The following is a 112900-nucleotide window of genomic DNA, read 5'->3' as shown; positions in this document are numbered from 1 at the left end:
AGGCAACGGAAACTCTCGGGCTGCTTCGGCCCGGCATGGTCGTTCCCGACGCAAAGGTCATCGTCGAGGACGGGCAGCGCGGCGACGGCTACGGCATTCCGACTGACGCGATGCGCGAAGCCGTGCGGCTTCTCGCGAGCGTCGAAGGCCTGCTGATCGACCCGGTATATGGCGGGAAGGCATTCGCGGGCCTGCTGCACGACATCAGGAGCCAGGCGCTCGCGCCCGGCGCACAAGTGCTGTTCGTCATGACGGGCGGCTTGCCGGGCCTGTACGCGTATCGCAGCGCGTTCTGACACCGGCTATCCGTCCTGCTCAGCGCGGCGAACCGCGCTGAGCCGAACTCAATCGACGCGCGCGAGCTGTTCGCGGATAGCGGCTTCCGTTTCGTTATAGTCGCCTTCGCCATAGTGGCTGTAGACCACGTTCCCTTTCTTGTCGATCAGGTAGAACGCGGGCCAATATTGATTGCCGTACGCATTCCATGTCGCATAGTGGTTGTCTTGCGCGACGGGGTAATGCAGCCCGTACTGGGCGATGGCCGCGCTGACGTTCTTCGTTTCGCGCTCGAACCCGTATTCGGGCGTATGCACGCCGATCACCACGAGTCCTTTGTCCTTGTACTTCTGATACCAGCCCTCGGTTTCGGGCAGCGTATGGATGCAGTTGATGCACGTGTACGTCCAGAAATCGACCAGCACGACTTTCCCTCGCAACTGCTGCAAAGTGAGCGGCTGCGAGTTGAGCCATTTGTCGATCCCCGTGAATTCAGGTGCGGGATGGCTCTTCTGGATGGGAACGGCGGTGGCGGCCCCGCTATTGGCGACCACGGCGCCGAGGCCGGCGATGGCGGCGAGTGCGGCCACGGTGGTCACGGTCTTGAGTCGGGAGAACATGGCAGCGTCCTTTCTGTATCGACAGGGTGGGAAGACATGACCGTATTGAAACGGTCGCGCGTATCACCGCTGTGTCGCCATGTGTTGCGAATGAATCGTTTTGTATCCCGGCTCTGATCCGATACATTGGGACACAAAAGAACGCGTGAAGCGCGCTATAACGGAGTCGTCACCGTTATCGAATGCAGGAGGGCAGCATGAAGCGTCTATTGGCTATCGTTTTTTTTCTTGCTGGCGGCATCGCAGCGGAACTTGCGCATCCCATTCAATGTTCGCTGATCAGCGTGAGCAGGGTCCAGCAAAAACGCCGCAAGGCGTGAGTGGACGAGCGGCTCCTGTATCTCAACGTATCTTGAACACGAGCCGATACGCAACGCTGCGAAACGTTCGTGTTCCGGACACAAGCCAGATACTTTCACGGGTTCAAATATCTCAACGCTGGGGCCGCCACTGATTGCATGCCGCTGATTAAGCGTATCAGTCAGCGGTGCTCCGAACCGCAATAAATCAACCACTCTCGTGAGATAGAAACGATGAACCTTCGCTCGCTCGTTATCGCCGCCGTGATGGCGCTTCCCGTTGTTTCGTTCGCGCAGTCGAATCACCCGCTCGCGCGCGCCGACGTTCGCGCACAACTGATCGAACTGCAGCGGGCAGGCTACAACCCCGCCACGGATTCGACGCAATACCCGAAGAACCTCGAAGAGGCGCAAGCACGCATCGAGGCGCAAAAGGGCGCCGCTTCGTATGGCGAGCCGTCGGGCACGACTTCGGCGACAGGGGCGAGCGCGAAAGCACGGCAGGTGGTCGGCCTCGGCTCTGTCTACGCGAACCCCTGACCGATACCCGCTCGTAACCCGGAGCGCGTGCAAGGCGCGCTTTGGGCCGTGAGATGAGCGGAATGTCTGCAAAGCATAGTGCCATCGTGGCGTCGGCCTCGATGGCACTTTCGTTTTTGAAGCGATCGCCTTTGCAGACGATCGCGCGGTTCAGTTCGCTTCGTTCAGGTCCGCCACTTGCCGTTGCGCGCGAGTTCCGCGCATGCATCGGCGAACGCTTTCGGCGCTTCCTGCGGCAGGTTGTGTCCTGCGTTCGGAATTTGCCGGTGAATGCGCGGTCCCGTGAATTTCGAGGCGGAAGCGCGGTCATCCGTTGCGGGAATCACGCCGTCGGCGAGACCATCGAGCGTGATGGCGGGCACCGTGACAGGCGGCGTCGATGCGAGCTTCTTCTCGGTCGCCTCATGCAGAGGATAGCCGGGTGCGAGGCCGAGGCGGTGCCGGTACGAGTGAATCACGACATCGACGAAATCGGGATTGTCGAATGCCTTTGCTGAACGTTCGTACATTGCCTGCGTGAAGTGCCACGTCGGCGAATTGTTCTTCCAGAGGATGTGCGCAAGGTCGCGGCGATTCGCTTCGAGCCCGGCGTGGCCGCGCTCGGTCTGGAAATAGTACTGATACCACAGGCCCCATTCGACGCTCGCCGGCAGCGGCGCACCCGCTTTGGCGATGTCCTGGATCAGATAGCTGTTCACCGAAACGAGGCCGATACATCGCGACGGCTTGATCGCCGCCACCACGCAGGCCGCGCGGCCACCCCAGTCATAACCAGCCAGTACCGCCTCGGGGATATCGAGCGCATTCATCAGCGCGATCAGATCTTCGCCCAATGCGGCCTGCTGGCCTGCGCGAGGTGTGTCCGCCGACAGAATGCGCGTCGTGCCGAAGCCGCGCAGATAAGGCACGATCACGCGATAGCCTTGCGCGGCCAGCAGCGGCGCGACATCCACATAGCTATGGATGTCGTAAGGGAAACCATGCAGAAGAATGATGGGTCGGCCTTCAGCCGGTCCCGCTTCGTGATAGCCGATATCGAGCAGGTCCGTGCGGACCTGGCGTACGGCAAGCGAATTCAGTGGTTTGGCGGGGTCTTGCGGGTCTTGCGAAGCGGGAGTGGACGGCGTGGACGCGGCGAGCGCGTTCGGAATTTCGCCGAGCGTCGTCAATGTAGCGACGCTCGCGGCTGCCGCGAACAGGAAGCGGCGGCGTTGACGGAGATCTTCGGACACGATGCAGGCTCTCTTCTGGTTAGATGTCGATGCGCAACGCTTGCCTCGCGCTGCCGGTGTTTCGATCAGGCGCCGCGACGGCAGCCGTCGTCGATGAGATGAATTGAAGCGTGCCCATGTATCTGCGCGGTGTCTCGTTTGCATCGCCTGTGTAGTGTTTTGTATGCGGCGAGTACCGGAATGCGTCGGGGCGCTATCTACATGACAGATAGCCCTATTCAAACCCTTCGCTTGATCTCGACGAGTCGCAGTGCGACATTGAATCACCCGTCCTTCATGAGACTTCCCGATCAATGAGCACACTGACCATGAGCGTATCGAGCCGTATCAACGGCGAGGACTTCAGGAAGCGCGAAGCGGGCTGATGGCCTGATGGCCCGCGCAGGGCCGCGGCGACTGTCTGCCGGGCGGTGCGCCGTCCGGCTTTGGTGTACGATGGGGATCGACCTTTTTGCGTTGCCGTCCCGCGCGGACGGCATTTCACGCGCGCGGCGGCCTTGAAGGCCTTGTCGATCTGATAGAGGTACCCAGCATGGATGTCGCCGACCTCAAGGTGTTCGAGGCAGTGGCCCGTCACGGCAGCATGAACCGGGCGGCCGCCGAGCTTCATACCGTCCAGTCCAATGTGACGGCGCGAATCCGGTCTCTCGAACGGGAGATCGGCGTCGCGCTTTTTCAGCGGCACGTGCGCGGCGTCAGCCTGACGCCTGCCGGGCAGCGGATGCTGCCATACGCCGCGCGGATGGCGAAGCTGCTCGCTGACGCACGGCTCGCGGCGCTCGACGACGGTCCGCCTGCCGGCACGCTCACGCTGGGCACGCTCGAAACGACGGCGGCAATGCGGCTGTCGCCGATACTCAGCAACTTCGCGAGAATCTATCCGCAGGTGCGCTTGTCGCTGACGACAGGCACGAGTTGCAGCCTGACGGAAGATGTCGCCGCGTGCCGGCTCGACGGCGCGTTCGTGGCGGGGCCCGTCGATCATCCCGAACTGGATGCCGAGCTTATTTTCGAAGAGGAACTGGTGCTGGTGACGTCGCGCAATTTGCGTTCGATCGACGCGCTGCCGTCCGTCGAGCATCTGAAGACCATCGTGTTCCGGCTGGGATGTTCGTATCGTCAGCGGCTCGAATCGATGCTGGCCGAAATGGGCATCCTGACGGCGACGCCGCTCGAGTTCGGCTCGCTGGACGCGATTATCGCGTGTGTCGCGGCGGGCATCGGCATCACGTTGCTGCCTCGCGGCGTGGTCGCGAGCGCTGCCGAGCAGGATAGCGTCGCCATTCATTCGATCTCGCCGGAAAAGGCGCGGGTCGCCACGCTCTTTATCCGGCGGCACGACGCTTATGTGTCGAGCGCGATGCAGGCATTCATCGACGTGGCGCGCTCGAGGCTCGGCCCCGTGATGGCTGCCGCCTAGGCGGCCTGCTGCTCGGCTTCCAGTTGCGGCGCGCGGCGCATCGCGCGATTGAGGCGGAAGAACTCGGTGCAGAAGTCGACAAACGTTCTGAATCGCACGGGCAGCAGTTCCCGGTGTGAATAGAACAGACAGATCTCGACCTCGTTGTCCGTGATCGAGCAGCCTGGCAGAACGGGCACCAGCTTGCCTCTCGCGATGTCTTCACGCGCCATCGCTTCGGGCAGTTCGGCGATGCCTGCGCCGGCGAGCGCTGCGGCGCGCAGCAGCACGTCATTGCCATCCATCGACGACATCGGGATCACTTGCACGGGTTCGCCGTCCTCGATCATCTGCACGAAGTTCGTGTTCTTCTGCCGCGATTGCGACGGCAGCAGCAGAAAGTGTGAGGCGAGATCGGCGGCGCTGCGCGGCGCGCCGTGTCGCGCGAGATACTCGGCCGACGCGACGAGCGATCGCGCGGACCTGAACAACGTTCTGCGAATGACGGCCGATTGCTCGACCTGATCCGGCGGCAGCATCGCCATGTCGAACTGGCCGTCGTAAAGATTGACGGCGCCCTCATGCACCGACACGACGAGATTCACATTCGGCGCGATCGCGCGATAACTTGACAGGAACTGCGAAAAGGTTTCGCTGACCAGCATCGGATGAACGGCGAGGCGAAGCTTGCCGCTGTCGACTTCGCGTTCGCGGGTGATACGGCGATTCGCTTCGTCGAGTTCTTCGAGCAGCCGGCAACAGCTCAGGTAGTACGATTGCGCTTCTTCCGTCAGCGTGACGGAACGCGTGGTCCGATGCAGCACGCGGGTCTGGATCGATGCCTCCAGCTTGGCGATGGCCTTCGAAATGGACCCCGTCGTGACACCCAGCGCGGCGGCTGCCTTGCTGAAGCTCTGATGCTGCGCCGCCGAGACGAACGCCCTCAACATGTAAAGCTGGTCCATGTTCAACCTCTGTTCCATCGCTGCCCTACTGCAGTGGGATCAACTTTAGCAACAGATCCCGACCTTAATGCGCGGTTTGTTTTGATAGGGGTATCACCACGGGTGATACCTCACAGCCGCGATCGATCTCGATGGGAATGGAACAGGGTGCGGGTGCGCGGGCGGAAGCCGGTTCAGCCAGCCGCCTGAAGGCGCGGATCGAAGTCGAATTCGAGCCGGATGCCGCCGGGCTCGTACACCATCGTGTGCCGTTTCGGTCCCGCGCCGAGGTTCTCCGGTGCGAATTCGACCTTGACGCCAGGCCACTGCGAGACGCGCGTGAAGATCGCTTCGAGCGCCTCTTCACTGCCGACGCGCAACGCCAGATGATGCAAACCGACGTTGCTCCTGCGATCGAACTCGACGCGCCCAGCCTGGTTGGCGACTTGCCACAAGGTCAGCATGACGTGCCCGTCCGACACGAAAGCGGCGGGATAGTCCGGCTTCTCGCCGACCTGGGTCCAGTGCAGGCAATTGATGAAAAAGTCCCGCGTGAGGCTCAGATCGGGCACGGTCAGCCCAACGTGATCGATGCCGGCGGTAAGCGGTTTAGTGCTCATGTCGAGTCTTCCTGTGCGGTTGGGGATGGCGCCATGCTCGAATGCTCGATTATAGAAACGCGGCGGCGCGAAAACTCTTGAATAGCGGGAAAGGATCAGTTGCGAGCCGTGCATCGCGCAGACGTTGGGAAAAAATGCGAAGCCGCCGCGAACCCGGCGCGGGCCGTCCGTGGCGAGGCGCCGCATGCCGTCACTTGACTCCGATCACCATCGAATCCGCGCCGACGAGCGGCACGACGCGGACCTGCGTGAAGCCCGCATCCTTCATCCACGCGCTGCATTGCGCGCCCGTATAGTCGAAGCCGCCGCGCGTTTCGATCAGCATGTTCAGGCTCATCAACAAACCGAACGCGTTCTCTCTGCGCTCATCGTCGATCATCGCGTCGTAGACCACGAGGCACCCGCCGGCGGGCAGCGCGTCATGGCACCTGGCGAGCAGCGCGCGCTTCTGTTCGAGATCCCAGTCGTGCAGGATATGTCCCATCACGAGCACGTCCGCCTGCGGGCACGGCTCCTTGAAGAAGTCGCCGGGATAGAAGCGCAGACGATCCTGCAGGCCGTGCGCCGCCACATACTCGTCGAACACGGGGCCGACTGCGGGCAAGTCGAAGCCGCCGCCCGACAGATGCGGATGCGCGAGCGCGACCTGCACGGGCAATGCGCCTTGTGCCGCGCCGATGTCGATGAAGGTTCGGTAGTTCTCCCATGGGAACTTCTGTGCGATGGCTTTTGCGGCACCGAGACTCACGCCGCTCATCGCCTTGAGGAAGCCGCGTAGCGCCTGTTCGTCGCCATAGAGCGTGTCGAACAGATTGCCGCCATGCTTCGTTTCGTTCTGCGGCTCACCCGTACGAAGCGCTTGCGTCAGCGAGCCCCAGAACGGGTACAGTCTGGTGTTCGCCATTTCCAGCAAGCCGCCGATGTAGCTGGGCTTCGACTTGTCCAGAAAGAGCGCGGCGTCACGCGTATTGCTGTATTGCCCGGCCTCGCGTTCGAGCACCTGCAATGCGACCAGCGTATCGAGGAAATCGGCCGCCGATCTCGGATGCAGTCCGAGTGCCTCGGTGAGTTGCGCGATATCGCGTGGGCCGTCGCCGAGATGCGTGAACACTTCGAGTTCGACGGCGGACAGCAGCGCCTTCGATGCCCAGAACCCCATCCCCAGTTGAAGCAGCCGGTCGGGGGACGGTTCGGCTTGCGAGGCGCGCGAATCCATGCGCGGAGTGCTTTCCATGGTTGCTTCCTTTGTGGATGTGAAAACGCAGAACGCATGGTAGGCGGAGCAATGGCTTTCCGATGTGGGCCAACGAACAGAGCACTGCGACGCTCCATGCTTGATGTGTCGTACGAATGGGCGCGATCCGTACCCCTTTATGCCCGTCGCCGGGCCTGTAAGAACAAAACAACTGTTGAGCCATGCAAACGTTTGCTCTGTTTGTCAGGGCTGCGTCGTCGTGCATACTTGCGGGCGATGCGCATTCGAACAGGTCACGAGAGGAGAGTACGGGTCATGCCGTTGGTGCCGCTGTCGCAACGCGAAGTCACGATCGGAGCTCCGCTGCCGTTTTCCGTCTACACGGAAGAAGGGAGGCTTCTGATGGGTCGCGGGCACAGCGTCCAAAGCGCGGAGCAGTTCGAGAGGCTCTTCGCGTTCGGCGCATTCAGGCACATGTTTCCCGGCGAGCAGCGCGACGACGCGAAGTCCGCGCAAGAGGACAGTGCGCCTGCGCCTGCCGCGCGCACGCGGCGCGGCCATGACGAGCAGGTCATCGTCGGACCTTTCCCGACGGCCGGCTGCGTGCCCGAAGATTTCGTAATCGCGCTCGCAAGCGGCGCGGGAATGCCGGCGCGCACGCGCTTCGTCGGCATGCTGGAGGGCGCGAGCCTGTTGCTCGACGGCGCCGGCGTCGATCCCGCCTTCGCGCCCGGCGAGGCCGTCGAAGGGCAGTTCATCGCAGGGCGCTACCGTCATGCATTCCAGTCGGATATCGTCGGCCGCCATGCGGCGCCGTTCGATGTGCTCTATCTTCGCTACCCGGCCGAGGTCCGTTCGCGTGCGCTGCGGCGGCATATCCGTGTCGGCATCGACGTGACAGCGCGTCTGTCGAGAAACGACCGGACAATGGCGGGCACGGAAGTACGCGCGGTCGATCTCAGTGCGGCAGGTGTCGGCCTGCTCGTGAACTCGAATTCGCCCGCGCCCGGCGAGCATTTCAAGCTGTCGTTGCCGCTCTCGCGCGAGGGCCGCGTACGCACGGCGCCGCTGAACTGCATTGCGCGTAACCGGCGCACGAAGGGTGGAGAAACTCTGGTGGGCGCCGAGTTCGGCAATACGTCGGGCGAAGCGCGCGCGCTCGTGAACGACTTCGTGCTCGACGTCCTGACGGGCGCGATGCCGCCCGAGCGTCACGCCTCACGCGACGGACGGTCCGCTTAAGCAGGCCGCGCCCGCATGTGCATCCGCCGGCGCAAAAAAAAGCCGACGTCCACGATGCTGCAGCGCTTCCGTCGTGATATCGCACTCCTGCATGCGGCGCCCGAGAAAGAGAATCAGGCGTTCGCGCGCTGCGCCTTCGAGATGTTCGACTGCCGGCACGATAGGGTCCTTTGCCTCATGAAAAGCCGGACGGGGTCCCGTCGATCGTCGATCGGCCAGACGCATGCCGGCGACGCCCACAAATAGGGACTGCGCCCGCCCGCGGGTTGCCACAACGCACGAACAGCTTTGGAAACGCACGCTGCAGGGGCTCAAACGTCCATACGCGTGGCTGCCCTATACCTACATATGATTCTCGCGCCGGAGCGATTCCCATAAGATGCACTCAACATGAACGGCATCACGCAGGATCGTGCCGCTGTCAACTAACGGCCGAGGAAAGTCGCTTGCACAACAATCCGATCGCTTCCGTCATCGATGACGACGAATCCGTCCGCATCGCGATGTCGAGCCTCGTTCGTTCGCTGGATTGGGATGTCCGGCTTTACGCATCGGCTGAGGCGTTTCTCGCATCGGACACCGTGAACCGTATCGCCTGCATCATCTCCGACGTGCAGATGCCCGGCATGAACGGCCTCGATATGTATCGTCATTTGCTCAACAAGGGCGTGACGCTGCCCATCATTTTCATCTCCGCTTTCGCTTCGGACGCCGTGCGGCGCCAGGCGCTCGAACTCGGCGCGATGTGCGTGCTGACGAAGCCCGTCGACGGTTGCGAAGTGTCGCGCTGTCTCGCGCAGCTCGGGCCCGACAATTCCTGTCGCGAATGAGGCGGGCGCTGTCTGCCGCGCGGCGGCCCAGCGTCATCGGTGATGGGTGTATTCGGATAGAATTTACGCCGGATCGGGATGGGCCGGCTTCCCGGATGTCTGACTTTCGCGCGCCGCGCCAAGCGGCGCGTGCCGGGGTTCCCCTGCCCGCTGGCAACCGCTCGCAAGGAACACCTATGGCAAAGATGTGGTGTCCCCTCATTCCTGCTGCACTGCGCGCTCGCGGGGCCTCATGATGCTGCGTCAGGGCGCAGGCATGACGTCGGCTCGCGACGCACGCTTTCTCTATTTCCTCGCGGTGGTCATTGCCGTGATCGTCTTCGTGATCGACGCGCTGACGCCGCTCGACATCGCCATTGCCGTGCTTTACGTGGTGGTCGTGCTGCTCGTCGCGTCGACGGCCTCACGCCAGGCCGCGATCGCGACGGCATGGACCTGCGCCGCGCTGACGCTGGTCGCTTTCGCGATGTCGCACGACGGGAACTATTCAGGCGGCCCGGTCGCGCGCTGCATCGTGAGCCTGCTGGCGATCGGCATCACATCGTTTCTCGCGCTGCGCAACCAGGCGAACACGGCGCGGCTCCAGGAGCAGATCCAGTTGCTCAATCTCACGCACGACGCGATCGTCGCGTACGACATGAGCGATCGCATCACGTTCTGGAATCAGGGCGCGGAAGCGCTGTACGGCTGGAGCGCGAGCCAGGCGATCGGACAGCGCATTCACGACCTGACACGCACCAGTTCGTCGATTCCCCTCGACGAGCTGCGCGACGAGGTGGTGCGCACGGGCAGTTGGGAGGGCGAGCTGCAGCGTGTGCGCAGCGACGGCAGCACGGTCATCGTATCGAGCCGCTTTGCGTTATGGCGCGACGACAAGGGCAAGCCGCGCGCGGTGCTGGCCACCAATAACGACATCACGCTGCGCAAGCGCATGGAAGCCGAATTGCAGCGCCAGCAGGACGAGTTGCGCGCGACCATCGACGCGATTCCGGGCATGGTGTGGAGTTCGTCGTGCGACGGCGAGCTGAGTTATATCAACCGGCGCTGGAATGCGCTGGGCGTCTCGCTGGAGGGCAACAGCGGCGACGTGTGGACCTCGATCGTCCATCCCGACGACTGGCACGCGATGTACGCGGCGTGGCGCGGCGCGATAGCGACGGGCAAGCCGTTCGAAAACGTCTCGCGCATCCGTCACAGCGACGGCTCATACCGGTGGATGCACATCGGCGCCGAACCGCTGCGCGATCGGGAGGGGCATATTCTGCGCTGGTACGGTGTCAATACCGACATCGAGGAGCGCAAGCAGATGGAAGAAGCGCTGGAGCGCAGCGAGGCCTTCCTGTCCGACGCGCAGCGCCTGAGCCGCACGGGCAGCATCGGCACGCGCCTGCCCACGGGCGAGATGTGGTGGTCCGACGAGGTCTACCGGATCTTCGAGTACCCGCAGCACGTCACGCCCTCCATGGAACTGATCGTCGCGCGCGCGCATCCCGACGATCTCGCGCTCGTGCGCGAGGCCTACGAACGGGGGCTGCCGGGCATGCCGTACATCGACGTCGAGCATCGGCTGCGCATGCCCGACGGCCGCGTCAAGCACGTGCACTATGTCGCGCATCTGGCCGCGCCGCAGACGGCGAACCTTGAATACGTGGGCGCGTTGATGGACGTGACGGAGCGCCAGCTCGCGCAGGACGCGCTCGACCGCTCGACGGCCGAGCTCGCGCACGTGACGCGCGTGACGATGCTCGGCGAGCTGGCCGCGTCGATCGCGCACGAAGTCACGCAGCCGCTGGCCGCGATCGTGACGGCGGGGGACGCCGCGCGGCGCTGGCTGAACCGGCCCAAACCGGATCTCGGCGAAGTCGGTCATTCGATCGACCAGATGGTGCGCGACGCGAAGCGCGCCACCGACGTGATCCGGCAAATCCGCGCGATGGCCCAGAAACGTGATCCGAGCGAGGCGGTGCTCGATCTGAACGTGATCGTGAGAGAATCGATTGAACTCGTGCGGCGCGAACTGGACGCCGCGCGCGTCGAGATCGAGGCGTCGTACGCGCAGCGGGCGCCGCTCGTTTGCGCCGATCGCGTCCAGTTGCAGCAGGTCGTCATCAATCTCGTGATGAATGGCGTGCAGGCGATGGCGGGCGTGACAGACCGGGCGAAGCGCCTGCGCGTCTGCACGGGCCGCTTCGACGACCGCTTTGACGGCCACTACGCGCAGGTCGCCGTCGAAGACTCGGGGACGGGCATCAGCGAAGAGAATCTGGGGCGTCTCTTCAACGCATTCTTCACGACCAAGGCGGACGGCATGGGCATGGGCCTGTCGATCTGCCGCTCCATCGTCGAAGCGCACGGCGGCCGCATCTGGGCCGAGTCTCAGGAAGGGCAGGGCTCAACGGTGCAATTCATATTGCCGCTCGATAAAGGAACGTGTGATGAGCAGTGATGAAATGAACGACCCCAACCAGTCGATCGTCTACGTCGTCGACGACGACGATTCGATGCGCGCGGCCGTCAGCATGTTGCTGCGCTCAGTCGGCCTGCGGGTGCAAGCATTTGCGTCCGCGCAGGAGTTTCTGTCGTTCGACAAGCCCGATATGCCGAGCTGCCTGATACTCGATGTGCGCCTCAAAGGCCAGAGCGGCCTCGCCGTGCAGGAGCAGATCGCGGCGGGCGACGTGTGCGTGCCCATCATCTTCATGACGGCGCACGGCGACATCGCGATGTCCGTCAAGGCGATGAAGGCGGGCGCGATGGATTTTCTCGCGAAGCCGTTTCGCGATCAGGACATGCTCGATGCCGTCGCAAGCGCGCTCACGAAGGACGAGGAACGGCGAAAGTCCGAACGTTCGGTTTCCGATCTGCGCCGCCGGTATGAGTCGCTGACGCCGCGCGAGCGCGAAGTGATGGCCTTTGTCGCCAGCGGCCTGATGAACAAGCAGATCGCCGCCGAGATGAACCTGAGCGAGATCACCGTGAAGATTCATCGCGGCCAGGCAATGAAGAAAATGGAATCGCGCTCGCTCGCCGACTTCGTTCTGAAGGCGGAGGCGCTGGGCGTCAAGTCGCTGGAATCCGGCTCGCCGCCGCGCACGCAACGGGGCTCATAGGCGGCGCTCAGGCGCATTGCGCTTTCGTCGAGACTGTCGCCGGCCATATCGGCCGCCATATCTCTCGCGTCTTCGTCACCCGCCGCGCGCGCGGCATGAACGCCGTGTGGCGTTCATCGTTCATTCCCTCGGTATCTTCCGTGTCCGCACCGCGCCTTGCGGTGAACGGCGCGCGCATCTGTGCGCCCACTACGCGCCATTGCGCGTCCGTTGCGCGTCCATCACGCGCCCACTACGCGCCATCACGCGCGCCGCGGCGCATGCATCGCCCGACTGCGCCATTAAACCTTCATATAGGTTGACTCAACCATTCGACTGCGTCGGCAACCGTATGTACGGCTAGTCGCGCCAGGTCCGTGCGATTAACTTTGATCCATCGCGGCGCCGTTGCATTTGCCGCAACCCCATCACTGTATCGGACGGATCAGCCATGACCAGCATCATCCTCGAACACCCCGCCCTGCAAGCCGGCGGCATGCCGCGCCACCCGGCATCCCCCATTGTCGCCGAACAGCATTGGCGCAGCGTCAACGCGCTGCTCGCCGACGCATCGCCGCAGCCGGGCAACGTCGTCGTCGCGCGCTGGACGCATGCAGGCGACGCGCCGCTCGAAGTGACCAACGCAGGGAGCGTGGCCGATCACTGCATCGGCCTCAACGTGAAATGCGCGGCGCTCACGTTCGATCACGCGGGTCGCAGGATCGTGCACGGCCGCCTGACGGCGGGCGCGGTGCAGGTGACGGCGCCCGGCGTCCCCACCAGGGCGGAGTTCACTTCTTCCGCCGATGTGCTGCATCTGTTCGTGTCGCAACAGGTTCTTGCGGAGTGCTACCAGGATCTGTTCCAGCAACCGCGCGCAGACGAGATCGTGCTCGACGACCCGCAGCTGATTCGCGATCCCGTGCTGGAGCGTCTTGGCCAGGCGCTCGCCGTGTCGCAAAGCGCCGATGCCGCGCTCGGCAAGCTCTTCACCGATAGCGTGAGCCTCGCCATCGTGTCGCGCGTCGTCGCGCGCCATTACGCGCGGGCGACGCGGCGCTCGCGCGAGGCCGCGCCGTTGCCGCAGTGGCGCATGAATCGCGTGATCGAATTCGTCGACGCGCATCTGTCCCAGCCGATCGGGCTTGCCGAAATCGCTTCGAGCGCCGGTCTCACGCGCATGCATTTCGCCGCGCAGTTTCGCCGCGCAACGGGTTTGCGCCCGCACGAATATCTGCTGCGGCGGCGCGTCGAGCATGCGCAGCATCTGCTGACGACGTCGAAGCACAACGTGATGGACGTCGCGTTGAGCTGCGGCTTCCGTTCTCAGGCGCATTTCACGACGGTCTTCAAGAAGTTCGTCGGCGAGACGCCGTTCCGCTGGAAAGAGAAGTCGAACGACGCGCGCTAAACGCGCCCGTTCGACCGACAGTCCAGAAGCACTGCCCGACCCGACCGCTTTCCAACAGGAGTTTCGACATGCTGGCAAACGCTAACGCGATGGACCCTTGGACGCAAACCATCGGTCTGCTGGGACCTTCGTCGCGCGTCGAGGCCGCGCAGCAATGCGTCGCGCCATTGCGCGGGACGGCGCGCGGCGCCGACAAGCGCTTCGACGCCGCGGTGACGCTGATTGACCGGCCGACGTCGTCGACGGCCACCATTGCGTGGCGCGATTCGACGCGCGGCTGTTTCGGGGATCAGGTGTGGCGCATGGCGCGCGCCCGCGCATCGGGCTTCTGCGCGATGAGCGGACAGGCGATCCATCCCGGCGACGCGGTGTACAAGCCGAATGCCCGGCCCGCGCCCGTCAATGCGGAAGCGATGATCCTCGCCTGCGTGCTCAGGGACGCCGAAATCCTCTGAGCGGCGCAGCGCGTGCTGTGCGGGCGCAAGACTGCGTCCCCTGCGATGCGGCCCCGGCGGCGGCTGTGGCATAGTGCCCGTCTGAGGCCGCCATCCATCCGCGAACCGTCCGCGAACAGGCGTGCCGTGCAGGACTGGTCCTTCACTTTGCCCGAGTCAGCGAATGGCAGACATCGTCGGCAGCATGCGCATCTTCGTCCGGGTGGTCGAGACGGGGTCGTTCACGGCCGTTGCGAAAGAGAACAACGTGACGGCGGCGCAGGTTTCGCGCGCCGTCACGGCGCTCGAAGAGCAGCTGAAGACGGCCGTGCTGCATCGTACGACGCGCCACCTGTCGCTCACGGAATCCGGTAGCCGCTTCTATGAGCGTGCGAAGGCGATCCTCGCGGACCTCGATGCGGCCACCGACGAAGCGCGCAACGCGGGTCTGTCGCCCTCCGGCAAGCTGCGGCTGCATTGCTCGCCGGGCCTTGCGCAAGGCATGGCCACGGCCGCGCTGGTCAGCTATCAGCGCGCTTATCCCGACGTCTCCATCGAGCTGAAAATCGAACAGAGCATGCCCAACCTCGTCGAGGGGGGCTATGACATCTCGCTCATTTCGGCGACGCAGCTTCCCGATTCCGTCTACATCGCGCAGTCGCTAGGCTCCGCCTATGCGGTCATGGTCGCTTCTCCGGACTACGTGAAGCAGAACGGCATGCCGCTCACGCGCGACGATCTTGCGTCGCACAGCCTGCTCAGGCTCGAATCACCCGCGTCGCTGCCCGACGAATGGCACCTCGAAAGCGCACACGATGCGCACGTCATCACGCTTGCGAAGTCGCCGTTGCAGGTCAACGTGCCCGATGTGATGCGCGCGGCGCTGCTCGCGGGAGCGGGCATCGGCACGCTCGCGACGTATTCCGTCGTCGACGATCTCGTCGCCGGCAAGCTGATGCGCGTGCTGCCGCAATACAGGCTCAAGCCGTTCAGCGTGTTTGCCGTCTATCCGTCGCGCCGCTATGTCGAAGCGAAGGTCCGCATGCTGCTGGATCATTTGCGCTCGACGCTGACGCCAGCACTCGATCAGGCGATCGAACGTGTCGAGGCTTTGGCCCGCTTCGTCGAGGAACAGGCGCGAGAGGCCTGAAAGATTGTGCCGCGCGTGGCGGCGCCCGCTATTGCGCTTCGGCTTTGATTTTTTGCGCGCGTGTTTGCGCCGTGTGTGCGCGCGTGTTTGCGAGTCATTCTTGCGCGCACGACTCTCACGCCATTGCGAATCAGCCGGGGCGAACGGAACAGCCGCACGCGCCACCATCGCGGGGGTGCGCCGGGCAGCTTTAGCTCGCGACGGCGGCGCGTGTCCGGCATCGTGTGCCGGGAAGGGATGTGTTATGCGCTTACGTCCAGTACTTGAACCCCGTCACGCTGCGCTCATAGCCCGGCGCGATCCGATGTGCGCGCCGGTTGCGCTCCGGCTGGCCGTACGAACCGAGCTTCTGCATCGCGGGCCGCGCCTGGGCCGGCGTGCGCTCCTTCCATGACGACGCGGCGGACGTGGCGGATACGGGCGTCGACATATCGGTTGGCCCGGCGGCTTCGGCGGCGAGGCGTTCGAGTGGCAGCTGAGCGTTCGCGCCCACGACGAGGATCGCCTGCATCAGACCGGGCGCCTGGTACGCGCAGATCGCGGCCAGTGCGATGCCGCAGGCCGCAATCGCGTAGCCTGCCCGGAAATGGGGAAAGTTGAGGGTGCGCATCATACATTCTCCACTACGCGCGCGAGACGGCTGAAGGTCTCGCGTCGGCGCCCGTTCAAAAAGCCGCGATCGAGCGCTTCTCTCAGGTGCGACGTCAGAAAGTCGATGAAGGTCTTGATCTTCGCATCGACATGATGCCGACATGAATAAACGGCGAACACGCTCGTATTTTGAAGGCGGGACTCGGGGAACAACTGAACCAGCCTTCCAGCGCGAATGTCGTCGTCAATGCAATGCGCGGGCAGCGCCGCGACGCCCGCGCCTGCCAGCGCCGCGATGCGGGTCGCCTCGATGTCGTTGATGACGAACTGGCCGCCCGCGTCGTGGGCCGCCGGCTTCACGAGGCTGAGCCTCGTCTGATGCCCGCCCGGCTCGACTTGAAAAGGAACGGGTGTCAGCGCGTGCTCGTCGAGGTCGCTCACGCTTTCGATCCGATGTGTCTGAACAAAGGCGGGCGCGGCCGCCAGCACGCGCTCGGACTGGCCGATCAGCTTGCAGACGTTGCGCGAATCGGGCAGCGTCGGCGCCGATACGATGGACACGTCCACCTCGTCTTCCAGCAGATTCGCCATGCGCGGCAGAAACTTCAGCTGCACGGCAACGGCCGGAAACCGCTTGCGATACTCGATGATCGAGTGCGTCAACTGTCCGAGCCCGAGATCCGTCACGCAATGCACGCGCAGCGTGCCGCGCGCGCAGGTGTGCGCATCGCCTGCTTCGGCTTCTGCTTCATCGAGATCGGCGAGGATCTTCTTGCACTTCTGGTAGTAGCGCTCGCCCGGCTCCGTCAGCGAGACCCTGCGCGTCGTGCGTTGCAGAAGCCGCGCCCGCAACTGGTCCTCCAGCGACGACACCGCGCGCGACACGCTTCCCGTGCTGCAATTCATATGCTCTGCAACGGCGCTGAAGCTTCCCGTCTCGACGACGCGCGAGAAGATGCGCATGCTCAAGATCTTGTCCATGGAACCGTTCACCTCGTGCTGTCTGATCGTGTGATCCAACTTTTTTCGCTTGAGACAAAGATAAATCGAGGCGGCGCAATGATCCATCGTACATTGGGACGCCCGGCTAATCGAAGTTGTAGTCCCCTCATACGCAGGTATAGGTCGCGCGGGTGCATTAATAAAATTTCAGGTCGATCCGCTTCGTAAGGCGCGTCATCGATTCGCTTAAGGACGCCTTGCGTGTATTTCATCGTGCTCATTCAGGATTTTTAAGGCCCCGACAAAGTATTCTTTGGACGGCGTGGCTAAGCTGTTCTGAGTGTCGAAGGAGCGAACATGAAGAAGAGCATTGCCGGCGTCGAGATTCCCGATAGCGCGCTGGCGCGCGCAGCCGTCGAATACATTCGCGACGTCTCGCCTGCGCTGCTGTTTCATCACGCGCTGCGTGTGTTTTTGTTCGGCGCGCTGACGGGCCACAGCGAGGCGCGGACATTCGATGCCGAACTGCTTTATATCGGCGCGCTGTTTCACAACGCCGGCCTGAATGCGCGCTACAGCCGTTCGCCGCGCCGCTTCGAAATCGACAGCGCGAACGAGGCGCGTGCGTTCCTGCGCGCTCATCGTGTCGAGGAACCGGCCGTCACGGAGGTATGGAACGCAATCGCGCTGCATACGACGCCAGGCATCCCCGAGCACATGACGCCGCTCGTCGCGCTCGTCAGCGCGGGCGTGCAGATGGATGTGCGCGGCGCGCGCTACCACGAGTTCACCGCGCAGCAGCGCGACGAAATCGTGCAGGCGTTTCCGCGTGAGCGAGGCTTCAAGACGAAGCTGATCGAAGCGTATGCACGTGGTATGGAGCAGCGTCCCGAAACGACGTTCGGCACGATCAACGCGGACGTGCTCGACAGGTGGGACCCCGATTACCGGCGCCTGAATTTCTGCGGACTGGTGCTGGGATCGGAATGGACCAACTAGCTCAAATTTTTTTGAACAGTAGCTTCAGTTTTTTTCGACCAACCATCAAAGGACAGATTCATGGATGGCGCTCTCGAAGATGCGTCGCGCGCAAGCGAATCGCGTTCGTCTTGCGCGCGCGTCGAAGCATTGAATGGAACGTCGTCGACAGGATGACGTATCGAGCAGCGTTCGCGCAAGGCAACGAAGATTGCTCGCGACCGCGCCATCCTGCTCCGCTAGCGGACAGCCGCGCGCCGCCATGCGCCCGGCGACGCGCCGACCACCTTCAGAAACACGCGGCTCAGATGGCTTTGATCGGCAAAGCCGCAACAGATCGCGATCTCCGCGAGCGTCATGTTGGACGCTTCGATCAGTTGCCGGGCCTGGGCAACCCGTTGCTCGATCAGCCATTGATGCGGCGTGCGCCCCGTCGTGCGCGAAAAGGCGCGGATGAAGTAGCTGCGCGACAGGTTGCATTCGCTCGCCACGTCGGCTATCGACGCGCCTTGCCGAAGCCGCGCCATCAGCAGCTCTTTGGCGCGCGCTTCGTGAGCCTGCGATAGCGCGCCCCTCGCGCGCGGGCTGGGCGCGCGAAGATTGGCGTAGCGCTGCGCGACGTGCGTGCCGATCACGATGCCCATCTGCTCGACGAACAGCGAGCGGGACGCGCCGGGTTGTCCCAGATGGACGGCAAGCGCACGCGCGAGATGGCCGAGCATGGGGTCTTTCTGTTCGTCGGCGCAGGCGAGTCCGCTGATGGCCGGGCCGTCGAGCTCGTCGCCGAGCCGCGTGAAGAACGCGCGCGATAATTCGACCAGCACGAAATCGAAATTGCCGTAAAGGTCAGCGCGATAGTCTTCTGAAAAATCGCGGATATAAATCGAATCCGTTTCGAATTGCCTTGCGATGGCGCGCCGGCCGTTAAAGATATTTCGCCGGTGCCCATCGTTCAGCGCAACGCCGACCAGAAAACCCCGGTCGCACGCGGGCATGGCGACGCGGTCCAGATGTTCGTCTTCCATGCACTTGCGATACAAGCGGATGTCGCCCGTGTCTAATTCGATATCCTTGCGCAGTTTGCTCGACACGCATCCGAGCGTGTCCTTGGGCTTGGTTGCCGCGCCCGGCGCGGAAAGTGCGTCAGTCGCCATGGGCCATGTCCTCGATTCATGCATCGACTGCGAAACATAATCGAGCCAGTTTATACGCAAGCAAAAGAAGTCAAATTAAAAACAGCGTATTCCGGCTTTTAATATGTCCGCGTCGTGCATCGTTAGCCGCAAGTGAATTCACGACGGCATTTCGGCCGATTTTCCCGTCATGCACAGCTTGACGCAAGGCCTTGAACGTCGCGCTGTGCGCATCGGCGAATCGAACCAGGCCCACAAAAGGGTCCACAAAAGGGCGCACAAAAGGGCGCACAAAAGGGCGCACAAAAGGGCGCACAAAAACAAATCACGTCACTATTATTCAAGACACGCAGTTACCGCGTGATTACAATCGGTTCACAAATATTCTGTTTTAGCCAGCCAGTTCACTCCTTCGACGTTACTGAAACTGCTAAACGGTGACGTCGCGGCGACGTCGCCGCGAGGTCCCGGCGAAGCACGCGAGCCAGTCAATACGTGTCGTATCGCCAGGCTGGCGCGCCCGAGCGTCGGCTTTCAACCAGCTGCATATCATCGATTGGATTGCGATCGTGAAGCGCGTTTCACGGAGGCGGCCATGATTCAGATCGGCACATTGCTCGTGAACTTCGAACAGCGGGAGATTCGTCAGCATGGCCGGTCGCTGCGCATCGGCGCCCGCGCCTTCGACATCCTCGAAGTGCTGTATCGCGCGAACGGCGGCATCGTGTCGAAGGACGCGATCATGGATGCCGTGTGGCCGGGCGCGGCCGTCGAGGAGAACCGGCTGCAGGTTCACGTCGCCGCGCTGCGCAAGATGCTCGGTGCGGACCGCGAACTCATCAAGACCGTGCCGGGCCGGGGCTATCTGCTCGTCGCGGCGAACGGTCATGCCGCCGCGCGTGAGCGGCATGGCTGCGCCGCGACGAACGGCGGCGGGCTGCCCGCCTATGCGGCGGCGACACTGGTCGGCCGTGATCGCGAGGTCGCGCAGATCGTCGCGCGGCTGCGCGATGCAGCCGTCGTCACGCTGGTCGGCGCGGGCGGCATCGGCAAGACCTGTCTGGCCGTTCACGTTGCACGTGAGACGCGCGGCCGGGGCGAGCCCGTGTGCTTCGTCGAGTTGGCGAAGGCGTCGTCGCGGGATGCCGTGCTCAGGACACTGGCGCTCGCGTTGCACATCGAGGCCACCGACGACTTTCTGACGCACGAGAGTCTCGCCGATGCCGTCGCGGCCGCGCCCTGTCTGCTCGTGCTCGACAATGCCGAGCACGTGATCGACGTGGTCGCGAGTCTCGTCGAGACACTGGCCGCGCGCAATCCGGCGCTGCGCATGCTCGTCACGAGCCGTGAGCCGCTGCATATCTGGGCCGAGTCGGTGATCCGCGTCGAGCCGCTTGCCGTGCCCGCGCGCGGCGCGTGCGCCGAAGACGTCCTCGCGCATTCGGCCGTCGAGCTGTTCCTGCGCCGTGCCCGCTCGGTCGCGCCCGAATGCGGCGCGGACGAAGCCGCCATCTGCGTCGTCGGTGAAATCTGCCGGCGCCTCGAAGGCCTGCCGCTCGCAATCGAGCTCGCGGCCGCGCGCGTGGCGACGCTCGGCATCGAAGGCGTGGCGTCGCGTCTGGACGACCGCCTGAATCTGCTGACGGGCGGGCTGCGTTCGGCGCTGCCGCGCCATCAGACGCTGCGTGCGACCTTCGACTGGAGCTACGCGCTGCTCGACGACAATTCGCGGATGCTGTTCAGGCGGCTCGGCTTCTTCGCGGGCGCGTTCACGTTCGACGCGGTGTGCGCAGTCGCAACCGAGCCCGACATGCCCATCGCGTCGGTCATTTCCAGCCTGAGCGAGCTGGCGGCGAAGTCGCTGCTGACGGTCGGGTTTAGCGGTGCGGTCGCGCAATACCGGCTGACGGAATCGACGCGCGCCTATGCGATGGAGAAGCTGCGCGACGAGGGCGAGCTGCAGCATATCGCGACGCGCCACATGCACTATCTGCAGGAGCGGATCGAGCACGGCAGGATGCTGGTCGGCGACGCCGCGCAGGGCCTGCCGGGAAGCGAGCCGCGACTCGCGCTCGACGATGCACGCGCGGCCTTCGAATGGGCCTTTTCGCCGGGCGGCAACCCGGCGCTGGGCGTCGCGCTGGCGGGTTCGCTGGTGGGGACGTTGCTGCAGTCGTCGCTGGTTCACGAATGCTACGAGCGGGCGGGGCGCGCTCTGGCGGCGCTCGATACGCTGCCGCCGCGATCCGTCGATACCCTGTGCGAAATGCGCCTGTGCGCGGCGTACGCTTCGACGCTGCTGCATACGGGCGGCGCGGTGCACGAGGCGCAGACGCTGTGGAAGCGCGTGCTGATGCTGGCTCGCCAGACGGGCGACGCCGCCTTCGAGGCGCGCGCGCTTTGGGGCGCGTGGAACACGACGCTCGCGTGCTCGGACATTCATGCATCGTTTCGCTTCGCGACGCGCTTCGAGGCGTTTGCGGAGCATCGCGGCACGCGCTGGCAGCAGGTTCTCGCCGCCGAGATGATCGCCGTCTCGCTGCATTGCTTCGGCGAGCACGAGCAGGCGCGCGGGCGGCTGGAGCGGGCGCTGGCGGCCTTCCTCGAACTCGGGCCCGTGCAGCCGGACAGCCTCGGCCTTGCCGTCGATCCCTTCAACTTCGGCAGCGGCACGCTGTCGCGCATCACGTGGATGCAGGGGCATCCCGAGCGCGCGATGCAGCTCGTCGAGAGAGTCGTCAATTCGATCCGGCCAGACATGCTGGAGCCGTCGCTGAGCCATGTGCTCGCCGTCGCCGCCGTGCCCGTTGCGCTGCAATGCGGCGAGATCGAAACGGCGGCGCGGTATGTCGCCGTGCTGCAGTCACAGGCGGCCGTGAACGGCTTCGAGATCTGGCAGACCTATAGCGAGTGTCATGCAGGACATCTTGAGATTCTGATGGGGCGGCCCGAGACGGGCCTCGCGAAGCTCGAACCCCCGCTGCAACGGCTCATGTCCTGCGGCTTTCGGCGGGTGCTCACGCCGACGATCGCGGTCTGCGCGGAAGCGCTCGCGAGAACGGGACGCTTCGCGCAAGCATGGGCGAGGCTCGACGAGGCGCTCGAATTCTGTCATGTGCAGGGCGAGCATTTCTTCATCGCCGAGCTTCAGCGTGTGATGGGCGTGACGGCGCTGGAGCAGGCGCGCGCGACTCAGGCGGGTGGCCGCGCCGCAATGGCCGACGAGTTCGAATCGCAAGGGCGGCGCCATCTGCTCGACGCAATGCAGACCGCGCGAGACCAATGCGCGCCGATGCTGGAGCTGCGCGCGCTGTTGAACCTCGTCGATCATCTGCTCGAACGGCAGGAGACGGCGCGGGCTGCTTCGCTGATCGAGGGCATGTCGAAGGGCATCGACCTGCAATCGAAAGCCCCCGATATCCGGCGGCTCGTCGCATTGCAGCACGTCACGCGCAAGATGCGCTTGCCGCTCGCGACCGGCAACGGCGCGGCCGTCGTCGAGAACGGCAGGTGACACCCGCATCACCTTAAACGCCACCTTAAACGCCAGCTGAAACGCTGCCGGCGTGAATGCGGGCGCCGCCGATGCAAATGTGCGGCGCTCGTGCACCGTTCGAACGAAACCGTCCCGCCAACCTCGGCTCACTAGCAACGCATTGCATCGGCAGGGCCGGCCAATCGCCATGTTGAAGGGTTTTGTCCGTTGTACACTCCTTGTTCGGTCTGCGATCCCTTTCACGGTATTCAACATCACCTCTTCAGATGATGACGATCAAGATCGGTCAACTCGAGATTTCGCTCGATCATCGCGAAGTGCGTCTCGATGGTCGGAAGGTCGCGATCGGCAGCCGCGCATTCGACATTCTCGCGCTGCTGATCGCGGCGGATGGCGGGCTCGTGTCGCGAGACGACATCATGCGCGGCGTCTGGCCGACGACGGTCGTCGAAAAGAACAATCTGCAGGTCCATATTTCCGCGCTGCGCCGTGCGTTCGGCGACGAGCGCGACCGCATCTGCACGGTGCCTGGCCGCGGCTATCGCCTGATCATGAACGACGATGGGCCGCCGGCGCGTTGCGCCCCGGAACAACCCGGCGCGGCCGACGAGGACGGCAACCCGGCCGCCGAAGCCGGGAGGCCCGCGCGCCAGCCGTTGCCCGCACGCGTTCCCGAACTGGTCGGCAGGCAAGACGCGCTCTCGGGCATCGCGGCCGCGCTGCGCGCGCATCAGACAGTCACGCTCGTGGGCACGGGCGGCATCGGCAAGACGCGCCTTGCCGTCGAGATCGCGCATGCGACCCAGCATGAGTTCGTGGACGGCGTCGTGTTCGTTTCGCTCGCTGCTGTCCATGACGCGCCGTCGGCGCTCGACGCGCTTGCGTTCGCGACGGGCAGCCGGCTTTCGGCGAGCCGCGCGGCGCTCGCGCAGATCGCGGGCGAATGGCGCGACCGCGAGGCGCTGGTGGTGCTCGACAGTTGCGAGCAGGTGCTGGAGATCGTCGCGGCGATCTCGGAGGCGCTGACGGGTGCGGGCAGCCGCATGCGCGTGCTGGCGACGAGCCGCGAAGCGCTGCGCGTGCGCGACGAGATCGTGTACCAGGTGCCGCCGCTCGCGGTGCCGACCCCGGACGACCCTTGCGCCGACGTCCTGAACACGCCCGCCGTGCGCTTCTTTCTCGCGCGCGCGCAGGCGGACGGCGCGCAGTTTTCGCTCGACGAAGCCAGCCTTCGTTTGATGAGCGAAGTGTGCCGCAGGCTCGACGGCATTCCGCTCGCGCTCGAACTGGCGGCGTCGCGCGCGGCCGTGCTCGGCATCGGTTTGCTTGCGACGCACCTCGATGACCGCTTGCGCATCCTCACGGGCGGGCGCCGCACCGCTTTGCCGCGCCATCAGACGCTGAAGGCGACACTCGACTGGAGCTACCGCCTGCTGAGCGCGGATGAGCAGAAGCTGTTGCGCTGGCTGGGCATGTTCGTCAACGGCTTCACGCTCGAACTTGCGTGCGCGATGGCCGGGCGCGCCGGGCTGACACGCATGGAAGCGCTCGATGCCGTGAGCGGCCTCGTCGCGCGCTCGCTGCTCACGACCGACCTCGAAGGCTCGTCGTATCGATACCGCTTGCTGGAAACGACGCGCGCCTACGCGCAGCAGCAACTCGACGACAACGGCGAACGCGCGGCTGCGGCAAGCGCTCACGCGGCGCTGTTTCTCGAGCTGTTCGAAACGGCGCAGAAGCAATGGGCGGAGCGCCCGGTCGTCGAATGGCTCGGCAACTTCACGCGCGAACTCGGGAACCTTCGCACGGCGCTCGACTGGACACTCGGCGGTGGCGGCGACGCCGTTCTGGGCATCGCGCTGGCTGCGCTGACCGTGCCGTATCTCTTCGATCTTTCGCTCGTCGAGGAATGTTGCGCGCGTGCGCGCGCCGCGTTGAAGCTGATTGCGCAGAGCGAGGATCAGCAAGGCAGGCGCGTCGCAGCGCAGGTCGATGTCGAGACGCGCTTGCGGCTCGTGTCGGCGCTGGCCGCCGCGCTTGTCTACACGGAAGGGCCGCTCGCCGAAACACGCGAGGCATGGACCCTTGTATTGAACGAATCGGTGCGGGCCGGTTGCGGCAGCTATGCATCGCGGGCGCGCTGGGGCGTGTGGAACTGGCATCAATACGCGGGCCGCGCGCGCGATGCGCTGATGCTCGCGCGCCGCTTCGGCGACCTCGCGCGCAGCACGGGCAACGCGACTCATGTCGTGCTCGCGGGACGCGTCGAAGGCATTGCGCAACACTATGCAGGCGACCAGGCGCGCGCGAGAGAACTGCTCGAACGGATGATCGAGGAATACGAAGAAAAGCCGTTGAACCGCTGGCATACGACGGGCTTTCGCGTCGATCACGGCGTCGTCGCGCGCGCGACGCTGGCGCGCGTGCTGTGGGTGCAAGGCGAGCGCGGCGGCGCGTATGACCTCGCGTCGCGCTGCTTCGATTCCGCCGTGCAGTACGACCATGAGATCGTCACGTGCTATGTGCTCGTCGAAGCGCTCGTTCCCATTGCGCTCTTCAACGGCGAGCAGGCGGCCGCGCGGCATGGCATCGACGTGCTGCACGAGTTGTCCACGCGCTTTGGCCTGACGATCTGGAGCGCGTGCTGCGCATGCTACGACGCCTGGCTCGCGACGCTGACGGCGCCCGGCGCCGCTGCGATCGAACGGCTGGCGGCATCGATTGCCGCGTTGCGCGCGACGGGCTATCTTGCGCAGCTATCGCCGCTATTGGGTCAACTGGCGAGCGCATTGGCGAACGATGCGCGCCACCGCGAAGCGCTCGAAGCCATCGACGACGCGCTCAGGCACGCCGATGACAACGGCGAGCGCTGGTACTACGCGCAACTGTGCGGCATCAAGGGCGACGTGTTGCACAAGCTCGGCCGTCACGACGAAGCGCAACGCTGGCTCGCCACCGCGCGCGACTGGGCGAGCCGCCAGCGCATCGCGCGCGCGGGATCGAGCGCCGCAACAGGCACGGCGCGCGCGCCGCTTCGTGTGGTTCCTGTCCAGGCGCGCGCTTCATGATGTTCAAGGCCGTCACCAGGACTTCGAGGCCGCTCGTCACTAGTCTTCCTGCAGGTCGCCGTGCCTTTTCGGCATTGTCAGTTCGGGTGGTGACGATGTGATCGGGCTTCGTCGCGCGAGCGCAAGTGCACGCGCGTGCAGGCAGCGCCTTCACGAGAAGGCGCTGCCTGCAAACGGGGCCGCTGTCTGCGAAGCCACTGCGGATTTAGCGCCAGGCTCCGTAACCGCGCCAGCCATAACCGTAGTAGCCCGACCGGTATACAGGCACCGTGGCCGCATACTGCATCGGCATCACGGGCGGGTTCACGTAGACGGGCTGATAGACGGGGACGTAATGTACGGGCGGCGGCTGGTACGGCTGAAACACCACGGTTTCGACTTCTTCCGGCGGCGCTTCGTCGTAGACGGGCGCTTGCGTGTAGATCGGCGCGGGCCGGTATCGCGGCCGTGGCGCGGGCGCTGGCGCTGGCGCTGGCGCATATTGCACGGACGCGGCGTCATCGTCGTAGGCGGGTTGCGCCTGCAACGGTTGCTGTGCAACGCGCGGCTGCGCCACACGCCTGACCTGGGCGCCTTCATCGCGCGGCATCTCCGCCGGCAACGGAGGCGGCTGCTGCGTGGACGCCTTTGACGCGCGCTTCAACTGATCCCGCAGCGATGCGTAGGTCTCGGCATCTTCTTTGGCGCGGGCGTTGTAGCCGTTGTGATAGGCGTCGGTCAGGTCCTTCATGCGCGCGTTGTTTTCCTCGTCGGCCGTCATCTGCTCCTCGCCCGGATCGAGCGATGCTTCGCTTACGCCGCCGTTGTCATAGGCTGACCGCGGCCCGTCAGCCCACGCGTGCACGGGCAGAAGGGCCGGGACCAAGGTCACGGTCACCGCCGCAGACCCGAGCAATGTCCTGATTCTCATGGTTGTTACCTCGCTGGTGGTCATTCACGGCAAAACACGATTGCGTACCGATGTCCGGAGCTGACGTGACGCCATCAGCCTCCCGCCGGAACATGCCGTACACACATGCTGCATCCGTGCGGTGTGTCATCCGGGACGATCGCAGGCGCAATTTGCGCGCAGCATCGTCCGCACGATCAACATGATGGGGATGAAGTTGCCAGCATTCGGTGGCGCGCGATGCGCTGTAGCACACATTGCGCGTCAGGTGCGGGTGAGGGAAAACGTGATGCCGGCTTGTGAGTCGTTTGTGTGACGGTCATCGTGCTGCCTTGCGCGTTTTGGCGGCGTGCCGTCAGCCGGTCATGCAGGCCAGCGACGCGCAGTTCACTGAACCGCCGCGGCGCGGCACGCTTGCGGCGCCCACGTGCCGCCGGGCAGCGCCTGACTCCCTATGGCATTGGGCTCATCACCCGCGATGACATAAGGATCACTGACGAAACGGTACTACGCACCCGGGATGTGTTTTCTTCCCCGCATAGTGTGATGCTCGTGTGTGCGCCCGAGCGCATTCGTGTGAACGCCGTCGCGCCCGCCCGCCGCTGACCCAGGCGCTATAGGAATCAGCGTCAGCATTCACCGCTCGAAACCTATATGAAGCGTTGCTCGACGCATGCGCTGCCTGCGGGAAAGCTGGGCGCACGCCGTGCTCGGCGGCCGGATTTGCCACGATGCGGACGTCTACTCAATCGGTGCATTCATCAGACATGAAAGCTTCCGTTTCGCTAGTGATAGGTACAAGGCTTGCTCCGGTGGTAACACGTCGCCGCGCGAGCCGCTCGGGACCATCACTCAGCAATGGAGGCTAGATCATGCTTTATTACGCTTTGGTTTTCTTCATCATTGCAATCATCGCTGCTGTATTTGGCTTCGGCGGAATTGCAGCGGGCGCGGCCAGCATTGCAAAGATCCTGTTCTTCCTGTTCCTTATCATTTTCATCGTGACGTTGGTGATGGGCCTCGTGCGACGCTGATATTCATCGAATCAGGCAAGCCCGGCCAACGCAGGTTTTGCGGACCGCATGCGCGTGCATGGGGTCCGCGGCTTTTGATCTCCATCATTTCGCGCTGCAAACCGAAAATCGTTCGGCCGTGCAACACGGCTTACGTGAACATGATTGCGCGACGGATAAGTGTTTTGTCGAACGCACACCAATGCGTCCATGCTGATGCGGCCCGCGCCGCGCCGCATCAGCAGGGCGATTGCGCGTATCAGCCCTGAAATAAGCGCCTTTCTGGCGTTTTGGAAAAAAGGCTAAGCCTGGGCATAATGCGAGATGTGCACCGCGGTCGAAAGAGGGACACATACGCGTGTCTTTTTTACCGACCGTCATTGCAGTAAAGAGCTGGTCCCTTCCTCGCTCGCGGCTATGCTTCCCGTAGCCCAGCCCCAATTCCGCCCAGCCCTGTTGCGCGCGTGATGCGCGCGGCGCTCCCTATCGATCGTCCACGCAACGCGTGAAGGCCGCGATGTGGCCCGTTTTAGGAATCAACTGATGAAACCGGCAAAGAATACGTTCTGGTCCCGATACGGCCGATATGTGACTCTTGGCGTGACGGCGACGGCATTCGCGGTGCTTTTCACGTTTGTGCATCTGCGCCGTCAACAGGCGGACGTCAAAAGCATGCCGGCGCTCACGGGCATCGCCAACGAAATGCGCAAGGACACCTCGGCATGGACGCATCAGGAACGGGACGCGTCGGAGATGTTGCGGGACATCCGGGGGCACAACGTCGCGGCAATCGGCGTGAGTCCGAATGCGATTCTCGTATCGACGGACGACGGCGCGAAGTACTACGTCACCGATCACAACTCGGCATTCTCGAATGCGCTGCTGCTGGGCGAAATGAAAGCGGACGCGCGCTCGCCGTATCAGCTCGTATGGCTGCCCGATGCGAACGTTCATACTGGCTCCGCGCGCTGGGCTGACGCGTTCGACAAGACACGCGACATCATCAGTCTGCTGCTGCCGCTGCTGCTGATCGGTGGACTCGCGTGGTTCATGCGCCGTGAAATGACGGGCGGCGCGCGGCTCCTGGAAAAGACCCCGGCGCTGTCGTTCGACGACGTGATCGGCGCGGGTGAGGCAAAGGCCGCGCTTGCCGATATCCAGGCCTATCTGACCAACCCGAAGCAGTTCACGGGCCTGGGCGTGCGCGCGCCCTGCGGCATTCTCATGACGGGCGGTCCCGGCGTCGGCAAGACGCGTCTTGCGCAAGCGCTCGCGGGCGAGTGCGGCGCGAACTTCATTTCGATCACGGGCAGCTACTTCAGCGCGAAGTACTACGGCGTGGGTATCCAGAAGGTCAAGCACCTGTTCGAACTCGCGCGCAAGAATGCGCCGACGGTCATCTTCATCGACGAAGCCGACGGTCTCGCGAAGCGCACCGACACGGGCGGCGGCCCCGTCGAGGCGGAGAGCAACCGCATCATCAACCAGTTGCTCGCGGAAATGGACGGCTTCGCATCGAACGAGGGCGTGATCATCGTGGCGGCGACGAACCATCCGGACAATCTCGACGAAGCATTGCGCCGGCCCGGCCGTTTCGATCGTACGGTGCAGGTTCGTCTGCCCGATCTCGAAGATCGCGCGGAGATCATCCGCTTCTATGCGGAGAATCTGACGTCGAAATCCGATGACATCGACTTCAATCAGCTCGCGCGGCTGACTACGGGCCTTTCGCCCGCGACGCTGGCGATGGTCGTCAATCAGGCTGGGCTCGTCGCGCGCAAGGCGGGCGATGACGAGGTCGCGTCGCGGCATTTCGTCGAAGCCATCAAGATTGCGCGCATCGGCGACGTGAATGGCGCGGAGCGCGCGCTCACGGAAGAGGAGCGCACGCGCATCGCCGTTCATGAGGCAGGGCACGGACTCGTGGCGGCGCTGCTCGGCACGGGCATCCTCGAAGAGGTGACGATTCTGCCGCGCGGCGGCGCGCTCGGCGTGGCGCTGATCACGAAGACACAGGACAAGCACCTGTACCGCGAAACCGAAATGCGCAATGAGATCCAGGTGCTGCTGGGCGGGCGCAATGCCGAGCTGCTGATGTTCTCGGAAGCTTCGAGCGGTGCTGCGCAGGACTTGCAGGAAGCATCGCGGATCAGTCTCGACATGGTGTCGAAGTTCGGTTTCAACGCGGACGGCAATCTGTTCAGCCTTGCCGCGCTTCCCGCGCAATATGCGGGTCTGCAGATGAAGAATGCGATCGGGCACGCGAATATCCTGCTCAAGGACCTGAATGAAGCGTGCTACACGCTGTTGAGCGATAACGAACCTGTGTTGCGCGCGATTGCGAACCAGTTGCTCGAATCGGAAACGGTGCCGGGGGCGACCGTTTATCGGTTGATCGACGAGCACAACGCAAGCAGAGAAGGATTGCATCTGGCGCAGCAACCGGCGGCCGCCTGACAGATGCGCGGGCGGATTGCCCGCGCGAGCCGGATCGATTAAAAGAAGCGGGAGCTTACGCAAAGCACTGTTTGTCCACGCACCTCGCGGCCTTTGACAGGGCGCAGCCAGAACGCGAGAAGGACAGTCGATGGTGCAAGGACGCGTTGCCGCGCTCGACGCTGGCCGGGTGCTCGCATTCGTCGGGGTTGTCGCGGTACACCTGTCGTTTTAGTTCCCACCCTGCCGCATGCCGTCGCGACGCTGGCCCGCATGGGCCAATACGGCGTGCAACTGTTCTTCGTGATCAGCGCGATCACGATCTTCATCACGCTCGAAGTCGATCACGAGCGTTGCGCGGATGCGCGTCATGTCCATTGCGTTTCCATATCAAGCGCTTCTTTCGCGTCGCGCCGCTGTATTACGCGGCCATCGCCGTTTATGGGCTGATCAGTTAGGGCGCGACGCAGTCGGGCTATGAGCGTGCGTGGGTGCCCGGTGCACACGGTCCCGTCGCGCAACGAGCTCGATGCAGGGACGCACGTCCGGCACGCGCAAGCGCCGGACGTGCGCCTTTGGTCCAATATCGCCGCCGGGGCGAGACGCGTAGCATTCGTATAAAAGGAGAACACGGCGGCAACCGCCACGACAGGAGGCCATATGAACACAACGACGCTGGCCGACGGGCATGAACCCGAAGTGCGCGAGCCGGTGCTGGATACCGTCGATCGCGTGTCGGAACTGTGCTTTGGTCTGTTCATGGCGCTGACGTTTGTCGGCGCGGTATCGGCCGTCACGGCGGGCGAAGACGCGGGCCGCAAGATGCTGTTGTCCGCTTTGGGATGCAACCTCGCGTGGGGCCTCGCGGACGCCGTGATGTATCTTGTCCGCACGCTGACCAATCGCGGTCGCCGCCTCTCGCTCGCGATGACGGTGAAGCGCGAACAGGATCCAGCCGCCGCTGTTCGTGCATTGCGCGATGCATTGCCAAGAGCGTTTAAGCCGCTGGTCGCCGACGCCGAACTCGAGTTGATCCGTGCGCGTCTCGCCGTAACACAGACGCTGCCCGCTCGTGCACGCTTCATACTCGACGACTTTATCGGCGCGCTTGCTATCTTCCTGCTCGTGGTCGTATCGACTTTTCCGGTTGCGTTGCCGTTTGTCATATTCAAGGACGTCGCGACGGCGCTTGTCGTGTCGCGTGTGCTTACGCTCGTGATGCTGTTCGGCGCTGGTCTTGCGCTCGGGCGTGTTTCGGGTGCGAGTGGGGTGAAAGCGGGTCTGGCGATGACGACACTGGGCGTCGTGCTGACGATGGCGATCATCGCGTTGGGCGGCTGATGCGCCGGCGTCGCATGGCTCGACAAGGGGCGCGCCGCCGGCTACATCCCGGATTTGCCAAAGCGACTGCAAACAGCTTCGGCATGGCCGTCGTCACCGCGGCGGCGACGTGTAGCGTCGGCGATGGCCATACGCTTTTTGATTCAGATCATCTCGAAGCGGTTCATGTGCACGATGGCCTTCAGGCTGCTCGGCGATGCGCTGTGGCAATCGCGATTCGCGGGGACTTTATGGCGCTTGCCGGCCGGAATGCCAGGTCGCAACGTCGAGAACCGCATTTAGTCTTCGATACGCCGTCCGCGAGCCCACTACGCGTTAGCCTGAGTTCGGCCGACTCGTTGCGCTAATCGATCATGCTCCGCAAATTTTTCAATGCCTCATTCATCGAATTCGGTTCCGGCAATGCACCGGTAGCCAGACGCGAATGAGGAATGCACAAGATTCTTGTGTTTGCAGATTGATGCTCGTCATCCCCCTATCTTCGAGGGGTGGCGAATGCGTCACCTCGACGTCTAAGGTGTCGAGACCGAGCGTTTGCGGCCCGAAACCGGACGTTCCCAAAACCAAACCTGCTTCCGGTAGCGGCAAACTTTCAGGGAACGTAAAAGGCAGGGTTAGCCCAATAAGTGCGACGCGTCTACAAGCTAGGGAGTTTCATGAAACCGCTTTACCGATTCATCTTCGCGGGTGCGACTGCTGCGGCGATCGCCGCCCTTTCTCCGGCTTCGGCCCACCAACAGGCTGCGGGTGTCGTAACGGCAGCCCGGGCGGCGGACGCCGATGCCGCAAGCACGGCTCACGTCACCGACGAGCAAATCAGCCAGGCGTACGTCTACCTCCTGGGCCGGTTATTGGTGACGCGCCAGCAGCAACTCGACTTCCAGGAAGGATTCAAATGGAATGAGCTGTTGCATCGTAAGCCCGGTGCGGTCGACTGGCCGAATCCGAATCTTGACGTCGCGTACTCTGAGGCGTGGCTTGCAGTAGACGAAAACAGTTGCACGATCATCAGCGTTCCGCAGATTAGCGGACGCTACTATACGGTGCAGATTCTCAGCGGTTGGGGAGAGACACTGGCCAACATCAATGAGCGTGTCTTTCCGCAAAAGACGGCGGGTGACTTCGCGCTCTGTCTGAAGGGTGCAAAAGTCACGCTGCCCTCCAGCGCGACGCGTATCGATCTGCCCGTCAAGTACGCCCGGGTGCTGACACGCGTTGCGCTTGGTGCCGATCCTGACACGGCGGTGGCATTGCAGCATCAATTCAGGCTGACAGCCACGGGCGCCCCTGAGCTTCCGTCTGTCCCCAAGACTCCTATTTTCGGGCTGGAGGCGTTTCCTGGCGTGGAGGCATTTGACGCGGCGAACGTCGCGCTCGATAGCGACCCGGACAGGAACCCGGGACTGGAGTCCATGCAGGCGTTGGCGCGTCGCGTGGCCGCGGCAGCTCAGATACCAGAGCAGCGCAACCGGATTGATAACGTAATACGCACGAAGGCGTTCCGTGACATCGCCGAGGGCGGCAGGATCATCGGGCATGGAACGGTGCAAGACGGCTGGGCTCGGCCCGGCGTCGTCGGCGAGTATGGTATCGACTATCTCACCCGCACACTCGTCAATTACCGGGGCATCTGGGCCAATATCAAACCGGAGGTGCTTTACTATCGAGGCGCCGCTGATTCGACTGGCGCTGAACTCAACGGCGATCATGTGTACACGTTGACGTTCCCGAAGGATGCATTGCCGTCGCGCTTCGCGAAATATTTCTGGTCTGTCATAGCGGTGGATAGCACGCGCTTCCGGGTGCTGCCCAACCCATTGCAAAAGTATCTGATCAACGAACAGTCGGGCCTGACCTACGGGCCGGACGGATCCCTGACGCTGTATTTCGCCGCTCAAAAGCCAGCGAACGCACCCGAAGGAAACTGGCTGCCGACGCCGCGCGGCGTCAATTACCGGCTAACGTTCCGCTACTATGGTCCACTTGATGGCGTAGCCAACGGCACTTACTACCCGCCTGCGCTGGTCAAGGTCCAGTAGTTCCAGTAGTAGACAAAGGCACTCCGTCCGGTTCATAGCCATCCCTACTGACCAGGGCTAGCCACTTTGAGACCTCGATGGCTACTGATGGGAAGTTATATCTGGGACTGCCCATTTCGTGCCCGCTCCAGCCGGCTATCTGCCGCTGGAGCATCGGATCGACCCATGACGGCAACGGTTGTTGCCAACTGGCAAGTCCAACATGGGCGTGCTGTCGCTCGAACGGCTGACGACACACACAAGCCGCTTAGATCTTCTGACGATGCGCGCGTGCCCGTCGCCTCACGATCCTCCTTCGCAGCCGCAGGAAGCAGCGCAAGACCCTGCCATCCCGTCCCGCGCCGCTCGAACGCCGGATTACCCGCGCTTTAGCGCACCATCAAAACGGCCGCACCCGACACGCGTCCCGCGCGCAGATCGTCGAGCGCGCGGTTCGCCTCAGCGAGCGGATAGCGTGTGACTTCGATATCGAGCTGCATTTCGCCCGCGATCTTCATGAACGCTTCGCCATCGGCGCGCGTGAGGTTCGCGACCGACACCACGCGCCGCTCGCCCCACAGAAACGCATACGGAAACGCCGGGATGTCGCTCATGTGGATGCCGCCGCAAACCACGACGCCGCCCTTGACCACGGCCTTCAGCGCGGCCGGCACGAGCGCGCCGACGGGCGCGAAAATCAGCGCGGCGTCGAGGGGATCGGGCGGCGCTTCATCGCTGCCGCCCGCCCATGCCGCGCCGAGCCTGCGCGCGAGCTGCTGCGCCGTGGCATCGCCCGCGCGCGTGAACGCATAGACGGCGCGCCCCTGATGCCGCGCGACCTGCGCGACGATGTGCGCCGCCGCGCCGAAACCGTAGATGCCGACGCGCTTCGCGTCGCCCGCCATGCTGAGCGTCCGGTAGCCGATGAGCCCCGCGCAGAGCAGCGGCGCGGCTTGCGCGTCGTCGTAGCGCTCGGGCAGATGCAGGCAGTAGCGGCTGTCGGCGACGACCTGCTCCGCGTAGCCGCCGTCGAGCGTGTAGCCGGTGAACGCCGGGTCGTCGCACAGGTTCTCGCGGCCGCTCGCGCAATATGGACAAACGCCGCAGGTTCTGCCGAGCCACGGCACGCCGACACGGTCGCCGATCTCGAACTTCGTCACGTCCGCCCCGCGGGCCGCAACCCGGCCGACGATCTCATGCCCGGGAATGACGGGACGCTTAGGCTCGCTCAGTTCGCCATCGACCACATGCAGATCGGTCCGGCATACGCCGCATGCGAGCACGTCGATCAGCAACTCGCCTGCGGCGGGCGTGCGTTCGGGCAAATCGCGCTCGGCGAGCACAGGGCTCGAACCGTCGAAAACCATTGCGCGCATGTTCGCTCCTCCTCATACGTGACGGGTGGCGGGTGCAGCCGGCGCGATCGGCGTCACGAGCGCGCTGCGGCGCTTTTGTCCGTCAACCGCCTGTCGCGTTCAGCCGACCCTTGCTCGGGCGCCGCAACCATCGCGAACCACGGTTGCCAGGCGCGCATCCACATGCTCCATAGCGACAGCGGCGATAGCAGCGAAAACGGAGACAGCGCAGACAACGGCGACGCAGCGGAAAGCAGACCTGGCTGCAAGAACCACTGCGCGGCCGCTTCGACGGACGGCACGGCCGTGATGTGAATCGCGACGCTTTCTGCGCCCGCCTCGGGCAATTTGCGCCGCGTGATTTCGACATCGACGGTGGGCAGGTGGGCGGTGAGTTTCGTTTCCATGCTCGATCTCGCAATGAGGGTTGGCGGTGCGGCTAGCCGTATTGTGCCGCGTTTGTCGAACCTTTTCGTGAAGCACCGCGCGTGCCCGAAGCGCGCGGGGCGGTACGCGCGCTGCAGCGCGTTTTGCATTGCGACAGACCCGCGCCGCGACCGACTACGTGTAAACGATCAACCCACGAAACCCGCACCATTCGCGTGTTTCCACTGTCCAAGCATAAAGCTTGCTGCTCGGAGTGGAGCGCGAGCCGGATTTGCGCGTGCTGCGTGCGAGTCCAGGCACGTATTCGACATCTGAAAGAACAAGGAGGGCGGTCATGACCACGGCTGCCAGTTTCCACATCGGATACACGCAATACCTCGGTGCCGACGGTGTCGCCGTCCAGCCGTTTCCGGCCTTCGCGCGCGACCCCGCGGCGCTGCTCCCGCTATATCGCGCGATGGTGCTCACCCGCGCGTTCGACACCAAGGCGGTTGCGTTGCAGCGCACCGGCAAGCTCGGCACGTTTGCATCGTCGGTGGGGCAGGAGGCGATCGGCGTCGGCGTCGCGAGCGCGATGCAGGCCGACGACGTGCTGTTCCCTTCATATCGCGATCACGCTGCGCAATTGCTGCGCGGCGTCACGATGACGGAAAGCCTGCTGTACTGGGGCGGCGACGAGCGCGGCAGCGATTTCGCCGTTCCGCGCCTCGACTTTCCGAACTGCGTGCCGATCGGCACCCAGGTGTGCCACGCGGCGGGCGCGGCCTACGCGTTCAAGCTGCGCGGCGAGCCGCGCGTCGCCGTTGCGATCTTCGGCGACGGTGGCACGTCGAAGGGCGACTTCTACGAGGCGATGAACATGGCGGGCGTCTGGCAAGCGCCGCTCGTGCTCGTCATCAACAACAACCAGTGGGCGATCTCGGTGCCGCGCAGCATGCAGAGCGCCGCGCAGACGCTTGCGCAAAAGGCGGTCGCGGCGGGCATCGACGGCTTGCAGGTCGACGGCAACGACGTCATCGCGATGCATCAGGTCATGCATGCAGCGCTCGCGAAAGCGCGGCGCGGCGATGGCCCGACACTGATCGAAGCGCTCAGCTATCGTCTCGGCGACCACACGACGGCCGACGATGCGACCCGCTATCGCGAGCCGGAGCTGATCCGCAAGCAGTGGGAGTACGAGCCGCTGCTGCGCCTGCGCACGTATCTGATGCGGATGAATGTGCTGGACAAAGCGCAGGACGAAGCACTCGGCAAGGCATGTCATGCGCAGGTCGAACAGGCTGTCGAAGCGTATCTCGCCGTCGCGCCGCCCGAACCTTCGGCGATGTTCGATCACCTGTACGAAACCTTGCCGCACGCGCTGCGCGACCAACTGGCGAGCGTCGAGCGGTTCGCGCCCGTTGCGGCGAACCGGCGGGAGAACGGCCATGGCTGATCTGAACATGGTCGATGCTCTCAACCAGGCAATGGCCTACGAGCTCGAACACGATCCCGCCGTGGTGCTGCTCGGCGAAGACATCGGCGTGAACGGCGGCGTGTTCCGCACAACAGCGGGATTGCAGACGCGCTTTGGCGCGCAACGCGTGATCGATACGCCCCTCGCCGAAGCGGCGATCGCGGGCACGGCGATCGGCATGGCGGCGATGGGCCTGAAGCCCGTCGCCGAGATCCAGTTCAGCGGCTTCGTCTATCCGACGATCGATCACGTGTTGAACCACGCATCGCGTCTGCGGCATCGCACGCGCGGACGCCTTGCCTGTCCGCTCGTGATCCGCTCGCCATGCGGCGCAGGCATACACGCGCCCGAGCATCACTCGGAGAGCCCCGAAGCGCTGTTCGCGCACATCCCCGGCTTGCGCGTCGTCACGCCGTCGTCGCCGGCGCGCGCGTATGGACTGCTGCTCGCCGCGATACGCGATCCCGATCCCGTGATCTTCTTCGAGCCGACGCGCCTCTATCGTCTGTTCCGTCAAACGGTGGACGACACGGGTGAGGCGTTGCCCCTCGACACCTGCTTCACGCTGCGCGACGGCTCGGACGTGACGCTGGTAAGTTGGGGCGGCGCCGTGCAGGAGGCGCAGGCGGCCGCCGAACTGCTCGCGCAGGACGGCGTGATGGCCGAAGTGATCGATGTCGCGACGCTCAAGCCGATCGACATGAACACGATCCTTGCATCCGTCGCGAAGACGGGCCGCTGCGTGATCGTGCACGAAGGCTCGCGCACGGGCGGCATCGGCGCGGAGATCGCTGCGAATATCGCCGAGCGCGGGCTTTACTCGCTGCTCGCGCCCGTGCAGCGCGTCACCGGCTATGACGTCGTGGTGCCGCTGTACCGGCTCGAAAGTCATTACATGCCCAGCACCGTGCGTGTGGTCGCCGCGGTGAGGCAGGCTCTGGAGGCGTCGTGAAGCTATGAAGATCTTCAAACTGCCCGACTTGGGCGAAGGCTTGCAGGAGGCCGAGATCGTCGAGTGGCATGTCAAGCCGGGCGACGAGATTCGCGCGGACCAGCCGCTGCTGTCCGTCGAAACGGCGAAGGCGATCGTCGATATTCCGTCGCCGCAAACGGGGCGCGTCGCGAAGCTGTTCGGCAACGTCGGCGACATCGTGCATCTGGGCGCGCCGCTCGTCGCGTTCGAAGGCGCGGGCGACGAAGCCGACGCGGGCACCGTGGTCGGCCATATGGAAGTCGGCCAGCATGTCGTGCAGGAAGCGCCTGCCGCATTGGGCGAAGGCATGGGCGCAGGCATAGGCGCGGGCATGGGCGCGGGCGCCGGCGTGATCAAGGCGATTCCGGCCGCGCGGGCGCTCGCGCGCAAGCTCGATGTCGATCTGTCGATGGTGACGCCGTCGGGACCGGAAGGCGTGGTCACGGCGGCAGACGTGCAGCGCGTCGCGAAGATACTTGGCGAGCTCGGTCCGCCCGAAGTGCTGCGCGGCGTGCGGCGCGCGATGGCGCAGAACATGGCGCGCGCGCAGAGCGAAGTGGCCGCCGCGACCGTGATCGACGATGCCGACATCCACGCATGGCCGCCGCATACCGACGTCACGATCCGGCTGATCCGCGCGCTCGTCGCGGGCTGTCGCGCGGAGCCCGGCCTGAACGCGTGGTTCGACGGCCATACGGGGCGGCGGCATGTATTGAAGAAGATCGATGTCGGCATTGCCGTCGATCTGCCCGACGGACTCTTCGTGCCCGTGCTGCGCGACGTTGCGCAGCGCGATGCAGCGGACTTGCGCGGCGGTCTCGACCGGATGCGCGCGGACATTCGCGCGCGCAAGATTCCGCCCGAAGAGCTGCGCGGCAACACGATCACGTTGTCGAACTTCGGCATGATCGCAGGCAAATACGCGGCGCCCGTAGTGGTGCCGCCAACCGTTGCGATACTCGGCGCGGGGCGCATCCACGAGCAGGTCGTCGCGGCCGATGGCGCGCCTGCCGTGCATCGGATCCTGCCGCTGAGTTTGACGTTCGATCATCGCGTCGTCACGGGCGGCGAGGCCGCGCGCTTTCTTGCAGCGGCCATTGCGGATCTGCAAGGCGCGCAGTAGCGTGACGCGCGAACAGTTTGCCGCCGCCGGTTTCATCGACGCAAAACTGGCACAAAACGATGACGCGTTTTGCGTGCTCGCGAGCAAGCCGTGAGGGTGTAGCAATTCGCGCTCATTGGTCTATCAGCGTACCGATAGGCGTGCCTTTGACGCATGCCAGGATTTGTACTCGCTGCAATTTGTTCGCCGTTTCCCTATAAATCAATCAGGACATGCGCTGCGTTCATTGCATCGGCCAGGCCGATGCGTGACGCGCGCGTGAGCGAACCGCTCGCGTCCCGATTGTCCATCGCGGGCAAACATGCATCCGTATTTCACGTCGGCTTCGATCCACCCAGACAAGCATAAAGGGTCCGTCGCGTCCATTCGCGCTCGCAGCTCGATCGTTCTCCACGCGATGGCTGTCCGCGTTGCCTTCCCTTTTCGGAATCATCGGTGTGCTGTGTCACAGTCGCCGGCTGCTGCGCGCGAAATAATCTCTTCACAGTGCCTGGCAAAACGACCGCCATGGAGGTGCGCTGTGTTTCACTCGACCCTATCCCGCTGCTGGTTCTACACAGCCGTGACAATGGCATGTCTTGCCGCTTGTCCGTGCGCCGAGGCAACGGCGATGGCATCGACGGTCGCCGCTGCGTCCGTGCCGCAGCCCGCGTCGTCGCCGGCAAAAGAGAAGCACGCGGCATCCGCGAACGCGAGCGCGCCCGTCGACTTCCCGGTCATCGTCGAGCGCTATGGACCCGCTGTGGTGAACATTCGCGCGACGGTACAGGAGAAGGCGCCGGCGGGTGCCGCGCCTGCGCCCGCATCGGGACCGGGCTCGGAAGCCATCGATGGCGACGACCCCGTCTTCGCGTTCTTCAAGCAGACCATGCCGCAAGGGCAGGACAGCCAGAGTAGCGGGCTGCGCGCGACCTCGGGCGTGGGCTCGGGTTTCATCGTGAGCCCGAACGGTTTGATTCTGACGACGGCGCATGTCGTGGACCAATCGGACGATGTGACGGTGCGCCTCACCGACCGGCGCGAGTTCAAGGCGAAAGTCGTGGCCGTCGATGCGCAAAGCGACGTCGCCGTGCTCCAGATCGACGCGACGAAGCTGCCGGCCGTCAGGCTCGGCGACTCGTCGCGCGTGCGCGTCGGCGAGCAGGTGCTGACGATCGGTTCGCCCGACAGTTACCAGAACACCGTGACGGCGGGCATCGTCAGCGCGACTTCACGCACGCTCGCGGACGGCACCACGTTTCCGTTCTTCCAGACCGACGGCTCATTGAATCCGGACAACTCGGGCGGCCCCGTGTTCAACCGCGCGGGCGAGGTGATCGGCATCCACATGCAGGTCTATTCCGATAGCGATCGCTTCCAGAGCCTGACGTTCGCAATCCCGATCAATATGACCAGCAAGGTGCGCGGGCAGGTGCAGGCACAGAACAAGGATTCGCGCGGCAGTCTCGGCTTGCAGGTGCAGGACGTCGATCCGGGGCTCGCGGGTGCATTCGGTCTGCCGCGCGCGGCGGGTGCGCTCGTGATCGCCGTCGAGCCAGGCAGCCCTGCCGCCGCGAGCAAGCTGAAGCCCGGCGATGTGATCGTGCAGGTCGGCGATGCGCCGATCGAGCGCGCCGCCGATTTCGCCGAGCAGGACGCGGCGCTGCAGACGGGCACGAAAGTCCCCGTGAAACTCATCCGCAATCGCAAGCAGATGGCGCTGATGGTCAACCTCGCGTCCGGGTCGAATGCGGCCGCGGCCACGGGAACGGGCACAGGGACTGGGACGGGGACGGGAGCAGGCGCGGGCGCCGGCGTGGTGAGCGCGCTGGATCACCTCGGCCTCGTCATGCATCCGCTGACCGACGACGAGCGGCGCACGAGCGGACTCGCCGAAGGCCTGATGGTCGATGGCGTGACGGGGACGGCGGGCAACGCGGGCATCAAGCCGGGAGATATCGTGCTGTCGCTGAATGGCGAGCTGGTCGCGTCTCAAGACGAACTGGCGTCGCTTGCGGCGAAGGCCGGCAAGAAGGCGGCGCTGCTGATCCAGCGCAATCACGCGCGCAGCTTCGTGACCGTCGACCTCAAATAGGACGCAAGGACCAGCGGCGGGCATCGCATGACGATGCCCGCATCGCGGTCGGCGCATGCGAAGCACTCCGCCTGTCATCCGTCGTCAACCGTTCGTCATCCGCGCGATGCAGCGTGCGACGCTTCATGACGTGATTTCTCGCGCGGACATGCAGCGAAGCAAGCAGTTTGCGCTAAAGTGATGCGCGCCGCGAAGGCGCATGCGGCGCATGTCGCCTGTCCGCATCTCACGTCTGTCGACGAGCCCTTATGAAAAGTGAAAGCACGCCGCGCCGGCAGACGCGCGCAGGCACCGCGTTCGAAGTACTGTGTGTCTTCCTGCAACTGGGCTGCACCTGCTTCGGCGGGCCGGTCGCGCATATCGGCTACTTCCGGCGCGAGTTCGTCGAGCGACGTCGCTGGCTCGACGAATCGGTCTTCGGCGATCTGGTCGCGCTCTGCCAGTTTCTGCCCGGACCGGCGAGCAGCCAGGTGGGCTTTTCGATCGGTCTGCTGCGAGCGGGCTGGTGGGGAGGACTCGCGGCATGGCTGGGTTTCACGCTGCCGTCGGCGATCCTGATGATCGGCTATGCGAGTCTTGCCGGTCTGCTCGACAATGCGCTCGGCAAAGGCCTCGTGCATGGACTGAAGCTCGTCGCCGTGGCCGTCGTCGCGCAAGCGATCTGGGACATGGCGCGCCGCCTGTGCGCCGACCGTCCGCGCGCCGCCATAGCGCTCGCGGCGCTCGCCGTGCTCAGCGTGCTCCATACGGTGTACGCGCAGATCGTCGTGATCGGCGGTGGAGCGCTGCTCGGACTCGTGCTGTGCAAGACGTCCGCGGCGCAGCCCGCAGGCGGCGCGTCGCGCGATGCCGAGGCGTTTTCCCTGCCGCGTATTGCGAGCGTCGTTGCGTTCGGATTGTTCTGTGGGCTGCTGGCCGGCTTACCGGCGCTCGAAGCGCTTCGTCCTTCCGCGTGGACGCTCAGGCTGTTCGACGTGTTCTATCGCTCCGGCGCGCTCGTGTTCGGCGGCGGGCATGTCGTGCTGCCGTTGCTGCAGCAGGCGACGGTCGCAAGCGGATGGATACCGGCGAACGATTTCCTCGCGGGCTATGGCGCGGCGCAAGCCGTTCCCGGTCCGCTCTTCACGTTCGCGTCGTATCTCGGCTGGATCATGAGCCCGGCATCCCTCCGCGGGCTGGGCGCGCTCTGCGCGACGGCGGGCATTTTTCTTCCGGGCCTGCTGCTGGTCATCGCGGTGTTGCCGCACTGGCAAGCGTTGCGAATGCGCCCGCCCGTGGCGGCATTGCTCGCGGGGGCGAATGCCGCTGTCGTCGGCCTGCTTGCGAGTGCGTTCTATTCGCCCGTATGGACGAGCGCCATGCTGTCGGCAATCGACTTCGCGGTCGCCGTGATCGCGTTGCTGTTGCTCACGCGCTGGAACGCGCGGCCATTGCTTGTCGTCGTGCTTTGCGCGGCGGTTGGAGTCGTCGAGACGTTTCTGCACTGAGGTGGAGCAGGATGCTCTGCGTCGTCGGCGCGCATCGCCGATGCGACCGCTATACGCGCGCGCAACTGCGCTTGTATTGCTTTTGTCGAGCGCACATGACCTCGCGGCTTTGTCTTGTATCGCGCAAGACGCATCGCCGCGCGTCGCCTATAACGGTTAGCAGTGCGCACACGCTCGCATCGCGCCGCGTTACGCTTTATTCATATCAATCGGCCGATGCACGCATTGGACGCACGGGCGCATGAACCCTCGAACAATCGCAATGAACTTCACGCGCATGCTCATTCTGTTCGTCGCTCCCGCGGGCCTGTTTCGCGATGGCGTCGCGCGCCTTCTGGGCGACCTCGGCGAGCACATCGAAGTGCGATGCGCGGATTACGCATCGAACGTCTTCGAGAACGCGTGGCCCGCGGACCTGATCGTGGTCGACGGCGACTGCCTGCCCGACGCGCTCAGCGTGGCCAGCGCGTCGCAGCGGTTGAAGGCGGGGCTGCCCGTGCTCGTGCTGCTGACAGCCGTCGATCCGCAGACCGTCGAGCAGTTCATGTCGGCGGGCGTGGCGGGCCATCTCGACAAATCGGAATCGGGCAGCGCGCTGCTGGACGCGCTGCGTCTGCTGCTGGCGGGCAGCCGCTATCCTGCTTCGGCGCCGCCCGTGCTGGACCCAGCGGCGCTGCCGACGCTCTCCACTGACGTTGTGCGCGCACCCGAAGCGGGCGCCGACACCAACGCGCAAGTACTGACGCCGCGCCAGATCCAGGTGCTCGCGCTCGCTGCGCGAGGCGAAACCAACAAGTCGATTGCAAAGCAGCTGAACATCACGGAAGGCACGGTCAAGGTGCATCTGTACACCGTCTACAAGGCGCTGAAGGTCGGCAGCCGCGGCCAGGCGAGCGTGGCCGCCGCGCGCTTGCAGAAGATCGGCGACGCGCAGCTGCATCACGCGCTCGACGGCCAGCTTTCGGTGGGCCGCCTGCTCGCGTTCACGATGCCGACGCGCTTCAAGTCGGGCGAAGTGCTGTTTCACAAGGACGATCCGAGCGATGCGCTGTATTACGTCGTGCGCGGAACGGTGAGCCTCGTCGAAATCAATATCGTAGTGGGCCAGGGCACGATACTCGGCGAGATCGGGCTGTTTTCGCCCGATCACCTGCGCACCTGCACGGCGCGCTGCATCAGCGATTGCGAACTGCTGATGGTCTCCGCCACGGAAGCGATGCGCCTCTATTACCAGGACCCGGAATTCGCGACCTATCTGATCCACCTGATCACGCGCCGACTCGAAGCCGACAAGCTGCGCGCGAAGAATTAGTTTCATTCGCAGCGGTTTATTTACATACGCGATATCAATTGCCGTGCCGTGTTTCTGGAGTTTGAACGGCGCGGGTGCGCCGCAAAAAAGTCGGCTTTCAACGACATTTTTTGATCTATAACACATACCAGCCACAGGTCGTCCAGGGACGCCGGAGGCCCTCATTACCGCGTAGTTAGCCCTTTAAAAAAGGCTTGAAGAAAGTGACCGCAGATTCTTCCTGCTCATCCGATGGACTGGCCCGTGTCAGCCGCACGGTGCTGTTCATGGATCTGGTGGAGTCGTGCCGGCTGATCCAGGACAACGAGGTCGAAGCAGCCGGGCGGTGGCGCAAGTTCAAGGCGCACATCGAGAACGAGATCGTGCCCGCGCATCGCGGCCGCCTGATCAGGACGGAAGGCGACGGGCTGATGGTCACGTTCGTCGAACTGCGCGATGGACTCGCGGCCACGTTTGCGATCCGGCGCGCGTCGGACGAAGCGAACGCGGGCGTGCCGCCCGAACGACACATGCTGCTGCGCATGGGCCTGCATGTCACCGAGCTTTATGAAGACGAGCGCGACGTCTACGGGCGCGGCGTCAATCTGGCCGCGCGTCTCTACACGCTCGCGGGGCCGGGCGAGATCGTGGTCTCCGCGCAGGTGCGCGACCAGTTGACGCCCGAACTCGACGCGGATATCGAAGACCTCGGCGAATGCCACCTGAAGCACTTCGAACAGCCGGTGCGCGCGTACCGCATCGGGCCGCCCGGCCCGCGTCCCGTGATCGGGCCGGGCTGCGCGTTCCTGCCCGAGCTGAGGCCGACGATCGCCGTGATCCCTTTCGCGTCGCGCGGCGGCGAGGCCGAGCAGCAGGTGCTCGGCGAAGTGATGGCGGACGAGATCATTTCGTCGCTGTCGCGCACGGCCGAGATGCAAGTGATATCGCGTCTGTCGACCACCGCGTTTCGCGAACGCGACGCGACGCTCGACGAAATCAGCGCGTTTCTCGGCGCGCGCTATGTGTTGTCGGGCGCATATCGCACGTCGGGCGATCAGGTCGTGCTCGTCGTCGAACTGGCGGAGGCGAAGTCGCGGCACATCCTGTGGACCCAGAGCATCCGGGGCCGCGCGACGCACATCATGCTCGGCGAGGACGAACTGATCGACCGCGTCGTCGCCGAAACGAGCGGCGCGATCATCGATCGCGAACTGGAGCGCGCGCGCTCGCTGGCGCTGCCGACCCTCGCCAGTTCGACGCTGCTGATGAGCGCAATCGTGCTCATGCATCGCGGCGTCTCGCACGATTTCCATCGCGCGCGCGACATGCTCGAAGCGCTCATCGACCGCGCGCGACGGCAGGCGTTGCCCCACGCGTGGCTCGGCAAGTGGCATGTGCTGCGCTTCAATCGCGGCTGGACGGATGACCGCGTGGGTCAGGCACAGGCGGCCCTCGACTGCACGCGCCGCGCGCTCGACGCCGATCCTGAATGCTCGCTTGCGCTGACGATCGACGGCTTCGTGCATACGAACCTGCTCAAGCAGCTCGACATCGGACAACAGCGCTACGAACGCGCGCTTTCGGTGAATCCCAACGATTCGCTCGCGTGGCTGCTCAAAGGCACGCTGCTCGCATTCGAAGGCGAGGGCGAAGAAGCCGTCGATGCTACGGAGCGCGCGCTGCGCCTCTCGCCGCTCGATCCGTTGCGCTATTTCTACGAGTCGCTGGGCGCGACGGCGGCGCTGTCGGCGGGCCGCTACGAACGCGCCGTTGAACTGGCGCAGCGTTCGTTGCGCGTGAATCGAACCAACACATCGACGTTGCGCGCGCTGGCAATCGCGCAATCGCTGACGGGCGACCTCGATGCGGCGCGTCGGACCGTCAACGAGGTGCTTGCGCTCGATCCGACGCTGACGGTCAAGAGCTATCTCGAGCGCTCGCCTAGCGGCGCGTACAAGACCGGGAAGATATGGTCGGAAGCATTGCGGCAGGCGGGATTGCCTGCCTAGAAGAAGCGAAGTTGTGAATGCGGTGCGGGATCCCTGAGAGAGGAGGCCTATCGTGAGCGGACTTGGCGGTGCAGGAGGAGCAGGCGGTGCGGGTGGTGCAGGCGGCGCGGGTGGTGCAGGCGGCGCGGGTGGTGCAGGCGGCGCGGGAGGCGCGGGTGGCGCAGGCGGCGTGTACGATCAGGGCGGCGGCGGCATACCGTGCGACGGGCCGCTATTCGCCGAGGCGCTGATCGGGCATCGCGATGGCATTGTCGGCAGTTGGCGAACGCCGGAGCGGGTCACGCTGGACTTCGACGTTCAGAACTTCAAGGATCTCGACGACTATCGGCAACTCTGGCGATGGGAGCCGTGGGTGCGCGCGACCGTGTTCGATTTCGAACTGCTGTCGAGCCTGCGCTTCTCGATAGAAAATAAGGGAAGCGCGGACACCCATACGCAGCTATGGCACCGGCCATCGGCGCAGGGCGCGAACGACGTGAAGATCGTCAGCCTGAGCCGTCCGGACAAAGAGGTCTTCGCCAGACAGGCCGAGTGGCTCGACTTCTATGCGGACCTTCGTGAAGACCGCATGGCGGAAATCCTCTGCCAGATGGGGCCGCAAGTGGCCTTCTGGAGCGCGCTGATCTATCTGCATCCGAGCCGTACGCCGAAGACGATCGAACTGCTCGACACGGCCGTGCGTCTCGCCATCTTCGTGGAAATACGCTTCAAGCACGCGATCGCCGCGGCTCGCGCGCTCGAGTATTCGACGCAGGTGCAGCCGATGATCCAGACGCCGGGGCATGGCTCGTTGCCGAGCGGCCATTCGACCCAGGCGTTCATTATCGCTGTCGTGCTGTGCGCGCTTTTCAATCAGAAGCCCGGTTCCGTGTACTACCAGCAGGCGATGAGACAGGCGTACCGCGTCGCCGTGAACCGTACAGTGGCGGGCGTTCACTTTCCCATCGACAGCATCGCGGGTCACGTGCTCGGCACCGCGCTCGGCGAATACTTCGTCACGCGTTGCACGCGCAACATCGCGCCGCCTGTCCCGCCTCATGACGCGAACGACTACACGCGGCGCAACGACGGCCGGATCACGCCGCGCGCATTCAAGGGCAACGTGCTGTCGGCGACGGACCCCGCCGGCAATCCGGACTTCGACTATCACGAGCCGTTGAGCGACAACGATGTCGCGACGTATGTCAGCTTGCACAGCGGGATGACCGCGAACAGCGTGAAAGCGAAGTTCCCGTTCCTCCACTGGGAGGCGGCTGGCGCGGGCACGGCCGTCGATGGTTCGGACATTCTGTCGTGGCTCTGGAATCAGGCCGAGGGCGAGTGGAACGGCAACGGTCTCGCGAATACCTCATTCCCACCGGTCTAGATACTCGACACTGTTCAAGGGAGCTGAGCGATGGACTGGACATCGTTGACGGGCCAGAAGGGCGCGTGGAGCGGGCTCGACTGGACAGCGCGCGCCCCCGGCACGGCGCGCGCGGACCCTTATCTGGCGTGGGCCGATGCAACCGGCTTCGCCGATCTTGGCGGTGCGCCGACGGGCTGGGTGCGTGTCATCCTCGAACTGAACGAGACTGCGCCCGATCACACGGAGCTGACCGCGAAGTCGTTCGCGGAGCGTCTTGAAGGCGTGAACGCGGGATGGCAGGCATGGATACGCGTGTCGTCGCTCTATCGCTTTCCGCCTGCCGATCTCGACAAAACCCGCTTCCTCACCGCATGCGTGACGAAGCAGTTCTTTGCCGAACTCGATGCGTCGCTCGCGGGGTTCATCAAGCGCTTCGAGATCGGCATGCCCGTCGTGCCTGACGATCTGCCTTCAGAGGCGTCGGCGGGGACGTCGGCGGGGACGTCGGCGGGCGCGGCGCCGCTCGCAACGGGAACGGGCCCGGCGTTCGCTGGCGCGCAGTTCGCAGCGCCGAACGCCGCTTCACCGCCCATGGTGTTTCTCGGCGTGATGGACGACGGGCTTGCGTTTGCGCATGAGCGCTTTCGCTCCGTCGACGATCCATCGGCCACGCGCATCGAATACTTCTGGAATCAGGACGACGCGCCAGGCTCGCCGCCTGTTCTGCACTACGGAAGCGAACTGTCGAAGAGCGACATCGACGCCATGCTCGCGCGTTGCACGCTCGGCGGACTGGTCGATGAAGAAGCCGTGTACGCGCAGGCGGGCTATATCAATGTGCGCAGGCGCTGGGCGCACGGCACCGAAGTGATGGACCTCGCCGGTGGCGTGCGGCCTGGCAAGCTCCATACGGCGTTTCTGCACACGCAGGGCGAAGAGCAGAACGTGCTCGACAACGCGCGGCTCATCGGCGTGCAGTTCAAGACGGCGGGGCGAACCGTGCGCGATACATCGGGGCGCTGGTTCGCCGTGCATGCGCTCGACGCGATGCGCTACGTCCTGCGCCGCGCCGACGATGCCGCGCAAGGCGCGAAGTATTGCGTGGTGCTCAACCTGAGTTACGGCTACATGGCGGGGCCGCACGACGGCAGTTCGATCATCGAAAGAGCGATCGACGAGCTGATCGGCCTGCATCGCGACCTGTGTGTCGTCGTGCCTGCCGGAAACAGCAACGTGCTGCGTTGTCACGCGCGTGTCGAGGTGCAGCACGGGGCGTCGCAGAGCATCACATGGCGCGTGTTGCCGGACTGCGCAACGCCCGGCTTTCTGGAGATATGGTTGCCTGAACATGCGGACGCTTCGCAGGTGAAGCTCACGGTATCGCCGCCCGCGGGCGCCGGGAGTCCGCTCATCGCAAGCGGCAGCGTCTACGCATGGCAGCCCGATGGCAATGTGTTGTGCACGGTCGCGTACCTGGATCAGGTCGCGACGGGCAATCGCAACATGATCCTGATCGCGCTCGCGCCGACCCTCACGCGCAAGCCGTCGCGCGACGCGGCACCGGCCGGAAACTGGAGCGTCACGCTGTCGAATAGCTTGCAGACGGGCGATCCGCTCGTCATCGACGCATGGATACAACGCAACGAAACGGCGTATGGCTTTCCCGTGCGCGGGCGTCAATCGCGTTTCGAAGATCCCCGATACAGGCGCTTCGTTTCCGGCGCGCACATCCGCGACTTCGATGCCGGCAACATGGACTCGTGGATCAGGCGAAGCCGCACGCTCAATTCGATCGCGACGGGAGAGAACACGGTCGTGGTCGGCGGGTATCGGCGCACGGATGGGACAGCGGCCGCGTATTCATCGACGGGGCCCACGCTTTCGGATACGGGGCGAGACGGTCCCGATGCGATGGCCGTCAGCGAGGATTCGCCGGGTTGCGCCGGCGTGCTGGGCGCAAGCACGCGAAGCGGCTGTCTCGTCGCGCTGTCGGGGACGAGCGCGGCGGCGCCGCAGGTCGCGCGGTTGCTGGTGCGCGCGAAGCTACAGGGGCAGTCGGGCACTTTCACGGCCTATGCGCTGAAACCGCACAAGGCGCGTGAGTGGATCGCGAAGAGGGCGGCAGCGGAAGACCCGGTGCCCGTCGCGCTGATGGCTCATCAGCTCGGCGGATGTCCCGTCACGGCGATCCCGCCCGTCGTGCCCGTTGGACAGCATTCGTGGGTCCCAAGGCTGATCGACGAACGCGGCGGCGCTGGACGCTTTCCTTCGCCGCGCTGGAAGAGGCGCGGCATCAAGCTGTAGCGCGAAAACGAAACGGGGCCGTCATCTGTGACGGCCCCGTTTGACGACGAGCGTTCAATGCGCGTTCAATGCGCGTTCAAGCCACGACACATCATGATAGTCAGTTGCCGCCCTTGAACAGGTCCTGCAACCGCGCCTGCTCGCCGTCCTTTTGCGAGCGCACGAGATCCTGATAGACCTCGCTGCGTGTCTTGCCATGCATGGCCGCGCTGCCCGACATCGAGTTCGTCGACATGCCCGGACCTTCCGAATTGATGACGGTTTCCGGCGTGGCCGTCGCGCTGGTGGTGGCTTCCTGCGCGTTGGCTTGCCATGTCGACAGACAGAGCGCACCGCCACAGAGGATGATGATCGTCTTCATGTAAGTCTCCTTACGAAAATTGCGGCGCGTGACGCTAGCGCCGGACCAGCACGACGGCGTGTGCGGCGTTCGGCGGAACGCTTACCTACGCCGACCTTTCAGACGTCAGCAACCATCGGAATCTGTGGGAGAACAGGATTGAAGTCGTTGACACGCGAACGGGCAGGGCATCGACGCGGAGCAGATCGATCGGATCGCGAATGCGAGTGCGCCGCCTGGATGCAGCCTGTATTGCCCAGTATGGATGTCGCGCGTCATCCGGCCTATATGACTTTGGTGATAAACCTATGCATCGGTATACGACGCTGGGTCAAAGCCCTTCGACCAGCACGACGAGATGACGCGTGCCTCTGAGCCGATGCTGCGCGACTTCGCGATACGCATCGCTGTCGTACCAGGCGCGTGCTGCCGCGAGCGTTGGACATTCGAGTATCACGATGGCTTCGGCCGCGTCGCCTTCCTGCACCTGCTGCGTGCCATACGCCGCAAGAACCTTGTGCGGGTAGCCGTCGAACGTGTCGCGCAGATTCGCGCGATAAGCTGTGCTCGTCGGTGCCGTGCGGCGCGAAGACGATCTTCAGACCAGCAGCCCGCGCGCCGTCGAGCAGATTGCGCGACATGCGCGATGAAGCCGGTTTTTGCGAGCATCGGTGCAATCGACGCGTGCAGCTTGCCGTCTTCGGCGAGGAAATCGTTGAGCACGTCGATGAGCACGAGTGCCGCGGTATGAGGCGGATAAGTCGATCGTTCGATGATTCCCGCGTGCTATCTGATGACGGCGATCACGCTTTCGCTCGTCGCGCTGCATCGCTTTCCCGAGCGCAAGCAGGCGATCGCGGTAACGTGCTGAGCGGGTGTCTGCGGCTGTCAGCTGAAAGTCAGCGAGGAATCAGCGGGAAGTCAGGAGGAAGTCAGCGGGAAGTCAGCGGGAAGTCAGCCGCGAGCGAGGTGTTTGTCAGCCGCGAGCGTCCTTCAGCAGCACCGCTCGGGCGCGCAAGTCTTGGGGCTCATGTCGAACGCGCGGCGAAACGCGCGCGTGAAATCCGAAGCGCTCTTCAACCCGAGCCCATACGCGATCTCCATCACCTGAAGCTGCGGGAAACGCACGAGCTCGTTGGCGGCCTCGCGCAGCCGCCGGTTGCGTATAAAGTCCGCCCTCGTGCTCGAACCAGCGGTAGATCGTCGCGCGCTTGAGTTGCAGCGCCTGAATCACGCTGGCCGGCGACAGGTCGGCCTGGTGAAGATTCGCCTCGACGAAACGCCGCACCCGTCCAGCCACGGCGGCCTGTAGCGCGGCGCGTTTTGTCGGGAAAAAGAAAGTTGGACGGGTCGCGCGGCGGTGCGACAAGTGACGTCGTGGCGACCGTCACCGCACCGTGGGCGCGACAGCGCAGCCCCGCTGTCGCCGAGGACAGCTGAGCACGGCCCGTCCGACGGCTTCGAGATGATGATCGGGGGCCACTATGGCGGTAACAAAAGCTCAGGTGTCGTCGGATGTCGCGACGCTGCGCTCAGCCAACCTCGCGGACGTGGAACTGGATCATCTGAAACGGATGGTCTAGTACATCGTGCGCCGCATGGAGCGCGACGACGAGTCCAGGCTCGACTACGAATACTGGGGAAGGCGCTTGCGTGCGCTCGCGCAAACCTGCGATCTGGTGACGACGCAACGACAGCGGATCATTACGTTGCTGGATTTGCTGGAGCGGGAAATGCTATACCCGTCGCGGCAGACGGCGGCCTGACCCTGCTTGCGCCACGCGCCCGTTGCGCGGGAGCGCACGCACGCGGTACGCGCGAAGCGGGTGCCCGCCGGGGGCATTACGCCAGCATGCCGAGGGCCGTGTCGAGCACGACGCGCTTGAACTTCTTCTCATGTTCCGGCAGAGACGAGAACGCCCGCAGCAGATTGCCGTACGAAACCGTCTTGCTGATCGCGTTCAGCAGCATGAAAAACATCACATTGGCGTCTTTCACTTTCAGTTCACCGCGCTTCGCCGCGTCTTCGAACAGCGGCACGAGCACGTCGTGATAAGGCCGAACCAGCCGGTCGATCAGCACGTTGAGCCGCTCACCTTCTTCCCTCACCGACGTCGAGAAGAAGATACCGAAGTCGGGATCGTCGAAAACCGCATCGATGAATGTCGCGACCGCGCTTTGCACGCGTGCTCTCGCGCCGAGCGGAGAGGCCCGCAGTGCCGCCGTCGCTTCGATCATGGGTGACATCTGGTCCGCGATCTGTTCGACGACGGCCAGCCACAACGTTTCTTTCGAACCGAAATGATGCGCAATGAGCGCGGCATCGACGCCTGAATCGCGCGCGATCTCGCGCACGCTGGCCGCCTCGAATCCCCGTTTGCCGAAGGTCTTGCGTGCGTTCTGCAGGATGACGTCCAGGCCGACCGACGCGCTCGAAGCCGGGCGTCCGCGCGCGCGCTTCTTCTGTCCGGGTTGTTCCGCTGATGCCGTCACGTCTTTCATTCAGATGAGCCTGCCGATCGCCAGAGCAGGCGTGAGTTTAACCGAGCTTCGCGGCGCGGCCGTTTGACACGTGTTCAGCGCGACGCGACTGTGCCAATATTCATCACGTGTTGAATTATTGCGGGCGGACCTGGGCAAGCCGTTACCCGGTTTCGCAATCCGCGACTTCGGCTCGCCCGCCGCATCAGCGGCGAGGTTGTGTCCGGTACGCTGGGCGGGGCCGGTTTCGATAGCGGCTGAAGCCTCGGCTTGCCTGACCGGGATGTCGCCCGGATCGCGATCCGGGGCAAGAGGATGCATATGATGGACGAACATATCGAAATATGGTGCCGAACCGTTGCGGCGCTCCGCGACTTCGACGTGAAGCCAGAACCCGTCGAAGCGCCGCCTGCGCCGCGCCGCAAGACGCGCGGGGCGCCCCGCTGGGACGGGCGCGGCCGCCCGACGGTGCGCGTGCTCGACAAGCCTACGCCGCAAACCTTGACGGTATCGTGGTGCGACTCGCGCACGGGCCATTACGGCTATCAGACATGGCGGGCGATCGTCGCGAGCAGGGCGGGCAAGTGCGTGCTGACGGGGCGCTCGATCAAGGCGGGCGAGACCGTCTATTGTCCGCATGCGAGCGGCACGCCGCCGCGCAATGCAGGCGCGATGATCGTCGCGGCGAGCATCCTCGAGCGTTGAGATTCGCCGGGCGTTCCGGCAAGTTTTGCCGGAACGCTCGCGGTGACGATCGTTATGGTTGAGTGTTGCCGGCTCCCGTGTCGAATCATCTGAAACGATCGCATCGGCGTGACGGGTCGTTCATTTCCAGCACATCGACGTCACCGCAAAGCCGTTCTAGCCGACGGGTTGTGTTTTAATCACGGGTACTGCTGCTGTTGCCTTTCAACGTATCTGTTTTACAACCACCGTCAGATGTCCGCTGTAGTCAAGTCCGAATTGCTGGAAAAACTGTGGGCGCGCATGAGCGAGCGCGGCGATTTCCCGATGCTTTCCCAGGCGCTGCGCACCACCGTGGCGGCGATGAATAACGACGACCTCGACTTCAACTCGCTCGTGCAGGTCGTGCTCTCGGATGTCGGGCTCACGCAAAAGGTGCTGCGGCTCGCGAATTCAGCGATGTACGTCGCTTTCGGCGGCAACATCACGACGGTCACGCGGGCGCTGATGGTGCTCGGCATGGATACCGTCGGTCATCTCGTGGTCGGGATGAAGATCGTCGATCACTTTCATCAAAGTCTGCCGCATCGGATCGACGCGAAGCTCGAACTCAACCGCGCGCTGCTGTGCGGCACGGTGGCCCGGCGCGTCACGGAAGGCAACGACCTGCGCGTTGCCGAAGAAGCCGTGGTCTGCACGCTGATGCGCCAGATCGGCAGGCTGCTGGTCGCGTTCTATCTGGAAAGCGAATGGGACCGTCTGCGCCGCACTGCCGCGACCGAGGAGATCGACGACAGCGACGCGTGCGCGCGTCTGCTCGGCGTGAGCTTCGAGGAGATCGGCAACGAGGCCGCGAGGCGCTGGCGTTTGCCGGAGACGATCTTTGCCGGCATGCAGGCGATCGGCGCGCAATGCGACGTGCCTCTTTCGGACCACGTGCGGTGGCTGCGGGCCGTCAATAGCTACTCGACGGAGGCGGGCAATGTGCTCGCGGCCCACGCGCCGGGCGACACGCTCGAAACATTGCTCGGCGAGCTTGCTATCCGGTACAGCGACGCGCTCAGAATCGATGCGCCACGGCTCGACCTGCTGGGCATCGCGTTGATCGACGAAGAGACGAACGATGGTCTGATGCAGGAAATCGCCGAACTGCGCGCGCATGCCGACTCGATCGTGCGCACGGGCAAGTCCGCGCACGCGCGCTTGAGCGCGGGCCTCGAAGACCTGCGGGCGCTGCCTTCAAGCAAGGCGCTTGCGCCCGTGCTGACGCTGGCTTCTGAAGCGATACTCGCGGGCCTGTCGCTATCGCGCACGCTGGTGTTCGTGCGTGAAGGCGATGCGCGCTACCACGCGCGCATCGGCTTTGGTGCCGACATCGAGCGCATGCTGCCGGCGCTGAACTTCGGCGCGGGGTTCCAGCCCGACGTCTTTCATCTCGCCATCGCCAACCCGGTGGGCATCTTCATCGAGAACGCCCGCGAGCCGCGCATGGAAGCGCGGCTGCCCGAATGGTTCAAGGCGCATCTGGCCGATGCTCAGGCGTTCGTGCTGCTGCCCGTAAAGGCCAAGGACACGACCGTCGCGCTGATGTACGGCGACTGGACGCGGCCTGAAGCCGTGCACAAGATCACGCAGTCGGAAATGGCGGTCCTCAACGAATTGACGCGCGAGCTGAGCCGTTTCTTTTCCCGCGCGAATCTCGAAGCAGCCGACATGCTCTGATGCGTTTGCCGGGGCTTTGCAGCGCTCAGCGTTGCCAGCCCGACAGCAGCGCGGGCAGCTGCGCCATCTCTTCGAAGACCTGAGCGACGCCGGCAGCGCGCAGCGCTTCCTTCGAGCTGTGGCCTTTTTCGTCCGGACTGTAGCCGAATACCGTCGCGCCTGCCGAGCGGCCTGCCGTAGCGCCCGTCACGGTATCCTCGATCACCGCGCAGCGCGCAGGCTCCACGCCGAGACCCGCGGCCGCCGCGAGGTACACGTCGGGATGCGGCTTGTTGCGGGGCGTTTCGTGACCGCTGAAGATACGTCCTTCGAAATGATCGAGCACGCCGATTTTCGCGAGCTGGAGCCGTACCTTGTGACGATCCGCGCCGGATGCGACGGCGATCCTTCCACCCAGCCGCGCATGCAACGCTTCGACGGCCGTGGCGATGCCCGCGATCGCCGTGACGTCACGCTCGAGCGCGGCATTGCGGCGTGCGCGGAACGTGTCGAGCCATTGCGCCGTGATCCTCACACCTGTTTTCGCTTCGATCAGCGGCGCCTCGTCCATCACCGTCTTGCCGACGAAGATCGTCATCGCTTCATCGACGCTCAACGGCCAGCCGAGTTCGCCGAGCATCGTCGCAAGCACGGTGTTGGTGATCGTTTCCGAATCGACGAGCACGCCGTCGCAGTCGAATAACACGGCGTCGAAGGGAAATGCAGACATCATCGTCCTTTGTGAGGCAGTCAAAACCCCGTAGCGTATCGCGACTCGCGACTGTCTGCTCAAACGCGGCTCTCGCCTTTTCGTTGCGCGGCCATCAAACGTCATATGTGAACGCGCATTCAATAACGCCGCGACCCAGCGCCAAGCATGCCGCTTGCCTGGCAAATCGGGAGCGCTTCGTCTAGGCTTAATTGAGCCGGCCTTTGGAAAAGGAGAAAGCTTCACGCCTTTTCCCGATTTTGCGCAGCCGACCCGTCCCGACGAAGCGATCAACGTTTCTAATTCTTAAGCTTTTGTTGTTAGGGGTTGCGCGACGTGCTGTCCACGCCTTTATCCGGGTCGGCGAATGCCGCACTCCAGCGCTCGCAATCTTAAGCAATACAAAGCGGAGGAGACGCTCATGCCAACATCCCCCCGGTATCTCGCCGTTTTCGTTCCCCTGCTGGCGGCAGCGCTCGCGTCGCCAGCGTCGCGCGGCGCCGACGATGCGCAGAACGCATCGACCACCACCTCGGCGCCCATGCCGTCGCCGTTCAAGCCCGTCAGCCAGGGGCAGCTCGACAGCGCGGCCAGCAATTCATCCGACTGGCTGCATTCGAACGGCTCATACGCGCAGACGCGCTTCTACCCCGGCACCCAGATCAACAAGACCAACGTGTCGAAGCTGCGGCCGGCTTTCATTTTCCAGACGGCCGTCAACGAGTCGATGGAAACGGCACCCATCGTGTCGAACGGCATCATGTACATCACGACGTCGTTCAATCACGTCTATGCAGTCGACGCGGTGACGGGCAAGGAATTCTGGCACTACAAGCATAAGATGGGCCCCGTGACCACGTTCTGTTGCGGGCCCAACAATCGCGGCGTCGCGATTTCGGGCGACCGCCTCTACATGGGCACGCTCGACTCGAAGCTCGTCGCGCTCGACGCGAAGACAGGCAACGTGCTGTGGCAAAGCCAGATCGCCGATCCGGATCTGGGCTACTCGGAGACGATGGCGCCCGCGGTCGTCGACGGCAAGGTGCTGATCGGCACGAACGGCGGCGAGTACGGCATTCGCGGCTTCGTGAAGGCGTTCGATGCGAACTCCGGCCAGTTGCTGTGGACGTTCTATACGATTCCCGACACAGGCCAGGAAGGCGTCTGGGCAACCAAGGATGCGACGGGCCGCGACGAGAAGCGCGATATCGCCGCCGAGAAGAAGCAGCTTGCCGACAAGGGCGGCGACTTCTACAAGACGCTGGGCGGCGGCGTCTGGATGACGCCTGCGATCGACCGCAAGACGCATACGGTGTACTTCGTCGTCGGCAATCCGTCGCCCGACCTGTATGGCGCGATCCGGCCGGGAGACAACCTCTATACGGACTCGCTCGTCGCGATCGATCTGGACACGGGCAAATACAAATGGCACTACCAGTACGTGCCACATGACGTATGGGACCTGGATGCCGTCAGCCCGCCCATTCTCGTCGACGTGCGCGACACCAACGGCAAGATGATTCCGGGCATCATCCACGGCGGCAAGACAGGGCACGTCTATGTGCACGATCGCGAGACAGGCCGCCTGATCCGCTTCTCGCAGGCGATGATTCCGCAGGAGAACATGTGGACACTGCCAACGCCCGAGGGCGCGCGGATGTTGCCTGGCGCGAACGGCGGCGTCGAATGGTCGCCGATGGCCTTCGATCCGCAGACGCGCCTCGCGTACGTGGCCAACCTGCATCAGCCGATGACCTACCAGGTCACGGACGCGCCGTATCCGGGCGGCAGCAAGCTGTGGCTCGGCGGGGCGTTCAAGGTGATTCCGTCCGAAGAGCAATGGGGCAAGCTGTCGGCCGTCAACATCGATACCGGCAAGGTCGCGTGGGACTTCAAGACCGCTCAGCCGCTGATCGGCGGCGTGCTCGTGACGGCGGGCGGCCTCGTGTTCAACGGCGAGGGCAATGGCCTGTTCCGCGCATTCGACGCCTCGACGGGCAAGAAGTTGTGGGAATTCCAGTGTGGAGCGGGCGTGAACTCGCCGGCTGTGTCGTATAACGTGCACGGCAAGCAGTATGTCGCCGTCGCGGCGGGGGGCAATACGCAACTGGACTTCAAGCGCGGCAACACGGTGCTGGTGTTCGCGCTGCCGTGATGACGGGCGTGCCGGTGTCAGCCGCTTTCGCGCGGCGCGCCGCGTGCGCCGTCTTGCGCACGTGCGCGCTGCTCGTGTGCGCAGGCGGCCTGATATGGCCGCCGACACCGGCGCGCGCGGATGCCGAGGCGGGCAAGGCGAAGGCGCAGACGTGCGTCGCCTGTCATGGGCCGATGGGCAATTCGACCGATCCGCAATATCCCGTTCTCGCCGGGCAGACGACGCGCTACATCTATCTTCAGTTGCGCGATTTCAAGGAAGGGCGCCGTAGCGACCCGCGCATGTCGCCGATGGCGGCGAACCTGTCGAAAGAAGACATGCAGGACCTCGCCGACTATTTCGCTGCGCAAAAGCCCGTGCCCGTCGCGTTCAAGGCGGATGGCGAAGCCGTCGAAGCCGGGCGCAAGAAGTCCGCCGCGGAGCTGTGTACGACGTGCCATCTGGCCAACTTCTCGGGACAGAACGAGATTCCGCGCGTCGCCGGGCAGCACTATCAGTACATCGTCAAGCAGTTGCAGGACTTCCGTTCCCGCACCCGCACCAACGATGCGGGCAACATGGGGAGCGTCGCGCGCAACCTGACCGACGACGACATCCGCAACCTCGCCAGCTACGTCGCGAACCTGCAATAGCGCCAGGGAGATCAAATGAAACTGACGGTCAGACATATCGCGGCCGTGCTGCTCGCGGCCGGCGCGCTCGGGTCCGCGCTGCCGGCGGCCGCGCAGGAGGCGGGCGAAACGAACCGCATGCTGCTCGCTGCCGCGAAAGATGGCGACCGCGCGAGCGTGGTCGCGGCGCTCGAACGCGGCGCAGCCGTCGATGCCGCAAACCGGATCGGCGACACGGCGCTGCTCACCGCCTGCAAGAAGGGCGATGCCGACATCGCGCGCACGCTGGTCGAGCATGGCGCGAACGTCGGGCATGCGAACGCGCCTGGCGTCACGCCGCTGATGGCCGCTGCGTATTACGGCTATGACCCGATCGTCGCGCTGCTGCTCGCGCACGGCGCCGATCCGCTGGCGACGGACCGGGTGGGCAAGACGGCGATGGAATATGCGGCGGGCGAAGGGCGGACCCAGGCCGTGAAGCAGTTGCTCGATGCGGGCATCGACGTCAACCGCCGCTACAAGAACGATCTCACCGCGTTGATGTGGGCCGCCGGATATGACCGCGCCGACACCGTGAAACTGCTGCTCGCGCGCGGCGCCGACGAATCGTTGAAAGACAATCGTGGGATGACCGCGATGGACATCGCCGCGCAGACGAAGTCGAATCAGGTCGCGGGCCTGTTGTCCGCGCATTAGCGCGCGGTCATCGCTCGTCGTCCGCGCCGCCGCTTTGTGCGGCATCGTCGAGCCGCTTCATGTTGTCGAGCAGCTTCAGCAGATAGTGCAGCGTGTGCGTGACGTCGTCGACTGAAAATTCTCCAGCACCTGTTCGTGATGCTCGTGAATTTTCGGCGTGGCCTGCTCAACCCATAGCTTGCAGCCTGACTCCGTTATCGTGATGAGTCGCGAGCGGCCGTCGCGGCCGTCCGCTTCGCCCGTCAGATGCCCGTCGCGCTGCATCCGGCTGATCAGGCCAGACAGGTTCGGATCGCTGACCATCCGGTAGCGGGCCAGGTCCCCGACGCTCATGCCTGCCTTCGCCTTCGCCTTCGCTCGCGCGACAGCGCGCCAGGGCACGGCCGACTGCTGCGTCGTCGTTCGTTCCATACGCAGACACGACGATGCGATTCGCGCAAAGCCGGCTCAATTTCCCATCAATGCGCGTACATGCGCGCGCGTGCCGCCCGCGAGACCTTCCATGCTGTAGCCGCCTTCGAGTATCGACACCACGCGTCCATCGCAAGTCTCGTCGGCGATGCGCACGAGTTCGCGCGTGATCCAGTGAAAGTCGTCGTCTTCGAGACGCAGCGCCGCGAGGGGATCGAGCCGATGCGCATCGAAGCCGGTCGAAAGGATCATCAACTTCGGGCGGAACTCGCGGATGGCGGGCAGCATCCCGGCCTCGATGCGCACACGAAACAGCGTCGAGTCGCAGCCCGGTGGCAGCGGAATGTTGAGGATATTGTGGCTCACGCCCGTTTCGGCGGCTGCGCCCGTGCCGGGATAAAGCGGCGATTGATGGCTCGATGCATAGAAGAGTTCGGGCCGGTGGTAAAACGCGGCCTGCGTGCCGTTGCCGTGATGCACGTCGAAGTCCACGACTGCGACGCGTTCGAGCTTGTGCACTTCATAAGCGTAGGCGGCTGCGATGGCGGCCTGATTGAAGATGCAAAAGCCCATTGCTCTCGATGGCTCGGCGTGGTGTCCGCACGGACGCGTCGCGCAGAACACGTTGCGCGCGTCGCCATTGAGCACGGCATCGACGCCCGCGCATGCTGCGCCGACGCAGCGCATGACGGCTTCCCACGAACCCGGCGACATGACGGTATCGCCGCCGTCGAGCGGCATATAGCCCTGTGTCGGCGCGGCCTGCGCGACTTCGTCGATAAAGTCCTTGGTGTGGATGAGTTCCACCTGTTCGCGCGTGCCCATCGGCGCGTCACGCCATTCGAGCGCGGCGAACTCCTCGGCGCGCAAGGTCTTCAGGACGGTCTTCAGGCGCTCGGCAGACTCGGGGTGATGCGGGCCGGGTTGATGGTTCAGGCAGGCGGCGTGCGTGTAGACAAGGGTCGAGGACATGGCGTGCTGCTGCGCAATGACGCGCGGCGCGTTATCGGGTAATCCGCCAAGTGTAAGGTGGCGGCTTTTGCGCGGAACAATCAAAGAAACTTTGGCAGGCCATAGACATTCGTTTATGGACCGCGCTGTCCGTCACGACCGACTATTCGCCCGTTGCGCCGCGATCGCGCCGGACCTCGTTCGGCGTCTTGCCCGTCCAGCGCTTGAATGCGTGCCGGAAGCTGACGGCATCGCTGAAGCCCAGTGTCAGTGCGATGTCGTCGATGTTGAGGGTGGTCGTGCTCAGGTAGTCGATCGCGAGCGCCTTGCGCACGCCCGTCAATAGCTCGCTGTACGACGCGCCTTCCGCTTCGAGCTTGCGGCGCAGCGTGCGCGAGGTCATGCACAGGCTCTCGGCGATCTGTTCGATGTCCGGGAATTTTCCGGGCGTGCGCGTGAGTTCCTGATACACGCGCTGCGTGACGCCAGCCTGCCAGCGGAATTGTTCGAGCAGGCGCGCGCACTGCGTCGAGACCTGCGCGGCCGTGATCGGATTGGCAAGCTGCGGCGCGCGCGTCAGCCAGGCGGCGGGATAGCTCAACAGATACTGTGGCTGATCGAACGCGAGCGGGCATTCCAGCACATCGGACAACATGGCCGCGTGCGGCGGCTCGGGCTGGGCGAACATCGCGCGGGCAGGGACGCACCAGGCGCCCATCACGTCCTTGACGACGGTCACGTGCACGGCGAATTGCAGGTCGATGAGAAACCGGTATAGCGGCTCGTCGACATCGGGCAGCAAGACCTCTTCACGGCTCGGGAATATCCAGGTCGCTGCGTCGTCATGCTCGACCCAGTGAATGTCGAGCATTCCGTTCGCGAGCTGATGATATTTGACGGCGATATCGAACGTGCGCGCGAGGGCCTCCGAGCAGAGCAGCGCATAGCCATACATGCCGTAACTCGACGCGTGCAGCCGGCGTCCGACACGCACGCCCAGGTCCGGCTTTCCATAATGTCGAACGGCATTGCGCGCGGCCGTGAGGAACTGCAGCGACGACGTCAGCGTGAACGGGTTGGCCACGGCGGCGGCGTCGAGATCGGTGCCCGCGAGCACCGTTTTCGCGTCGAGTCCGACTTCCGCGGCCACGTCGATCAGCGCGACGAGCTTGGACGGCGCGAAGCGCTTTTCTCGCCATGCGATGGCCGACGACGCGTGCGCCAGCTGCTCGCCCCAATGATGCACTGCCGTCGTGTCCGGGCGCGCGCCCTGTTGCATGAATGGAGTCCTGTGTCCGAATCGATACCCAATGCGTGACCGAGATTCTGCGCGCGAACGCGGCCACCCGCCATAGGGTTCACCCTGGACGCGGGGCGCGCGGCAAAAGCTTTGTCCGTTGCGATCACCAAATCGTCCACACCGATCATTTGCAACACACGGGCGTCGCGCGATAGTCCATGCGGCACCGAAAAATTCTCAGGAGACAGCATGGACGAGACCCAGACCCTCAACGCCCGCAACCGACACTGGATCCCGTCGTACGGTTCAATCCCGGCGGAGATCGATGCCGACCGCTATCCGTGCGTCAATGCGCTGCTCGCCGCAGCGATGCGCGAGTTCGCGTCGAAGCCGGCCTTTTGTGCGTTCGGCCAAACGTTGACGTACGCGGACATCGACCGCCTGTCGCGCGCATTCGCCGCTTATCTGCAGAAGGTGGCGGGCGTGCGCAAAGGCGATCGCGTCGCCGTGATGCTGCCGAATCTGCTGTCGTTTCCGATCGCTTTCATCGCGATTGCGCGGATTGGCGGCGTGCAGGTGAACGTCAATCCCCTCTATACCGCGCGTGAACTCGAACATCAGCTCAACGACGCCGGCGTCGAAACGATCGTCGCATTCGACGGCGCGAGCGCGACGCTCGCGCAAGTGATCGGCAGGACGCGCATCAAAACGGTGATCACCTCCGGCGCGGGCGACGGCAGCGGTGTCGCGGTGCCGGGCCCCGCCGTCGATCCGTCTCTGCGCGGCGCGGTCGCGCTGCCCGCCGCGATCGCGCTAGGCGAGCAACTCACCGTCGATCCCGTCGACGTCGGCGGCGGCGATCTGCTCTTTTTGCAATACACGGGCGGCACGACGGGGCTGTCGAAGGGCGCTGCGTTGTCGCATCGCAATCTCGTCGCCAATATCGAGCAGTTCAAGGCCTTCATGCCCGATGCGCTGCAGCCCGGCGCAGAGGTCGTCGTGACGGCGATCCCGCTTTATCACATCTTCGCGCTCACGGTGAACTTCCTCACTTACTTCTCAATCGGCGCAAAGAACTGGCTCGTGGCCAACCCGCGAGAGACGGATGCGTTCATCGACGTGCTGAAGGCCGCGCGGCCGACCGTCTTCGTCGGGGTCAATACGCTGTACGCGGGACTCGCCGCGCACCCGCGCCTCGCGGAAGTGGACTGGTCGCGGCTGAAGCTCTCGGCAGGCGGCGGCGCGGCGGTGATCGACATCGTATCGGAGCGCTGGAAGTTGGTGACGGGAAGCTTCATCCGCGAAGGCTACGGCCTGTCGGAAACGTCGCCCGTGGTGTCGTTCAATCCGCAGTTCATCGACGGGTTCACGGGCAGCACCGGCATGCCCGTGCCGTCCACCGACGTCAAGCTGCTCGACGACGACAACCGGGAAGCCGGCATCGGCGAGCCGGGCGAGATCTGCGTGAAGGGCCCGCAGGTGATGCGCGGCTACTGGAACCAGCCCGAGGCCAACGCGCGTGCCTTCACATCCGATGGCTACTTTCGCACCGGCGATGTCGGCGTGTTCGACGAGAAGGGCTTCCTGAAGATCGTCGATCGCAAGAAGGACATGATCCTCGTCTCCGGCTTCAACGTTTATCCAAATGAAGTGGAAGCCGTCGTCACCGCGTTTCCCGGCATTGCCGAATGCGCGTGCATCGGCGTGCCGGACGAAAAGACGGGCGAAGCGGTCACGCTGTTCGTGATCGCCGCGCCAGGCGTCGATGTGAACCGGGAAGCGCTGATCGCGCACTGTCGCGCGGCCATGGCGGCCTACAAGGTGCCGAAGTACATCCGGTTCGTCGACGCATTGCCCAAGTCGAACGTCGGCAAGATTCTGCGCCGCGAGCTTCGCCATCTCGACTGACGGCAGCGCGGCGCGCGCCGGAAGCCGCTCCCGACGCGCCGCCGCGTGGAATATTTCCCGGGCTATTGTCGTTCTTGTCTCAAGATCCGATTGAAGGTTGTGGGCATCACGGTCTATGCACCGTGACGGATGCGTGCGCGCGACGCAGGCGGTCCCGCTCGCGCCGTTGCTTGCGGCAATGCGGCCTTTCGAGGAGAGACATCATGACGGACAGAAACCATGCTGTGCTCGTGCTGGCAATCGTTGCGCTCGGCGTTGCTCCGCTGGGCAGTCATGCGGACGAGACGGTTCACGTCGAGCTGACGGACAACGCCATTCAACTCGACCCCGAAACAGCGAAGGCAGGGCACGTCACGTTCGAGGTGAGCAACGCGGCGAGCGGCAATACCGAACATGAGCTGGTGGTGCTGAAGACCGATATGGACGACAGCCATTTGCCCGTGCGCAAAGGCCAGGTCCCGGAAAACAAATTCAGGAAGATGGGCGAGGTCGAGGACGTGGCGCAGGGTTCGAAGAAGCGCTTGTCGCTCAATCTCGCGCCGGGGCGTTATGTGCTGATCTGCAATCGCCCGGGCCACTACGAAATGGGCATGCACGCGTCGCTCGTCGTCGCGCATTGAGGTGACGTCAGCATTCGCCGCGGTGCGTGTCATTGCACGGACGTAACGGGCGACCGGATCGAAATGTGAAAGCCCGCGCCGGGCGAACTGATGAACGACACGGTGCCCTGTAGTTGCCTGACACGTTCGCGGATGCCCAGCAGCCCGAACGACGCGCTGCCCGGCGGCAGATCGAGCGCGGCGCCCACGCCGTCGTCCTCGATTTCGAGCGAGAACGTGTCGGCCGTGCTCGCGAGTTCGATGCGCACGCGGCTCGCGCGCGCGTGACGGGCGACGTTGGTCAGCGCTTCCTGGACGATGCGAAAGAGCGTGGTCGACGCGAATTCGTTGAAATGCAGTTCGCCCGTTGCGATGTGGACGGACGCCACGACGCCATAGCGCTTCGTGAAGTCTTCCGCGAGCCATTCGAGCGCGGCCGTCAGACCCAGATCGTCGAGCAGCGGCGGCCGCAGATCGGAGGCGATGCGGCGCAGCGACATGGCCATCGCGTCGATCTCCGTCTGCAGCGCGTGGGTCTGCTGCACGAGCGGCGCGGTCGCGGCGTTGGCGGCAAGCGTCGCTTCGATCAGCGCGACGCTCATTTTCAGCGCGGTCAACTGCTGTCCGAGGTCGTCGTGCAGTTCGCGCGCGATGCGCTTTTGCTCGTTTTCGCGTGTGATCTGCACCTGCGCCGATACTTCGCTCGCGCGTTCGAGTTCGGCGAGGCGCACGCGGTCCGTCATGTCGCGCGTGATCTTCGCGAAGCCGAGCAACTCGCCCTTCGAATCGCGCACCGCCGAAATGATCACGTTTGCCCAGAACCGCGAACCGTCGCGCCGCACGCGCCAGCCTTCGTCTTCGACGCGGCCTTCGGCGGCGGCGATCTCGAGTTCGCGCGCGGGCTTGCCTGCGGCGATGTCTTCTTCCGTATAGAACGTCGAAAAGTGGCGGCCGACTATCTCGTCGTGCGAATAGCCCTTGATGCGCTGTGCGCCCGGATTCCAGCTTGAGACGTTGCCCGACGGATCGAGCATGAAGATCGCGTAATCGTGGACGGCTTCGATCAGAAGAGCATAGCGGTCTTCGAGCGGAACATCCGAAATGGACGTCGCGTGGGCGATGCGGGACGGCTCGATCTTTGGCGCTGCCATCGCGACTCCCGGCGGTCAATGGAACGTTTGCAGACGTTTCGGACGTTTGCCGACACGAAGCTGAGTTATATCAGGTCGCCTGCCGTTGTTCCACCTTGGCGAGGCGACGCGCGTCGCCGGCGGCGAAGCCGGGCGGGTTGACCTGAATCAATCGGGTCCCCGCGCGGCCCAGTACGCTGACAGTACAGGCCTTGCGCGGCATCGCGCAGCGAAGACAGGTGTGATCATGGCTCTGACCGGCAACGTCGATGATGGCGGGTGGACCGTCCGCGTGAAAACCGTGCCCGCCGATGGCGGCTTTTGCGGCGATGTCTGCATCAGCGGCCGCGGCGACGATGGCGAGTTCAGCCATGCGTTCAGAGCCAGCGGACGGTTCGCGACCGAGCGCGAGGCGCTGCTCGAAGGACTGCGGGAGGGAATGGCGTGGATCGGCTTGAAGCGTGCACGGACGATCAGGGTGTAGCGCGCGAGCGCGTCGTTCAGACAGGAAGCCGGCCGGGGGAATCGGCGCACAACGACGGGAGGCGATGATGGGCATCGGCATGCAGATTGTCTATCTCGGATGCAGCGGCACGACGCCATTCGAAGCGGAAGCGGCCGCGCAGCTGTTGCGGCTGCAACGGTTCGGCGCGTTGCTGTCGAACTGCCGCCTCGCGATCGAAGCGCTGCGTCTGCGTTCGGGCGAGCCGCTTTATGACGTTCGTCTGGATCTCGTGACGGCCACGCATGAACTGACGCCCATTGGCCGCTGTGCGGCGCAAAGCGCCGAAGAGGCGCTTCGCTGCGCGTTCGATGCCGCCGAGAAGGCGCTGCAGACGGCGGCCTTCGCGTCGGGACGGCGCAACTGATCGCAATCTCTGCAACCGGGCTTCAGCGTACGCACACGTGACGCAGTACAGCCGCAGCTACCAGGTGGCAGACAATTCAATCTACAGGCGGCACGTCCCAGGCGATTGAGCCAGCTCAACGGGCATCGACATGCGGATGCGGCGAGCGTGATCAGCGGTTCGCAATCGAACGGATCGACGACGGGCAACGCGCGCAGCCGGTCCGCGCAAACCTGCACGGTGTCGCCATCGACAGTGAAACGCCACGGCCTGCGTATTGTGATTGGACGGCGCGAGCACCGCGTATTGCAGCGCAAAGCGTATTTGGGTACCCGGCGGTGCGGCGGCGTCGAAGCGCCGCTCGTCGACGTCCCACGCTGAAGCCGGGGTCGCGTGCGCCATCTGCACGTCTGCTGTCGCGTCGGATTCCGTGCGCGCTATACCCGCGCGAGCCCTTCGGGATCGACGATACGTATCGTCTTGCCGTCCGCGTGCACGAGCCGCTCGCGCTGGAACTTCGAGAACATGCGGCTCACGGTTTCCAGCTTCATCCCGAGATAGCAGCCGATTTCTTCGCGCGTCATGCGCAGATGAAACTCGGCGGCCGAGAAACCGCGCGCCTTGAAGCGCCGCGACAGATTCAGCAGGAAGGTCGCGACGCGCTGCTCGGCCGTCATGGTTCCTAGCAGCATCATCTGGCTCGACTCGCGGACGATCTCGCTGCTCATCATCTGATAGATGTGATGCTGCATCGACTTTATCTCGCGGCAGGCCACTTCGAGCTGCGCGAACGGAATGATGCAGACCACGCTGTCTTCGAGTGCGATGGCGTCACAGTTGTGATGGCCCGCGCCGAGGCCGTCGAGACCCAGCGCCTCGCCCGCGATCTGGAAGCCGGTCACGTGCTCGCGGCCGTCGCGATGCATGACCACGGTTTTGAACGATCCCGCGCGCACCGCGTAGATGCTCTGAAACGTGTCGCCCGCGCGGTACAGCGTGTCCCCTCGCTTGACGGAGCGCGTCGAGCAGATCAGCGAATCGAGTCTCGCGAAATCGGCCGCGCTTAGTTCGGGCGGCATGCAGAGGGCGCGCATGGAGCACGCGGAGCAGCGGGGCGCGCGTTGCACCGGCTCGCGTTGCTCGATGCGGTGAAAGGGCACGACGGTCGCGGGGCGTGCCGTCGGGTGCCCGGATACGGGGGCGTTTGCAGCAAGCATGATCGGCTCCTGTTCATTCACCGGGACGCGCGCCGCGCGCCCGTGCAATCCGTTCGATGGCGCGGCAGGCCGCGTCGAACTCAGAGGTCTTGTCGAAAAAGAAATCGGCACCCGCCGCCATGCATGCGTCGCGGAAGGCGCGCGCGGTGTAGTTCGTCAACACGATCACGACAACGGATACCTCGCCGCGCGACAACGCCCCAATCAGTTCCAGGCTGTTTCCGCCCGTCAGATGCAGATCCAGCACGGCGATGTCCGCGCCGGATGCGCGGATGCCTTCGAGCGCCGCGTCGCAGTCTTCCGCCTCGCCCGCGATTTCCACGCCAGCGATTGCGTCGAGCAGACGCGCGAGCCGCCGCCTCACCTCGGCGGAAGCGTCGGCCAGATAAACCTTCGAGACGATGGCTGATACGGCGGTATCCATGGCTACCAGTATCGGCGGCCATATCTTAAAAATGTATCGGCAAGGCTTTAAGCCGAACTAGGAGATTGGGTAGCTGCTGTAGGATTATTCCTACCCTTCCGGGCAAACGCAGGGGAGCGTCAGATATCGCTTTCGTCGTCGATCAGTTTGTGGCGGATCGCGTAGCGCACGAGCCCGTTTTCGTTCGGCATCTGCATTTTTTCGAGGATGCGTGTCTTGTGCGTGCTGACGGTTTTGACGCTCAGGCACAGCTCGTGCGCGATCTCGGTGATGCTCTGGCCCGCGACGATGCGGCGGAACACGTCGAACTCGCGGTCGGACAGCCGTTGATGCGGCAGCGCCTCAGCGGGTTCGTTCAGATGCTGCGCGAAGCGTTCGGCCATCGCAAGGCTGACGTAGACGCCGCCCGAGGCGATCTTGGTGACGGCGCCGACCAGCTCGGCACTGGCGCTTTCCTTGGTCATGTAGCCGGAAGCGCCCGCCTTGAACGCGCGCACCGCGTATTGCTGCTCGGCATGCATTGTCAGCACGAGGATGCGCAGCGCGGGCTTTTCTTCCTTGATCTGCCGGATCAGATCGATGCCGTTGCGGCCGGGCATCGACAGGTCGAGCACCAGCACGTGCGCGTCGGTCGCGCGTGCGAGCGCAATGGTGGTCGCGCTGTCCCAGGCTTCGCCCGCGACCTCGAAGCCGCTCGCGGATTGCAGGATGTGGCGCAGCCCGTCGCGCACGAGTGTGTGGTCGTCGGCAAGCAGTACCTTGATCATGGATGCGTGTGTTCCTGTTGCACGGCCTGCAAGGGGAAAGTGATCGTCAGCGCGAATCCTTCGCCTTGTGCCGTATCGATCTGCACGGCGCCGCCCAGCATATATGCCCGCTCGCGCACGCCGATCAGGCCGAACGACTTGTCCCCGCCCGCGTTTGCGTTCGCGTGATATTCGGCGCCTCGGCCATTATCCGCGATGCGCAGAACATAGTGCTCGCTGGTCGCGTGCAAGGCCAGTTCGACGGCCGTCGCGTCCGCATGGCGGGCGACGTTGGTCAGCGCTTCCTGGACGATGCGAAACAGCGCCGTCGCCGCGTCTTTCGTGAATTCGGCGTCGCCCGCCGCGATGTTTCGCTCGACTGCGATGCCGTAGCGATCCGTGAAGTCGTTCGCGAGCCATTCGATCGCGGGCACGATGCCGAGGTCGTCGAGCATCACGGGCCGCAGATCGGCGGCGATGCGGCGCAGCGACGCCACCGTCGAATCGATCATCCGGAACATGCCGCGCAATTGGCCCGCGACGGCGGGATCGAGCGGCTCCCGCGCGGAGGCACCCTGCGTCAGCCTGTGTTCGAGCGCCGACAGGTCCATTTTCAGCGCCGTCAGTTGCTGGCCCAGATCGTCGTGCAGTTCGCGGGCGATGCGCGTTTTTTCCTCTTCGCGCACGTGCTGAAGATTGGCCGACAGCCGGCGCAGCTCCTCGCGCGACTCCGTCAGCGCGTTCTCCGACTTCACCCGCTCCGTCACGTCGCGCAACATGACCGTGTAGAGCTTGCCGGAGTCTTCGCGGATCTGCGAGATCGACGCCTCCAGCGGAAATTCTTCACCGTTCGCGCGCAACCCGAACAGAACCGGCTGGCGTCCCATCTGCCGCTCGGAGATGCCCGTCACGCCGAACTGCGCGACATGCCGCGCATGGATCTCGCGAAAGCGTTGCGGGATGAAGCGCGAAAGCGGCGTGCCGAGCGCTTGCGCCGCCGTCACGCCGAAGATGCGTTCCGCGGTCGGATTGAAGATGACGATGTTTTGCGCTTCGTCGATCGTGATGATCGCCTCCATCGACGAGCGGATGATGCCCATCATCCGTGCTTCGCCGCGACGTGCTTCCGTCGTGGAGTCCGCCGTGGAGCGCGCGGCCGCGCTCATCCGGACGCTCATGCAGACAATCACGGCGACGGCCGCCGAAGCGCAAACCGCGGCGATCAGAGCGACAGTTGCCGCGCGCGTGATGTTCGCCCTGACCGCGCCGTTGGCTGCAAGAACAGCGAGCACGACGGCCGCTGCCAATGCGAACGCGACGATCGACAACGCGACGGGCGTGGCAAGCGCTGCCCGCGCGCGGGAGGTACGCGTCGTGTCAACGTCGAATTTCATCCGGGTCTTCATCGCGATAGCGGCGTGTAACGCGTCGCAACCATTTTGCGTGTTTGCGCGTGACGAGCCAAGGCCGTTAGCATCTGCGCATGCCGACCGAGGCGCGATTGATCTGCGTCAACCGACAATCCGCGGTCCGCAACACACTGTTGTTGCACGCGATCGCCGAAAGCGTGCTCATTCAGATGGAGTACACCATGTACAAACGGATTCTCGTTGCGCTCGACGGCAGTCCGAGCGCGCAGCGCGCGCTTCGCGAAGCCGTGGGTCTCGCGCAGTTGTCGGATGGCGTGATCGAGGCGCTGTGTGTCGTCGATCGCGGCAAATGGCCGACGGAAGCGGACGCACGCGTCATTGCCGGGCGCGAGCCGGGCGGCGCCGCACATGACCCGGCCGCCAGCGCGCTCGCCGAAGCGCGCAAGCTGTTCGAGGATACGGGCGTGCGCGGCACCGTGCGCACGATCGACGCCTACGCGGAACACGTGTCCGCCGTGCTCGCGCGGGCCGCGGACGAATGCGAAGCCGATCTCATCGTCATGGGCACGCATGGCCGGCGCGGCGTGCAACGCTTTCTGCTGGGCAGCGTCGCCGAATCGCTCGCGCGTTCGACGGACATTCCCGTGCTGATCGTCCGCCACGATTCTTCCTCCTGACATGCCTGACATGCGCAGCCTCAGGGCGTGCCGGGCGCCGGTGCGCGTGCCGCGCTCCGGCTGCGCAAGCGGACAGCCACGCGTGGCGTCATGCGTGCCACGCCGGCACGCCCCGGGTCGCTCAATGCGCGCTCAATGCGCCATCAGCACAGGCGTCGTCATCGATTCGAGCATGGTCCGCGTGACGCCGCCGAATACGCGCTCGCGCGCGCGTGCATGTCCGTACGCGCCCATCACGAGCAGATCCGCATGCAGGTCCGATATGCGATTGAGCAGCGTCGCGCCCGCGCCGATGCCGAGGTGATGCGGCGTCGTCGAAAACGACGCGCGCACGCCATGGGCGTCGAGCCAGGCGGCGACATCGATTCCCTCGGGCGCTTGCGCATGCTGCGCGTGACGCCGGACGATCTCGATGCCGACGTGACGCGCGTGCTGCAGCAACGGCAGTGCGTCGGCGGCTGCGCGCGCGGCTTCGCGGCTGCCGTCCCACGCGACCAGCACGTTTTCGCCGATCGTTCGCACCTCGCCCGCATACGGAATCACGAGCGCCGGGCGGCCGGCGCCCAGCACCAGATCGCCGACGAAATGCGGCTCGACGAACGCGGCGGGATCGTTCGGGTCTTCCTGCCCGAGCACCAGCAGATCGGCGTGACGCGCATGCAGCATCGCGACGTCGAGCGCCCGTCCCGGCGGCGCGCGCCATTCGGCGCTGCGGCCCGCGCGCCCGGCGGCCGTGAGAAAGGACTCTTCGGCCTTTTGCCGGCGTTCGGCCTGCAGCGCTTCGAGACGCGCGAGCGGAAGGCTCCCGTCCTGCTGGAAGACGGGCCTGAAGAGGTCCTGGCACACGACGTACAGGCCGATCAGATGCGCATCCCAGCGCTGCGCGAGGTCGAGCGACAACGCGACGCGCGCATCGCTGCGGCGGCTGTCGTCGATATGGACGAGCAAGGTCTTGTAGGTCATCTCAGTTCCTTTTCAGCGGAGATCCGTGTCGCGTGAACCCGAACGGTGACGCTCAGTGCGACATCAGCACGGGCAGGGTCATCGACTTGAGCAACGTGCGCGTCGCGCCGCCCAGCACCAGTTCGTGCAGCCGGGAATGCGCGTACGCGCCCATCACGAGCAGGTCGCAGCCCGACTCGGCCGCCTGCGACAGCAGCACGTCGCCGATGGGCGTGTCGCTGTCGGCGCCGACTTCGCGCACGTCCACGTTGACGCCGTGACGCGCGATGGTCAGCGCGATGTCGGCGCCCGGAATGCGCCACGCCGGCGGCTCGCCGCGTGTCGCGTTCACCGTGAGCAGCGTGACGTTGGCGGCATGCGACAGGAACGGCATCGCGTCGTGAATCGCGCGCGTCGCTTCGCGGCTGCCGTCCCACGCGACGAGCACGCGCTGGCCGGGCGTCGCGAACGAGCCGCTCGACGGCACCAGCAAGACAGGACGGCCCGCCGACATCAGAAGGTGCTCGACGAACTGGTCGGCAATGAACGACTCGGGGTCGTTCCGGTCGGTCTGGCCGGCGACGATCAGGTCAGCGAGGCGCGCATACGGCGGCACGATGTCGTTGGCGTAACCCGTCGCCCCGATCCAGCGGCCGTCGACGTTCGCGCGCGCCAGCTCTGCATGAAACAGGCGCTCCAGCGCGGCGGCGTGTTCGTGACGCCGGCGCTCGTGCGCGGCGTAATAGTCGGCTGTGCCCGCCATCACGAAGAACGCGTGCCGGTCGGGAACATAGGTCGTGAACAAACCCGTCAGCCGGGCATGAAACCGATGTGCGAGACGCAGCGCGATCTCGAGGCGCGGGTGCGCGTGAGCGCCCGTATCGAGTTGCACGAGGATGCTTTTGTAGCTCATCGCCGTTGCTCCAGAGCAGAGAAACACAGGCGGACGACAGCCCGCATTGCAATCGAGTCTAGGGGCCGGGCCGGATCGGCGATTGACGCAGATCAAGCGGGCTGGCGACGCGGATCGTTTGATCGACGTCAAGCCCGCCGGGCGGCGCGCGCCTAGATTGCTTCGTATGAACCGCTTCATTCCGACACGGGAGAACGCACCCATGAAAGCACTCGTTTATCACGGCCCCGGCAAGAAGTCGCTCGACGAGCGTCCGATGCCCGAACTGAAAGCGCCGACGGATGCGATCGTCAGAATGACGCGCACGACGATTTGCGGCACGGATCTTCATATCCTCAAGGGCGACGTGCCGACCTGCGAGCCGGGGCGCATCCTCGGACACGAGGGCGTTGGCATCGTGCACAGCCTGGGCAGTGCCGTCAGCGGACTCGCCGTCGGCGATCACGTGCTGGTGTCGTGCATTTCGTCGTGCGGGCAATGCGACTATTGCCGGCGCGGCATGTATTCTCATTGCGCGACGGGCGGCTGGATTCTCGGTAATCGTATCGACGGCACGCAGGCGGAATACGTGCGCATTCCCCACGCGCAGACGAGTCTGTACCGCATTCCAGCCGGACTCGACGAAGAAGCGCTCGTGATGCTTTCCGACATCCTGCCGACGGGCTTCGAATGCGGCGTGCTCAACGGCAAGGTCCAGCCGGGCAGCACGGTGGCCATCGTCGGCGCGGGACCGATCGGGCTTGCGTCACTGTTGACCGCGCAGTTCTACTCGCCCGCGCAGATCATCCTGATCGACCCGGATGCGAACCGGCTCGACGTCGCACAGCGTTTCGGCGCGACGGCATGCATCGACAACAGCCGCGCCGACGCCGTTGCGCAGGTCATGGCGCTCACGGATTCCGTCGGCGTGGACTGCGCGATCGAAGCCGTCGGCGTGCCGGCGACGTTCGAGCTCTGCGAAGCGCTGGTTGCGCCGGGCGGCACGATTGCCAATGTCGGCGTGCACGGCGTCAAGTGCGATCTGTATCTGGAGAAGCTCTGGGACCGCAACATCTCGATCACGACGCGTCTCGTCGACACCGTCAGCACGCCGATGCTGATGAAAACCGTGCGCGCGGGACGCCTCGACCCCATGCAGCTGATCACTCACCGCTTCGCGCTGGACGACATGCTGGCGGCCTACGACACCTTCTCGCGCGCCGCGAGCACGCATGCACTCAAGGTGCTGATCGAAGTGTCATAGCGCGTTGACGCGGATTTGCGCGTTTGATCTGGATCAGCGGCGCGCGGCGGCGCAGGCTTAAGCTGAACTCTCACGGCGTCGCGCCCGACGCCCGTCACGGAGAGTTCGCCATGTCCGCGCAACGCAAGATCCTGGTGGTCTACTACTCACGCAGCGGCACCACGCAGCGCATCGCGGAACTGCTCGCGTCCGAGCTGGGCGCGGACATCGAGCCCGTGCGCGAGCCGGGCGCGCACGCTACGCGCGCCGGCGCGCGCGGTTACGTGCGCTCGCTGATCGATGCGCTGTGTCACCGGCGGGTGAGCGTGATGCCGCCCGTCCATGATCCGTCGGCGTACGACGCAGTCGTGGTCGGCACGCCCGTCTGGGCAAGCTGTGCATCCGCGCCCGCCATCGCGTGGCTGACCGGGCATCGCGCGCGCATCCGCCGGCTCGCGCTGTTCTGCTCGTTCGGCGGACGCGGCAGCCATCCGGCGCTGCAGCAGATGGCGAAGGCGGCGGGAAAATCGCCTCTCGCGGTTTGCGCGATCACCGCGTACGACTTGCATCGGCGTATCGACGGCGACAAACGTCACCGGTTCGCGCAGAAGATCATCAAGCGGCTGGCGAGACTTCAGGAGACGGAGTGGGTGATGTAGGCACTGCGGTAGGCACTGCGCTTTTCGCATGATCGCCATATTCTTTTAATCGACGCGGTGTTGCGTGCAACCTTTCAGGCATTTCAAGGAGACTCACCATGTACAAGAAGATTCTGGTAGCCGTCGACGGCAGCCATACATCGGACCAGGCGTTGCTGGAGGCCGTGAAAATGGCATCGTTGACGAGCGGGACGCTGCATGCCGCCTATGTCGTCGACCGCTCAGGGCTTTTCAGCTACGCGGGCTACTACGACCCGACCGTATTGATGGAAGCATTGCGCAAGGACGGACGCACCGCGCTCGAGAACGCCGAGGCCGTGTGCCGGCAGTCGGGCGTGCCATGCGAGACCGAACTGGTCGAGACGGAGCAGTTGAGCGACGACATCTCGCATACACTGCAACGTTGCGCCGAGCGCGTGGGGGCGGAACTCGTCGTGCTCGGCACGCATGGCCGGCGCGGCGTGCAGCGGCTCGTGCTTGGCAGCGTCGCCGAACGCTTCGTGCGCTTTTCGCGTTGCCCAGTGCTGCTGGTGCGCGGCAGCGAGCCGGAGGCGTCGGCTGAAGACGCGCGCTGACGGGCGCGACATCGTGCGCGCCGTTGCGTCAGCGATGTGGAGTCGGGCCAGCGACGCCCGATTCCCCTTCCTACCCTTCAAACCCATGCGCGCGATGCGCATGCCCGGAAGCGAAGTGCCCGACAGTCTGCGCGAGCAGCGCCGCCGAGCCTGCCGGCAGCTTCAGGTTGGCGGCAAGGGCTGTTCGATTCATCCAGCCGCGCGCGGCAGCCGCAAGCCCCATCGATGCGCAAAACAGGTACACGTTCTGCAGCATCGCACCCGCGCTTGCGGACGCGAACGCTTCGCGCTGCGCTTGCGGAACGTCCTGCATGCGTGTCAGATCGGCGACATACACTAGATTGACGGGGGCGTGCCCGAGGAATTCCTGGTAACCCGTCATCGCGCGCAAATCGGCGGGGGCGACGAGCACCAGCGCGTGGCGATCGGGATCGTAGCGGTACGCGCCGCTCGCGAGCAGCACGTAGATGTCGATCTCGTAGCCGCCGAGCGCCGAGGGCGCGGTGCGGCCGCCTTCGCCTTCGCGGTTGATGCCGTCGGCGGCCCAGAGCAGATCGCCGAGCAGCGCGGAATCGATCGGCGTCTGCGCGAATTCGCGCGACGTATGGCGTGCCGCGAGCGCGTCGAGCAAAGGCATGCCGCCTGTGCGGCGCGGGGGCGCAAAGCCGATGAAGGGGGCGGGTGTGCCTTCGACGGGCCGTGGCGATGGCGTGTTGAGCAGCGCAGCGCCGATTCGGAAAAGAGGGTTGGTCATGGCGTGCTATCCGCGTGTGGAAGGCTTCTTCCAGGCGGACCTCCGAAAGAACGTAAGGCGATCGTCCCACGCTTCGAACGGGCGGGATTGATGCAGATCAAGCGTGCGGAGATGACGCGCGTGACATGGCCCGGGGCTCTTGTCGTCGCGGCAAAGCGGCCTCGCGTGTGCCGTTCGATTGATTTCCGTCAAGCCGCGCGGCGACGGGCGGCACATAGTAGGTCGGTCCAGTTCAGTCTGCCAAGGAGAAAACCATGCTGGCAATCGATGTGATGACACCGTCGGTGATTTGCGCGCAACCGGAAATGACGGTGCAGGAAGCTGCCAAACGTCTCGTCGAAAACGGCATCAGCGGGATGCCCGTCGTCGATGCAAACGGCGCGCTGGTTGGGATCATCAGCGAATCAGACCTGCTGCACAGGGTCGAAACGGGCACGGAATCGAAGCGCTCGCGCTGGATCGAACTCTTTTCGTCGACGCGCGATCTGGCGAGCACGTTCGTCAAGGAGCATGGACGGACGGTTGCCGACGTGATGACGGCTTCCGTGATCTCCGTCGACGGACAGACGCCGATCGCCGACATCGCCGAGCTGATGGAGAAGTGCGGCATCAAGCGCGTGCCCGTGCTGCGCGCCGGCAAGCTCGCCGGCATCGTCACCCGCGCCAATCTGATACGCGCGCTGGCGAGTGCGAGCCCTCCCGTGCAGCATAGCGCCGCCAGCGACCGCGAAATCGCCGAAGCGATCGTGGCCGCGTTGCATGACAAACGCTGGGCGCTGTCGAAGGAGAACGTGATCGTCAAGGATGGGGTCGCCCATCTGTGGGGCGTGATCCAGTCCGAGGAAGAAGAGCGGGCGTTGTGTATCGCCGCGCTGGAAGTGCAGGGCGTGAAAGAGGCGCGCGCCCATCTGAGCTACCCGACGATCATGCCATTGATGTGACGATTGCGGCGCCTTCCGTGAAGGCGCCGTCTATCGCCTAACATTCTCTTTGCGGCCGGAGAGCCCCGCGAGCCCATGGACGCTCGGTGCTCCATCACCCGTATCCGCTGATTCCGCGATCGAATCGAAACCCGAGCGGCTCGCGCAGCGCGTCAGTTCACGATTGTTCGCGCAATCCTGCCAGTCAATTCGCCGCGAGCCGCTTTATCGCGGCGCGTCGTCTGTCTAGAGTCACCCCATCGCAGGCCGGCCGCTTCGACGAGCGGCCGGTCCCGTTAAACGGTATCAAGTGGATTGGAGGAACCGAACATGAGCAAGCTCGCAGGTAAGGTCGCTGTCGTCACGGGCGCGTCGAAGGGAATTGGCGCGGGTATCGCCAAGGCGCTCGCGGCAGAGGGCGCTTCCGTGGTCGTGAATTACGCCAGCAGCAAGGCGGGCGCCGATGCCGTCGTCGCCGCGATCACGGCGGCCAACGGCAAGGCAATCGCGGTAGGCGGCGACGTGTCGAAGGCTGCGGACGCGCAGGGCATCATTAACGCAGCCGTCGAAACGTATGGCCGCCTCGACATTCTCGTCAACAATTCAGGCGTCTATGAATTCGCGGCGATCGAAGAGATCACCGAGGAGCAGTTCCACACGCAGTTCAATATCAACGTGCTCGGCCTGCTGCTGACGACGCAGGCGGCCGTCAAGCATCTAGGCGAAGGCGCGAGCATCATCAACGTCAGTTCCGTCGTGACGACCATCACGCCGCCCACGAGCGCCGTGTACAGCGGCACGAAAGGTGCCGTCGACGCGATCACGGGCGTGCTGTCGCGTGAGCTCGGGCCGAGAAAGATTCGCGTCAACGCGATCAATCCGGGTGTCGTGGTGACGGAGGGCACGCAGGAGGCGGGGATCATCGGGTCGGATTTCGAAACGGCGGCGCTCAGCCAGACGCCGCTCGGCCGCACGGGCCGGCCCGACGACATCGCTGCCGTCGCCGTTTTCCTCGCTTCCGACGACTCGGGCTGGCTGACGGGCGAGCGTATCGTCGCAAGCGGCGGCATGCGCTGATACCACTGACTGCGCGCAGCTTCTCGCGCCCAGAGAATGAAAAAACCTCGGCACCTGTGGGTGCCGAGGTTTAGTGCTTGCCACGCTCAATGCATCATCGCTGCAAGCTCTGCGGGTTGAAGGCTGAGGGCCGCGGGCACTCGCGCAGTGATCCCGACGCGCTTCGAACAGGCTTAAAAGGAGGAAGGAAATGCTCGAAGCCGCGCGAACGGAATTATTCGTCGGCGCGAACGTTGCGTACAGCAGCAGTTGACGACGATTTCATCGCAGCAGATCAGACAAGCAGCGGGTCGTCGGCATCCGGCTTGCGTTGAAGCAGGTCCGCGAGCTTTCTCAATGCGGCCGTCAATTCGCTGCGTCTCGTGCAGCCGCCAAGCGAAATACGGATCGCGTTAGGCACATCGCCGCTTTGGCAAAACGCGGAAGAGGGCGCGACGACGAGACCTTCCGAGCGCGCCGCCGCCGCGAGGCCATGCGCTGCCCAGTGCTCGGGCAGCGGCTGCCAGACGTGAATGCCGCCGCCGGACATCGAACTGCTCGCACTCGCGAGAATCTGCCTGGCGGACAGCAGCCGCTGCGCCGACTCTTTCAGAACGCCCGTCAGCACTTCCGACGCCGTGCCGTCGAGAATCCATTGCGTGACCAATGACGTCGTCAGCGGCGGCGACATCAGCGAGAGCGAGCGCAATGCCCTGAGAAACGCATCTTGCCCGGTTGCCGAAGGCAACACGAGAAACGCGGCGCGCAAGCCGGGCGATATGCATTTGGACAACGTGGACAGGTAATACACCTGTTGCGGCGCGAGACTGGCCAGCGGCGCGGGTGGGTCGCCCGCGAACAGCCAGTAGGGATCGTCTTCGACGATCTTGATGTTTCGACGCGCCGCCACGGCCAGAACGTCCTTGCGGCGCTGTTCGGACATCGACTGCGCGGTCGGGTTCCGTACAGTCGGGTTCAGGTAGATCAGCCCGCCGCGCGCATCGTTGCATGCGGCGTCGAGCGCGTCGGGCCGCATGCCGTCCGCGTCACAGGCGACGGGCCTGAGCGTGCGCCCGAGCTGACGCGCGATCAGCGGCAGCCCCGGATAGATCAACTGCTCGGTGAATATCGGTTCGTCCTGCTTCGTGAGCGCCAGCATCAGCGCAGCGAGCGTCGAATGCGCGCCGGGCGTCACGACCACGCGAGCGCGGTCCACCTGGCCCAGTATCGGCTTGAGCCACGCAGCTCCCGCCTCGCGGTCCGAATCGCTGCCGCCGCCGAGCTGATAGGTCATCAGCAGGTCGACATCGCTGCGCACCAGCACTTGCGACAGGCCGCGCCTGAGCAGGACGGCGAGATCGATATCGGCGGGCGGAGGCGGAATGTTCATGCTCAGATCGATGCGTTGCATGAACGTCGCCCTGGGTGGCGAAATGAACGTGCCCAACGGCCCGCGCGACTCGATCAGGTTGCGCCGATGCGCTTCGGAAAAGCCCCGCGTGACAGTGGTCAGGTCCACGCCGATCATCTCGGCGAGCTTGCGCTGCGCCGGCAGACGGTCTCCCGGGCTCAGCTTGCCGTCCGCCACCGCGCGCTCGATCAGATCGACGATCTGCAGATAGCGCGCCTTGCCGTTTTCCGCGAGGCCGGTGATCCAGTCAGGCCGCTGGGCGGCGCGCTTCCGTGAAGGTATGTGTGGCATCTTGTCGCGCATGTATGGCATATGTCTTACTCTAGCATGCGGCGCCATAGCCTATGTATGTATCCGCGATCGTTATGACCATTCGGTCAGCAAGCCGCGGAGATCCGTAATCCGGAAGGTCGTGCGCGAATGCTGGTTGGGGATACATGTATGGAGCTATGCAACCCGGCAACCAACCTACAAGCATGCGCAACCCACCTACACGCGGGGGTTCTCCCCATACAGCGGGACCATGGCCCCGCTCCCATCCGTTTCGAAGACATCTTTTCCGCGCCGGGCGCGTCGTCGCGACAGGCGCGCTGAGCCTGCTCGGCGGATGCAGCATGGTCCTCTTCAATCCGAAGGGAGCGATTGGCGAGCAGGAAAAGAACCTGATTCTGATCTCGCTCGGCCTGATGCTGCTGGTCGTGATTCCCGTCATCGCGTTGACGCTGTACTTCGCGTGGCGCTACCGGGCATCCAACACGAAGGCGAAGTACGCGCCCACATGGGCGCACTCGAACACCATCGAGGTCGTCGTATGGACCATTCCATGTCTGATCGTGGCGACGCTCGCTGTGCTGATCTGGAAGACGACGCATAGCCTCGATCCCTATAAGCCGCTCGATTCGGATGTGAGGCCCGTCCGTGTGGAAGTGGTCGCGCTGAACTGGAAGTGGCTGTTCATCTACCCCGACTACGGCGTGGCTTCCGTCAACGAGCTTGCGTTGCCCGTCGATACGCCCGTCGATTTCAGGCTGACGGCGGAGTCGCTGATGAATTCGTTCTTCATTCCGCAACTGGGCAGCCAGGTCTACGCGATGTCGGGCATGCAAACGCAGCTCCATCTGATCGCGAACAATGTGGGCACTTACGCGGGCCGGTCTGCGGCGTTCAGCGGGCCGGGCTTCTCCGATATGAACTTCAGCACGGTGGTCACCAGCCGGGGCGATTTCGATGCGTGGGTCGCGCGCGCGAAAGCGTCGCCGAAGGCGCTCGATGTGGCCGCTTACGACGTCTTGCAGCAGCCCAGCAGAAAGAATGCCGTGAGCCTCTATAGCAACGTCGCGCCGGGGCTGTTCGACGGCGTCGTCTACCAGTACATGCGCGATGCGGCGGGCCGCCCGATCTGCACGAGCGCGACGGCGGACATGTATGTGAAGCCCGCAAGCCTGCCTTCACGCGCAGCTTTGGTATCGGAGTAGTGGATATGTTTGGAAAACTTACGCTCGATGCGATTCCGTATCACGAGCCCATCATCATGGGCACGCTGGGTGTCGTCATACTCGGCGGCATTGCGTTGCTCGCTGCCGTCACCTATGCCGGCAAGTGGACGTATCTCTGGAAGGAATGGATCACGTCCGTCGATCACAAGCGGATCGGCGTGATGTACATCATTCTTGCGCTCGTCATGCTGCTGCGCGGTTTCGCCGACGCGATCATGATGCGCGCGCAGCAGGCCATCGCATACGGCGATGCGGCGGGCTATCTGCCGCCGCATCACTACGATCAGATCTTCACCGCGCATGGCGTGATCATGATCTTCTTCGTGGCGACGCCGCTGATTCTCGGCCTGATGAACGTCGTCGTTCCGCTGCAGCTCGGCGCGCGCGACGTCGCGTATCCGTTCGTCAACTCGCTCGGATTCTGGCTCTCCGTCGTCGGCGCGGTGCTGGTGATGATCTCGATGTTCGTCGGCGATTTCGCGGCGACGGGCTGGGTTGCCTATCCGCCGCTGTCCGAACTCGGGTACAGCCCGACGACAGGGGTCGACTACTACATATGGTCGCTACAGGTATCGGGCCTCGGAACGACGCTGAGCGGCATCAACTTCATCGTGACGATCCTGCGCATGCGCGCACCCGGCCTGAACCTGATGAAGATGCCCGTGTTCTGCTGGACGGCGCTGATCACGAACATCCTGATCGTCGCCGTGTTTCCGGTGTTGACGGGCACGCTTGCGCTGCTCACGGCCGACCGCTATCTCGACATGCACTTCTTCACGAACGAGCTGGGCGGCAACGCGATGATGTACATCAACCTGATCTGGGTATGGGGCCATCCCGAGGTGTACATCCTGATCCTGCCCGCGTTCGGTGCGTTCTCGGAGATCATCTCGACGTTCTCGGGCAAGCCGCTGTTCGGCTACAAGTCGATGGTCTACGCGACCTCGTCGATCGGCATTCTGTCGTTCTTCGTATGGCTGCACCATTTCTTCACGATGGGCTCGGGTGCGAACGTCAATGCGTTCTTCGGCATCATGACGTCGATCATTTCGGTGCCGACGGGCGTCAAGCTGTTCAACTGGCTGTTCACGATGTACCGCGGCCGCATCCGCTATCACACGTCGACGCTCTGGACGATCGGCTTCATGGTGACGTTCGCCGTCGGCGGCATGACGGGCGTGCTGCTCGCGGTGCCGGGCGCGGACTTCGTGCTGCACAACAGCCTCTTTCTCGTCGCGCACTTTCATAACGTGATCATCGGCGGTGTAGTGTTCGGCTGTCTCGCGGGCATCAGCTACTGGTTCCCGAAGGTGTTCGGCTTCACGCTCGACGAATTCTGGGGCAAGGTCGCGTTCTGGTGCTGGCTGATCGGCTACTGGCTCGCGTTCACGCCGCTGTACATCCTCGGCTTCGAAGGCATGACGCGCCGGATGAATCACTATGCCGTGCCCGAGTGGCATCCGTGGCTGATCGTCGCGCTGGTCGGCGCGGTGATCGTCGGCATGGGCATTCTTGCATTGCTGATCCAGTTCGCCGTGAGCATCCGCAACCGCGAGCACTACCGCGACCACACGGGCGACCCGTGGAACGGCCGCAGCCTCGAATGGTCGACGGCTTCGCCTGCGCCGTTCTACAACTTCGCGCACATTCCCGTCATTACGTCGCTGGAGCAGCACTGGGACAACAAGCAGTCGGGACGCGCCTACGCAAGGCCCGCGAAATACGAGGACATCCATATGCCGCGCAACACGGCGGCGGGCGTCATCATCGCCGCGTTCAGCCTGCTATTCGGATTCGCGATGGTGTGGCACATGTGGGTGTTCGCCATCGTCGGCCTGATTGGGATGATCGCGATGTTCATCGCGCGTTCGTACGATCAGGACGTTGACTACTACGTGCCGGCCGCGGAAGTGGCACGGATCGAGAACGCGCGTTACCGGACGTTCGAGAGCGAGCGTGAAGAGCAAATTGCGGAGATGGCCTGACCATGACAAGCGTATCGACCTATCGGGCCCGCGATCATCACGACGCGCATGGCCACGACCACGGACACGACGACGGAACCCGCACCACGCTCGGGTTCTGGATTTACCTGATGAGCGACTGCCTCATCTTCGCGACGTTGTTCGCAACCTTCGGCGTGCTCGTCAACGCGACGGCGGGCGGTCCGACGGGCAAGCAGTTGTTCGAACTGCCTTATGTGCTGGGGGAGACGCTGCTGCTGCTCGCGAGCAGCTTCACGTTCGGCATGGGCGTGCTGAGCATGCACGCCAACCAGCAGGGCAACGTGATCCGCTGGCTGGCCGCGACGTTCGTGCTGGGCGCGGCCTTCATCGGCATGGAGGTGTTCGAGTTCGCGGAGCTCGTGAGCGACGGCGCAGGTCCTTCGACGAGCGCATTTCTCTCGGGCTATTTCACGCTCGTCGGCACGCACGGGTTGCACGTGACGAGCGGCTTGCTGTGGATCGCCGTGATGATGCATCAGGTCGGCCGGTTCGGTCTGACGCCCGTGACGCGCCGCCGTATCGCATGCCTGAGCCTCTTCTGGCACTTCCTCGATCTCGTCTGGATCTGCGTATTCAGTCTTGTCTATCTGCGTGAGTTTCTATGAGCAAACCATCTCAATCGAATGTAACGCATGCTCACGCTCATCATGCGTCGCACGGCAGCGTGAAGAGTTATGTCATCGGCATGCTGCTGTCGCTGGTGCTGACGTTTGCATCGTTTGGCGTCGTCATGGCGCATCTCGTTCCGAAGTCGATGGGACTGACGGCGGTGGTCGTGCTGTGTGTCGTGCAACTGCTCGTGCAACTGAGGTATTTTCTGCACCTCGGTTCGTCCGCCGACCAGCGCGCGAATACGGGGATATTCATTTGCACCGCGTTGCTCATCGTCATTATCATTGCCGGTTCGCTATGGGTGATCCACAACGCGAATGTGAACATGATGCCGACGCAGATTTCAGTGGAACGCGCGTTGGCGCGTGACTGATATCAGTTGCTGCACCCTTTGCGGACCTGCGCCTTTGGCGCGGATGTCCGCGACGGGCATGGCAAAGGCACAGACAGAACGACAACGTCCGCGGTGCGAAAATGCGTCCGCGGGCGCGCGGGATAGAATACGTCAGACCTCGCGCAGGCCCACCCCCAGAAGCCCAGGAGAACTCATGTTTGACCACGTCAAATTCGGAGTCAGCGACTACGCGGCGAGCAAAGCGTTCTTCGTCAAGGCGCTCGAACCGCTCGGCGTGGCAATCGTTGCGGAGGGGACGCCGACATATGGCGTCGAGCTCAGCCCGAAGGGTAAGGCTTCATTGTGCCTGTACCAAACGGAGGAGAAGCCGGCGCATCTTCACCTCGCGTTCAAGGCCGAGAATCGCCAGCAGGTCGAAGCTTTCTATCGCGCGGCTCTGGAGGCGGGTGGCCAGGACAATGGTGCGCCTGGTCTGCGCCCGCACTACCACGCGAACTACTTTGCGGCTTTCGTCACGGGGCCGGACGGGCACAATATCGAAGTGGTCTGCCACGAACCCGACGCGTAACCCTTCCTTCAGGGAGTCGTCCACAAGCGGGCTCCCGCCCGCTTGCGGCGGCCCGTCATGTCGGGCGTTGAGCGTCCCGTCCTGAAGATGGGCTGCTTTCCACTTCCCCATCACGCCGGCGAAAAGGCGCATCCCTCACCACATCGCCCTGATAAAACGCAGCGAAGCGATCGAGTTGCCGCTGTGCATCGACGGGATCGACATCTTGCTTGAGCACGGCACTGGAAAAGCCCGTGCGCTCCATCTGGATCAACTGGTCGGCGAGCACATCGCCCGTCGCGCGCAGGTCGCCCGTGAAGGCGAGCCGCCGGCGAACCAGATACGCCTGACTAAAGGCCCGGCCATCCGTGAAGCTCGGAAAGTGAAGCTCGACTCGCTGCGCCACAGCGATGGCTTCACGATACGCGAGCGGGTCCGCATCGTTATCGAGCACGACGACATGTTCGACGGCATCATCGAGATGATCGGATGCACGCAGAAGCCGGATACGCAATTGGCCGTTCATGCGGACACCTCCATCGGCGTGCGCACGGCATTCGCCGCGGCCTTGAACGGGTCGAGGCCCACGCGCCGCACGGTTTCGATGAACGTCTCGCGGCGCGGTCCCGCTGTTGTCCTGTGTTCGAGGTAGGTTTGCAACACCGCTTCGATCGCTTCAGGTACTTCATGCGCGGAGAACGATGGTCCGATGACCTTGCCCGGCTGGGCATTGCCGCTTGCATGCGATCCGTCGGAGCCGCCGAGCGTGACCTGATACCACTCGGACCCGTCCTTGTCCACGCCGAGAATGCCGATATGTCCGCTGTGGTGATGCCCGCACGAGTTGATGCAGCCGCTGATGTGCAGATCCACTTCGCCGATGTCCTCGAGTTCGTCGAGATCCTGATAACGCTCGGTGATGGCGGCGGCGACGGGCAGCGAACGCGCATTGGCGAGCGCGCAAAAGTCGCCGCCGGGGCACGCGATCATGTCCGTCAGCAGATGCACGTTCGCGCTCGCGAGCCCGACGCTGCGCGCTGCTTCCCACAACGCGAGCAGATCTTTTTCGTGGACCCACGGCAAGACGATGTTCTGGGTGTGCGTGACGCGGGCTTCGCCGGCTGAAAAGCGATCGACGAGGTCCGCGACGCGATCGAGCTGATCGGCGGATGCATCGCCGGGTGCCTGAAGCAGTCGCTTGAACGACAACGTGACGATGTGCAACGCAGGGTTCCTGTGCGCCGCGACGTTGCGCTCCAGCCAGCGTGCGAATTGCGGGGTCCGCTGCGCGGCATCGCGGATGGCGTCGAGCAAAAGGACGTCGGGTGCATCGCCCGAAGGCCGGGTCGCGGGCGGCACGAAGTACGCGCTTACGCGTTCGAGTTCGCTCTGCGGAATGGTATGCGGCCCGCCGTCATGCTCGACGATCTGGCGAAACTCTTCTTCCACTTCGTCGATGTATTTCTGGCCCTCGGCCTTCACGAGAATCTTGATGCGCGCCTTGTACTTGTTGTCGCGCCGGCCGTACTGGTTGTACACGCGGACCACGGCCTCGATGTAATTCATGATGTGCTGCCACGGCAAGAACTCGCGCAGCACCGTGCCGATCACGGGCGTGCGCCCCATGCCGCCGCCCACGGTCACGCGAAAGCCAAGCTCGCCATTTTCGTCGTAGCGAAGGCGCAAGCCGACGTCGTGCCAGTCGGTGGCCGCGCGGTCGTCGCTCGCACCCGTGATCGCAATCTTGAACTTGCGCGGCAGGAACGCGAACTCGGGGTGCAGCGTCGTCCACTGGCGCATGATTTCCGCGAACGGACGCGGGTCGGCGATTTCATCGGGCGCGACGCCCGCGCGTTCGTCGCACGAGATGTTGCGGATGCAGTTGCCGCTCGTCTGGATACCGTGCATGTTGACGGTGGCCAGCAGGTCCATCACGTCGGCCGCCTTCGAGAGGGGAATCCAGTTGAACTGCACGTTGGTGCGCGTCGTGAAGTGCGCGTGATGCGTCGGCAGACGCACGGTGCCCAGCTTGCGCTGCGCCTCTAACGCGGCGCGATAGACGTGTTCTTCGGGCGCGTCGTACTCGCGCGCCACGCGCGCAAGCACGCGAAGCTGCGCGCTCGACAGTTCACCATAGGGAACGGCGACGCGCAGCATGGGCGCGTGCCGCTGCACATACCAGCCGTTTTGCAGGCGCAAGGGGCGGAACGCGTCTTCGCTCAGCCGGCCGTCCTGCCAGCGTTCGATCTGGTCGCGGAACTGCGCGGCGCGGTTGAGCAGAAAGGCTTTGTCAAACTCATTGTACTGGTACATGGCTGTGATCGAGAGCGGCGAAGGCGTGTGCTGCACGCACTGCCTTCGCGAGGCAACACGGAACACGTTGCTGTTCTATCGATCAGCGACCCCATCGGGCGTGTGCTCCTGCATGGAAATATGCTCTCGAATCTACTGGCCGGGGGCCCCGCCGACAAGACGCAGATGACGCGAAAAAGACCGCAGCAGATGAGATAAAGCGAGTCCGGTGAAAGACAGCTAGTCCGATAACGGCGTGGTGTGCGGAATCATCGCGGCCTGCCCGTGCAATGTGCCATGCTCGTCGATGAGCTGCCACACGGTCGCGCGTTCGATCCAGAAGCGCCGGCCCGACTTCGCGATACGCACGCCGCGATATCCCGTCACGAAGCCGTCGCGCGTGACCTGATCGAGAAACGTCTGGCGCTCGCGGCGCTCCGGCGCTTGTGCCGAAAGACGCGACGGCAGCGCAGTCAGCTCGTCCCACTCGTAGCCGAACAATGTTTGCGCGCGGCGGTTTCCATAGACGAACACGGGGTCATCAGCCGTGTTGTGCGCGAGCAGTCCGAAGGGCGCATCGTGATACAGCCAGCCGATCGCATCGTCGGTTCGCTCGTGCCTCGCAACGAGCTCGCTGCCGAGCAGACGCGCATAGCTGCCTGTCAGCAGATTGAAGTAATTCAGATCGGTACGTAAATCCATCGGTTCGAAACTCCAGGCTTGCCGCAAATATGCGAGACGGTCGGCACATTCTAGCGCGGCATCGCTCTTGACGAGGTCATACCAGATGCGCGACTCCACCCGATTCTCAACTTTGCTCAAGCCTCAACGGTTTCGTTTGATTGTTGAGAATTTCACATTTTCGTTTGGCTACATTGGATTTCGTCACCGCGACTTGTGTCGATCCTGTCGCGATCGTTTCAACGCACTCATGCAGCGATGCCCCGATCCGATGCGCGAGTCCTACGACGGAATCAGCCATGCTCGTTACTTTTTACTTTCCGTATGTGTCGATGCTCAATGCGGCATCGGCGCCTTCCGCTGTCGCCGAACTGATCCGCAACGGCAATGTGCAGGCCGCGGCCGCGCATGTGCAGCGCCATGTCGAGAGCCACGACGACGCGCCGCCCGCTGCACTGCTGCAAATGCAAGGCGATCTGCAACTGTCGCTCGGCATGGAGGTCGATGCCGATGACTCGTATCGCGAAGCGCAGAAGCGCATGCGCGGCGACAAGGACATGATGCGCTTCGCGTCGTGCCGCAACGCGGGCTGGCAGGCGTTATTCCGCTATCGCTACGGCACCGCGATGTCGTGCTTCACGAAGATCGCCGGTCATCCGCGGGCAAGTGTGCCGTTGCGGCTCGACGCACTGTTCGGCGTTTTCGGCGTGCTGTTCAGCGTTGGCCGGCTGCGCGATGCGCACGCCGTGCTCGATACGCTCGAAGACCTGCTCGACGAAGCCGCGTCGAACGATGCGGGACGGCGGGCGCTGCCTCACGCGGACGGCTGGCAGCGCCTGCTGGGCACGGTGCGTTTCGATGTCGAAGCGCAGAGCCGGCTGCGCTCGCGCGCCGCGCTTTCCGATCACATCTACTGGCAAGTGAGCCTGACGGGCGATGCCGCGCCGCGCGTCGCGCCGCAGCGGCCCGCCGCGTTGCGCATGCTGACGGGCGCGATCGCCGATCCGCTGCTGCGCGGCCGCGTCGGGTTTCTCGACGGCATCGCACAACTGGCGAGCGGCGAGCGCGGCGCGCGACGGGAGATCGACGCACATGTGGAGTGGGCCGGGAAACAGCGCATTCGGAACTATCAGAGTGCGGTGCGCATCGAGATCGTTCTTGCGAGTCTCGCGGGCGGCGCGACGTCGCTGGCCGAGTCGATGCTCACGCTGCTTGCGGCCGAAGTGCGGATGCCGCAAAACCATCGCCAGCTCGAGTACCTATATTGCGTCGCGAAGCTGCGCCACGTGCAGGGCCGCAGCGGCGAATCGCTGGAGGTATACAGACGCTATGCGCTCGCCGCTGTGAACTGCATCCGCGACGAAGCGGGCGCGCTTGCGCGCTATGGCCAGCGCATCGCGCGCGCACCGGAACAGCTCGACGATATCGGCACCCGGCTGCCCGCGCGTTATCGGCGCGCGTATCGCTATCTGCTCGACAACCTCGAACGCAAGGATCTGTCGATCCGCGAGATCGCCGCGCAGATCGGCGTGACGGAGCGCGCGTTGCAAAGCGCGTTCAAGACCAGCCTCGGCTCGACGCCGACGGAGATCATCCGGCGCCTGCGCATGGAGGGCATCCGCGCGGAGCTCGAAGGCGCCGACAGCGCGCACGAGCAAGGCATTCTCGCCACGGCCGTCAAGTGGGGCGTCGGCAGTCGCTCGACGCTCGTCAACAGCTACCGGCGCGAGTTCAACGAGTCGCCTTCCGACACGCTGAACCGCTGAGCCCCATTTCGCCATGACCATAGCTACGGCGAGCCCGTCGAACGCGCCTGAAGCGCTTTGTCGCGCGCTAAAGCACCTGGCGCACGGTGTACGGCGGCGCCTGCACGACGGGCGCCGCGGCCTGGAGCAGATCGTCGCGCTGCTTCGTTCGAGGCGGATAGATGCGCACGCAGTTGATCGTGCGCTTGGTCTCCTTCGCGTCGTCGCCCTGCGACGCGAGGCGCCGCTCCCAGCCTTCCGTGTACACGGCGCCCCACGGGCCGAGGTCGAGAATGGTCGTGTACCAGTCGATGCGCAGCGGCAGCATCGCAAGCCCGAGCAGATCGCAGACGGCGTTGTGACCGGCGTAGCGGCCCATCGGGCGGCCGTGCTGGCACGACATCACGGATGGTCGTTCGCCGTCGATCAGGATGCGCGCGCAGTCGCCCGCCGCGAAAACGCCGGGCACGCTCTCGACACGCAAGAACGCATCGACGGGAATGCGCCCGAACGGATCGAGCGCGACAGGAAACTGCGCGGTCAGCGAACTCGCGCGCATGCCGCCGCACCAGACGACAGTGGCGGCGTCGATGCGCCGGCCTCCCGTGAGCACGATGCCGTCGCGCGTCACGGCTTCGAGCGAAACGCCGGGCAGCAGTTCGACGCCCTGCGCGGTCAAGGCCGCTTCGATGACGGGCTGTGCGCCGCCCATCGCTTGACCGATCTTCGCCGAACGGTCGGCGAGAATCACACGCACTGTGTCGCGTCGGTTATTGCCCGCGTTATCGCCCGCGGTATCAGTCACGTTATCGCCCGCAATACCGACGATGCCGCGCAGCCGCGCGGGCAACTCGGCGGCCAGCTCGACGCCCGTCAGCCCCGCGCCGACCACGACGACGGTCAAGCGTCCCGCCGACTCCGGCAGGCGCGGCAACTGAAGCAGATGGTCCTGCAGCTTGCGGGCGCCCTGAAACGTATCGACATCGAAGGCAAACTCGCGAAGGCCGGCGATGCCGGGCCGCGCGAGCTCGCTGCCCGCAGCGACGATCAGACGTTCATAGCCGAGCGATTGGGATTGTGTGCCCGTGTCGATCGCCACCTGTCGCCTCGACAGATCGATCGAGCGCACGACGCCCTGAATCCAGCGCACGCCTGCGGGATCGAGCACGTCGGACAGCGGGATCAGCGTATCGTCGAGCGGCTGCTCATAGTTGCGCACGCGAATGCTGTGATACGGCGTGCCATTGATCACGACGACCTCGACCCGGTCCGCGGGCACATGCTGTTGATCGAGTTCGCGCGCGGCGGCCAGCGCGCTCCACAGGCCGGCGAAGCCGGCGCCGATCACCACGATCCGCTTCGTATCCGTATCCATGACAGGCATGCACCTCGCTTTGGTGAGCCGTCGAGCAGCGACGCGATTTCGAGTGTAGTTGGCCGAGCGGATCGTCGCCCGTTTTTCTTCTGGATTCGGCGTGCGTGCTGGATTCTATGCAGCCACCGGCGACACAGCCATCGATGCAACGGGCTGAGCGCGCACGGCTGCATCGCGGGGGCATGCGATGAACACATAGCCCAGCGAGTAGACCGTTTTCAGCTGCGGCCCGTCGCGCCCGTCGAGCGCGAGTTTCGAGCGCAGCTTGTAGATGTGCTGTTCGAGCGAGCGCCCCGCGAGGTCCGCGTCCTTGCCCCATACCGCGTTCGCAAGCTGCTCGCGGGTCATCAGCGTCCCGGCGTTCATCAGCAGCAGCCACGCGAGGCTCAGTTCGCGCGCGGTCAGCGTTACGCGGCGCTCGCCGAAGCTGACCGTGCGCGCCGTCCGCTCGATCGTGTAGCCCGCGACCGTCAGACGGTCCGCCACGCGCGAGCCGCGGCACCGCGCAAGCGTGCGCCGCGCGCGCGCCATGATCTCGTCGACGCTCGCGGTGCCGACCACGACTTCATCGACACCCGCATCGAGTGCTTCGATCATCGCGGCGTTGTCCCACGAGCGGCCGATCATCATCACGGGCACGTCAGTGCGGAAATGACAGGTGCGCCACCTGAGCGTCGCAAGCGCGGGTATCTGGCTCCGCGTGGCGTCGAAGATGACGAGCGCCGCCGCGTCACGCTGAAGGAAGCGGATCAGCGCAAGCTCGTCAGTGAAACGCGTACAGGAAGTGCCGTTCTGTTCGAATGCTTGACTGATCTGGTTGAACAGTACGTCGCTGAGAGTGAAAAAGGCAATTCGCATGTGTACTCCATAACCATCGCGGCGCCACCCGATGCGCGCCGATAACCCCCGTCGTTCTGGTCTTGGGTGCCGTCTGTTCTTGCAGCGCTCTTGCCATACACAACACCTGACAGGAACGAACTATTCCATCCGCTCGACGAGCGCCGCGCGATGCGGCGCGAACGGCTGCAAACGCTTGTGCAAACAAGGGTTGGGTACGTGCAGCGAAGCGCGACGTGTCCGGCTTCGCGTTGGCGCGCGGAAAAATTTTCGCGGCCTGGAGCGCAATCGCCTTCAGTTCGATGCGCGGCCCCTCAGTCCACTATGTGGGTGCGGCTTCCTTTACTGGCCCACCGAATAACGCGCTTCTTCGCGCGTGCGGCGTGCGTGCGATTCGGCGTAAGCGGCGGAGCGTGCCCGCAGCAGCGGGTCGTCGGATGCGGCGATGCCATCGGGCAGCGTCAACGGATCGAAGCTGATGTCGCGGCATGGACCATCGATTTGCGGCTCTTCGCGCACGACGACGAGCGTTCCCGCGTCGACCCGCGCGCGGTTCGCGGGCCATTGGCGGGTCGAGTCGCGTGTCGGGTCGCCGGGCTGCGCGAGCGTGACCATCATGTGCCAGCGCACGGGGCCCTGGCCGAGACGTTCGGCAAGACCGCGCTCGAGAAAGTCCACGTCGCTCTTCTGCGCATCGGTGACGCGCGCATATGCATCGTCGGGCACGACGCTCCATCGCACATCGCGCGTGCGATTGTCGCGATCGATAAAGCGAAACGCCGACACGCTATAGTACGCGGCGTTATCGAAGCCGGACGACGGCGGATGATCGCGCAGCCATTGATCGAAGCGTGCAGTCTCGGGATGTTTCTTCAGGAACGCATCCAGCGCCTCGTTTCCATAGCCCGTCGAATCCGGGCCCTGGCGCGTGGCCGCGAGCAGTTCGAACAGCGCTTCAGGTGTGCGCACGGGAAAGATCGGCGCCGAATTCATCGCGGTGCGCCATTCGCTGCCGTCAGGCGTGACGATGCTCAGCGCAAGGCTGCGTACATTTGATGCCGCATCCGCCTGCGCGGGATTGCCGCCGCCGATCGACAGGCGTCCCACCACGCGCGAGCGGCCCGCCGCGAACACGCTCGCGCGCGACAGCGAAGCGGCTTGCCCGCTGCTGTCGAAATAGCCGGTCACGCAGACGCCTTTCGCGTGATTGCGCCGAAAGCCGGGATGCTTGCCCGACACGGCTTCGAAGCGGTCGACGATGCGGGCAGCCGAGGGCTGCGTGCCGAGCAGGCCCGCGAAACCATGCGTGTACGCATACGCGCCCGCGATGGCGCCCAGCATGACGAGTGCGAGCGCGCCGCCCGCAACGTGGCGATAGTGAGGTTTGAGCATGAATCGACTACGGATGCAGTGCGCGCCGCCGCGCGCTGCGTCAAACTGAACCGAACAGCGGATCGAAGCGGCGTTCGGCGATTGCTTTGCCGAGCTGCGTGAGATCGCCGTCGCCGGACGCGCCGATCAACGCATAGCCGAGATTCGCGTCGCGCCAGGTGACGACGTTCATCGCGTCGATGCGCTGCGAAGCGACGGACTGGTCCGCCTTGGCTTCCTTGATAACGCAAAGCGCCACGGGGTCACCCTTCTGCGGCAGATAAACGATCTGCACGAGCGGACGATCATGAAACCGCAAGCGCTGCACGCGGATGAATCTCAGGCCCGCCTTGCTGAGATCGGGCACGCGCAGCGCGATGCCGTCCTCGTTGCGGATCTCTTCGACGACGGTCTGCGCGTCGGATAAATCGGGCCACAGATGCGCGACGGTATCGCGCGAGTACAACTGTTGATAATTCGCCGCGACCTGCACCCACGGCGCCGAAGTCATCGTCGACGCTGCGACGGTAGCACTGTCGTTGCTTGCGCCGAAGCCCAGGCCCGTGCCGGCACCGGGTGCAAGACGCAGCGCGATCGCGCAGAAGAACGCGCCGCCAATGAACGCGACGGCAAGCCATGCAGGCCCGATGCGCATGCGCGAACGCACGGGCGCGGAACGCGGCATTTGCGCGTCGTGTTCGATCGCGGCGTCGTTTGCGCTTTCCTGCGCGGCTGAAGCCGACACCGGTTCCGGATGAACGGGCGCACCGCGTTGAGCCGCTTCTGTCTGTGCGCGGATCAGGTCGTCGATGCGCCGCGAGAGGCTTGCAGGCACGGCCGGTAGTTTCTGCGTGGCAAAGGCGTCGCGATACGGCAGACGCGAAGCCCTGAAGAGCGCGACCTTATCCGCGAGCTCCGCATGTGCGCGAAGTTCGTCTTCGATTTGCTGACGTTCGTGCGGCGACAGTTCGTCGTCGACATACGCCATCAGCACGGTATCGTCGACATTCATACGCTCGGGCCCTGGTCGTGAGTGCCGCTCCGCTCGGAATGGGTCATGTGATGGCTAATCTGGCTTTAAGTATAACGTCACGATCGCGCGCGCGGTGACGCTGCCGAAGCGCCGTATGCGCGAGCGAAGGGCGCTACGTCACATTCGTCGCGTTCGTCGCGTTCGTCATGTTCGAAGCCGCGCGCTCAGCCCACGGCCGGCGTTCCGGGGACGAACGTCTGGCCGAACATCGCATCGACGTCGCGCTTCGAGATCAGCTTGCCGAGCTTTTCCAGATCGACCTGACCCGACGTGCCGATCAGCGCATAGCTCAATTCCGACTGACGCCACGTGACGACGTCCATATCGTCAACGCTTTGCTGCGCGATCGCCTTGTCGGGCTTCGCGTCCTTGACGATGCACAGCGCGACAGGCCCGCCCTCGCGCGGCAGATAGACGATCTGCACGAGCGGCTTGTCGTGAAAGCGCAGGCGCTGAACGCGCTTGAACGTCAGGCCTTGCGCGCTCAGATCGGGCACGCGCAGCGGCAATTTGTCGAGTTCGCGAATATCGGCGACTGTCTTTGCCGACACGGCGGGGTCCGTCGTGACCGCGACGGTATCGCGCGAATAGAGTGCCTGGTAGCCGGCGGCCGCCATGACCCACGGCGACACGTGTTGCGTGTCCGCTACCGTCGATGCTGCGCCGCCCGACAGCACCCCGGGTGCGAGACGCAACGCAAGCCCGCAGCAGAATGCGCCAGCGACGAATGCGACCGCGAGCCACGGCGCGGAATAGCGCATCCGCGAACGCACGGGCTCGGCCGGCGGCAGCGTCGCGCTGCGCGGCGCGGCGGCATCGTTCGCGGCGGCATCGGTGGCGGGGCCGGACGCAATGGGCGATGGCGCGCTCGCGTGCGCGCGCGCAAGCTCGGCAATCTTGCGCGTGAGCGAATCGGGAACGGGCGGCAGCTTTTGCTGTGCGAATGCATCGTCATAGGGCAGGCTCGATGCGCGGAACAACTCGACGCGGCCCGCGAGTTCGGCCGACTGCGCAAGTTTGCGCTCGATATCGTGGCGCTCGTCGAGATCGAGTTCGCCGTCGACGTAGGCCATCAGCATGATGTCGTCTACTTTCATGATGCCGAGTCCTTGCCGTAGGCGGCGACCTTCGCCGGCTGAACCGCCTTGCCGGCGAACAGCGCGCCGATCGCCTGGCGTGCGCGCGACAGGCGGCTCATCACGGTGCCGATCGGCACATTGAGCGCTTGCGCCGTTTCGCTGTAGCTCATGCCTTCGACGGCGACGAGCAGCATCACGACGCGTTGCGCCTCGGGCAGACGTTGCACGGCCTCGATGATCTGCGCGTTCATCGTGATCTGTTCAGGCGTGCGCGCGGCCGGGTCTTCGACCGTTTCGAGAAAGTCATCGTCCCAATCCATGCTGGAGCGGCTGCGTACCGAACGCGCGCGCAGCTCGTTGATCCATGTGGAGTGGACGATCGAGAACATCCAGCTAAGCGGCGCCGTGTCCGCCTGCAGTTGATGTGCGCGTTCCAGCCCGCGCACGCACGCGCGCTGAACGAGATCTTCGGCGTCATGCTGGTCGCCGGAGATTCGCAATGCGAAAGCCCACAACCGCGGGAGCATATCGGGCAGCATGCTGGACAAGTCTGCACCTGTCATTGATGTCGTTCCTTGCTACTCAACCAACGGACGGAATTCAAGCGTGCAATTCTAGCCCTGATTAAACGATGCTGCTGGCGAGCGTCGAAAGCGCATCGGCGCTAGTGGGGTCGGACGTTAAAAGCGACCTTGAAAGCCTCTCGAAACGCGACTGATGCAATGGTTCGCGCTTTTAAAGCGCGAACCTTGCGACGCGCGCGAACATGTCTCGCGTTTTGCGGCAATCGATCGGCTAAGATACCGCCGCCAGTCAATTTCCGATCGATGGAGTGTTTTCAATGATTCAACCAGGCAATGTTTTCAAGGACAACCTCGCGCACATGCCGGGCATCGAAGGGATCGAGCGTATCGATCTCGTCGACGGCGACGGCGCTATCGTGGCAAGCATCGAGAACAAGCCGGGCAAGCAGGGATCGCTCGCGGTGTATCACTATCTGCGCGAAATGTTCGGCACGCTCGACGCGAAGGCTGCGGAGCACGGCCTTGCCGTGTTCGCCGAGCACACGGCCGATGCGCGCAACCGTCCGGGCGCGCATCCGAACGTCGACCGCCTGCTGGCGATTGCGGCTGGCGGCGAAGCGCTGCGTATCGACGTAATCAAGGCAGCGTGAAGCACGCACACGCGACGTGTGCATTGCGCGGCGGCCGCTTCACAGCACGCCGAGCGCCAGCGCCTTGAGCGTGGCTGCTGCGCGCGTCGAGCAGTCGAGCTTGCGAAACACGCTCTCGACATGCGTGCGCACCGTACTCGGGCTCAACGCGAGTTCGCGCGCGACTTCCTTGTTGCTCGCGCCGCGCGAGATGCCGCGCAGCACGTCGATTTCGCGCGCGGACAGACGCGCCGTCTGCGCGCGCGGATTCGCCGCTCGCCGTGGCGACGGTCCCGTGTCGATCAATGCATTGACGACATCGGCATCGAAGCGTCCGTTTGCCGCTTCGTCCTGCAAGCGCTTCGCGGCTTCGTCGTGCGTGAGCGCGGCGCGCCACGGACGCGCCGCGCGCAACGCAACCCACGCCGCGCACGCGGCGAGGATGCGCGCCTCGAACGACAGCGCCGCACCCGCGGCACCGCGAAAATAGCCCGAACCATCGAGCCGTTCATACGCGTACGAACCGAGTTCGGCTGCCTCGGCGAGCGCGCCCGTCTGCTTGCCCGCGCGCGAAGTCCAGTAGGGCACGAGGCGCACCTTTTCCCACGCGGCTTGTGACAACTGCGCAGGCGTGTTCCAGATGGGATTCGGCACGGCCGCGCGCCCCATGCCGTGCATCAGCCCGGCGCAATAGAGACGGCTCTGCGCATTCGCATCGAGCGAGAAGCGCGCGGCGCACGACGCAGCCGCCGCCGCGACGCTGCGCGAATAGCCGACCATCCACGGCAGTTTGAGATCGATGATGTCGGCGATCAGTTCGACGCAGGCGACATCGCTCATCTGCGGCGTCAGCAACGCGGCGTCGATCGACTCAGGGTCCGCGCGTTCGAGTTCGTCGAGCCATTGCGCGGCATGCGCGATCGCGAGCTTCGCGAGATGATCCGGATAGCGCGAGCCGGCGCGCTGGCCGAGCAGCGCCTTCGCGCGCTCGATACCGTAGATGCGCGAGAAGATTTCCAGATCGCCAGCGATCGCCACGACAAACACGGCATCCGGCACGGCGCTGCCGGACAGATGATCGGGTGCGCCGCTGCCATCCCAGCTTTCGAATATGTGCCGAAGCGTCGTCTCCGTACCGTGGCTTAGACCGAGCATTTTCGCGGCTTCGCCCGAGACCTCGCAGTGGATGCGGGCGAGCGGCGTGATCAGCGTGTCCAGATCGACCTGCGTTTCGATGGGCCCCGCCCAGTCGGGCTTGAGCGCGAGCATCGCCTCGCGGCTTGCGACATCGTCGCCGAGCGCTTGCGCGAAGCCCGATGCGTTCGCGGTGCAGCCCGACCAGCGCAACAGCGACGCCTCGCAGACGTGGACGATGCCCGCTTCGTCGAGTTGCGCCGCGCGCGCGAGCCGCGCTGCGAGCCATGCGGTGCGGATCGAATGATCCGTTGGCTGGCCCATGCTCAGATCGCCGATGAAGGCGAGGGCTTTCACGGCATCGAAGACGCGGACGGCGGGGCCCACGGGCGTGCTGGACGAAGTCTGCATGGACGGGCGGATCGAGGTCTTTTGTCGAGCGTCACTATACCCCGCGCGGCGCGAGGTCGGTCATTTGACCGATACCCTGTGACCGGGCCGTCTGCGATTCTTCTCGCCAGTTCGACACGTAAAGGACATCTCGATCATGAAGTCGCTTATCAGGAAGTGCGCCGCCTCCGCCATGCTGGCGGGAACGCTGTTCTCGCTGAACGCCGCGCAGGCCGCGCCCCCGCAGGATTTGAAGGGCAAGAACGTCGTGCTCGTGCATGGCGCGTTTGCCGATGGTTCGAGCTGGGAAAAGGTCATTCCGCTGCTCGAAGCGCGCGGCCTGCATGTCGTCGCGGTGCAGAATCCGTTGAGCTCGCTCGCAGACGACGCAGCGGCCACGAAGCGCGCAATCGACGCGCAGAAGGGCCCCGTCGTGCTGGTCGGGCACTCGTGGGGCGGCGTCGTGATCAGCCAGGCTGGAAATGACGACAAGGTGAAGGCGCTCGTCTACGTGGCCGCGTTCGCGCCCGACAACGGGCAGTCGGTCAACGACATGCTCAAGGGCAAGCCTGCGCCGTCGTGGGCAGGCGAGCTGCAGAAGGACTCGGGCAATTTCCTGACGCTGACGTCGAAAGCAATCGACGACGACTTCGCGCAGGATCTCAGCCCCGCGCAAAAACGCGTGGTGGCCGCGACGCAAGGCCCGTGGTTCGCTGGCTGCACCGACGACAAGGTGACGGACGCCGCATGGCACACGAAGCCTTCGTACTTCGTCGTCGCCGATAAGGACCGCATGATCGATCCGCGCTTGCAGGATGCGATGGCGGGGCAGATCAAGGCGAACGTGATGCATGTCGGCGCAAGCCATGTCGCGATGCTCAGCCAGCCGCAGGCAGTGGCGAATGCGATTATCGAGGCGGCTGCGAAAGCTCAGTAACGTTCGGCTTCGCAGGATGAACCGCGACGCGCGTCGATGCACGTCGCGGTTGTCTGGCTTTGAACGCACGCGTGCGTGCGGGATGATCTGCGCGACTGGTCGCGATCAGCGCGATCAGAGCGATCAGAGCGATCAGAGCGATCAGCGCTTCATATTGCGCATCGACACTGCAATCGCCGCCGCGGCGCCGCACGCAAGCACGCATGCCGCCAGATAGGAACCCGCGCTGATGTCATGCGTCGCCGCCGTCAATGCGCCGATGGCAGTCGGTGCGCTCAGGCTGCCCAGTTGCCCGATGCTCGAAATCAGCGCAATCGAGCCAGCCGATGCCGTGCCGCAGAGGAACGTCGCGGGTATCGTCCAGAAGATCGCCGTGCACGACAGATAGCCGATCGCGACGAGGGCCAGCCCGGCGAGCGCCGGCGTGAACGAAGCGTGCGCCGTGGCGACAGCACCGCGCCCGCCGCCGACAGCAGCGCGCAGCCCGCGAAATGGAGCCGGCGTTCACCTCGATATACGTCGTCGCGGAAATGAACGCCCTTGCGCCAATGATCGAACTGGTCAGGGCCACCGACATCGCGACGATCGTATCGACGCACGCGCTCAGCCGCGACGACGTCAAGCTGATTCCACTGGAAAGCCCTACGCCCGTGCGCTCGCCCGGACTGCTGTGGCGGCGTGACGAGGCGAGAACGCCGGCGGCCCGCCCGTTCGCATCGATGTCCGCAGCGTGGGCGACAGCGAAAGCCGCGACACCCGCCGCAAGACCGTGCGCGCCGCGCGGGCATGACGACTGCTCGCGCGCTGGGAGGTATCGCCGGTTGAAATGATCGTTTCGAGCAAATTGGTGATTGATTTGCGCAAACTCACTGAAGCGACTACACTCCGCAATTGATCGATTTGATCGCACGGTGATTGTTTCAATCAAATTCGCGGCGAGACGTGATGCCCAATAAAACTCAGGAGACTCGCATGGTCCAGATTCCCATCAAGCGCTCGATCGAGCGCGTTCCCGGCGGCATGATGATCGTGCCGTTGCTCGTTGGCTCGCTGGTGGCGACGTTCCTGCCCGGCATGCCGAAGTTCTTCGGATCGTTCACCAATGCGTTGTTCACGGGCGCGCTGCCGATTCTCGCCGTGTTCTACGTCTGCATGGGCGCGAGCATCGACGTGAAGGCGACGCCGTATCTGCTGAAAAAGGGCGGCGCGCTGCTCGTCACGAAGGTTGGCGCGGCCGTGATCGTCGGCGTGATTCTCGGGCACGTCATCGGCGAGCAGCCGATTTCGTCGGGCCTGTTCGCGGGCATCTCGACGCTGGCCGTCGTCGCCGCGATGAACGACACCAACGGCGGTCTCTACATGGCGCTGATGGGCCAGTACGGGCGCTCGGAAGACGTCGGCGCGTACACGCTGATGTCGCTGGAATCGGGGCCGTTCCTGACGATGGTGACGCTGGGCGTCGCGGGGCTGTCGGCGTTTCCGTGGCAGACGCTCGTCGGCAGCATTCTGCCGCTCGCGCTCGGCATGCTGCTCGGCAATCTGGACCGCGACATGCGCGAGTTTCTCGCGAAGGCCGTGCCCGTGATGATTCCGTTCTTCGCGCTGGCGCTGGGCGCCGGTCTCGATCTGCATAAGGTGTGGCAGGCGGGCCTGCTGGGCATCGGTCTTGGCATCGCGGTCGTCATCGTGACGGGCATTCCGCTCTATTTCGCCGACCGGCTGACGGGCGGCACGGGCGTCGCCGGCGTGGCCGCGGCCAATACGGCGGGCAACGCGGCCGCCGTACCGGCGCTCGTCGCGGCGGCGAACCCCGTGTACAACGAAGCCGCGCAAAGCGCCACACTGCTGGTTGCGGCCTGCGTGGTCGTGACGGCGATCCTGTCGCCGATCCTGACGTCGGCCGTTGCGAAACGCCATCAGCAGCGCCGCGAACGCGCGAGCGCGGAACGCCGTCAGGGAATGGCACCATGAAGATCCTGATTCTTGCGGACGACCTGTCGGGCGCCGCGGACTGCGCGATCGGTTTCGCGAGCGCGGGACATCGCACGGTCGTCACGCTGGAGGCGGCGCGTGCGCAGGCGCACGACGGCGCCGACACGATCGCCGTCGATACCGACACGCGCCGCCTGACGCCCGACGAAGCGGCGGCACGCACGTCGGCGGCGTATGCGCAGATGAGCGCGCGCGGCCAGCGGCTCTACAAGAAGATCGACTCGACGCTGCGCGGCAACTGGGCCGCCGAAGTGGCGGGCCTGCAGGCGCTCGCGGGCATGGCGATCGTCGCGCCGGCGTTTCCGGCGACGGGGCGCACGGTGCGCGGCGGGCGCGTCTATGTGCACGGCGAGCCGCTCGAAGACACGCCGACGTGGCAGCTGGAACACGCCGGCCGGCCTGCCGGCATCGCGGCGCAACTCGAGTCCGCCGGCCTGACGACGGCGCTGCTCGATGTGGAAGCGCTGCGCGACGAGCCGGACGCGCTCGCCGCGCGCATCGGCGCGATGGCCGCGCGCGGCATGCAGGCGCTGATCGCCGATACGCAATCCGAACAGGCGCTGCGTGCGCTCGCGCGCGCGACGCTGCAAAGCGATGCGGCGTTCTTCTGGGTCGGCTCGGGCGGCCTCGCGCGCGAGATCGCGGCGCTCGATTCGCGCAAGGACGCGCATCACGACAATCCGAACGGCAACGCGAACGGCGTGGCGTTTCCGGGCGGCCCGATCCTGATCATCGTCGGCAGCCTGTCGGCCGTGAGCGAGCGCCAGTGCGCGATGCTGCGCGAGCGCGGCGGCGTCGAGGAACTGGTCGTGCCGCCTGTCGTGCTGCGAGAAGGCACGAGCCACGGCGACTGGCGCGCGTTGCAGGACCAGATCGGCGTGTCGCTGAAGGCGGGCGTCGATCTGCTGCTGCGCATCGGCCGCGACGCTGCATTCGATCCGGCGGAAGGCGCGCGGCTGTCGGCGGCGCTCGCGGCGCTCGTCGAGCCGCACTTCACGAAAACGGGCGGGCTGATCGCGACGGGCGGCGAGACGGCGCGCGCGATGCTCGCGGCCGCGCGCATCGGCAATCTGCAACTGCTCGCCGAAGTCGAAGCGGGCGTCGCCGCCGCGCGGCCACTCGACGCGACGCGTGCGCATTGCCCCGGCGTCGTCACGAAGGCGGGCGCATTCGGCACCGACCATGCGCTGTACGCGGCGTGGCTGACGCTGCGCAACCAGACCGAACGCGACGTCGTTTCGCACTGATGTGTGCGAATGAACCGTGCGAATGAACCGTGCGAATGAACAGCGAACAGCGCGAATGAACAGCAGCAAACTTTGAAGCTAAACGAGATCACATCATGAGCAACTACCTTCCCGTAATCGGCATCACGATGGGCGATGCAGCGGGCGTCGGCGCGGAAGTCGTCGTCAAGAGCCTCGCGCATTCGACCGTCTACGCGCAATGCCGTCCGCTCGTGATCGGCGATGCGAAGCGCCTCGAACGCGCGAACAGGATTGTCGGCGGCGAGATGAAGATCCGTCGCATCGAAGACGCCACCGAGGCGCGCTATGAACAGGGCACGATCGACTGCATCGATCTCGGCCTGATTCCCGACGATTTGCCGTTCGGCAAGCTGTCGCCGGTGGCGGGCGATGCGGCGTATCAGTACATCAAGCGCGCCGTTGAACTCGCGCAGGCGGGCAAGATCGACGCGATCTGCACCGCGCCGCTCAACAAGGAAGCGCTGCATGCGGGCGGCCACAAGTATCCGGGGCACACGGAGATGCTCGCGCATCTGACGGGCGTCGACGAAGTGTCGATGATGCTCGTCGCGCCGCAACTGCGCGTGATTCATGTGACGACGCACATCGGCATCATCGACGCGATCCGCAAGATCGAGCCGGGTCTCGTGCAGCGGACCATCGAGCGCGGACACGCGACGCTCGTGAAAGCGGGCATCGAGCATCCGCGCATCGGCGTGTGCGGGATCAATCCGCATGCGGGCGAGAACGGCCTGTTCGGCTACGGCGAAGAGGAAGAGAAGATCATTCCCGCTGTGAAGCTGCTGCAGGAACGCGGTCTCGATGTCACGGGCCCGCTGCCCGCCGACACGCTGTTTTTCCGCGCGGGCCGCGGCGACTTCGATCTGGTGGTCGCGATGTATCACGACCAGGGCCACGGCCCCGTGAAGGTGCTCGGCCTCGAAGCGGGCGTGAACGTGACGGTCGGACTGGAAGTGATCCGCACATCCGTCGATCACGGCACGGCGTTCGATATCGCGGGCACGGGTGTCGTCGATGAAGGCAGCATGCTCGAGGCGTTGCGGCAGGGGGCGGAGCTGGCGACACGCCGGAACTGACAGCAGGCGTCGGCGCGCGCCGCGCAACGCCCGCGCGTACGCCGCTGGTGTAAGATCGAGACCCATTTGCCACCCTCCTGCAGACGTGAAAAAAACGACTGACCGTCATCAGGCGATTCTCGATCTCGTCCGTACCCGCGATGCCAACGTCGAGGAGCTGTGCGCCGCACTAGGCGTATCCGAAGCGACCATCCGGCGCGATCTGACCGCGCTTGCGAAGCAGCGGCGTCTCGTGCGCACGTACGGCGGCGCGACGGCGCTGGTGGGCGTGCACGAGCCGGAAGCATCGCTTGAAGAGCGCAAGGCGGCGCAGCGCGAGCAAAAGGACGCGATCGCGCAGGCGGCCGCCGCCCATGTCCGCGACGGCGACACCGTGCTGCTCGACGGCGGCACCACGTGCGCCGCGCTCGCGTGGCATCTGTCCACGCGAGAGAACCTGCATGTGGTCACGAACAATCTGCTGGCCGTGACGGCGCTGGCCAATGCGCCGGGCGTGCGGCTCACCATGATCGGCGGTGAATTGCGCGGCTCGAGCATGAGCACGCTCGGGCCGCTTGCGGAACTCGTCTTGAGCCGCTTGACCGTCGATCGTGCTTTTCTCGGCGCGGACGGCGTCGTCGCGGGATTCGGCCTGTGTGAGGCGACGGCGCAGCAGGCGTATCTGAAGGAATGCATCGTCGCCCGCGCCGCCGAAATCGTCGTGCTCGCCGATTCCGCGAAGCTCGGCCGCGCGCGTCAACAACACTGGACGCCCATTCAACGCGACTGGCGGCTCATCACATCAGCGCTAGCGGACGAGGCGTTGCTCGCGCCGTTTCGCGCACTCGATGAAGTGACCGTCGAACTGGCTTGAGCCAGAAGCCCGCGTCCCGCGAAGGGCAGGCCCGTGAAATGCTTGCATCGCAGCGGGCGAGTCCCGAAGCGCGGCGTCACGTGACAAGGCCGCCGTCGCCCATCCATCACCCCGCATAACGTCCCGGCTGCAACCGCGCGGGTGACCTCGTCTATTCTTTCAATGTGGCAGCAGCCTGTTGCCCGTCATTTGAAAAGGGGGCCGTCATGCGCGTACAGCAAGGCTTCGTCGGATGTGTCGGCGACACGCCGCTCATCAGGCTCGCAGCGCTCAGCGCGGAAACCGGCTGCGAGATTCTCGGCAAGGCCGAGTTCATGAACCCGGGCGGTTCGGTGAAGGACCGCGCCGCGCTTTACATCATTCAGGATGCCGAGCGGCGAGGCGCGCTCAAGCCCGGCGGCACGGTCGTCGAGGGCACGGCGGGCAACACGGGCATCGGCCTTGCGCATATCTGCGCGGCGCGCGGCTATCGCTGCGTGATCGTCATTCCGGACACGCAATCGCCGGCAAAAATGGAACTGCTGCGCGTGCTCGGCGCCGAGGTGCGCGCCGTGCCGGCTGCGCCGTACAAAGACCCGAACAACTACCAGAAGATCGCGGGCCGTCTCGCGCAGGAAATGGACAACGCGATCTGGGCCAACCAGTTCGACAACGTCGTCAATCGACAGGCCCACTATGAGACGACGGGCCCGGAGATCTGGCGAGACACGGCGGGCACGGTCGATGCGTTCGTCTGCTCGACGGGCACGGGCGGCACGCTCGCGGGCGTTAGCCGCTTTCTGAAGGAAAAGAACCCCGACGTGCGCATCGCGCTCGCGGACCCGCACGGCAGCGGCCTGTACAGCTACGTGAAAACGGGCGAGATCAAGGTGGAAGGCAGTTCGATCACGGAAGGCATCGGCTCGAGCCGCGTCACCGCGAACCTCGAAGGCACGCCGATCGACGACGCGTTTCGCGTCGACGACCAGTCGTGCGTGACAATGGTGTATCGCTTGCTGCGCGAGGAAGGACTGTATGTCGGAGGATCGACGGGCATCAACGTCGCGGCTGCCGTGTCGCTTGCGCGGCAGATGGGGCCGGGTCATACGATCGTGACGCCGCTGTGCGATCGCGGCGAACTGTATCGCGCGCGGCTCTTCAATCCGGACTGGCTGAAGGAGAAAGGGCTGACTCCGATATAAGCACTGCATGAACGCACTGCATGAACTCATTCGCGAGGCAGCGCGAAGCACACCATGCCGACGTGCGCATACGCATCGCGTGCGGGCGAACTATGCTTGAGAGATCACGTTTGGTCGTTGTCCACTGCGACTGCCAACAGGAGGTGTGCCATGTCCATGTCTACAACCCTCCAGGAATGCCTGGCGGGCAAGAACTCCCGGTATGAGATCGTGCAACATCCGTACAGCCACTCCAGCATGGAAACGGCGGCGGCAGCCCACATTCCCGGTGACCGTCTTGCAAAAACCGTGCTCTTCGAAGACGAACAAGGCTATGTGGCCGCCGTGCTGCCGTCGACTTACGCGGTAAAACTATCCGAGCTATGGACGAAGACAGGGCGGCGTCTCACGCTCGCGAAAGAAGTCGATCTGCGCGAACTGTTCAAGGACTGCGAATTCGGCGCATTGCCACCCGTGTGCACGGCCTACGGCATGAAAACATATCTCGACGAAAGCCTCGCCCGTCAACCCGATGTGTACTTCGAATCCGGCGATCACGAGGCGCTCGTTCACATGGACAGCGATCAGTTCCTCTCGCTGATGGACGAAGCGGAACGCGCGCACATCGGACGCCGGATGCACGGCATGTCCAGTTGATGTGCGTGCCGCGCGCGCTCATGCGTCGAAGCGGTTTCCTGCTTGGCGCAGACGCCGCACGCGCTGTCAAGATGGGCGCGCGCGCTTTCCTTGTCGCCAACGCGCATCTGCTCGTACGCGCGTTGCGCGATGTCGTGCGGCACGGGTTTGAGCGGCCGGTTGGTCTGCATCGCCTTGAGTTGCACCTCGGCTGCCCGTTCGAGGTAGTACAGGTCGTCCCATGCTTCCTCGATGCTCGCGCCCGCCACCATGACGCCGTGATTCTTCAGGAACAACACGTCCGCGTCGCCCATTGCCTGCGCGATGCGCTCGCCCTCTGACGTGTCGAGCGCGAGTCCGTTGTAGTCTTCGTCGACGGCCGTGCGGCCATAGAACTTGAGCGCCGTTTGCCCCAGCCACAAGAGCGGCGGCCCTTCCAGCAGACATAAGGCGGTCGCGTTGGGCATGTGCGTGTGAAACGCGGCCTTCACGCGCGGCATCGCGCGATGCAGACGCGCATGAATATAGAACGCCGTCGCCTCGGGCTTGCCGTCGCCGTCGATCACGTTGCCGTCGAAATCGCAGATCAGCAGCCGCGACGCCGTGACTTCCGAAAACGCATAGCCGTACGGATTGACGAAGAAAAGATCGTCATGCCCCGGCACGATAGCCGAGAAATGATTGCACACGCCTTCTTCGAAGCCATGTTGCGCGGCGAGCTGGAAACAGGCAGCCAGCTCGGCGCGGGCAATGCGCACCGCATCCGAATCGAGCGTGGCGCGCGCAGTGACAGCCGAGGTCTTGACGTCGAGCGTATGGGCCATGACGGGTCCTTTGATGGGTTACCAGCAGGTGCTACCAGCCGAGCGACGCGAACAGGGGCGGCACCCGGTCGAGTGTCGGCAGCGTCGCATCGGGCGTGTAGTCGGGTAGGCACTGGCGCCCCGTGCCGCGATCGATCCAGACGCAGCGAAAGCCGACATCGCGCGCCGCGGCGTGATCGAGATGCGGGCTCGCGCAAATATGCACGACGTCGTCGCGCGACACACCGAGCTGTTCGTGAGCATAGTCGAAAAGCCGGCGATCGGGCTTGTACGCGCCCGCCTGCTGCGCGGTGATCACGCGGTCGATGTGGCCGCCGAGCTGCGCGACATTGCCTGCGATCACATCGTCGTCGGTATTGGACACGATGCACAGCCTGAAGCCCGCTTCCTTCAACGCGCGCAGTGTGCTCACGACTTCGGGAAACGGCGGCATCGCGGAGATGCGCTCCGTCAGCATGCGGATATCGTCGGGGCCGGCGCGCAGCCTGAATTCTTCGAGCGCGATGCGCAGCGCTTCGCCCGCGACCTCGCGAAACGAGCGATGCGGCGGCGTTTGTTCGAGCGCGTGCTCGTGACGGTCGTAGACGGCGATCAGCGCGCGCGGATCGATGGCGGCTGCGTGCTTGCCCGCGAGAATGGCCGCGACGGCGTCCTGCAAGCCTTCATCCCATTGAATCAGCGTGCCGTAGCAGTCGAACGTGAGCCACGTCGGGCGTCGCGTAGAGTCGAGTGACATGTGCGGTTCCTTTTCCGGAGGCGTCGAGATGAATGCAGGCTACGCCGCACGGCCGATATTGGGAAATTAAATTAAAATGCGGTGCTTAGTGGAAACGTAAATATGGAGCGGGCCGCCATGCTAGATCTGGAACTCCTGAACACGCTGATCTGCGTCGTCGACGAAGGCAGCTTTACGCGCGCCGGCGACCGCGTGCACCGCACGCAATCGACCGTCAGCCAACAGGTGCGGCGCCTGGAGGAACTGGTCGGCCGCACGCTGCTGATGCGCGACCGCACGGGCAACCAGGTGACCGCGACCGAGCACGGCGAGCTGCTCGCGCAATATGCGCGCCGCCTCGTCGCGCTGTCGCGGGAAGCGCAGGACGCGCTCGCCAGCGACGTGTCGAGCACGCCGATCCGCATCGGCGTGCCGGAAGATTTCGACGCCCGGCGCATGGCATCGATGCTCTCCGGCTTTGTCAAGGCGCGGCCCGATGCACGGCTCGAAACGGTCGCGGGCATGAGCTCCGATCTGCAGCGCAAGCTGGCGGGCGGCGAGATCGAGATCGCGCTCGTCAAGCGCGAGCCGGGCAGCGGCCCATGTCTTGCGTCGTGGCCCGAAGCGCTCGTCTGGGTACGCGGCCGGATGGTCGAAGTGCCGCCCGAGGGCGGCGAGCCGATTCCCCTCGCGCTCTTTCCGCAAGGCTGCGTGTATCGCAAGCGCGCGATTCGCAGCCTCGATCATTTGCAGCGCAGCTGGCGCGTTGCGTTCGGCAGCCAAAGTCTGACGGGCATCCAGGCGGCCGTTGCTTCCGGTCTCGGCATCACGGTGCTGCCGACGACGGCGGTGCTGCCCGAGCATAGCGTGTGCTTCGACCTGCCGCGGCTGCCGCCCACGGAGCTCGCGCTGGTCAGCGCAGGAGGCGCGATGAATGCGGTGCAGTCGGCGCTGGTGGAGTTCCTTCGGGAAACCGTATCGGACCGATGAGCGGGTGGTTGCTGTTCATCGCGTGACGGCGCGGCGGGATCACCCGCGCTGTGCGGTTCGCGCGAAGAACCGGTTGTCCGGCCGTGGCAGGCCGAGATGCTCGCGCAACGTCGTTCCTTCGTACGCGCGCCGGAAAATCCCGCGCCGTTGCAGTTCGGGAACCACCTTGTCGGCGAAATCGTCGAGCCCGCCGGGCAGATAAGGAAACATCACGTTGAATCCGTCGGAGCCGCGCTCGATCAGCCATTGCTCCATCTGATCGGCGATCGTCGCCGGTGTGCCGATCATCTCGAGTCCCGAATAGCCGCCGATACGCTGTGCAAGCTGACGAATGGTCAACTGTTCGGCGCGCGCCCAGTCGACGACACGTTGCCGCGCGCTCTTGCTCGCGTTGGTCTCCGGGATGTCGGGCAGCGGCCCGTCGGGATCGAGTTGCGACACATCGTGGCCCAGCGCGATCGACAGCGATGCGATGCCGCTGTCGTAGTGAACGAGGGTATCGAGCAGCGCGCGCTTTTCGCGTGCCTCATCGGCCGACTCGCCGACGACGACGAACGCGCCGGGCAGTATCTTCAGGTGGTCCGGGTTGCGGCCTGCGCGCTCGACGCGGCCTTTCACATCGGCATAGAAGCGCTTGCCTTCGGCGAGCGACGGCGGCGCGGCGAACACGGCGTCGGCCGTTTCGGCGGCGATTTGGCGTCCCGCCTCCGACGAACCGGCTTGCACGACGACGGGCCACCCCTGGACGGGCCTCGCGATGTTCAGCGGGCCGCGCACCGACAGGCGCTCGCCCTTGTGTCCGAGCACATGCATCCGTTCCGGATCCACGTAGACGCCGCTTTCGACATCGCGGACGAAGGCGTCGTCGGCCCAGCTGTCCCATAGCCCCGTGACGACATCGTAGAACTCGCGCGCGCGGTGATAGCGCTCGCCGTGCTCGACGTGCTCGTCGAGCCCGAAGTTGAGGGCCGCGTCCGGGTTCGCCGTCGTCACGAGATTCCAGCCGGCGCGTCCGCCGCTCAGATGGTCGAGCGAAGCAAACCGGCGCGCAACGTGATAGGGCTCGTCGAAAGTGGTCGATGACGTCGCGATCAGGCCGATGCGCTCCGTCACGGCTGACAGCGCGGACAACAGTGTCAAAGGCTCGAACGACGTGACGGTGTGACTGCGCTTGAGCGCGGCGGGCGGCATGTTCAGCACGGCCAGATGATCGGCCATGAAGAACGCGTCGAAGCACGCGCGTTCGAGCGTCTGGGCGAAGCGCCTGAGGTGGGCGATGTTGAAGTTGGCGTCGGGGAAGGCGCCCGGATAGCGCCATGCGCCCGTATGCAGGCTGACGGGACGCATGAAAGCGCCGAGATGCAGCTGGCGGGATGAGGTCATGATGGAAGCCCTCGTTGAAGCTGGACGGATGTGCGAAACCAGTGCGACATACGATACGGCAAGCGCGTGATTTCGGCTGGCGCGCTGCCTGGCTGCCGCGACTGGCGACCGATGGCGCGGCAACGGGCGCCGCGCCTGGACTGGACTCCATTGCGCTGAACGCTTCGATGCGCGGGTTCGCCAACGCGCATCGGTGAGCGAAGCCTTGCGTGCGCAACCGTGCCGGCCACCTGTTGGATGGCCGCGCACAGCGCTTCGGCAATCGTTGGCGGAATTCGCACACGGCCGCCCGCGAACCGCGCAGTGAAATGCTCGTGAGCGGGCGCGAGGCCTTTTGTTTTCGGGTGTTCACGTCGCGCGAAAGCGTGATTGGAAGCGCCTGGCATAGCTCGTGCACATGCTGCTGCGGGCCTGGAATGGACCGATCGCCGTTCATTCGAATGCCCGGCCTGCACACTGGAGTCCCCATGAACGTGAAACCGATCGCCGCCCTGTCGGCGGCATGTGCCGTCCTGTTTGCCGCGCCCGCCATCGCGGGCGGCTACGGCACCGCATACGACACGCGCGCCGGCAGCGGCGCGTCGCTATTGCAACGTGACCAAGCCTTTCAATCGATGCCGATGGACGTCAGCCATCGCAGCGTGGCGCACCAGAGCCACAGCGACCACAGTGACCACGGCGATCGCAGTGACCAGGGCGTCGGCGGCAGCGAACCGGGCGGCTCGCAGTCCGGCAAACGCGCGCCGTCCGACACGATCGATCCGATGTATCGCGGCGGTTGATGCGCCATCGCCGAATGTTCTTCGCTGGCGCCGGGTGATCGCGCGTCGTCGCCGGCACGAAGCATAGGCGTTGTCATCGATGCAATTTCCCGCGTCATTCGTCAAACTGTTCGGCAAACCCGGCTAATGGCGAAGTAGCTTGTTTTTGGCGTGCCGCGCGCCTTATGCTGTCTCGTTTGCAATCTGCAATTCGAAAGGGGATAGCATGGACCGCGTTCAGGCAATGGAAGTCTTCACGCGTGTGGTCGATGCAAACAGCTTTACGCGGGCTGCCGAGCAACTCGGGATGCCGCGCGCGTCGGTGACGACGACCATCCAGAATCTCGAAGCGTTGCTGGGCGTGCGGCTGATGAACCGCACCACGCGCCGGCTGTCGCTCACGCCGGAAGGCGCCGCGTATTACGAGCACTGCATCCGCATCATCAGCGACATCGCTGAAACGGATGCGAGCTTCCAGGCGGGCAATCGCAAGCCGAGCGGCGCATTGCGCGTGCATATGCCGAATTCGCTCGGCCGCCATCTCGTGATTCCCGCGTTGCAGACCTTCCATCAGCGCTATCCCGACATCACGCTCGATCTGTCGCTGTCCGACAGGCCGGTGGACCCCGTCGAGGAAGGGATCGACTGCATGATCCGCGCCGGCGCGCTCGAAGACTCGTCGATGGTCGCGCGCCGGATCGGCATGCTCAAGCGCGTGACCTGCGCATCGCCCGAATACCTGAAGCGCCACGGCGAGCCGCGCGACATCGACGATCTGGCCTCGCACCAGGCGGTGAATTTCCGCGTCGTTCACGGCACGCGGCCGATGCCGTGGATCTTCGTCGTCGACGGCAAGGCGACGGAGGTGCGCATGAACGGAACCATCACGGTCAACGATTCGGAAGCGTATGTCAGATGCGGGCTGGAGGGCTTCGGGTTGATCCAGCCGATGCTCTTCATGGTGACGCCGCAACTGCGCGATGGTTCCTTGCAGGAAGTGCTGCCGGACTTTCAGCCGAAGCCCAAGCCGATTTCGATCGTCTATCCGAACAACCGGCATCTGTCCGCAAAGGTGCGCGTGTTTGCGGACTGGGTCGCGGAACTGTTCGAGTCGACGCCTGCAATCGCGGGCAACGAAGAGCGGCGCATCACGGCCCCGAAGCGCGAAAGCCACGCGGACCGGCCGGTCGCAGCTTAGGCTATTCACATCGGGCTTGCCGTGACGCGCGGCAAGCCGCCTCCACGCACCATCGTCGAGCCCGCGTGCGAATCTGCAACCAAGCCTTCAAATCGAAAGCAGACGCGGCGCACACACGCGAATATGAGCGGCCATCGACAGGCGCCGCCAGTCGCGGCTGATGGCGCCATTTCCACGCGCAACGCGGAAGCGGCATTGGAATAGATGCTGGCGACAAGTGTTAGCCATAGTCGGGGCGCCCATGTAGTGCCAAAAATGGCGTCCCGCGCGGACAGCATGCCGTTCGGCGCAAAGACCGCTTTTTCGGGGATGACTTGCGCATCCAGGCGGCGTGTCGCAATTGCGTTGCGGCCGCTGCCGCAGCGCAATTGACGAATCTAATTCTCCGACTCTCTCGATATGAACATCGAACGCGTGTCCTTTCTCGGCAAGCAGAACCCGAAGCTGACATTGGCGCTCGCCGGCGCACTGGCAGTGTTCGTCTTTTGGGTCGAGACGTTCGGCCATTTCGCGACCGCGGTGATGGTGCTGTACTCGATCGTCGTCATGCTGGCGGCAACCGTGTTTTCGCGCCGCGGCACGTTGATCGTCGCGGCTGCGTGCATCGCCGCGACGATAGCGGGCTTTTTGATCGGGCATCTCCACCACGATTCCTATTCGGCCGTCGCGCGTTCGGCCGTCGCCTGTTTCGCCATCGTCGCGGCCACTGCGCTGACGCTGCGCATCCAGGCCGACGGCGCGCGCCTCGCGGAGCAGGTGCGCGAGCTGAATCGCACGCATGAAGCGCTCAACCGTTCGACAGCCGAGCTCGCACATGCGACGCGTGTGACGATGCTCGGCGAACTGGCGGCCTCCATCGCGCACGAAGTCACCCAGCCGCTGGCCGCCATTACCGCGCATGGCGACGCGGGGCTGCGCTGGCTGCGGCGCGATACGCCCAATCTCGACGAAGCCTGCCATGCGTTCGAGGCGATGGTGAGCAACGCGCGCCGTTCGAGCGAAATCATCCGCCGCATTCGGGCGCTCGCAAGAAAAGGCGAACCCGCGTTCGCGCCACTCGGCATCAACAACGTGGTCGTCGAGACGATCGATCTGCTGGAGCCCGAAGTGATGAAATACGGTGCGGTCGTGAAGATGAATCTTGCGCCCGGCGAGCTGATGGTCAATGGCGATCGCGTGCAGCTTCAGCAAGTCCTGATCAATCTGGCCGTGAACGGGCTGCAGGCGATGTCGTCGATTCACGACCGGCCGCGCGAACTGTCGGTGCATACGCGCATCGAGCACGGGCTGCGCGCCGTCGTGACCGTCGAGGACTCGGGTGAAGGGGTCGCGCCGGACGTCGCTGCGCGTCTGTTCGGCGCGTTCTTTACGACGAAGGCGGACGGCATGGGCCTCGGGCTGTCCATCTGCCGGTCGATCGTCGAGGGACACGGCGGTTCGATCTCTTGCGAAATGCCTTCGGCACGCGGCGCGCGAATGCAGATCGAGCTTCCCATCGCAATGCACGCAAACGCGTGACGGTGGGTCTCGCCAGATGCGCCGTCACCACATCGACGGGCGGCGCGAAGACGATGTCAAACCTTCGAACCATAAAAGCGTGCGCCTTCGCATGCGCGGCGTCATGCGAAGGCGAGAGGCGTCAAGCGAAAGGCGTGAATCGAATCGTGTATTGACGAGAGCTGGCCAAGCCTGAAGCGCCGTTACTCGGGCACCGGCGCTTGTGCATCTTGCGCCGGCGCTCCATCTGGCTCGAACGGCTCGCTCTTCCGATGAAGCGCGTTGGAAGCCGAAGACTTCGGGTGCTTCTCGCGAGTCAGCTTCTCGTGGACATCCTGCGTGAGCCGCGCTATCTGTTCCGTCAACTCGCGCGTGAGTTCCGTCAATTCGGTGTTCTGCGTGAGAAGCTCCTGCATCTGCGCGGCCTGATGCGCGAGCGCCTTGTCCGCGAGCGCCTTGCCGCGCCTTTGCGACGCCAGCGCGAGCGCTTCACGATGACGCGCGTCCGCATCGGCGAGCGCCTTGTCACGGTCAGCCTGGCGCGTTTGCGAAAGCAGGATCAACGGCGCGGCATACGCCGATTGAAGACTGAACGCGAGGTTCAGAAGCACGAACGGGTACGCATCGAAATGAGCGATGCCGCAGACATTCAAAGCGATCCACACTGCGACGATCAGCGTCCGGGACAGCAGGAACGCGGGCGTGCCGAAGAAGCGCGCGAACGCCTCCGCTTTCAGCGCGAACCAGTGCTGCCCAACGCGGCGGTGAGATGCGCGTACGGAAGCACGATGCGATCGCGCGCAAGGACCCCGACGGCGCGCGCGCCGCAATGCGCATGCACCTGTCGAGCAGCCGCGAACGCTTGCGCCGCGCAAGCAGCCAGGCCGAGGAAGCCGCGACGCGCGCGCCGTGAGCGGTTGACGTTGCAACGGGAAGCGGCCATGCAGGCCGCTTTTTTGTTGGCGAAATTTTGGCTGATTGGTGGCATCGTGCGACGTTGCGAGGCCCCGCAAGGCAGCGCTCGTCGGACGTCAAATCGGTTGCCGGCGCACGCGGGAAAGATGCGGTCGTCCGCGATTCCAGCGCCTCGAAGGCGCGCTGAAACAGCCGCGTGTCGTGCGCGAATCCACGCGTCGCGCATTGCGAGCCGTGCGGACGGCC

At 64.6% G+C, this 112900-nt stretch carries 104 protein-coding genes and 5 pseudogenes (1 of these 109 cut by a window edge); 64 read left to right on the top strand and 45 right to left on the bottom strand.

The annotated features are described in order from the left end of the window. A protein-coding gene (locus tag J8I87_RS02935; protein WP_209929935.1) for a D-cysteine desulfhydrase family protein crosses the window boundary here: on the top strand, positions 1 to 296 show its 3' end. Its footprint begins 718 nt before the window's first position; the window shows 296 of its 1014 coding nt (coding positions 719-1014); its start codon lies off the left edge, out of view; it ends in the stop codon at positions 294 to 296. A gap of 48 nt (positions 297 to 344) precedes the next feature. Here the strand turns inward: J8I87_RS02935 and J8I87_RS02930 are convergent, their stop codons facing one another. Beyond that, entirely contained in the window at positions 345 to 896 is a 552-nt protein-coding gene (locus J8I87_RS02930) for a thioredoxin family protein (RefSeq protein ID WP_209929934.1), read from the bottom strand. A gap of 197 nt (positions 897 to 1093) precedes the next feature. On the opposite strand from J8I87_RS02930, the gene J8I87_RS45615 reads away from it, so the two are divergent. Both J8I87_RS45615 and J8I87_RS02925 read left to right on the top strand, forming a co-directional pair. Next, complete coding sequence (locus J8I87_RS45615; RefSeq protein ID WP_280923047.1) at positions 1094 to 1216, top strand: hypothetical protein; 123 nt, start codon at positions 1094 to 1096, stop codon at positions 1214 to 1216. A gap of 213 nt (positions 1217 to 1429) precedes the next feature. Further along, complete coding sequence (locus tag J8I87_RS02925) at positions 1430 to 1735, top strand: DUF4148 domain-containing protein (RefSeq protein ID WP_209929933.1); 306 nt, start codon at positions 1430 to 1432, stop codon at positions 1733 to 1735. Between the two features lie 164 nt (positions 1736 to 1899). Here the strand turns inward: J8I87_RS02925 and J8I87_RS02920 are convergent, their stop codons facing one another. Continuing rightward, entirely contained in the window at positions 1900 to 2967 is a 1068-nt protein-coding gene (locus J8I87_RS02920) for an alpha/beta fold hydrolase (protein WP_409518719.1), read from the bottom strand. Between the two features lie 532 nt (positions 2968 to 3499). Here J8I87_RS02920 and J8I87_RS02915 point away from each other — a divergent pair. After that, positions 3500 to 4387, top strand: coding sequence for a LysR family transcriptional regulator (locus tag J8I87_RS02915; RefSeq protein WP_209929932.1), 888 nt, complete (start codon positions 3500 to 3502; stop codon positions 4385 to 4387). On the opposite strand, the gene J8I87_RS02910 is transcribed toward J8I87_RS02915, so the two are convergent. The 3 genes from J8I87_RS02910 to J8I87_RS02900 form a co-directional block, all read right to left on the bottom strand. Then, positions 4384 to 5331, bottom strand: coding sequence for a LysR family transcriptional regulator (locus J8I87_RS02910; protein ID WP_209929931.1), 948 nt, complete (start codon positions 5329 to 5331; stop codon positions 4384 to 4386). The two genes, J8I87_RS02915 and J8I87_RS02910, sit on opposite strands and share 4 nt — an antisense overlap. Before the next feature lie 173 nt (positions 5332 to 5504). Next, complete coding sequence (locus tag J8I87_RS02905) at positions 5505 to 5930, bottom strand: VOC family protein (protein ID WP_209929930.1); 426 nt, start codon at positions 5928 to 5930, stop codon at positions 5505 to 5507. A gap of 190 nt (positions 5931 to 6120) precedes the next feature. Further along, positions 6121 to 7164 (bottom strand): methyltransferase, encoded by a 1044-nt coding sequence (locus J8I87_RS02900; protein ID WP_209929929.1) that lies wholly within the window; start codon positions 7162 to 7164, stop codon positions 6121 to 6123. A 276-nt stretch (positions 7165 to 7440) separates the two neighbouring features. Between J8I87_RS02900 and J8I87_RS02895 the strand changes: the two genes are divergently transcribed. Beyond that, positions 7441 to 8367 carry a PilZ domain-containing protein gene (locus tag J8I87_RS02895; RefSeq protein WP_209929928.1) on the top strand — a complete coding sequence of 309 codons (927 nt, stop codon included), beginning with the start codon at positions 7441 to 7443 and terminating at the stop codon, positions 8365 to 8367. Here J8I87_RS02895 and J8I87_RS02890 read toward each other — a convergent pair. Beyond that, positions 8344 to 8526 (bottom strand): hypothetical protein, encoded by a 183-nt coding sequence (locus tag J8I87_RS02890; RefSeq protein WP_209929927.1) that lies wholly within the window; start codon positions 8524 to 8526, stop codon positions 8344 to 8346. The genes J8I87_RS02895 and J8I87_RS02890 overlap by 24 nt on opposite strands. Before the next feature lie 287 nt (positions 8527 to 8813). Here J8I87_RS02890 and J8I87_RS02885 point away from each other — a divergent pair, with 287 nt between their 5' ends. The 6 genes from J8I87_RS02885 to J8I87_RS02860 all read left to right on the top strand — a co-directional run bounded on the left by J8I87_RS02885 (position 8814) and on the right by J8I87_RS02860 (position 15281). Beyond that, entirely contained in the window at positions 8814 to 9197 is a 384-nt protein-coding gene (locus tag J8I87_RS02885; RefSeq protein WP_209929926.1) for a response regulator transcription factor, read from the top strand. A 232-nt stretch (positions 9198 to 9429) separates the two neighbouring features. Beyond that, positions 9430 to 11643: a PAS domain S-box protein gene (locus J8I87_RS02880; RefSeq protein ID WP_209929925.1), complete on the top strand. Its 2214-nt coding sequence runs from the start codon at positions 9430 to 9432 to the stop codon at positions 11641 to 11643. Next, a complete protein-coding gene (locus tag J8I87_RS02875) occupies positions 11633 to 12307 on the top strand; it encodes a response regulator transcription factor (RefSeq protein WP_209929924.1) in 675 nt (224 codons plus the stop codon). The genes J8I87_RS02880 and J8I87_RS02875 overlap by 11 nt, the downstream gene beginning before the upstream one ends. Positions 12308 to 12737: 430 nt before the next feature. Next, positions 12738 to 13697 carry a helix-turn-helix domain-containing protein gene (locus J8I87_RS02870; protein WP_209929923.1) on the top strand — a complete coding sequence of 320 codons (960 nt, stop codon included), beginning with the start codon at positions 12738 to 12740 and terminating at the stop codon, positions 13695 to 13697. 68 nt (positions 13698 to 13765) lie between these two features. Beyond that, a complete protein-coding gene (locus tag J8I87_RS02865) occupies positions 13766 to 14152 on the top strand; it encodes a DUF3331 domain-containing protein (RefSeq protein ID WP_209929922.1) in 387 nt (128 codons plus the stop codon). Positions 14153 to 14315: 163 nt separating this feature from the next. Beyond that, the gene (locus J8I87_RS02860) at positions 14316 to 15281 is read left to right on the top strand and encodes a LysR family transcriptional regulator (RefSeq protein ID WP_209929921.1); all 966 of its coding nucleotides are present in this window, start codon (positions 14316 to 14318) and stop codon (positions 15279 to 15281) included. A 250-nt stretch (positions 15282 to 15531) separates the two neighbouring features. Here the strand turns inward: J8I87_RS02860 and J8I87_RS02855 are convergent, their stop codons facing one another. Together J8I87_RS02855 and J8I87_RS02850 are read right to left on the bottom strand one after the other, a co-directional pair. Next, positions 15532 to 15894 carry a hypothetical protein gene (locus tag J8I87_RS02855; RefSeq protein ID WP_245253657.1) on the bottom strand — a complete coding sequence of 121 codons (363 nt, stop codon included), beginning with the start codon at positions 15892 to 15894 and terminating at the stop codon, positions 15532 to 15534. Continuing rightward, positions 15891 to 16853 (bottom strand): LysR family transcriptional regulator, encoded by a 963-nt coding sequence (locus J8I87_RS02850; protein ID WP_209929920.1) that lies wholly within the window; start codon positions 16851 to 16853, stop codon positions 15891 to 15893. The genes J8I87_RS02855 and J8I87_RS02850 overlap by 4 nt, the downstream gene beginning before the upstream one ends. A gap of 318 nt (positions 16854 to 17171) precedes the next feature. Between J8I87_RS02850 and J8I87_RS02845 the strand changes: the two genes are divergently transcribed. Further along, positions 17172 to 17813 (top strand): HD domain-containing protein, encoded by a 642-nt coding sequence (locus J8I87_RS02845; RefSeq protein WP_209929919.1) that lies wholly within the window; start codon positions 17172 to 17174, stop codon positions 17811 to 17813. 218 nt (positions 17814 to 18031) lie between these two features. On the opposite strand, the gene J8I87_RS02840 is transcribed toward J8I87_RS02845, so the two are convergent. Continuing rightward, a complete protein-coding gene (locus tag J8I87_RS02840; RefSeq protein ID WP_209929918.1) occupies positions 18032 to 18946 on the bottom strand; it encodes an AraC family transcriptional regulator in 915 nt (304 codons plus the stop codon). Between the two features lie 574 nt (positions 18947 to 19520). On the opposite strand from J8I87_RS02840, the gene J8I87_RS02835 reads away from it, so the two are divergent. Both J8I87_RS02835 and J8I87_RS02830 read left to right on the top strand, forming a co-directional pair. Next, on the top strand, positions 19521 to 22439 hold the full coding sequence (locus J8I87_RS02835; protein ID WP_209929917.1) for an ATP-binding protein: 2919 nt from the start codon (positions 19521 to 19523) through the stop codon (positions 22437 to 22439). A gap of 248 nt (positions 22440 to 22687) precedes the next feature. Further along, a complete protein-coding gene (locus J8I87_RS02830; RefSeq protein ID WP_209929916.1) occupies positions 22688 to 25489 on the top strand; it encodes a winged helix-turn-helix domain-containing protein in 2802 nt (933 codons plus the stop codon). Between the two features lie 205 nt (positions 25490 to 25694). On the opposite strand, the gene J8I87_RS02825 is transcribed toward J8I87_RS02830, so the two are convergent. Beyond that, a complete protein-coding gene (locus tag J8I87_RS02825) occupies positions 25695 to 26360 on the bottom strand; it encodes a hypothetical protein (protein WP_313063662.1) in 666 nt (221 codons plus the stop codon). A gap of 890 nt (positions 26361 to 27250) precedes the next feature. On the opposite strand from J8I87_RS02825, the gene J8I87_RS02820 reads away from it, so the two are divergent. The 5 genes and pseudogenes from J8I87_RS02820 to J8I87_RS02800 all read left to right on the top strand — a co-directional run bounded on the left by J8I87_RS02820 (position 27251) and on the right by J8I87_RS02800 (position 33207). Next, positions 27251 to 27412, top strand: coding sequence for a DUF1328 family protein (locus tag J8I87_RS02820; protein WP_209929914.1), 162 nt, complete (start codon positions 27251 to 27253; stop codon positions 27410 to 27412). A 522-nt stretch (positions 27413 to 27934) separates the two neighbouring features. Next, positions 27935 to 29848, top strand: coding sequence for an AAA family ATPase (locus tag J8I87_RS02815; protein ID WP_209929913.1), 1914 nt, complete (start codon positions 27935 to 27937; stop codon positions 29846 to 29848). A 130-nt stretch (positions 29849 to 29978) separates the two neighbouring features. Further along, positions 29979 to 30282: pseudogene (locus J8I87_RS44445) on the top strand (acyltransferase family protein); the annotation flags it as partial. Between the two features lie 205 nt (positions 30283 to 30487). Then, the gene (locus J8I87_RS02805; protein ID WP_209929911.1) at positions 30488 to 31168 is read left to right on the top strand and encodes a VIT1/CCC1 transporter family protein; all 681 of its coding nucleotides are present in this window, start codon (positions 30488 to 30490) and stop codon (positions 31166 to 31168) included. Between the two features lie 656 nt (positions 31169 to 31824). Continuing rightward, a complete protein-coding gene (locus J8I87_RS02800; protein ID WP_209929910.1) occupies positions 31825 to 33207 on the top strand; it encodes a DUF1214 domain-containing protein in 1383 nt (460 codons plus the stop codon). Positions 33208 to 33575: 368 nt separating this feature from the next. On the opposite strand, the gene J8I87_RS02795 is transcribed toward J8I87_RS02800, so the two are convergent. Then, on the bottom strand, positions 33576 to 34562 hold the full coding sequence (locus tag J8I87_RS02795; RefSeq protein ID WP_209929909.1) for a zinc-dependent alcohol dehydrogenase family protein: 987 nt from the start codon (positions 34560 to 34562) through the stop codon (positions 33576 to 33578). Between the two features lie 53 nt (positions 34563 to 34615). Then, positions 34616 to 34948, bottom strand: coding sequence for a hypothetical protein (locus J8I87_RS02790; RefSeq protein ID WP_209929908.1), 333 nt, complete (start codon positions 34946 to 34948; stop codon positions 34616 to 34618). 314 nt (positions 34949 to 35262) lie between these two features. On the opposite strand from J8I87_RS02790, the gene pdhA reads away from it, so the two are divergent. From pdhA to J8I87_RS02745, 9 genes are all read left to right on the top strand, one after another. Then, positions 35263 to 36363, top strand: coding sequence for a pyruvate dehydrogenase (acetyl-transferring) E1 component subunit alpha (gene pdhA / locus J8I87_RS02785; protein WP_209929907.1), 1101 nt, complete (start codon positions 35263 to 35265; stop codon positions 36361 to 36363). Next, positions 36356 to 37336: an alpha-ketoacid dehydrogenase subunit beta gene (locus J8I87_RS02780; RefSeq protein ID WP_209929906.1), complete on the top strand. Its 981-nt coding sequence runs from the start codon at positions 36356 to 36358 to the stop codon at positions 37334 to 37336. The genes pdhA and J8I87_RS02780 overlap by 8 nt, the downstream gene beginning before the upstream one ends. A 4-nt stretch (positions 37337 to 37340) precedes the next feature. Next, the gene (locus J8I87_RS02775; protein ID WP_209929905.1) at positions 37341 to 38480 is read left to right on the top strand and encodes a dihydrolipoamide acetyltransferase family protein; all 1140 of its coding nucleotides are present in this window, start codon (positions 37341 to 37343) and stop codon (positions 38478 to 38480) included. 568 nt (positions 38481 to 39048) lie between these two features. Continuing rightward, the gene (locus J8I87_RS02770) at positions 39049 to 40554 is read left to right on the top strand and encodes a trypsin-like peptidase domain-containing protein (RefSeq protein WP_209929967.1); all 1506 of its coding nucleotides are present in this window, start codon (positions 39049 to 39051) and stop codon (positions 40552 to 40554) included. Positions 40555 to 40802: 248 nt separating this feature from the next. Further along, on the top strand, positions 40803 to 42041 hold the full coding sequence (chrA, locus tag J8I87_RS02765) for a chromate efflux transporter (protein ID WP_209929904.1): 1239 nt from the start codon (positions 40803 to 40805) through the stop codon (positions 42039 to 42041). A 241-nt stretch (positions 42042 to 42282) separates the two neighbouring features. Beyond that, positions 42283 to 43353: a LuxR C-terminal-related transcriptional regulator gene (locus tag J8I87_RS02760; RefSeq protein WP_245253655.1), complete on the top strand. Its 1071-nt coding sequence runs from the start codon at positions 42283 to 42285 to the stop codon at positions 43351 to 43353. A gap of 203 nt (positions 43354 to 43556) precedes the next feature. Beyond that, positions 43557 to 45341 carry an adenylate/guanylate cyclase domain-containing protein gene (locus J8I87_RS02755; RefSeq protein ID WP_209929903.1) on the top strand — a complete coding sequence of 595 codons (1785 nt, stop codon included), beginning with the start codon at positions 43557 to 43559 and terminating at the stop codon, positions 45339 to 45341. Positions 45342 to 45393: 52 nt separating this feature from the next. Further along, positions 45394 to 46707 carry a phosphatase PAP2 family protein gene (locus J8I87_RS45925; RefSeq protein ID WP_209929902.1) on the top strand — a complete coding sequence of 438 codons (1314 nt, stop codon included), beginning with the start codon at positions 45394 to 45396 and terminating at the stop codon, positions 46705 to 46707. Positions 46708 to 46737: 30 nt separating this feature from the next. Beyond that, positions 46738 to 48993 carry a S8 family serine peptidase gene (locus J8I87_RS02745; protein ID WP_209929901.1) on the top strand — a complete coding sequence of 752 codons (2256 nt, stop codon included), beginning with the start codon at positions 46738 to 46740 and terminating at the stop codon, positions 48991 to 48993. Between the two features lie 100 nt (positions 48994 to 49093). On the opposite strand, the gene J8I87_RS02740 is transcribed toward J8I87_RS02745, so the two are convergent. From J8I87_RS02740 to J8I87_RS46215, 3 genes are all read right to left on the bottom strand, one after another. Further along, a complete protein-coding gene (locus tag J8I87_RS02740; protein ID WP_209929900.1) occupies positions 49094 to 49354 on the bottom strand; it encodes a hypothetical protein in 261 nt (86 codons plus the stop codon). A 310-nt stretch (positions 49355 to 49664) separates the two neighbouring features. After that, the gene (locus J8I87_RS02735) at positions 49665 to 49880 is read right to left on the bottom strand and encodes a DUF1330 domain-containing protein (RefSeq protein ID WP_209929965.1); all 216 of its coding nucleotides are present in this window, start codon (positions 49878 to 49880) and stop codon (positions 49665 to 49667) included. 446 nt (positions 49881 to 50326) lie between these two features. Next, positions 50327 to 50461 carry a hypothetical protein gene (locus J8I87_RS46215; protein ID WP_409518718.1) on the bottom strand — a complete coding sequence of 45 codons (135 nt, stop codon included), beginning with the start codon at positions 50459 to 50461 and terminating at the stop codon, positions 50327 to 50329. A gap of 470 nt (positions 50462 to 50931) precedes the next feature. Between J8I87_RS46215 and J8I87_RS44435 the strand changes: the two genes are divergently transcribed. Beyond that, a complete protein-coding gene (locus tag J8I87_RS44435) occupies positions 50932 to 51099 on the top strand; it encodes a hypothetical protein (protein WP_245253654.1) in 168 nt (55 codons plus the stop codon). A 76-nt stretch (positions 51100 to 51175) separates the two neighbouring features. Here J8I87_RS44435 and J8I87_RS02720 read toward each other — a convergent pair whose 3' ends face one another. Then, positions 51176 to 51835 carry a TetR/AcrR family transcriptional regulator gene (locus tag J8I87_RS02720; protein WP_209929899.1) on the bottom strand — a complete coding sequence of 220 codons (660 nt, stop codon included), beginning with the start codon at positions 51833 to 51835 and terminating at the stop codon, positions 51176 to 51178. Positions 51836 to 52135: 300 nt separating this feature from the next. Here J8I87_RS02720 and J8I87_RS02715 point away from each other — a divergent pair, with 300 nt between their 5' ends. Then, entirely contained in the window at positions 52136 to 52519 is a 384-nt protein-coding gene (locus J8I87_RS02715) for a DUF3331 domain-containing protein (RefSeq protein WP_245253653.1), read from the top strand. A gap of 234 nt (positions 52520 to 52753) precedes the next feature. Next, the gene (locus J8I87_RS02710) at positions 52754 to 54220 is read left to right on the top strand and encodes an HDOD domain-containing protein (RefSeq protein WP_209929897.1); all 1467 of its coding nucleotides are present in this window, start codon (positions 52754 to 52756) and stop codon (positions 54218 to 54220) included. A gap of 25 nt (positions 54221 to 54245) precedes the next feature. On the opposite strand, the gene J8I87_RS02705 is transcribed toward J8I87_RS02710, so the two are convergent. Then, on the bottom strand, positions 54246 to 54929 hold the full coding sequence (locus J8I87_RS02705; protein ID WP_209929964.1) for an HAD family phosphatase: 684 nt from the start codon (positions 54927 to 54929) through the stop codon (positions 54246 to 54248). A gap of 400 nt (positions 54930 to 55329) precedes the next feature. Here J8I87_RS02705 and J8I87_RS02700 point away from each other — a divergent pair, with 400 nt between their 5' ends. From J8I87_RS02700 to J8I87_RS02690, 3 genes are read left to right on the top strand one after another with little or no spacing between them, the layout of a single operon-like run. Continuing rightward, entirely contained in the window at positions 55330 to 57063 is a 1734-nt protein-coding gene (locus J8I87_RS02700) for a PQQ-dependent dehydrogenase, methanol/ethanol family (RefSeq protein ID WP_209929896.1), read from the top strand. Then, positions 57063 to 57695 (top strand): cytochrome c, encoded by a 633-nt coding sequence (locus J8I87_RS02695; protein WP_209929895.1) that lies wholly within the window; start codon positions 57063 to 57065, stop codon positions 57693 to 57695. The genes J8I87_RS02700 and J8I87_RS02695 overlap by 1 nt, the downstream gene beginning before the upstream one ends. Positions 57696 to 57710: 15 nt before the next feature. After that, complete coding sequence (locus tag J8I87_RS02690; protein ID WP_209929894.1) at positions 57711 to 58370, top strand: ankyrin repeat domain-containing protein; 660 nt, start codon at positions 57711 to 57713, stop codon at positions 58368 to 58370. Between the two features lie 75 nt (positions 58371 to 58445). Here J8I87_RS02690 and J8I87_RS02685 read toward each other — a convergent pair whose 3' ends face one another. The 3 genes from J8I87_RS02685 to J8I87_RS02675 all read right to left on the bottom strand — a co-directional run bounded on the left by J8I87_RS02685 (position 58446) and on the right by J8I87_RS02675 (position 61011). Further along, positions 58446 to 58781, bottom strand: coding sequence for a MarR family transcriptional regulator (locus J8I87_RS02685; protein WP_313063661.1), 336 nt, complete (start codon positions 58779 to 58781; stop codon positions 58446 to 58448). A gap of 36 nt (positions 58782 to 58817) precedes the next feature. After that, positions 58818 to 59753 carry a histone deacetylase family protein gene (locus J8I87_RS02680; protein WP_209929893.1) on the bottom strand — a complete coding sequence of 312 codons (936 nt, stop codon included), beginning with the start codon at positions 59751 to 59753 and terminating at the stop codon, positions 58818 to 58820. Between the two features lie 142 nt (positions 59754 to 59895). After that, positions 59896 to 61011 (bottom strand): AraC family transcriptional regulator, encoded by a 1116-nt coding sequence (locus tag J8I87_RS02675; RefSeq protein ID WP_209929892.1) that lies wholly within the window; start codon positions 61009 to 61011, stop codon positions 59896 to 59898. Between the two features lie 210 nt (positions 61012 to 61221). Between J8I87_RS02675 and J8I87_RS02670 the strand changes: the two genes are divergently transcribed. Both J8I87_RS02670 and J8I87_RS02665 read left to right on the top strand, forming a co-directional pair. Continuing rightward, positions 61222 to 62880: an AMP-binding protein gene (locus J8I87_RS02670; RefSeq protein WP_209929891.1), complete on the top strand. Its 1659-nt coding sequence runs from the start codon at positions 61222 to 61224 to the stop codon at positions 62878 to 62880. 203 nt (positions 62881 to 63083) lie between these two features. Further along, complete coding sequence (locus J8I87_RS02665; RefSeq protein WP_209929890.1) at positions 63084 to 63500, top strand: cupredoxin domain-containing protein; 417 nt, start codon at positions 63084 to 63086, stop codon at positions 63498 to 63500. 29 nt (positions 63501 to 63529) lie between these two features. On the opposite strand, the gene J8I87_RS02660 is transcribed toward J8I87_RS02665, so the two are convergent. Further along, positions 63530 to 64630, bottom strand: coding sequence for a PAS domain S-box protein (locus J8I87_RS02660; protein ID WP_209929889.1), 1101 nt, complete (start codon positions 64628 to 64630; stop codon positions 63530 to 63532). Positions 64631 to 64700: 70 nt separating this feature from the next. Beyond that, positions 64701 to 64982, bottom strand: a complete 282-nt coding sequence (locus J8I87_RS02655; RefSeq protein ID WP_209929888.1) for a hypothetical protein — start codon at positions 64980 to 64982, stop codon at positions 64701 to 64703. A gap of 178 nt (positions 64983 to 65160) precedes the next feature. Between J8I87_RS02655 and J8I87_RS02650 the strand changes: the two genes are divergently transcribed. Then, the gene (locus J8I87_RS02650) at positions 65161 to 65478 is read left to right on the top strand and encodes a hypothetical protein (RefSeq protein ID WP_209929963.1); all 318 of its coding nucleotides are present in this window, start codon (positions 65161 to 65163) and stop codon (positions 65476 to 65478) included. Positions 65479 to 65612: 134 nt separating this feature from the next. Here the strand turns inward: J8I87_RS02650 and J8I87_RS44430 are convergent. From J8I87_RS44430 to J8I87_RS02630, 5 genes and pseudogenes are all read right to left on the bottom strand, one after another. Next, positions 65613 to 65859: pseudogene (locus J8I87_RS44430) on the bottom strand (nitroreductase family protein); the annotation flags it as partial. 35 nt (positions 65860 to 65894) lie between these two features. After that, a complete protein-coding gene (locus tag J8I87_RS02645; protein WP_209929887.1) occupies positions 65895 to 66674 on the bottom strand; it encodes a helix-turn-helix domain-containing protein in 780 nt (259 codons plus the stop codon). 13 nt (positions 66675 to 66687) lie between these two features. After that, the gene (locus tag J8I87_RS02640) at positions 66688 to 67098 is read right to left on the bottom strand and encodes a response regulator transcription factor (protein ID WP_209929886.1); all 411 of its coding nucleotides are present in this window, start codon (positions 67096 to 67098) and stop codon (positions 66688 to 66690) included. A 119-nt stretch (positions 67099 to 67217) separates the two neighbouring features. Then, complete coding sequence (locus J8I87_RS02635; RefSeq protein WP_209929885.1) at positions 67218 to 67865, bottom strand: response regulator transcription factor; 648 nt, start codon at positions 67863 to 67865, stop codon at positions 67218 to 67220. Continuing rightward, a pseudogene (locus tag J8I87_RS02630) lies at positions 67862 to 69142 on the bottom strand (PAS domain S-box protein); the annotation flags it as partial. The pseudogene J8I87_RS02630 and the gene J8I87_RS02635, both read right to left, overlap by 4 nt. A 293-nt stretch (positions 69143 to 69435) precedes the next feature. Between J8I87_RS02630 and J8I87_RS02625 the strand changes: the two are divergent. Beyond that, positions 69436 to 69891 (top strand): universal stress protein, encoded by a 456-nt coding sequence (locus J8I87_RS02625; protein WP_209929883.1) that lies wholly within the window; start codon positions 69436 to 69438, stop codon positions 69889 to 69891. Positions 69892 to 70023: 132 nt separating this feature from the next. On the opposite strand, the gene J8I87_RS02620 is transcribed toward J8I87_RS02625, so the two are convergent. After that, positions 70024 to 70854: a universal stress protein gene (locus J8I87_RS02620; RefSeq protein ID WP_209929882.1), complete on the bottom strand. Its 831-nt coding sequence runs from the start codon at positions 70852 to 70854 to the stop codon at positions 70024 to 70026. Positions 70855 to 70906: 52 nt separating this feature from the next. Then, on the bottom strand, positions 70907 to 71746 hold the full coding sequence (locus J8I87_RS02615; RefSeq protein ID WP_209929881.1) for a universal stress protein: 840 nt from the start codon (positions 71744 to 71746) through the stop codon (positions 70907 to 70909). Positions 71747 to 71948: 202 nt separating this feature from the next. Here J8I87_RS02615 and J8I87_RS02610 point away from each other — a divergent pair, with 202 nt between their 5' ends. The 3 genes from J8I87_RS02610 to J8I87_RS02600 all read left to right on the top strand — a co-directional run bounded on the left by J8I87_RS02610 (position 71949) and on the right by J8I87_RS02600 (position 74202). After that, on the top strand, positions 71949 to 72989 hold the full coding sequence (locus J8I87_RS02610) for a zinc-dependent alcohol dehydrogenase family protein (protein ID WP_209929962.1): 1041 nt from the start codon (positions 71949 to 71951) through the stop codon (positions 72987 to 72989). A 110-nt stretch (positions 72990 to 73099) separates the two neighbouring features. After that, entirely contained in the window at positions 73100 to 73627 is a 528-nt protein-coding gene (locus tag J8I87_RS02605; protein WP_209929880.1) for a flavodoxin family protein, read from the top strand. 98 nt (positions 73628 to 73725) lie between these two features. Beyond that, complete coding sequence (locus tag J8I87_RS02600) at positions 73726 to 74202, top strand: universal stress protein (RefSeq protein ID WP_209929879.1); 477 nt, start codon at positions 73726 to 73728, stop codon at positions 74200 to 74202. Between the two features lie 70 nt (positions 74203 to 74272). Here J8I87_RS02600 and J8I87_RS02595 read toward each other — a convergent pair whose 3' ends face one another. Then, positions 74273 to 74956 (bottom strand): SagB/ThcOx family dehydrogenase, encoded by a 684-nt coding sequence (locus J8I87_RS02595; protein WP_209929878.1) that lies wholly within the window; start codon positions 74954 to 74956, stop codon positions 74273 to 74275. A gap of 254 nt (positions 74957 to 75210) precedes the next feature. On the opposite strand from J8I87_RS02595, the gene J8I87_RS02590 reads away from it, so the two are divergent. Both J8I87_RS02590 and J8I87_RS02585 read left to right on the top strand, forming a co-directional pair. Further along, the gene (locus tag J8I87_RS02590) at positions 75211 to 75897 is read left to right on the top strand and encodes a CBS domain-containing protein (RefSeq protein ID WP_209929877.1); all 687 of its coding nucleotides are present in this window, start codon (positions 75211 to 75213) and stop codon (positions 75895 to 75897) included. 309 nt (positions 75898 to 76206) lie between these two features. After that, entirely contained in the window at positions 76207 to 76953 is a 747-nt protein-coding gene (locus tag J8I87_RS02585; RefSeq protein ID WP_209929876.1) for a glucose 1-dehydrogenase, read from the top strand. Positions 76954 to 77227: 274 nt separating this feature from the next. Here the strand turns inward: J8I87_RS02585 and J8I87_RS02580 are convergent, their stop codons facing one another. Continuing rightward, positions 77228 to 78634, bottom strand: coding sequence for a PLP-dependent aminotransferase family protein (locus J8I87_RS02580; RefSeq protein ID WP_245253652.1), 1407 nt, complete (start codon positions 78632 to 78634; stop codon positions 77228 to 77230). A 185-nt stretch (positions 78635 to 78819) separates the two neighbouring features. Between J8I87_RS02580 and cyoA the strand changes: the two genes are divergently transcribed. From cyoA to J8I87_RS02555, 5 genes are all read left to right on the top strand, one after another. Then, complete coding sequence (gene cyoA, locus J8I87_RS02575; protein WP_409518717.1) at positions 78820 to 79818, top strand: ubiquinol oxidase subunit II; 999 nt, start codon at positions 78820 to 78822, stop codon at positions 79816 to 79818. A 5-nt stretch (positions 79819 to 79823) separates the two neighbouring features. Continuing rightward, entirely contained in the window at positions 79824 to 81824 is a 2001-nt protein-coding gene (cyoB, locus tag J8I87_RS02570) for a cytochrome o ubiquinol oxidase subunit I (protein WP_209929874.1), read from the top strand. 2 nt (positions 81825 to 81826) lie between these two features. Further along, a complete protein-coding gene (gene cyoC / locus J8I87_RS02565) occupies positions 81827 to 82450 on the top strand; it encodes a cytochrome o ubiquinol oxidase subunit III (RefSeq protein ID WP_209929873.1) in 624 nt (207 codons plus the stop codon). After that, on the top strand, positions 82447 to 82830 hold the full coding sequence (cyoD, locus tag J8I87_RS02560; protein ID WP_209929872.1) for a cytochrome o ubiquinol oxidase subunit IV: 384 nt from the start codon (positions 82447 to 82449) through the stop codon (positions 82828 to 82830). Before cyoC ends, cyoD begins: the two co-directional genes overlap by 4 nt. A gap of 175 nt (positions 82831 to 83005) precedes the next feature. Further along, a complete protein-coding gene (locus J8I87_RS02555; RefSeq protein ID WP_209929871.1) occupies positions 83006 to 83380 on the top strand; it encodes a VOC family protein in 375 nt (124 codons plus the stop codon). A 55-nt stretch (positions 83381 to 83435) separates the two neighbouring features. Here the strand turns inward: J8I87_RS02555 and J8I87_RS02550 are convergent, their stop codons facing one another. The 3 genes from J8I87_RS02550 to J8I87_RS02540 all read right to left on the bottom strand — a co-directional run bounded on the left by J8I87_RS02550 (position 83436) and on the right by J8I87_RS02540 (position 86353). Further along, entirely contained in the window at positions 83436 to 83885 is a 450-nt protein-coding gene (locus tag J8I87_RS02550) for a DUF934 domain-containing protein (protein WP_209929870.1), read from the bottom strand. Next, complete coding sequence (locus J8I87_RS02545) at positions 83882 to 85672, bottom strand: nitrite/sulfite reductase (RefSeq protein WP_209929869.1); 1791 nt, start codon at positions 85670 to 85672, stop codon at positions 83882 to 83884. Before J8I87_RS02545 ends, J8I87_RS02550 begins: the two co-directional genes overlap by 4 nt. Before the next feature lie 219 nt (positions 85673 to 85891). Further along, positions 85892 to 86353 (bottom strand): MEKHLA domain-containing protein, encoded by a 462-nt coding sequence (locus tag J8I87_RS02540; protein WP_209929868.1) that lies wholly within the window; start codon positions 86351 to 86353, stop codon positions 85892 to 85894. A gap of 278 nt (positions 86354 to 86631) precedes the next feature. On the opposite strand from J8I87_RS02540, the gene J8I87_RS02535 reads away from it, so the two are divergent. Beyond that, positions 86632 to 88098 (top strand): helix-turn-helix transcriptional regulator, encoded by a 1467-nt coding sequence (locus tag J8I87_RS02535; protein WP_209929867.1) that lies wholly within the window; start codon positions 86632 to 86634, stop codon positions 88096 to 88098. Positions 88099 to 88165: 67 nt separating this feature from the next. On the opposite strand, the gene J8I87_RS02530 is transcribed toward J8I87_RS02535, so the two are convergent. The 6 genes from J8I87_RS02530 to J8I87_RS02505 form a co-directional block, all read right to left on the bottom strand. After that, positions 88166 to 89452, bottom strand: coding sequence for an NAD(P)/FAD-dependent oxidoreductase (locus J8I87_RS02530; RefSeq protein ID WP_209929866.1), 1287 nt, complete (start codon positions 89450 to 89452; stop codon positions 88166 to 88168). Positions 89453 to 89566: 114 nt separating this feature from the next. Then, a complete protein-coding gene (locus J8I87_RS02525; protein ID WP_209929865.1) occupies positions 89567 to 90310 on the bottom strand; it encodes a response regulator transcription factor in 744 nt (247 codons plus the stop codon). A 321-nt stretch (positions 90311 to 90631) separates the two neighbouring features. After that, positions 90632 to 91681 (bottom strand): catalase family peroxidase, encoded by a 1050-nt coding sequence (locus tag J8I87_RS02520; RefSeq protein ID WP_209929864.1) that lies wholly within the window; start codon positions 91679 to 91681, stop codon positions 90632 to 90634. A gap of 40 nt (positions 91682 to 91721) precedes the next feature. Beyond that, positions 91722 to 92672, bottom strand: a complete 951-nt coding sequence (locus tag J8I87_RS02515) for an anti-sigma factor family protein (RefSeq protein WP_209929863.1) — start codon at positions 92670 to 92672, stop codon at positions 91722 to 91724. Positions 92673 to 92857: 185 nt separating this feature from the next. Next, positions 92858 to 93790: an anti-sigma factor gene (locus J8I87_RS02510; RefSeq protein WP_209929862.1), complete on the bottom strand. Its 933-nt coding sequence runs from the start codon at positions 93788 to 93790 to the stop codon at positions 92858 to 92860. Next, positions 93787 to 94335, bottom strand: a complete 549-nt coding sequence (locus tag J8I87_RS02505; RefSeq protein ID WP_209929861.1) for an RNA polymerase sigma factor — start codon at positions 94333 to 94335, stop codon at positions 93787 to 93789. The genes J8I87_RS02510 and J8I87_RS02505 overlap by 4 nt, the downstream gene beginning before the upstream one ends. A 278-nt stretch (positions 94336 to 94613) precedes the next feature. Between J8I87_RS02505 and J8I87_RS02500 the strand changes: the two genes are divergently transcribed. Continuing rightward, positions 94614 to 94946 carry a DUF2322 family protein gene (locus J8I87_RS02500; RefSeq protein WP_209929860.1) on the top strand — a complete coding sequence of 111 codons (333 nt, stop codon included), beginning with the start codon at positions 94614 to 94616 and terminating at the stop codon, positions 94944 to 94946. Positions 94947 to 94985: 39 nt separating this feature from the next. On the opposite strand, the gene J8I87_RS02495 is transcribed toward J8I87_RS02500, so the two are convergent. Then, positions 94986 to 96470, bottom strand: coding sequence for an HD domain-containing phosphohydrolase (locus tag J8I87_RS02495; RefSeq protein ID WP_209929859.1), 1485 nt, complete (start codon positions 96468 to 96470; stop codon positions 94986 to 94988). A 136-nt stretch (positions 96471 to 96606) separates the two neighbouring features. On the opposite strand from J8I87_RS02495, the gene J8I87_RS02490 reads away from it, so the two are divergent. The 9 genes from J8I87_RS02490 (at position 96607) to J8I87_RS02450 (ending at position 104392) form a co-directional block, all read left to right on the top strand. Continuing rightward, on the top strand, positions 96607 to 97386 hold the full coding sequence (locus J8I87_RS02490; RefSeq protein ID WP_209929858.1) for an alpha/beta hydrolase: 780 nt from the start codon (positions 96607 to 96609) through the stop codon (positions 97384 to 97386). A 229-nt stretch (positions 97387 to 97615) separates the two neighbouring features. Next, the gene (locus J8I87_RS02485; RefSeq protein ID WP_209929857.1) at positions 97616 to 97774 is read left to right on the top strand and encodes a hypothetical protein; all 159 of its coding nucleotides are present in this window, start codon (positions 97616 to 97618) and stop codon (positions 97772 to 97774) included. 103 nt (positions 97775 to 97877) lie between these two features. Continuing rightward, on the top strand, positions 97878 to 98216 hold the full coding sequence (locus J8I87_RS02480; RefSeq protein WP_245253651.1) for a LysR substrate-binding domain-containing protein: 339 nt from the start codon (positions 97878 to 97880) through the stop codon (positions 98214 to 98216). A gap of 142 nt (positions 98217 to 98358) precedes the next feature. Beyond that, a complete protein-coding gene (locus J8I87_RS02475; protein ID WP_209929856.1) occupies positions 98359 to 99357 on the top strand; it encodes a 2-keto-3-deoxygluconate permease in 999 nt (332 codons plus the stop codon). Next, entirely contained in the window at positions 99354 to 100625 is a 1272-nt protein-coding gene (locus J8I87_RS02470; RefSeq protein ID WP_209929855.1) for a four-carbon acid sugar kinase family protein, read from the top strand. Before J8I87_RS02475 ends, J8I87_RS02470 begins: the two co-directional genes overlap by 4 nt. A 95-nt stretch (positions 100626 to 100720) precedes the next feature. Continuing rightward, positions 100721 to 101722, top strand: coding sequence for a 4-hydroxythreonine-4-phosphate dehydrogenase PdxA (gene pdxA, locus J8I87_RS02465; protein ID WP_209929854.1), 1002 nt, complete (start codon positions 100721 to 100723; stop codon positions 101720 to 101722). An 85-nt stretch (positions 101723 to 101807) separates the two neighbouring features. Further along, positions 101808 to 102575, top strand: coding sequence for a DeoR/GlpR family DNA-binding transcription regulator (locus J8I87_RS02460; RefSeq protein ID WP_209929853.1), 768 nt, complete (start codon positions 101808 to 101810; stop codon positions 102573 to 102575). Between the two features lie 206 nt (positions 102576 to 102781). After that, a complete protein-coding gene (locus tag J8I87_RS02455; protein ID WP_209929852.1) occupies positions 102782 to 103756 on the top strand; it encodes a cysteine synthase A in 975 nt (324 codons plus the stop codon). A gap of 150 nt (positions 103757 to 103906) precedes the next feature. Continuing rightward, on the top strand, positions 103907 to 104392 hold the full coding sequence (locus tag J8I87_RS02450) for an aminoacyl-tRNA deacylase (protein ID WP_209929851.1): 486 nt from the start codon (positions 103907 to 103909) through the stop codon (positions 104390 to 104392). 18 nt (positions 104393 to 104410) lie between these two features. On the opposite strand, the pseudogene J8I87_RS02445 reads toward J8I87_RS02450, so the two are convergent. After that, positions 104411 to 105195 (bottom strand): annotated as a pseudogene (locus J8I87_RS02445) (aldolase). Between the two features lie 31 nt (positions 105196 to 105226). Beyond that, positions 105227 to 105931: a haloacid dehalogenase type II gene (locus J8I87_RS02440; protein WP_209929849.1), complete on the bottom strand. Its 705-nt coding sequence runs from the start codon at positions 105929 to 105931 to the stop codon at positions 105227 to 105229. Between the two features lie 117 nt (positions 105932 to 106048). Between J8I87_RS02440 and J8I87_RS02435 the strand changes: the two genes are divergently transcribed. Further along, a complete protein-coding gene (locus tag J8I87_RS02435) occupies positions 106049 to 106900 on the top strand; it encodes a LysR family transcriptional regulator (protein ID WP_209929848.1) in 852 nt (283 codons plus the stop codon). Positions 106901 to 106939: 39 nt separating this feature from the next. On the opposite strand, the gene J8I87_RS02430 is transcribed toward J8I87_RS02435, so the two are convergent. Further along, entirely contained in the window at positions 106940 to 108283 is a 1344-nt protein-coding gene (locus J8I87_RS02430) for an LLM class flavin-dependent oxidoreductase (RefSeq protein ID WP_209929847.1), read from the bottom strand. A gap of 467 nt (positions 108284 to 108750) precedes the next feature. Between J8I87_RS02430 and J8I87_RS02425 the strand changes: the two genes are divergently transcribed. From J8I87_RS02425 to J8I87_RS02415, 3 genes are all read left to right on the top strand, one after another. Next, positions 108751 to 109065 carry a hypothetical protein gene (locus J8I87_RS02425; protein WP_209929960.1) on the top strand — a complete coding sequence of 105 codons (315 nt, stop codon included), beginning with the start codon at positions 108751 to 108753 and terminating at the stop codon, positions 109063 to 109065. A 205-nt stretch (positions 109066 to 109270) separates the two neighbouring features. Further along, complete coding sequence (locus J8I87_RS02420) at positions 109271 to 110242, top strand: LysR family transcriptional regulator (RefSeq protein ID WP_209929846.1); 972 nt, start codon at positions 109271 to 109273, stop codon at positions 110240 to 110242. Positions 110243 to 110641: 399 nt separating this feature from the next. Then, positions 110642 to 111760, top strand: a complete 1119-nt coding sequence (locus J8I87_RS02415) for a sensor histidine kinase (RefSeq protein ID WP_209929845.1) — start codon at positions 110642 to 110644, stop codon at positions 111758 to 111760. 182 nt (positions 111761 to 111942) lie between these two features. On the opposite strand, the gene J8I87_RS02410 is transcribed toward J8I87_RS02415, so the two are convergent. Continuing rightward, a complete protein-coding gene (locus J8I87_RS02410) occupies positions 111943 to 112404 on the bottom strand; it encodes a DUF1003 domain-containing protein (protein WP_313063660.1) in 462 nt (153 codons plus the stop codon). 119 nt (positions 112405 to 112523) lie between these two features. On the opposite strand from J8I87_RS02410, the pseudogene J8I87_RS02405 reads away from it, so the two are divergent. Continuing rightward, positions 112524 to 112652, top strand: a pseudogene (locus tag J8I87_RS02405) (FadR family transcriptional regulator); the annotation flags it as partial. Positions 112653 to 112900 lie beyond the last annotated feature (248 nt).

It is taken from the genome of Paraburkholderia sp. LEh10 (genome assembly GCF_017814945.1).
Taxonomy (GTDB): domain Bacteria; phylum Pseudomonadota; class Gammaproteobacteria; order Burkholderiales; family Burkholderiaceae; genus Paraburkholderia.
This window is presented reverse-complemented; position numbering and strand designations above follow the sequence as displayed.

Coding starts and splice junctions, on each gene's coding strand:
- pdhA (WP_209929907.1), top strand. CDS start 35,263: ATGACCACGGCTGCCAGTTTCCACATCGGATACACGCAATACCTCGGT.
- J8I87_RS02660 (WP_209929889.1), bottom strand. CDS start 64,630: ATGGCAGCGCCAAAGATCGAGCCGTCCCGCATCGCCCACGCGACGTCC.
- J8I87_RS02430 (WP_209929847.1), bottom strand. CDS start 108,283: ATGACCTCATCCCGCCAGCTGCATCTCGGCGCTTTCATGCGTCCCGTC.
- pdxA (WP_209929854.1), top strand. CDS start 100,721: ATGAGCAACTACCTTCCCGTAATCGGCATCACGATGGGCGATGCAGCG.
- J8I87_RS45615 (WP_280923047.1), top strand. CDS start 1,094: ATGAAGCGTCTATTGGCTATCGTTTTTTTTCTTGCTGGCGGCATCGCA.
- J8I87_RS02635 (WP_209929885.1), bottom strand. CDS start 67,865: ATGATCAAGGTACTGCTTGCCGACGACCACACACTCGTGCGCGACGGG.
- J8I87_RS02675 (WP_209929892.1), bottom strand. CDS start 61,011: ATGCAACAGGGCGCGCGCCCGGACACGACGGCAGTGCATCATTGGGGC.
- J8I87_RS02845 (WP_209929919.1), top strand. CDS start 17,172: ATGAAGAAGAGCATTGCCGGCGTCGAGATTCCCGATAGCGCGCTGGCG.
- J8I87_RS02900 (WP_209929929.1), bottom strand. CDS start 7,164: ATGGAAAGCACTCCGCGCATGGATTCGCGCGCCTCGCAAGCCGAACCG.
- J8I87_RS02815 (WP_209929913.1), top strand. CDS start 27,935: ATGAAACCGGCAAAGAATACGTTCTGGTCCCGATACGGCCGATATGTG.
- J8I87_RS02485 (WP_209929857.1), top strand. CDS start 97,616: ATGTCATGCGTCGCCGCCGTCAATGCGCCGATGGCAGTCGGTGCGCTC.
- J8I87_RS02835 (WP_209929917.1), top strand. CDS start 19,521: ATGATTCAGATCGGCACATTGCTCGTGAACTTCGAACAGCGGGAGATT.
- J8I87_RS02770 (WP_209929967.1), top strand. CDS start 39,049: ATGGCATGTCTTGCCGCTTGTCCGTGCGCCGAGGCAACGGCGATGGCA.
- cyoA (WP_409518717.1), top strand. CDS start 78,820: ATGCGCAACCCACCTACACGCGGGGGTTCTCCCCATACAGCGGGACCA.
- J8I87_RS02455 (WP_209929852.1), top strand. CDS start 102,782: ATGCGCGTACAGCAAGGCTTCGTCGGATGTGTCGGCGACACGCCGCTC.
- J8I87_RS02715 (WP_245253653.1), top strand. CDS start 52,136: ATGATGGACGAACATATCGAAATATGGTGCCGAACCGTTGCGGCGCTC.
- J8I87_RS02420 (WP_209929846.1), top strand. CDS start 109,271: ATGGACCGCGTTCAGGCAATGGAAGTCTTCACGCGTGTGGTCGATGCA.
- J8I87_RS02435 (WP_209929848.1), top strand. CDS start 106,049: ATGCTAGATCTGGAACTCCTGAACACGCTGATCTGCGTCGTCGACGAA.
- J8I87_RS02470 (WP_209929855.1), top strand. CDS start 99,354: ATGAAGATCCTGATTCTTGCGGACGACCTGTCGGGCGCCGCGGACTGC.
- J8I87_RS02530 (WP_209929866.1), bottom strand. CDS start 89,452: ATGGATACGGATACGAAGCGGATCGTGGTGATCGGCGCCGGCTTCGCC.
- J8I87_RS02745 (WP_209929901.1), top strand. CDS start 46,738: ATGGACTGGACATCGTTGACGGGCCAGAAGGGCGCGTGGAGCGGGCTC.
- J8I87_RS02800 (WP_209929910.1), top strand. CDS start 31,825: ATGAAACCGCTTTACCGATTCATCTTCGCGGGTGCGACTGCTGCGGCG.
- J8I87_RS02705 (WP_209929964.1), bottom strand. CDS start 54,929: ATGTCTGCATTTCCCTTCGACGCCGTGTTATTCGACTGCGACGGCGTG.
- J8I87_RS02610 (WP_209929962.1), top strand. CDS start 71,949: ATGAAAGCACTCGTTTATCACGGCCCCGGCAAGAAGTCGCTCGACGAG.
- J8I87_RS02655 (WP_209929888.1), bottom strand. CDS start 64,982: ATGGCTGAACTCGCCATCGTCGCCGCGGCCGCTGATGCAGACATCGCC.
- J8I87_RS02710 (WP_209929897.1), top strand. CDS start 52,754: ATGTCCGCTGTAGTCAAGTCCGAATTGCTGGAAAAACTGTGGGCGCGC.
- chrA (WP_209929904.1), top strand. CDS start 40,803: ATGAAAAGTGAAAGCACGCCGCGCCGGCAGACGCGCGCAGGCACCGCG.
- J8I87_RS02700 (WP_209929896.1), top strand. CDS start 55,330: ATGCCAACATCCCCCCGGTATCTCGCCGTTTTCGTTCCCCTGCTGGCG.
- J8I87_RS02505 (WP_209929861.1), bottom strand. CDS start 94,335: ATGACAGGTGCAGACTTGTCCAGCATGCTGCCCGATATGCTCCCGCGG.
- J8I87_RS02875 (WP_209929924.1), top strand. CDS start 11,633: ATGAGCAGTGATGAAATGAACGACCCCAACCAGTCGATCGTCTACGTC.
- J8I87_RS02740 (WP_209929900.1), bottom strand. CDS start 49,354: ATGAAGACGATCATCATCCTCTGTGGCGGTGCGCTCTGTCTGTCGACA.
- J8I87_RS02535 (WP_209929867.1), top strand. CDS start 86,632: ATGCTCGTTACTTTTTACTTTCCGTATGTGTCGATGCTCAATGCGGCA.
- J8I87_RS02820 (WP_209929914.1), top strand. CDS start 27,251: ATGCTTTATTACGCTTTGGTTTTCTTCATCATTGCAATCATCGCTGCT.
- J8I87_RS02760 (WP_245253655.1), top strand. CDS start 42,283: ATGAACCCTCGAACAATCGCAATGAACTTCACGCGCATGCTCATTCTG.
- cyoB (WP_209929874.1), top strand. CDS start 79,824: ATGTTTGGAAAACTTACGCTCGATGCGATTCCGTATCACGAGCCCATC.
- J8I87_RS02905 (WP_209929930.1), bottom strand. CDS start 5,930: ATGAGCACTAAACCGCTTACCGCCGGCATCGATCACGTTGGGCTGACC.
- J8I87_RS02665 (WP_209929890.1), top strand. CDS start 63,084: ATGACGGACAGAAACCATGCTGTGCTCGTGCTGGCAATCGTTGCGCTC.
- J8I87_RS02670 (WP_209929891.1), top strand. CDS start 61,222: ATGGACGAGACCCAGACCCTCAACGCCCGCAACCGACACTGGATCCCG.
- J8I87_RS02650 (WP_209929963.1), top strand. CDS start 65,161: ATGGGCATCGGCATGCAGATTGTCTATCTCGGATGCAGCGGCACGACG.
- J8I87_RS02520 (WP_209929864.1), bottom strand. CDS start 91,681: ATGCTCAAACCTCACTATCGCCACGTTGCGGGCGGCGCGCTCGCACTC.
- J8I87_RS02645 (WP_209929887.1), bottom strand. CDS start 66,674: ATGCTTGCTGCAAACGCCCCCGTATCCGGGCACCCGACGGCACGCCCC.
- J8I87_RS02720 (WP_209929899.1), bottom strand. CDS start 51,835: ATGAAAGACGTGACGGCATCAGCGGAACAACCCGGACAGAAGAAGCGC.
- J8I87_RS02580 (WP_245253652.1), bottom strand. CDS start 78,634: ATGCCACACATACCTTCACGGAAGCGCGCCGCCCAGCGGCCTGACTGG.
- J8I87_RS02860 (WP_209929921.1), top strand. CDS start 14,316: ATGGCAGACATCGTCGGCAGCATGCGCATCTTCGTCCGGGTGGTCGAG.
- J8I87_RS02775 (WP_209929905.1), top strand. CDS start 37,341: ATGAAGATCTTCAAACTGCCCGACTTGGGCGAAGGCTTGCAGGAGGCC.
- J8I87_RS02690 (WP_209929894.1), top strand. CDS start 57,711: ATGAAACTGACGGTCAGACATATCGCGGCCGTGCTGCTCGCGGCCGGC.
- J8I87_RS02805 (WP_209929911.1), top strand. CDS start 30,488: ATGAACACAACGACGCTGGCCGACGGGCATGAACCCGAAGTGCGCGAG.
- J8I87_RS02865 (WP_209929922.1), top strand. CDS start 13,766: ATGCTGGCAAACGCTAACGCGATGGACCCTTGGACGCAAACCATCGGT.
- J8I87_RS02415 (WP_209929845.1), top strand. CDS start 110,642: ATGAACATCGAACGCGTGTCCTTTCTCGGCAAGCAGAACCCGAAGCTG.
- J8I87_RS02550 (WP_209929870.1), bottom strand. CDS start 83,885: ATGAACGGCCAATTGCGTATCCGGCTTCTGCGTGCATCCGATCATCTC.
- J8I87_RS02510 (WP_209929862.1), bottom strand. CDS start 93,790: ATGAAAGTAGACGACATCATGCTGATGGCCTACGTCGACGGCGAACTC.
- J8I87_RS02830 (WP_209929916.1), top strand. CDS start 22,688: ATGATGACGATCAAGATCGGTCAACTCGAGATTTCGCTCGATCATCGC.
- J8I87_RS02495 (WP_209929859.1), bottom strand. CDS start 96,470: ATGCAGACTTCGTCCAGCACGCCCGTGGGCCCCGCCGTCCGCGTCTTC.
- J8I87_RS02545 (WP_209929869.1), bottom strand. CDS start 85,672: ATGTACCAGTACAATGAGTTTGACAAAGCCTTTCTGCTCAACCGCGCC.
- J8I87_RS02425 (WP_209929960.1), top strand. CDS start 108,751: ATGAACGTGAAACCGATCGCCGCCCTGTCGGCGGCATGTGCCGTCCTG.
- J8I87_RS02480 (WP_245253651.1), top strand. CDS start 97,878: ATGGAGCCGGCGTTCACCTCGATATACGTCGTCGCGGAAATGAACGCC.
- cyoD (WP_209929872.1), top strand. CDS start 82,447: ATGAGCAAACCATCTCAATCGAATGTAACGCATGCTCACGCTCATCAT.
- J8I87_RS02925 (WP_209929933.1), top strand. CDS start 1,430: ATGAACCTTCGCTCGCTCGTTATCGCCGCCGTGATGGCGCTTCCCGTT.
- J8I87_RS02685 (WP_313063661.1), bottom strand. CDS start 58,781: ATGGAACGAACGACGACGCAGCAGTCGGCCGTGCCCTGGCGCGCTGTC.
- J8I87_RS02795 (WP_209929909.1), bottom strand. CDS start 34,562: ATGCGCGCAATGGTTTTCGACGGTTCGAGCCCTGTGCTCGCCGAGCGC.
- J8I87_RS02595 (WP_209929878.1), bottom strand. CDS start 74,956: ATGACCAACCCTCTTTTCCGAATCGGCGCTGCGCTGCTCAACACGCCA.
- J8I87_RS44435 (WP_245253654.1), top strand. CDS start 50,932: ATGGAGCGCGACGACGAGTCCAGGCTCGACTACGAATACTGGGGAAGG.
- J8I87_RS02500 (WP_209929860.1), top strand. CDS start 94,614: ATGATTCAACCAGGCAATGTTTTCAAGGACAACCTCGCGCACATGCCG.
- J8I87_RS02440 (WP_209929849.1), bottom strand. CDS start 105,931: ATGTCACTCGACTCTACGCGACGCCCGACGTGGCTCACGTTCGACTGC.
- J8I87_RS02515 (WP_209929863.1), bottom strand. CDS start 92,672: ATGAATGTCGACGATACCGTGCTGATGGCGTATGTCGACGACGAACTG.
- J8I87_RS02680 (WP_209929893.1), bottom strand. CDS start 59,753: ATGTCCTCGACCCTTGTCTACACGCACGCCGCCTGCCTGAACCATCAA.
- J8I87_RS02525 (WP_209929865.1), bottom strand. CDS start 90,310: ATGCGAATTGCCTTTTTCACTCTCAGCGACGTACTGTTCAACCAGATC.
- J8I87_RS02585 (WP_209929876.1), top strand. CDS start 76,207: ATGAGCAAGCTCGCAGGTAAGGTCGCTGTCGTCACGGGCGCGTCGAAG.
- J8I87_RS02910 (WP_209929931.1), bottom strand. CDS start 5,331: ATGGACCAGCTTTACATGTTGAGGGCGTTCGTCTCGGCGGCGCAGCAT.
- J8I87_RS02605 (WP_209929880.1), top strand. CDS start 73,100: ATGTCCGCGCAACGCAAGATCCTGGTGGTCTACTACTCACGCAGCGGC.
- cyoC (WP_209929873.1), top strand. CDS start 81,827: ATGACAAGCGTATCGACCTATCGGGCCCGCGATCATCACGACGCGCAT.
- J8I87_RS02695 (WP_209929895.1), top strand. CDS start 57,063: ATGACGGGCGTGCCGGTGTCAGCCGCTTTCGCGCGGCGCGCCGCGTGC.
- J8I87_RS02930 (WP_209929934.1), bottom strand. CDS start 896: ATGTTCTCCCGACTCAAGACCGTGACCACCGTGGCCGCACTCGCCGCC.
- J8I87_RS02490 (WP_209929858.1), top strand. CDS start 96,607: ATGAAGTCGCTTATCAGGAAGTGCGCCGCCTCCGCCATGCTGGCGGGA.
- J8I87_RS02915 (WP_209929932.1), top strand. CDS start 3,500: ATGGATGTCGCCGACCTCAAGGTGTTCGAGGCAGTGGCCCGTCACGGC.
- J8I87_RS02615 (WP_209929881.1), bottom strand. CDS start 71,746: ATGAGCTACAAAAGCATCCTCGTGCAACTCGATACGGGCGCTCACGCG.
- J8I87_RS02895 (WP_209929928.1), top strand. CDS start 7,441: ATGCCGTTGGTGCCGCTGTCGCAACGCGAAGTCACGATCGGAGCTCCG.
- J8I87_RS02870 (WP_209929923.1), top strand. CDS start 12,738: ATGACCAGCATCATCCTCGAACACCCCGCCCTGCAAGCCGGCGGCATG.
- J8I87_RS02590 (WP_209929877.1), top strand. CDS start 75,211: ATGCTGGCAATCGATGTGATGACACCGTCGGTGATTTGCGCGCAACCG.
- J8I87_RS02840 (WP_209929918.1), bottom strand. CDS start 18,946: ATGGCGACTGACGCACTTTCCGCGCCGGGCGCGGCAACCAAGCCCAAG.
- J8I87_RS02620 (WP_209929882.1), bottom strand. CDS start 70,854: ATGACCTACAAGACCTTGCTCGTCCATATCGACGACAGCCGCCGCAGC.
- J8I87_RS02780 (WP_209929906.1), top strand. CDS start 36,356: ATGGCTGATCTGAACATGGTCGATGCTCTCAACCAGGCAATGGCCTAC.
- J8I87_RS02640 (WP_209929886.1), bottom strand. CDS start 67,098: ATGGATACCGCCGTATCAGCCATCGTCTCGAAGGTTTATCTGGCCGAC.
- J8I87_RS02625 (WP_209929883.1), top strand. CDS start 69,436: ATGTACAAACGGATTCTCGTTGCGCTCGACGGCAGTCCGAGCGCGCAG.
- J8I87_RS02540 (WP_209929868.1), bottom strand. CDS start 86,353: ATGGATTTACGTACCGATCTGAATTACTTCAATCTGCTGACAGGCAGC.
- J8I87_RS02850 (WP_209929920.1), bottom strand. CDS start 16,853: ATGGACAAGATCTTGAGCATGCGCATCTTCTCGCGCGTCGTCGAGACG.
- J8I87_RS02855 (WP_245253657.1), bottom strand. CDS start 15,894: ATGATGCGCACCCTCAACTTTCCCCATTTCCGGGCAGGCTACGCGATT.
- J8I87_RS02880 (WP_209929925.1), top strand. CDS start 9,430: ATGATGCTGCGTCAGGGCGCAGGCATGACGTCGGCTCGCGACGCACGC.
- J8I87_RS02450 (WP_209929851.1), top strand. CDS start 103,907: ATGTCCATGTCTACAACCCTCCAGGAATGCCTGGCGGGCAAGAACTCC.
- J8I87_RS02555 (WP_209929871.1), top strand. CDS start 83,006: ATGTTTGACCACGTCAAATTCGGAGTCAGCGACTACGCGGCGAGCAAA.
- J8I87_RS02475 (WP_209929856.1), top strand. CDS start 98,359: ATGGTCCAGATTCCCATCAAGCGCTCGATCGAGCGCGTTCCCGGCGGC.
- J8I87_RS02790 (WP_209929908.1), bottom strand. CDS start 34,948: ATGGAAACGAAACTCACCGCCCACCTGCCCACCGTCGATGTCGAAATC.
- J8I87_RS02600 (WP_209929879.1), top strand. CDS start 73,726: ATGTACAAGAAGATTCTGGTAGCCGTCGACGGCAGCCATACATCGGAC.